The sequence below is a fragment of the Gangjinia marincola genome (assembly GCF_039523415.1).
Taxonomy (GTDB): domain Bacteria; phylum Bacteroidota; class Bacteroidia; order Flavobacteriales; family Flavobacteriaceae; genus Gangjinia; species Gangjinia marincola.
Genome location: NZ_BAAAFG010000002.1, coordinates 321610 through 405086, shown reverse-complemented (window position 1 = coordinate 405086; position 83477 = coordinate 321610). Strand labels below are relative to the sequence as shown.

The following is an 83477-nucleotide window of genomic DNA, read 5'->3' as shown; positions in this document are numbered from 1 at the left end:
CTTTTTTTATACCGTCATGATCTCTTTTTCTTTTACAGTGATCATCTCGTCTACTTTTTTAATATATCGATCGGTAAGTGCTTGAATGTCGATTTCTGCATTATTAGTCAAATCTTCAGAAACCTCTAATTTTTTGACTTCATTCATGGCTGATTTTCGGTCATTACGAATCCCTATCTTGGCTTCTTCACCTTCAGCTCTGGCTTGTTTGGCTAAGGTCAATCTGCGTTCCTCAGTCAATGGCGGTACATTAATGATTACGCTCTCTCCATTATTCATGGGGTTGAACCCAAGATTCGCATTTTGAATGCTTTTTTCAATTTCTGGAATAAGCGCCTTTTCAAACGGTTGAATCGAGATCGTGCGTGCATCTGGTGTGTTTACATTCGCCACTTGATTTAATGGGGTTATGGAGCCGTAGTATTCTACCATAATGCTGGATAACATGGCAGGAGATGCCTTGCCTGCACGAATATTTAATAATTGCTTTTCAAGGTGCGTTAACGCAGCCTTCATGTCTTCTTCTGTGCTGTCCAGAATAAATTTAATGTCTTCGTTCATTGGTACACTAAATAAATGTGATTATAAATTTACTGTTGTTCCTATTTTTTCGCCACTAACGACTTTAAGGAGGTTGCCCGGTTTATTCATATCAAATACGATGATGGGCAGTTTATTTTCTTGACTAAGTGTGAATGCTGTGGTATCCATTACTTTAAGCCCTTTTCGCAATACGTCATCAAACGTGATGTAATCGAATTTAGTTGCTTTGGCGTCTTTTTCAGGATCTGTGTTATAAATTCCATCAACACGTGTGCCTTTTAAAATAACATCAGCCTCAATTTCAATGGCCCTCAATACTGCTGCAGAATCTGTGGTAAAATAAGGGTTTCCTGTTCCTCCTCCAAAAATCACTACGCGGCCCTTCTCTAAGTGACGCATTGCTTTACGCCTAATAAAGGGTTCTGCTACTTCATTAATTTTAATTGCAGACTGCAAGCGTGTTGGGATATCTTGATCCTCTAAAGCTCCCTGAAGGGCCAGTCCATTAATTACAGTGGCTAACATTCCCATGTGATCTCCTTGTACACGATCCATGCCCTTGCTTGCGCCGGCAACACCTCTAAAAATATTCCCTCCCCCAATGACGATAGCAACTTCTATGCCTTGATCTAAAACCGTTTTTATCTCTTTTGCATAGTCTGCTAATCGATCTGGATCAATCCCATATTGACGGTCTCCCATGAGTGCTTCACCAGATAATTTAAGCAATATTCTTTTATACATTGGGTTTAGATTTGCGCAAATATAAGAAATATGCGCTTCAAAAAAGGATGAAAAAAACCCTCCTTCGCTAAAGCTATGGAGGGTTAACTATTCAAGTCGATTGACTTGTATTGATAAAATTATGTATTAAGCTAATGCACTACGCTCAAAAGCAACAATTTCTACATCGTTCCCCAGAGTTTTTACATACTGAGAAACACTTTGTTTACTGTCTTTTATAAAGTCCTGATTTACTAAGGTATTATCTTTATAGAAACGCTTGATCTTACCTTTTACGATATTATCCAACATATTCTCTGGCTTACCTTCTTGACGTAATTGATCTTTTGCAATATCGATTTCCTGATCGATTGTTTTTCGATCAACACCATCTTCGTTCAAGGCCACAGGATTCATAGCAGCAGCTTGCATCGCAACATCTTTTGCTACGGTTTCTGCGCCATCTACTTGCTTAGAAAGACCCGTAAGAACGGCAATCTTGTTACCCGCATGGATATAAGATCCTACAAAAGGAGCCTCTAGAGTACGGTAATCACCTATTTCAATTTTCTCACCAATAACACCGGTTTGTTCAGTAAGTTTTTCTTCAACAGTCATCCCGTTATAGTCAGATGCCATTAATTCTTCTTTAGAAGAAGTAGTTAAGGCTAGTTCTGCTAAATCATGAGCCATTTTTACAAAGTCTTCATTTTTTGCAACAAAATCAGTCTCACAGTTGAGAGAAACGATCACACCTTTAGTGTTTGCGTCGTTTACTTTAGCAATAACAGCCCCTTCAGATGAGTCTCTGTCGGCACGCTTAGCAGCAACTTTTTGTCCTTTTTTTCTAAGAATCTCAATTGCTTTGTCAAAATCACCATCGGCTTCAACTAGGGCTTTTTTACAGTCCATCATTCCGGCACCGGTAGCCTTTCTTAATTTATTTACATCTGCAGCAGTAATCTTTGCCATGATATTATGTGTTTTTTAAGTTTAAAAAAGAGAGTCGTTTAGAAGTAAACCTTACCAAACGACCCTATGTAATGTATTTATTCTATTTGATGTCTACTCTTCTTCGGTGGCAGCAACAGGCTTTTTATCAGCTACTTTTTTAGTTGCTTTTACTTCAGCTTTAGTAGAACCTTTTACTTCTTTAGTAGGAGTTGGTTCTTCTTTGTCAGCTTTAGTGGCCTTGCTTTCTTTTCCTGCTTTACGCTCTTCTAGTCCAGCTAGGACTGCATCTGCTGCGTAAGTCATCACCTTTTCGATTGATTTTGAAGCATCATCATTTGCAGGGATAACATAATCTACCTCTCTTGGATCAGAGTTGGTATCTACCATTGCAAAAATTGGAATGTTTAATTTTTGTGCTTCTTTAATCGCGATGTGTTCACGTGTAATATCCACTACAAATAATGCTCCCGGTAAACGAGTCATATCTGCAATAGATCCTAAGTTCTTCTCTAACTTAGCTCTTAAACGATCAACTTGGAGACGTTCTTTTTTAGAAAGTGTATTAAACGTACCGTCTTTTTTCATACGATCGATTGAACTCATTTTCTTAATTGCCTTACGAATAGTGACGAAGTTAGTCAACATCCCGCCAGGCCAACGCTCTGTAATGTAAGGCATATTAGCTCTTGCAGCTTCTTTAGCTACAATCTCTTTTGCCTGTTTCTTTGTTGCCACAAAAAGAATTTTGCGACCACTGGAAGCAATTTTATGAAGAGCCTCTGCAGCCTCTTCCATTTTTGCAGCACTTTTGTATAAGTTGATGATGTGAATCCCATTGCGCTCCATGTAGATGTAAGGAGCCATGTTTGGATTCCAACGACGGGTAAGGTGACCAAAATGCACCCCTGCGTCTAGTAATTCTTTAACTTCTGGTTTGTTTGCCATTTTTGTAATAGTTTACGTTCTGTCGTAGTAAGCAATAATCAAGTGGTCTGCTTAAGCTTCGCCTTGACTATTTAGATGCTAAACTAACCTCAGTCCCAAACTTGTTTTGGGATCTTTTGAAACCGTTTATACGTTTCAATGAGTATAACAACAATACTTTTAAATAATTTAATAGGTTCTCTCTTAACGTTTAGAGAACTGAAATTTCTTACGTGCTTTCTTTTGACCAAATTTCTTACGTTCAACCATTCTAGGATCTCTGGTAAGTAATCCTTCTGGCTTAAGAACGGTACGATTTTCTTCGTCTAAAGCACACATTGCTCTTGAGATCGCAAGACGAACTGCTTCGGCTTGACCGGTGATACCTCCTCCAAAAACATTTACAGTAACATCAAACTTTCCTTCGTTTTCTGTCAACATTAAAGGTTGATTTACCTTATACTGTAATGTTCCTGTTGTGAAGTAATCCTTAAGGTCTTTCTTGTTCACGGTGATGTTACCTTTTCCTTCGCTAAGGTACACACGTGCAACGGCAGTTTTTCTACGACCAATTTTGTGAATTGTCTCCATTTACACTAATTCGTTAATGTTAATCGTTTTTGGTTTTTGCGCAGCATTGTCATGCTCTGCTCCCGCATATACCTTTAAATTTCTAAATAAAGCCGCCCCTAATTTGTTCTTGGGTAACATCCCTTTAACTGCCTTTTCAACAAGGCGCGTAGGATCTTTATCATACATTTCTTGAGCGCTTAAGCTGCGTTGTCCTCCGGGGTAACCTGTGTGGCGGATATATTTCTTATCTGACCATTTGTTACCGGTTAAAACAATTTTGCTTGCGTTCGTAATGATGACATTATCACCGCAATCAACGTGTGGGGTAAAATTTGGCTTTCGCTTACCTCTAATAAATTGTGCAGCAATAGAAGAAAGGCGACCTAAGGATTGACCCTCTGCGTCGATATGTACCCATTCTTTAGTTACTGTAGCTTTATTAGCTGATACTGTTTTGTAGCTTAATGTGTCCACACTAATTAAATTTGCGTTCGCCGCGATGACGAACTTATTAAACATTCCAATCCCATAACCTACCTCTAGGAAACAGGGCTGCAAATGTACAACATTCTATTCATCTGGCAAATAGACTTGAAAAGATATTTTTAGGGGTTTGATAAGGTGAGTTTAGGGCTGTTTTTTGGATGGGTACTGTACTTCTTTTTTAAATATCCATCCCTGACTCATGCCATCCTCTCATTGGCTAACGTAAATTCGTAGGTGGCAAGTAAAAGAAGGGAGTTATTTCTAAGTTTATTAGAGATTTACATTTATAAATGATATACGTTTGTAACAACAAGTATTCGTATTCCCTTGAGGGGATCATAGGGTGTTTTTTTGTATTTTTCTACACCTCCCTAACCCTCCTCAAGGAGGGAATAATTTTTAGCTTAGATGGAATAAATATCCCCTTGAGGGGATTATAGGGGTGTTCAAAGTTTCAATTCATCTACTTTTTCAGCTATTTCATTAATGACTGTTGATAAATGATATTTTACATAGTCATTTGAAAATCTTAAAAATGTAACTCCTTCAGATTCTAACCTACCCTGACGTCGCGCATCATAAAAGTATTTGTATTCATGAATTCTACCATCGACTTCTATGGCTAAACCAATCTCGTGGCAATAAAAGTCCACAACATAATCTAGCATTGGTACTTGTCTGTGAAATTGAACTCCCAAACTTTTTTTTTTTAATTTTTCCCAAAGTAGGACTTCACTTAACGTGCAATTTTGCCGTAAAGATCTTGCGAACTCTCTTAAAGAGGGTTTATATGGAATTATTTTATTAGGCAATGGATACTTAAATTTAAATGAAACACCTCTCTAACCCTCCTCAAGGAGGGAACATTTTTTAGTTTATAAGGAATTAGTATCCCCTTGAGGGGATTATAGGAGTGTATCAAGAGATTCCCACTTCTGTGGGAATGCTAATGCGCCTCTAGCCAATTTTCACCTACTCCAATATCTACTGTTAACGGAACTTGCATCGTATAAGCCTTCTCCATTTCGGTTTTAATCATTGCTTTAAGCTGATCAAGTTCTGACTTGTGTGCGTCAAAGACCAATTCATCATGAACCTGAAGCAACATCTTTGACGTATAGTTTTCTTCCTCCAGTTTCTTGTAAATGTTCACCATGGCAAGTTTGATAATGTCTGCTGCGCTTCCCTGGATAGGAGCATTCACCGCATTACGTTCTGCCGCACCACGTACCATCTGGTTGTTGGAATTTATATCTTTTAGATAGCGTCTTCTGCCTAAAACGGTTTGTACATATCCATGTTCTCGCGCGAACATCACCTGGTCGTTCATATAACTACGCAATTTAGGATAGGTCTTATAATAGGTCTCAATCAATTCTTTGGACTCACTTCGCGATAGATCGGTTTGATTGCTTAGTCCAAAAGCCGAAACTCCATAAATAATCCCAAAGTTCACTGTTTTTGCATTGCTTCGTTGTTCGCGTGTAACTTCTTCAATCGGGACATTAAATACCCGTGCTGCCGTAGATGCGTGAATATCCTGCCCATTTTTAAAGGCGTCGATCATGGTATCTTCCTCACTCAAAGCAGCGATAATGCGCAATTCGATTTGACTGTAATCTGCTGCAAGCAAAACATGGTCCTTATCACGTGGAATAAACGCTTTTCTAACCTGCCTGCCACGTTCTGTTCTAATGGGGATATTTTGCAGGTTAGGATTATTACTGCTTAATCGACCCGTGGCTGCTACCGTTTGCATATAATCAGTATGCACTCGGCCGGTGGATTCCTCTACTTGTGTAGGTAACGCATCGATATAGGTGCTTTTGAGTTTTGCGAGTCCGCGGTACTCAAGTACATTAGCGATGATGGGATGGTCTTTCGCAAGATAAGAGAGCACATCTTCGGCCGTAGAGTATTGGCCTGTTTTGGTTTTCTTAGGTTTATCGACAAGGGCTAGTTTTTCAAACAGTATTACGCCCAGTTGTTTAGGTGACCCTATATTGAATTCTTCCCCGGCTTGTTCGTAGATTTCCGCTTCAAGCGCAGCGATATCTTTTTCTAGTTGTGCCGAAAGGGAATGTAAAAAATCTTCATCCAAATTGATTCCCTCTAATTCCATGGCAGCGAGAACCTCCACCAATGGGATTTCTAATTCTCTAAACAGTTTTTTGGTGTCTGCTTCTGTCAACTCCTGTTCAAAATGCTGCTTGAGCTGTAACGTAATGTCTGCATCTTCTACCGCGTATTCGGTTTGTTTTTCTAGCGGAACATCCCTAAAAGATCCCTGATTTTTCCCCTTTTTACCAATTAAGCTTTCAATCTTCACCGGGCTGTAATTCAAATAGGTTTCTGAAAGTACATCCATATTATGTCGCATATCCGGATTGATTAGATAGTGTGCAATCATGGTGTCAAACAAAGGTCCTTTTACTTCAACCTTATATTTATCTAATACCTTGATGTCATACTTGAGGTTCTGACCTATTTTTTCAATCTGCTCTGACTCAAAGAAGGGACGTAATTCCTCAATGAGTTCTTTTGCATCCTTCTTATCTTCGGGAAAGGGAAGGTAGAATCCAGTCGTTGCCCTCCATGAAAATGCGATCCCCACAAGTTCTGCGGTGAGTGGATTGAGTCCGGTGGTTTCAGTATCAAAACACACTGATTTTTGCTTCATTAATTTCTCCAGAAAAAGCTCCTTAGCTTTTGGAGTTGATATTTGTTGGTAGAAGTGCGAAGTTTCTTCTAAGGTTTTTCTGCTGGAAGTTTCCTCTACCGCTTCCGCGGAATCGAATAAGGAAAACTGCCCGGCTCCGGCTTGTTGCTGTTGTTTTTTAGCGGTTGGCGTGCTGGTTATTTGGGTTTGAGTTTCGGTTTCACCCGAAAATAACTTGATAAATTGATCGCGTATTCTTCTAAACTCTAATTCTTCAAAAATCTCCTGTACTTTTTCAGTATCAGGCATAGAGAGTTCGTAGTCCTTGGCATCAAAATGAACATCGCAGTCTAATTTGATCGTGGCGAGTTGTTTTGACAATAATCCTAATTCGGCATTTTCAGTGACGCGCTCTTTCATCTTGCCCTTGAGCTGATCCAGATTCTCCAGTAAACCTTCCATAGAGCCAAATTGGGCAATGAATTTTTTGGCCGTTTTATCACCTACACCGGGTAAGCCGGGAATGTTATCACTGGCATCGCCCATCATCCCCAGATAATCGATTACCTGCTCTGGGTGCTCAACCTCAAATTTTTTCTTGACCTCTGGGACACCCCATATTTCGATGCCATTCCCCATACGAGAAGGCTTATACATAAAGATGTTTTCGCTTACCAATTGGGCGTAATCCTTATCTGGGGTAACCATAAAAACCTTAAAATCTTCTTTTTCGGCTTGTTTAGATAAGGTCCCAATGAGATCATCTGCTTCTACCCCCGCACGTTCAATAATGGGGATATGCATGGCTTTAAGAATATCCTGAATGATGGGCACCGCGATTTTGATCGCCTCTGGTGTTTCATCACGATTGGCTTTATAGTCTGCATATAGTTCTACCCGTTCTGTACTTCCCTCTTTGTCAAAAGCAACCGCAAGATGATCTGGTTTTTCCCTACGAATCACATCAAAAAGTGAATTCATAAAACCCATAATAGCAGAAGTATCCTGTCCTTTTGAATTGACAATAGGATTTTTAATGAGTGCGTAATACCCTCTAAAAATAAGGGCGTAAGCATCCAACAAGAAAAGACGTTTTTGATCGGCCATAAATGCAAAAAATAAAGTTGAAGTTTTCAAAAATAACAGGAATTACTCAGAACCCCTACAACTAAAGCTGCAAATATGATTTTAAGGGAATATCGCCTAACTTGCGGCAATAATAATAGCAGAATACAAGGATTACTATGCGTTGGATCATTTTTATAGGAATTTATGTGTTGGTGGATATTTATGCTTTTCAAGCGGTACGAACCATCACCTCTAGTCGATGGATTTACGGACTGTATTGGTTGTTCACCATCCTGGTATTAGGCAATATGATCTATCAGGTAAGTACCTCTACCAGCGGGATGGCATCTGGCGGATTGAGTTATGCCTTTGGTTTTTTACTCTCGCTCTTTGCACCTAAATTGCTGCTGATCATCGCCATGTTTGGAGAAGATATTGTACGATTTTTCGTGGGAATTTTCAATAAGTTTATTTCGGGTGAAGGGAGCTATCATTTTCCTGAACGCCGAAAGTTTGTAAGCGCGGTTGCCTTGGGTCTGGCGGCTGTTCCATTTGCTTCTCTTCTCTACGGAATATATAGGGGGAAGTATCAATTTAGGGTACTTAATTATGTCTTAGAATATGAGGACCTGCCCGAAGCCTTTGATGGATATCGCATTACGCAGATTAGTGATGTGCACAGTGGCTCCTTTAACAACAAGGAGAAAGTGGCCTATGGGGTGGATCTAATCAATCAGCAAAAAAGTGACCTCATCTTATTTACCGGTGATCTGGTGAACAATAAGGCCGAAGAAATGCTGCCTTGGAAAGATCTTTTTGGTTCGCTTGACGCTAAGGACGGAGTCTATTCGGTATTGGGGAATCACGATTATGGTGATTATGTACAGTGGCCCACCAAAGAAGAAAAAGTAGACAACCTCGATCAACTCAAATCATTACAAAAAGAAATGGGGTGGAAGCTCTTGCTAAATGAACATGACACCATTCAAAAAGGAAATGATACCATTAAAATTGTGGGCGTAGAAAATTGGGGTGCCGGCGGATTTAAAAAAATGGGAGATTTGGATAAGGCATCGGCAGGTCTAACCGAACAAGATTTTAAAATTCTGTTGAGTCACGATCCTTCGTATTGGGCAGAAAAGATTAAAGATGATGCTAAAAAGTTTCAGCTTACATTAAGTGGACATACCCACGGGATGCAGTTTGGTATTGAGATTCCTGGACTCATTAAGTGGAGTCCGGTTCAATATCGCTATGAGCAGTGGGCGGGTATTTATGAAGATCTTGGTCGCTACATTAATGTAAATCGCGGCTTTGGTTTTTTAGGATATCCCGGGAGAGTGGGAATTTGGCCAGAAGTGTCAGTCATAGAGCTGAGAAAGAAAGCAAAAACAAGCTAGTTGGTTAAAAATACTATCTTTGAGTAGTTTAGCGTTATATCAAAAAACGAATTTGATGTCAAAATTTGGAGAATTAATCGATCTATCGGTTCCAGTACTGCTCAACTTTTATACCGATTGGAATGAAGCTTCTACCAGCATGCATCCTGTCTTAAAAGATGTTGCTGCCGCCCTTGGAGATAAAGCTAAGGTCATCAAAATTGATGTGGATAAAAATACAGAACTCGCTGATGCTCTTAGAATCAAAGGCTTACCTACGCTTATGATTTACAAAAGTGGTGAGATGAAATGGAGGCAAAGCGGAGAGCAAGATGCCAACACCTTAATTGGGATCGTTCAGCAATATGTTTAAAGAATTTTAACGCTTTTTGGTGAATACGATCACTAAAAAGACCTACTTTTGGTGAATACAATCACTAAAATGTTATTTGAGCGACAATTATTATCACAGCTTTCTTCTAAATTTAATTCTGGTAAGGCGATAATTTTACTTGGTCCACGCCAAGTAGGAAAAACAACCTTAATCAAGAATTTGCTAAAGGATTCACTATACCTTTTTTTGGATGGAGATGATCCTACAGTTAGAGACTTACTTAAAAATGCTAATACAGAGGAAATCAGAAGTCTTATTGGGAAAAATGAAATTATATTTATTGATGAAGCCCAACGTGTAACTAATGTAGGACTAACTGCCAAGATTATTATAGATCAGATTAAGCCGAAGCAATTAATCATGAGCGGCTCATCATCCTTTGAACTCAATAATTCAATCAATGAGCCCTTAACAGGGAGAAAATGGGAATATTTATTATTACCTATCTCTTGGACTGAATTTGAAGACAAGGTAGGATATGTGGTAAGCGAACAACAATTAAATATGCGATTGTTGTACGGGATGTACCCTGATGTTCTTAATAACACGGGTAGCGAAAGGGACATTTTGCAGGAGTTGGTTAGTAGTTATTTATATAAGGATATACTGACTTATTCCGGAATCCGAAAGCCTGAAATTCTTGAAAAATTACTCCGGGCACTAGCGTATCAGTTAGGGAATGAAGTCAGTTATAACGAATTATCTCAGATCGTTGGTGTGGATAAAAATACTGTTTCAGCTTATATAGATCTGTTGACTCAGGCTTTTGTGATCTTCAAACTACCTAGTTTTAGCAGAAATCTTCGGAATGAGATTAAAAAAAATCAAAAAATTTATTTTTATGATCTAGGTGTTCGAAATACGATCATAGGAGATTTTTCTCCTTTAGATTCTCGGCCAGATAAAGGGTCACTTTGGGAAAATTTCTTAATCGTAGAACGCATGAAACAAAACCTATATCATCGTAATTATGCAATGTCATTTTTTTGGAGAACTAAAGATCAACAAGAAATAGATTACGTTGAGGAAATAGATGGCAAGGTTACTGGATTTGAGTTTAAATGGAAAGATGTCACAAAAATAAAAAAGCCTTCACGCTTCATGGAGACTTACAATGCTAAAGTTAATATTGTACATCGTGAAAATTTCAGGTCCTTCTTGAAAAAGATTAAAGAGACTTAAACCTAAATCCAAGATCATTGTAGTATCTTAGAATCTTGGGCAACGTATATCTTAAGTGCTTTTCTGCTTTTAGGCTATCGTGAAAGACAATAATACTTCCGTTTTGGGCTTTTCTAATTACATTGCTATAACATTTGAGTTGAGAAATTGAAGCGTCAAAATCACCACTCACTACATCGTACATTACAATTTTATAGTCCTGGTCTTTGACTTTATTCGCTTGCGCGGAAGTCATTTTACCATAAGGAGGCCTAAATAATTTTTCTTCTCCTAACGGAAGATATGCTTCAGCATCCTTCACATCCTGAAGATAAGTCTTATGCCTGGTTTTCCAACCATTTAGGTGGTGTTGGGTGTGATTGCCAATGCGATGTCCACGGTCGATGACATGTTGTAGAATTTCTGCATACTTTCTCGCATTTTCACCTATACAAAAAAAGGTGGCTTTGGCATTGTATTGCTCTAATTGACCCAATACCCATGGGGTAATTTTAGGGATGGGTCCATCATCAAAAGTGAGATACAGTTCTTTTTTAGCTGTTTCTACACGCCAAAGACGCTCAGGATATAAATACCGTATAAAGGTAGGCGTCTTTGAGGTGTATAGTTTCATAAGCTACTCATTGAACTCAATTTCTTCCGCAGGAAAATCAGGATTTTGAATTATAGTATCTGGAATTCCATCAAAAATCTCGTCATCTTCTGGAGCATCACTTTGATCTAGTCCAAATAAACTCAAATAGTCATTGAATTCGCTTGCTTTTTCCTCAACAATCTTTTCATCTTGATTGATAATTAACAGATCAACAAAGCTTCGGTATTGTTCTAGATTCGATAAGATTTCATTGGTGAATCGCATTTGATCTCCTTCTTCCATATTGCTAAAATAGATCAGCTGCTCTTGATATTTGGTGACAACTTTTTCCCATATTTCACGTGCGCGTTCATCTTCACCAATATCGTAATAGCCATTGATAAAATCATCAAGTAAAGAATAATAGCCAAAGTATTCGACTGGCATTTTCTCCATACTTAAGTCCAAGACTTTTTTAGCACGTACAGTGTCCTTTTCTTTTACTAATTCTTCTACCAGTCGGCCAAGGTTGGAGCGATAGGATATTCCGTTTCTACGAGTTTCGGGATCGTGGTAAATGTCCGGATCGCCACTATTGCCCCAGTCCCAGTCCATCACTATACTGTACATCTTATCGGTATCGATTCTTCCCATTTCATAGGGATTTCTTGGATTTATAGGTGTTTCAATAGGAACAAGCTTATAACATACCCCATCAAGCTGAAGGTAGTCTTTCATCCATAAATAATCATCGTCACCAAAAGCGCCACCTGTAAAATAAATGGGGCGTTTCCAGTTGTTGTTAGCAACTACATCCAACATAGCAAGACGATGCTTGTAAAGAATATTACCATTGAGCTCAAGCGTTATAGCAGAGACAATCTTATCGGCATCTTTTGGAGATACTATTCCATTTTTGAGTACCCTTTCTTTGTCTACAGGAAGCAGTAGCTTTTTTGTGGGGAATGTATTAATCGTCTGGCCACTTTGAAGTTCACCTTTAGTAATATCTGCATCACTATTAATATATTTTAACCAATTCGTGAGTAACATAGTATCCCTTACACGTGGATTGGGTTGAAAGAAAACAGCATCGTTTACTCCGTATTCATAGTTTTTAAGATCAACTGACATTTTTAAGGGGTCACTCTCGTATGCCTTATTACGCATTTGTTCAATAAACCAATCTGTGCCAAAGAGCATGGTATTTACCACGCGCACATCAGTGCGATAGCCCTCAATTTCTTGGGCATACCATAGTGCAAAGGTGTCGTTGTCTCCAATAGTAAAGAGAATCGCATTTTCATCACAGCTATCCAGGTACATTTTTGCCATGGATAAAGCCGTTTTTCTACCCGATCTATCGTGATCATCCCAGTTTTGGGCTGCCAATAAAACAGGAACGGCTAATAAACATATGACGGTAATTGCCGGCGCAAGTATTTTTCGGCTTGCATATTTCTTGAGTGAATCATAGAGCGCATAGACTCCAATACCTATCCATATGGCGAAGACATAAAATGACCCAACGAGTGCATAATCACGTTCTCTAGGCTCAAAGGGGCGTTCGTTAAGGTATATTTTTAATGCAATACCCGTAAACAAGAAGAAAACCAGAAGTACCCAAAAATTCTTTACGTCCTTGTTGAGATGGAAAAAGAAGCCAATTAGCCCTATGAGGAGCGGAAGAAAGTAGTAAGTGTTTCGGGCCTTATTCTCTGCCATGTCAGAGGGCAAGTTATCCTGAGGACCTAAATGCAATTCATCTATAAAGCCAATGCCACTAAGCCAATTTCCGTTGAGATCAGTAAGTTCTCCTTGAATATCATTTTGCCTTCCGACAAAATTCCACATAAAATATCTCCAATACATGTATCCTATTTGATACTCAAACAAGAAACCTATATTATCCCAAAATGAGGGTTTTTCTACATTAAGATACTCACTGTATTGTTTAAGGAAACTATCATAATCGCTATTGTCAATCTGTCCCAGTGCATAGGCTTTCCTAAATTCTGCTAATTGATTGATAAGTTCCTGTTCTCCTGAAAATTCGGGTTTTATACTAATATCTAATGGACCTGTAAAGTTGAGATAATTGGTATTGTGTTCACTACTCCACATTCTTGGAAGAAAAGTTTTGTGTCTCTCTTCCAAATTCTGGCGGGTATTTTTATATTCATTCACGATCACATATTGACCCGATTCTTCATCTTGTTCGTAGATGGGTTTATCGTCTTTATAAGGATTGGATTGGTCTAAACCTCCATACATTTCAGTAAACTGTGGGCCGTAAAATAAATGAGACTCTCCGTATTGTTCTCTATTGTAATACGCAAGGAGTTCGCGCGCATTTTTGGGGTCATTTTCATTGATGGTGACTGCGGCATTTGCTCTAATAGGTAGCATCATCCAACTGGAAAAACCAATAAAAATGAACAGCACACATAATAGCAAGGTGTTGAGTTGAGGTTTGTGGTTTTTTCGGGTATATCGAATCCCAAAGTAGAATAATGCAATAATAAGGAGAGCAATAATAACGGTCCCACTATTAAACGGTAAGCCAAATGAATTGGTAAAAAATACTTCGGCTTTGCCAAATAAAGCTAGCGTATACGGGAGTAAAAATTTAAAAATGAACATTAGTATAGCTACTACCGCGACATTAGCCAGTAAAAAGCTTTTGATCGTAATGTCCTTATAGTGTTTAAAGTAGTACAAAAAACCTATGGCAGGAATAGTAAGAAGTCCCATAAAATGTACTCCAAAAGACAGCCCAATAATTAGCGATAATAGAATCAACCAACGATTACCGCGCGGATTCAGCATATCTCGCTCCCATAGTAAGCCCACATAAAACATTACAGCCATAAGGCAACTTGCCATGGCATAAACTTCGGCTTCAACAGCACTAAACCAAAAGCTATCTGTGAACGCGAATCCTAGTGACCCTACGAGAGAACTGCCTAATACGGCTATTTTTCCTGAAGAGGAGAGTTCTTCAGGTGTGCCGGCGATTTTAAGAATTAAGATCGTGATGGACCAGAACATAAAAAGAATGGTAAATGCACTTGCTACTCCAGACATTAAGTTAATGGTAATGGCAATCCTACTGGGGTCTGAAGAGAAAATAGAGAAAAAAGCACCCAGCATTTGATACAGAGGTGCTCCCGGCGGATGTCCTACCAATAATTTGGATGAAGTGGCGATGTATTCACCGGCATCCCAAAAACTTGCTGTAGGTTCAACGGTAAGTGCATAGGTTGTGAGAGCCACTACAAATGAAAACCAACCTAAAATAGTATTCCAACGCTTAAAATTGAGATCGATCATGTAAATTTTTATAATAGGGCACGAATTTAAGAATAATTAAGGATTGATGTAACAACGCAGCATAAAAGTAATTCGTATGCCTAAATTAATTTTTAAAGAATGTTTTGCGTACTTCAAAAGTTGTAGTAAATTTGCATCCGCGTTTAAGATGCTGGCCTATGGTGTAACTGGCAACACGTCTGGTTTTGGTCCAGAAGAGTCTAGGTTCGAGCCCTAGTAGGCCAACAAGCAAGTCCTGATTTCAATATGAAGTCAGGATTTTTGTTTTATAGAAAGTGTAAATGCGAGAAGCCTGCCCCGCACTTGATGCGGGGAGCTCTAGTAGGCCAACAAGCAAGTCCTGATTTCAATACGAAGTCAGGATTTTTGTTTTATAGAAAGTGTAGATGCGATCCCGAGGCGTCGGAACTGCCCAGCATTTTTATTTACTTAGGGCGGTACGCGTATGGATGAGCTGCAAAAACTAACACGTACTGAACTATTTATTCTTAAAGATACTCTGGAGATTTTAGTTTAAGCAGATTCAGCATTAATTTTAAAGGTAACGACAGGTCGTTTTGCATGATTTACCATACTCTGGCTAAGGCTTGCATTAAAGAAATGGGCAATACCCTTGCGCCCATGGGTACTTATTCCCACCATATCTACGGCATTGTCATTGGCGTAATGAATGATTCCTTTTTCGATAGATTTGTCATTATAGATAGTAACTTTCACATTGGTATCACCAAGTGCTACTAAAAAAGTATTAATGCGTTCCTGAATTTCGCCTGAAGTTTTGAACTTTCCAGAAATATTAATGCTTAAAATCTCAAAGGATGCATTTAAGTTTTCTGCAAATGCTTTTGCTGCTCTGCAGGTCTCAACGGTATCCATATTAAAGCCGGTGGCAAAAACAAATTTTTGGATGTCAAATTTTTCTTTGTGTTCGTTTTTGATAACCATGACCGGGATGGGTGATTGACGCACTACTTTTTCAGTATTAGAACCTATGAATATCTCTCTTAGACCACTAGCCCCTCTAGATCCCATGATAATCACATCACATTCTTTTTCTTGACTTACAGCGATGATTCCATCAAATGCATCGTAAAAGTCCACTGTTTCATGAACGCTTATTCCTTGAAGATAATCTTTAGACAGTATTTCGTCAAAGCGTTTACGGGCAAGTTTCATAAAGAAAATAGCTTCAGGTAAGTCTGAGGCTGATCCATCACTCATTGGATCAATAAGATCCATAGGTAAGTCAAGCATGTGGGTGAGGTAGATTTCGGCGTTATGTTTTTTCGCTAAATGGGCTGCTACTTGTAGTGCATTTTCAGCTTCAGGAGAGAAATCTGTAGGGACTAAAATTTTTTTCATTGGTTAGTTTTTGGTTTAACTTTCGATTAAAGGTTTTCGGCACCAATCCTTCAGCCAATGAATAGAGCAATTCATCGAGTATTCTCATATCCAATTCTTTATAAAAGTACAAAAAAAATCAACGTAACGATAATTTTCAGAATCCTAATTAATTACTATATTTGCACAGAATTTAAGGATTTACATGAGGGGACGATAAGTCCCCTCTTTTTATACCCAATTCATGTTGCGAGAAAAGGTAAATACACTTTTAGAGAGAGCGCTGGAGTCACGTGAGGATTTATTTCTTTTAGAATTTAGTGTGGATGATGCGAACAAGATCAATGTTGTCATTGATGGTGATCGCGGAGTCACGGTAGAAGATTGTATCTATATAAGCAGGCAAATTGAGCATAATTTAGATCGTGAAGAAGAAGATTTTTCGTTAGAGGTAAAATCAGCTGGTGCTACGGCGCCTTTACAGCTTTTACGCCAATACGAAAAGAATGTAGGCAGGCAGCTTGAGGTGAGAACAAAAGACAATCACTACAAAGCAAAGCTCATGAATGTAGAAGGGGAGTCCATACAATTGGCGTGGAAAACCAGAGAACCAAAGCCGGTTGGAAAAGGTAAAGTTACTGTAAATAAAGAGGTTACTTTACCCATAGACGAAATAGAACAAGCAAAAGTGATTATAACATTTTAATTTTTAACTGATATGGAAAATATCGCGTTAATTGAGTCTTTCTCAGAGTTTAAAGATGATAAAATGATCGACAGAGTAACCTTGATGGCTATTCTTGAAGATGTGTTTAGAAGTGCGTTGAGAAAGAAATACGGAACAGATGATAATTTTGATATTATCGTTAATCCTGACAAGGGAGATTTAGAGATCTGGAGAAATCGAGTGGTGGTTGCAGATGGTGAGGTAGAAGATGACAATGAGGAAATTTCGTTGACTGAAGCCCGAAAAATTGAACCGGATTTTGAAGTGGGTGAAGATGTGTCTGAAGAGGTCAAATTAGAACACTTAGGTAGACGCGCGATATTAGCACTACGTCAAAATCTGATTTCTAAGATTCACGAATTTGACAACACGGCTCTTTACAAGCAATTTAAAGACCTTGAAGGGGAAATCTATTCTGCCGAAGTGCATCACATTCGTCATAAAGCTATCATATTATTGGATGATGATGGGAATGAGATTATTTTGCCTAAGGATCGTCAAATACCATCAGACTTTTTTAGAAAAGGAGAGAATGTACGCGGTGTAATAGAGACCGTAGAGTTACGCGGAACAAAGCCGGTTATAATTATGTCCAGAACTTCTCCATTGTTCTTAGAGAAGTTATTTGAGTCTGAAATTCCGGAGGTTTTTGACGGTTTAATTACAGTTAAAAATGTAGTTCGTGTACCTGGTGAAAAAGCTAAGGTTGCCGTAGATTCTTACGATGATCGTATTGATCCTGTGGGAGCTTGTGTGGGGATGAAAGGATCCAGAATTCATGGCATCGTTCGTGAGTTAGGTAATGAGAATATTGACGTGATCAATTATACCAATAATACACAGCTTTATATTACAAGAGCACTAAGTCCTGCGCGTATTACTTCAATTAAGTTAGACGATGAAAATATGACGGCAGAGGTAATGTTACGCCCAGAAGAAGTCTCTAAGGCAATTGGTCGTGGTGGGCATAACATTAGGTTGGCTGGGAAGCTTACAGGATATGAGATCGATGTCTTTAGAGAAGGAGTAGAAGAAGATGTAGAATTGACCGAATTCTCTGATGAAATCGAACCATGGGTAATTGCAGAATTCAAGAAAATTGGATTGGATACTGCAAAAAGTATTTTAGAGCAAGAACTAGATGATCTTGTTCGTCGTACGGATCTTGAAGAAGAGACTGTACGTGAAGTAATTCAAGTTCTAAAAGAAGAATTTGAAGAATAATAGTATAACCTTTTAATAAATAAAATAAAGAGGTTAATTTAGAGGCGATTTATGGCTGAAACAAAAACAATGCGATTAAATAAGGTGTTGCGCGAATTTAACATTTCGTTGGACCGGGCTGTGGAATTTCTTAGCTCTAAGGGACATGATGTGGAAGCAAGACCTACAACCAAGATTTCTGAAGATGTCTACCAGATTCTGTTTGAAGAATTTCAAACAGATAAAAGTAAAAAGGTAGCTTCTAAAGAAGTGGGCGAGGAAAGACGTAGAGAGAAGGAAGAATTGCGCCAGGCGATTGAGAAGGAGCAAGAGGAGAAAGAAGAATCAAAGCCGGCTGAAGTCATAAGAGCAAAAGCTACCTTAGATGGCCCTACCACCGTAGGGAAGATTGACTTAGATAAAAAGCCAGCACCTGCTAAGGAAGAGGTTAAGGAAGAAAAAGCCCCTGCTAAAGAGGAGAAAGAGCCTGCGCCAGTTGCCAAGAAAAAAGCTCCTGCCAAAACTAAGGTAGAAGAAGAAACTAAGAAAAAAGAGGCTACAGAAAAAGCCCCTGTTGCAAAGAAGAAGGAGCCGGCTAAGGCAAAGGTCGAAGAAACCAAAACCGAAGATAAGAAGGCTGATGCTCCTGCTGAAGAAACGGGTGAACCCGAAAATGAGACGCTTAAAACACAGTATAAAAAATTAGACGGTCCTAATTTTACAGGTAAGAAAATTGACTTAAGCAAATTCAAGAAGCCCGAAAAGAAAAAGGACGATAAGAAAGATGATGCCGGGCGTAAAAAGCGCCGCAGAAGAATAAGTAAGGAAGCTCCCAACAAAACTGGACAGCAACGTGGTGGAGGGAATAATAATCGCGGCGCAGGAAGAAAGGGAAGAGCTCCTATTACAAAAGAAGAGCCTACCGAAGCAGAAGTACAAAAACAAATTAGAGAAACTCTTGAGAAACTTCAGGGTAAATCTAAGCGAGGTAAGGGAGCTAAATATCGTAGAGACAAGCGTGAAACCCATCGTCAAAAGACAGAAGAAGAGCTGTCTCAAGCTGAAGCAGAAAGCAAAATACTTAAGGTAACAGAGTTTGTTACCGTAGGTGAAGTTGCTATCATGATGGACGTTTCTGTAACCGAAATTATTTCGGCCTGTATGTCATTAGGAATGATGGTAACAATGAATCAGCGTCTTGATGCTGAAACCTTAAGCATCGTTGCCGATGAGTTTGGATATGATGTAGAATTTGTAACGGCAGATTTAGAAGATGCGATTGAAGAGATAGAAGATGCGCCAGAAGATCTGGAATTTCGTGCTCCTATCGTGACAGTAATGGGTCACGTAGATCACGGTAAAACTTCATTACTTGATTATATTAGAGAAGAAAATGTAATTGCTGGCGAAAGTGGAGGGATTACACAGCATATTGGAGCCTACGGGGTGCAGCTGGATGGAGGGCAAAAAATTGCGTTCTTGGATACACCGGGGCACGAAGCCTTTACGGCGATGCGTGCACGTGGTGCTCAGGTAACCGATATTGCTATTATTGTTGTGGCTGCAGATGATGACGTGATGCCACAAACTAAAGAAGCTATATCTCATGCTCAGGCAGCAGGAGTTCCTATTGTATTTGCAATCAATAAGGTGGACTTACCCACGGCAAATCCAGATAAAGTAAAAGAGAGTTTGGCCAATATGAATTTATTGGTAGAAGATTGGGGAGGTAAAATACAGTCACATGACATCTCCGCCAAAACAGGTTTAGGAGTTAAAGAGCTTCTAGAAAAAGTATTATTAGAGGCAGAACTACTAGATTTAAAAGCAAATCCAGAACGAAATGCCTCTGGCACAGTGGTTGAAGCATTCTTGGATAAAGGAAGGGGTTATGTCTCTACCATTTTAGTTCAAACAGGAACCTTACGAGTTGGAGATTTCGTTTTAGCGGGAACTACAAGTGGTAAGATTAAGGCCATGCAGGATGAACGTGGTCACGATGTTGAGCAAGCTGGTCCTTCAACGCCGGTTTCTGTATTAGGGCTGGACGGGGCACCACAGGCAGGAGATAATTTCCTAGTGATGGAAGATGAGCGTGAAGCGAAAGATATTGCTTCTAAGCGTCGTCAGCTGCAGCGTGAGCAGAGTGTTAGAACTCAGCGCCATATAACCTTAGATGAAATCGGAAGACGTATTGCGTTAGGTGACTTTAAAGAACTCAATATTATTCTTAAGGGTGATGTAGATGGTTCTGTAGAGGCCTTAACTGATAGTTTCCAGAAGCTTTCTACCGAGGAAATCCAGGTGAATATTATTCATAAAGCAGTTGGAGCCATTACAGAAAGTGATGTATTGTTAGCTTCAGCTTCTGATGCAATTATCATCGGGTTTAATGTGCGTCCGCAAGGAAATGCCAAGCAAGTAGCCGAGAAAGAAGAAATTGATATTAGAACGTATTCAATTATCTACGATGCTATCAATGATCTTAAAGATGCAATGGAAGGAATGCTTTCTCCAGAGCTTAAAGAAGAGATCACAGGTAACGCTGAGGTTCGAAATCTATTCAAGATCTCTAAAGTTGGTACCATTGCAGGTTGTATGGTAACTGATGGTAAGATTATTAGAAATAATGGTATTCGTTTGATTAGAGACGGTGTTGTTGTATTTACAGGAGAATTAGCGGCACTTAAGCGTTTTAAAGATGACGTGAAAGAAGTGGCCAAAGGCTACGAATGTGGTATTCAAATTAAGAATTACAACGATCTTAAAGAAGGGGATATTATTGAATCCTTCACAGAGGTCGAAGTAAAGAAAAAGCTTAAGTAATTATAGCTTATAGAAAAAAAGGGTCGCAATTGCGACCCTTTTTTTGTGAATTAATTTTTAGATCAACGACTTCGGTTTTCTTTGACTAAAAAGGCATTAGGAAATTCTTTTCTAATTGCCATAAGTGCGCGTTCTGCTGCTAATCGATCAGAAAATTTTCCTACCCAGACTTTATAATTTGGGGTGTCATATTTTACGGTTCCCGGCCATTCTGAAAACAACGAGGTATAATTTTTTATCACCCCGCTTGCACCTCCATTTGTACCAGAATAAAGTTGAACTCTATAGGTCGTACCTAGTTTATTAGCTTTATTGAGCTCTGTCCTTTTATTGATAAGATTCATGATTTGAGGGTCTTGTTCAATCGTTACCGTCCCCTGCTGAGCGTAGGATTGCATCAAACAAATGTTAAGAATTATAGTTGCTATCGCAAATGTTTTTTTAGTCATGATATGTGGCTTGTGTAAGCAAAAGTAAAACAATCTATTGGGATACACTTTAATACTTATTTAGAATAATTATAAATTAGCATTTCAGGATTGTTAAGATTCCTTAAATGCTCTTTAAGTATTACCTTTGTGAGCCAAAATAAAGTTGTTTTAAAAACGCCTTTTTTTTGATGATTAGCATAAAAATCATACCAAAATTGAGTAGCAAATATCATATTCATATGAACAGACAGAAAAACCATTGGTTTGTCACCACAATTTCCTCTCTTTTTTTAGTTGCTTTAATCGTACTTTCTCCCAATACTTTTGCTCAAGAAATTGAAGCGGGTGAAACTCCGGCAGTAGAAGAAGCTGCGGTAGAAGCAGCGCAAGAAGATGGTAATGCTGAAAATGGCGAAAAACTCTTCAAATCTTTATGTGCGGCTTGTCACAAAAGATATCAACGTGCCACAGGGCCAGCATTATACGGTGTAACTGAGCGAAGAAGTAAAGAATGGTTGTACAAGTGGATTGTGAACAGTGCAGAGATGATTGCTTCTGGTGATGCTCAAGCGGTTGCGCTATATGAAGAGTATGGCCAGTCCAATATGAATGCATTCCCGCAATTAAGCAATGAGGACATTGACGATATTTTGGCCTATGTGATGATTCCACAAGCTCCGCCGGAGGAGAAGGTTATAACTGACAAAGAAGTAGTGCCAGTCGGTGGAGTTTCCACAAACTTGGTGCTGGGAATTTTAGCCTTTGTACTGCTTATGCTTATCGTGATTTTGGTTTTAGTCAACAAAACTTTACAACGTTTTGCAGAGGCTAGCGGAGTAGAGTTAGCGCCAGTACAAACTGAATCTACCGGGAAGCCTATTTGGAAGGCATTTGTTGAAAATCAATTTTTAGTGTTTGCATCAACCGTAGTGCTGTTATTAGCAAGTGCATACTTCGCGTATGGTTACTTAATGCAGGTAGGTGTTGATCAGGGATATGCTCCAATTCAGCCTATTCATTATTCACATAAAATACATGCCGGAATAAACAAAATCGAGTGTAAGTACTGCCATAGTTCTGCGCGGGTTTCTAAGCACTCTGGTATTCCATCGCTAAATGTTTGTATGAACTGTCACAAGCAGATTGCAGAATACAATGGTCCTGTGACCGATGAATATTCTAAAGAGTTTTACGATAACGAAATCCAAAAGTTATACGCAGCGACAGGATGGGATCCATCTACGCAAAAATATACAGGAGAAACTAAGCCCGTTAAATGGGTGAGAATACATAACCTTCCAGACTTTGCGTATTTCAATCACGCCCAGCACGTGATGGTAGGTCAAATCGATTGTCAAAAGTGTCACGGTGAAGTAGAGGAGATGGAGATCATGTATCAGTATTCTCCATTGACGATGGGGTGGTGTATTAACTGTCATAGAGAAACAAATATCAAGGTAGAAGGCAATGAGTATTATGAAAAAATTCATGCTGAGCTATCTAAAAAATATGGTGTAGATAAACTCACAGCTGCTGAAATGGGCGGACTTGAATGTGGTAAGTGTCACTATTAATAATTTGAAGTAATTCTTTTTACTATATGTCATCAACGAAGAAATATTGGAAAAGTGTAGAAGAGCTTAACCCCGACAGCAAAATCGCTGAAGGTCTGGCTCAAAATGAATTTACTACACCCATCCCTACTGATGAGTTTTTAGGCGATAAAGAAACCCTAGAGAATTCTAATACCTCTAGACGTGATTTCTTAAAATACGTAGGATTTAGTACCGCTGCAGCATCACTCGCAGCCTGTGAGGGTCCTGTGATTAAGTCCATCCCTTATGTAGTGCAGCCAGAGCGTATCGTTCCCGGTATCTCAAACATGTATGCGACCACCATGACAGATGGATATGATTTCGCTAGTGTATTGGTGAAGTCGCGCGAAGGAAGGCCTATTCAAATTCAAAAGAATGATCTGGCTTCTCAAACAGCAATGCCAAACGCACGTGTTTTTGCATCTGTATTAGGATTGTATGACAAAAATAGAATTCAGCGCCCAATGATCTCTGGTGAAGAGGTGGCCTGGACCAAGTTTGATGAAGAAGTAAAAAAAGAATTAGATCAGTTAGGCGGAAAAGAACTCGTGATCTTGACGAACTCCATGTCAAGTCCATCTACGACCAAATTGATTAAAGAGTTTAAAGAGAACTATTCAAACTCTCGCCATGTAGTATATGATGCCATAGCTGAAGATGCTGCACTCAATGCTTTTCAGTCAAAATACGGCAAGCGCGCATTAGCAAGTTATGACTTTGAGAAGGCAGAGGTCATTGTATCTGTAGGAGCCGACTTTTTAGGAGATTGGCAAGGTGGTGGATTTGCGCAAGGATATTCTGCAGGGCGTGTGCCTAAGAAAGGTAAAATGTCGCGTCATATTCAGTTTGAGTCTAACATGACCTTATCTGGTGCGAATGCAGATAAGCGTGTGCCACTTACGCCAACAGAGCAAAAAGTAGCTTTAGCTTCTCTTTATGGCTATGTAGTTGGTGGTAGTTATGCAAAGCTTCCGCAGAAATTAGACGAGGCGGTAAAGCAAGCTGCAAGTGAACTAAAAAAAGCCGGCAGCGAAGCAGTTGTGGTTTCAGGGATTGATGATCAGGACGCACAATCTTTAGTGCTTGCGATCAATGAATTCTTAGCCAGCAAGGCAATGGATACGCAAAACCCACGTACTACGCGTCAAGGTAATGCCAAGGCGGTAGCCAAGTTGGTGAATGATATGAATGCCGGTAAAGTTGGTGGATTGATGATGGCAGGAGTGAATCCTGTGTATGCATTTCCAAACACTAAGATGTTTGCTGAAGGGCTTAAAAAAGTAGGATTCGCTGTGGATTTTACAATGAGCGCAGATGAAACGGCTTTACAATGTAAGTATGTTGCGGCTACGCCTCACTATTTAGAAAGCTGGGGTGATGTTCAAATGACTGCAAATAACTATAGTTTGATGCAGCCTACGATCAAGCCTTTATTTGATACTAAGCAGTTTCAGGATTGTTTATTAAAATGGTCTGATAAGGATCAAACCTATTATAACTACATCAAAGAAAACTGGAAGGGTAAATTAGGAACGACTTCGTTCAATAAGGCGCTTCAGGATGGGGTGTTTGAATACAAAGGCGAGGTAGCAGAAACGTCGACATCAGATGCTTCTGAAGAAACTTCAACTGTAGCTTCAACATCTTCTTTAAGTATGGGTAGTGCTGCGAGAAAGCTTTCTTCAGCATCAAAATCAAATGGATTTGAACTTACGCTATATTCCAATGCAGCGTTAGGAAATGGTCAACAAGCCAACAACCCATGGTTGCAAGAAATGCCAGATCCTATTACCAGAGCATCATGGGATAACTACGTGACCATGTCTAGAGCAGATGCCGAAAAGATGGATCTGCTTAATGAGTATGTAGCAGATGGAGCGGTAAATGGAGGTTATGTAACGATTAAAGCTGGAAGTGTTACAGTATCTAATGTGCCTGTAATGGTTCAGCCCGGTCAGGCAAGAGGTACAATAGGGTTAGCCTTAGGATACGGTCGTAAAGAAGGTATCCAGTTAGAGATGCAAACAGGGGTAAACGCTTATCCTTTATATAAAGATTTTGATCGTGTGCAAACGGTAACCCTTCAAAAGGAAGAGGGAACCCATGAGTTTGCTTGCGTACAGTTGCAAAATACTTTGATGGGTCGTGGTGATATTATTAAAGAAACCACACTTAAACAGTATAAAGAACAACCTAAAGAAGAATGGAATAAAGTTCCTGAAGTTTCTTTAAACCACATAGAAACAGCGGTTACTTCTCCAGAAGTTGACCTTTGGGATTCTTTTGATCGTTCTATTGGTCACCATTTCAACATGGGGATCGACTTAAATGCTTGTACCGGTTGTGGTGCATGTGTGATCGCTTGTCATGCTGAAAATAACGTACCTGTTGTTGGTAAGCGCGAAATAAGAAAGTCAAGAGATATGCACTGGTTGCGTATCGATCGATACTACTCTGCTGAGGAGTCATTCGATCTCGACAATAACAAGAAGCATGGATTTGATGGTTTGAGTGACAACCTTTCAGGATTTGGAGAGTTAGAGCGTCCAGATGATAATCCTCAAGTAGCCTTCCAGCCGGTGATGTGTCAGCACTGTAACCACGCACCGTGTGAAACAGTTTGCCCGGTAGCCGCATCAGCTCACGGTCGTCAAGGTCAAAACCATATGACGTACAACCGTTGCGTTGGTACACGATACTGTGCAAATAACTGTCCGTATAAAGTAAGACGTTTTAACTGGTTCTTATACAACCAGAATGATGAGTTTGATTACCACATGAATAACGACTTAGGTCGTATGGTGATTAATCCAGATGTAACGGTTCGTTCACGTGGGGTAATGGAAAAATGCTCTATGTGTATTCAAATGACACAACGTCAAATACTAGACGCTAAACTTGATGGAAGAGTCATTAAAGATGGTGAATTTGCTACGGCTTGTTCTGCAGCTTGTCCATCAAATGCGATCTCTTTTGGAGATATTAATGATAAAGATTCGCGGGTGTATAAAGAAAAAGAAAGTGATCGTATGTATCATTTACTAGAACACGTGGGAACGAAGCCTAATGTATTCTATCACGTAAAAGTGAGAAATACAGCAGAAGTATAAACTAACTAATTTTTGTAGTACAAATAACTTTTTATGTCTCATTACGAAGCACCTATAAGAAGGCCCTTAGTAACCGGTAACAAGTCGTATCACGACATTACTGTGGATGTGGCTGCCCCGGTAGAAGGCAAAGCAAATAAATCATGGTGGATTGTATTTTCAATCGCCCTTATTGCTTTTCTATGGGGACTTGGATGCATTATATATACCATTTCAACGGGTATTGGTGTCTGGGGATTAAATAAAACAGTGGGATGGGCCTGGGATATCACCAACTTTGTATGGTGGGTAGGTATTGGTCACGCCGGTACGCTGATTTCGGCAGTACTGCTGTTATTCCGTCAAAAATGGAGAATGGCGATTAACCGTTCTGCAGAGGCGATGACAATTTTTTCGGTTATCCAGGCGGGTTTATTTCCAATCATTCACATGGGTAGACCTTGGTTGGCTTATTGGGTGCTGCCAATTCCTAATGCATTTGGTTCATTGTGGGTGAACTTTAACTCACCACTATTATGGGATGTATTTGCAATCTCAACCTATTTATCGGTTTCATTAGTATTCTGGTGGACAGGACTACTCCCAGATTTCGCGATGATTCGCGATAGAGCGATTACTCCTTTTAATAAAAAGATCTACGGCATTTTATCTTTTGGATGGAGCGGTAGAGCAAAGGACTGGCAACGATTTGAAGAAGTATCTTTGGTTCTTGCTGGATTGGCAACTCCGTTGGTACTTTCTGTACACACCATTGTATCCTTTGACTTTGCTACATCTGTTATTCCTGGATGGCACACCACGATCTTTCCGCCTTATTTTGTGGCAGGAGCGATCTTCTCAGGATTTGCCATGGTGAACACTTTGTTGATCATCATGAGAAAAGTGTCTAACCTTGAAAATTATATTACCCTTCAGCATATTGAATTAATGAACATCGTGATCATGATCACGGGTTCTATTGTTGGGGTAGCCTATATTACCGAATTATTCGTTGCTTGGTACTCTGGTGTAGAGTATGAGCAGTATGCTTTCTTAAACAGAGCAACAGGACCATACTGGTGGGCCTATTGGGCAATGATGACCTGTAACGTATTCTCGCCACAGTTTATGTGGTTTCCTAAATTGAGAAGAAGTATTATGTTCTCGTTCTTTATTTCGATCGTGGTAAACATTGGGATGTGGTTTGAGCGATTCGTGATTATCGTAACGTCGTTACACCGTGATTACCTTCCATCTTCTTGGACGATGTTCTCACCTACTTTTGTAGATATTGGGATATTCATAGGAACGATAGGATTCTTCTTTGTATTATTTTTACTATACGCACGAACCTTCCCGGTAATTGCACAGGCAGAAGTAAAAACTATCCTTAAAGGATCCGGGGATAATTATAAGCGCTTAAGAGCTGAAAAAGGAGATGATGTAGATCATTTTGATACCATCCAACGAGAGCCGGCAGTACATGGGTTGAATTTTGACTATGTGCAGGGGAATAACGGAAGTAATGGTTCTAACGGATCAAACGGATCGTCTAATGGACGCAGTGATGACTTGCCGGATAGCGTTCACGCAGAGGCACTATTAGATAATGAAGAAGATAAGCGCAAGCTTGAAAACCTGTTAGGAAATATTGGAACTTTTGATCCACAAACCCAGCAAGCAGACGATCTTAAAAAGATTAATGGTATTGGACCGGTGATGGAGCAAAAATTACATCAATTGGGTATCTATACCTACAGCCAGGTAAGCAGAATGTCATCCAATGAATATGCGATGCTTGATACGATTTTATCAGCATTTCCCGGTAGAGCAGAACGTGATGATTGGGCGGGACAAGCAGAGCAATTAAATACAAACAATAACTAATACATAAGCTATGTCTTCAAAAGTAGTACATGCTTTATATAACGATGATGATATCTTAATGAACGCGGTCAAAAAGACTCGTACAGAAGGATACAGAATCGCAGAGGTATATTGTCCTTTTCCGGTTCACGGGTTAGATAAGGCAATGGGGTTAGCAGGAACACGCTTAGCGATTACTGCATTTCTATATGGAATTATAGGATTAGGAGTAGCGATTGCTATGATGAATTTTATCATGATTGAAGACTGGCCTCAAAACATTGGGGGAAAGCCAAGTTTTTCATTTATCGAAAACATGCCGGCCTTTGTACCCATCATGTTTGAGCTTACTGTATTTTTTGCTGCGCATTTAATGGTGATCACGTTTTACATGCGAAGCAAACTATGGCCCTTTAAAAAAGCCGAAAATCCAGATGTACGTACTACAGATGATCACTTCTTGATGGAAGTTGATGTAGCAAACAATGATTTAGAATCTATGGCGTCTTTCTTTTCAAGAACTGGAGCTGTAGAAATAAAAATAGTTGATAAAGACGAAGAACATTAATAGAATGAAGATATTCTCAAACATACTAGTTCTTGCGATGGCATTACTTATTCTTAGCTGTAATAGTGATGAGCGCGATAGAAACTATCAATATATGCCTAATATGTACACCCCGGTAGGTTACGAAGCTTACGGTGAAGGTGACATCTTTGAAAACGGGCAGGAAGCTAAACTTCCTGTAGAAGGAACAGTTATTCGTGGATGGTTACCTTATGAGTACGGTGATTCCTTAGCAGGTTATCAGGCGGCAAAAGCTGAACTAAAGAATCCGCTGGATTATACAAAAGAAAACCTTTCAGAAGGAGCAGAGCTGTATACCATTTACTGTGCAATTTGTCATGGAGATAAAGGTGATGGTCAAGGATGGCTGGTTCAACAAGAGAAAATCTTAGGTGTACCTGCGTATGATGATCAAGGGAGAGCGATTACAGAAGGTAGTGTGTATCACGTGATGTATCACGGCATTAATACCATGGGATCATATGCCTCGCAAACAAGCGAAGAAGAGCTATGGCAAATTAGTCACTACGTAATGAAGCTAAAAGGAGCCCTTGAAGGAAAGGAACCCCGTGTAGAATTAGATAGCGTACCTCCAATTGTACAAGATGTACAGTATGGAACGGTGACCAATATATTAAATGACGAACAACCGGCTGGTGGAGCCTTGGAGCAAGACCAAACTGAACAAACAGCTAATAAAACTGAAGAATAATCTTTATGTATACCCTATCAAATAAACTAAAACTTACAGCCCTCATTTTTATGGTGGTAGGAGCCATAGGAATCTTTTACGGTTTTATTACAGCACCACACTCTATTGAAGAGGTTGAAGAAATTATGGCGTCACATCACGACGAGGGGCATGGCGCAGCAGCGGTACACGATACGCATGATAATGCTACTCACGATACCAATGATCATACGTTAGTAGATTCTGCTGAGGCTGAAGCTGCTTCTCACGAGAAAGAGCACGCAGAGCATTTGTTACATCAAATGGCAAATCGTCCTTGGGCAGCGGTATACGTAGCGGCATTCTTTTTCTTCATGATCTCATTTGGCGCATTGGCATTTTACGCTATTCAATATGCAGCGCAAGCAGGATGGTCTCCTGTATTGTTTAGAGTGATGGAAGCAATTACGGCCTATTTATTACCCGGGAGTTTAATCATGTTTGGATTGTTATTACTTTCAGGATTACATCTTAATCACCTTTTTGTATGGATGGATGCTGAAGTTGTCGCACACGATGAATTACTCCAAGGGAAGCAAGGATATTTAAATGTTCCTTTTTTCTTGATCAGAGCCGGAATTTTCATTGCAGCCTGGAACATCTTTAGAAGCTTACTACGTAAGAATTCATTAAAGCAGGATGACTCTGATAATAACAGCTACTATAAAAAGAACTTTAAGCTTTCCGCGGCATTTTTAGTGGTATTCATTGTTACCGAATCTATCATGTCATGGGATTGGATCATGAGTTTTGATCCACACTGGTTTAGTACTTTATTTGGATGGTATGTATTTGCAAGTTTATTTGTGAGTGCAATTACGACCATTGCATTGATTACCATTTACTTAAAATCAAGAGGATATTTAGACTTCGTAAATGATAGTCATATTCACGATTTGGCAAAGTTTATGTTTGGAATTAGCATATTCTGGACGTACTTATGGTTCTCTCAATTTATGCTGATTTGGTATTCTAACATCCCTGAAGAGGTAACTTATTATATCCAGCGAATTGAACAATATAAACTTCCATTTTTTGGGATGGTCGTCATGAATTTTATATTCCCGTTATTGGTCCTTATGAATAGTGATTACAAGCGTGTAAACTGGTTCGTGGTGATGGCAGGAGTCATTATTCTTGCAGGGCATTATATGGATATATTCAACATGGTGATGCCGGGAACTGTTGGTGAGTCGTGGTTTATTGGTATTCCAGAAATTGGTTCAGTGTTGTTCTTTGGAGGGCTATTTACCTATGTGGTATTTAATGCCTTAACCAAAGCACCACTATTAGCTAAACGAAACCCATTTATAAAGGAAAGTAAGCATTTCCATTATTAAAATTTATTAAGTTAAAAAGGATATTTGATTTATGACCGTATTATTGATTATAGCGATTGTAGCATTATTTGGGATTACGCTTTGGCAGTTATCTAAAATATTCAAGATGTCTCAAACATCTGCCAGTGGTTCTGATAACCAGGTCGCTAACGATAAGGATAATAAGTATAATGGATATTTAATGTTGGCGTTTGTGATATTTATTTACGCCATCACGATTTATTGCTTTATTGCTTACCGCGATTTCTATCTACCAGAGGCGGCTTCAGAACATGGATCTGAGTATGACAGTCTTTTCTTTATCACCTTAGTGGTGATTATGATTACCCAGATCATTACACAGTTTTTGGTGCATTACTTCGCCTATAAATACAAGGGGAAAGAAGGGAATCGTGCACTTTTCTTAGCAGATAATGATAAGCTAGAATTTATTTGGACGATTACTCCGGTAATTGTGCTTTCAGGATTGATCTTCTATGGATTATACACCTGGTCTGATATCATGAATATCAATGATGATGATGACCCACTAGTAGTTGAAGTATATGCATATCAGTTTGGATGGATCGTTCGTTACTCTGGAGAAGATAATACCTTAGGAAAAGCGAACGTTCGTTTTATCGAAGGAATTAACACCGTAGGTATTGATGAAACAGATACGTATGCGATGGATGATGTGGTGGCAAGAGAGTTGCACCTTCCGGTAGATCGTCCTGTGCTGTTTAAGTTTAGATCACAAGATGTATTACATTCCGCTTACATGCCGTTTTTTAGAGCGCAAATGAATGTTGTGCCAGGGATGATTACCCAATTTAAATTTACGCCTACCATTACTTCCGAAGAAATGAGGAACAGCGAATTCATGGTAGATAAGGTGAGAAAGCTGAATAAGATTAGAAGAGAACGAAGCAAAGAATTGATAGCTGACGGACAAGAAGGACTTGACACATATGAGTTTGAGTACTATCTTTTGTGCAACAAAATTTGCGGAATCTCACATTACAACATGCAGATCAAAATTGTGGTAGAGCCGCAAGAAGAGTTTGACGCCTGGATGGCAAAACAGACAGAGTTCGGAAAAGAAATTGCTAGTAAATAAAATTGAAAGAAAAAGAAAATTAAAAACATTAGGTTATGGGAGTAGCAGTTGCAGAAGTACATGCACACGACGATCACCACGATCATCATCACAAAGAGACATTCATTACTAAATACATTTTTAGTCAGGACCATAAGATGATTGCTAAGCAATATCTTATTACTGGTCTAATCATGGGTATAATCGGTATTGGGATGTCTTTGCTTATGCGTATTCAATTAGCATGGCCAGAACAATCTTTTCAAGTATTTTCATGGTTTTTAGGAGATAAGTGGGCGCCAGATGGAATTATGAACCCATCAATGTATTTGGCCTTAGTTACCATTCACGGTACCATCATGGTATTCTTTGTACTAACGGCAGGATTGAGTGGTACCTTTAGTAACTTATTGATTCCATTACAGATTGGAGCCCGTGATATGGCATCTGGATTTTTGAACATGGTGTCGTACTGGTTGTTCTTTCTTTCTTCTGTCATTATGGTGTGTTCATTCTTTGTAGAATCAGGACCGGCATCGGCAGGATGGACAGTTTATCCACCGTTGAGTGCATTACCCCAGGCCATTAGTGGATCTGGTACCGGGATGACTTTATGGTTAGTATCGATGACCATTTTTATCGCGTCATCTTTATTAGGATCATTAAATTACGTAGTAACAGTCATTAACCTTAGAACTAAAGGAATGTCCATGACAAGACTACCTTTAACGATCTGGGCGTTCTTTGTAACGGCAATCATTGGTATTATTTCATTCCCGGTATTGTTATCAGCGGGTCTGTTATTGTTAATGGATCGTTCTTTTGGAACGTCATTCTTCTTAAGTGACATTTATATTTCTGGTGAGGTATTGAGTTACCAAGGAGGTTCGCCTGTATTGTACGAACATTTATTTTGGTTCTTGGGTCACCCCGAAGTATACATCGTACTTTTACCAGCATTAGGAATTACCTCAGAAGTAATTGCAACAAATTCACGTAAGCCCATTTTTGGATATCGTGCGATGGTGGCATCCATTTTAGCAATTGCATTTTTATCAACCATTGTTTGGGGTCACCATATGTTTATCTCTGGGATGAACCCGTTTCTTGGATCGGTGTTTACCTTTACGACTTTATTGATCGCAATTCCATCTGGTGTAAAAGCTTTTAATTATATCACGACGCTTTGGAAGGGTAACCTCCAAATGAACCCCGGGATGTTGTTCTCTATTGGATTAGTTTCTACGTTTATCACTGGAGGTTTAACAGGAATTATCCTTGGAGACAGCACACTAGATATCAATGTTCACGATACGTATTTTGTAGTAGCTCACTTTCACCTGGTGATGGGTATATCGGCATTATATGGATTATTCGCGGGAGTCTATCATTGGTTCCCAAAAATGTTTGGGCGTATGATGAATAAGAACTTAGGATACGTGCACTTCTGGGTAACCGCTGTTGGAGCCTACGGGGTATTCTTCCCCATGCACTTTATTGGGATGGTAGGATTACCAAGACGTTATTATACCAACTCTAACTTTCCGTATTTTGATGATTTATTAGATGTACAGGTAATTATCTCTGTATCTGCAATCGTTACAGCGGCAGTTCAATTGGTGTTTTTGTACAACTTCTTCCACTCTATGTTTTATGGAAAGAAAGCAACCCAAAACCCATGGAATTCAAATACGCTGGAATGGACTACACCTGTTGAGCACATGCATGGAAACTGGCTAGGTGCCATCCCACATGTACACCGTTGGGCGTATGACTACAGTAAATTGAATGAAGATGAAACTGATTATGTGATTCCGGGACAAGATTTTGTTCCGCAAATTGTACCGCTTCAAGACAACGAAGAAGAACTAAATCACTAAAATTCCCGTGACCGCCGCTTGTCACCATAGCTTTAGCGGTGGCACAAAGTGGGAATCTCATCCACTCTACTGAGAATCTCTCTCCTTCGAGTAAGAATTTGAGTAATATAAATTTCAACCCTTCATAGCTTTAGCGACGGAGGGTTTTTTGTTTCCGCTTTCGCGAAAGTAGGCACGAATTGATTTATATTTGTGTAAACTGAGTTGATCGTTGCGTAGCATCACAATCGTATTGCTTTGCGTTATTAATTACAGGCGAAGCAATAAATAATCAACTTTTTCGAAGAATTAAAAAGTTTCCTGCCTTCGCAGGAAGGAACCATGAACGAACATCTAGACGCGACAGGAGAACACTTTTCACGAGAAGAGGTGGATATAGAAAAGGCGTTACGCCCGCTGGAGTTTTCAGACTTTACCGGTCAGGATCAAGTTTTAGAGAATCTTAAGATATTTGTTGAAGCGGCCAATCTACGGACTGAAGCTTTAGATCATGTACTCTTTCACGGTCCACCCGGATTAGGGAAAACCACCTTGGCCCATATTTTAGCTAATGAATTAGGCGTGGGGATCAAAGTAACTTCGGGTCCTGTACTGGATAAACCCGGCGATCTGGCAGGCTTACTCACCAATCTTGAAGAACGCGATGTGCTATTTATTGATGAAATTCATCGGTTGAGTCCAATAGTAGAAGAGTACCTATACTCTGCGATGGAAGATTACAAAATTGACATCATGATTGAGACCGGTCCCAATGCGCGTACCGTTCAAATTAACCTTAATCCATTTACATTAGTTGGGGCAACCACCAGATCGGGATTGCTAACTGCTCCTATGCGGGCAAGATTTGGGATTAGCAGTAGATTACAATATTACACCACAGATTTGCTGACTTCTATCGTTGAGCGAAGCTCAGATATTCTCAATGTACCCATCTCGCATGAAGCAGCGGGTGAAATTGCAGGTAGAAGTCGAGGTACGCCTCGTATCGCAAATGCTTTATTAAGAAGAATACGTGATTTTGCACAAATCAAAGGGAACGGAAAGATCGATTTGTCCATTTCTAAATATGGATTGAAAGCATTAAACGTTGATGCGCATGGTCTGGATGAGATGGATAATAAAATTCTGGAAACCATTATCGATAAATTTAAAGGAGGTCCTGTTGGGATCACCACCATAGCTACTGCTGTTTCAGAAAGCGCCGAAACTATTGAAGAAGTATATGAACCTTTCTTAATCCAGCAAGGGTTTATTATGCGCACTCCCAGGGGTCGCGAAGTCACTGAGCAAGCGTATAAACACTTAGGCCGAATTAAAGGAAACGTACAAGGGGGATTATTCTGATGAGCATAACTAAAAAAATACCCACAGTCTCCTTCCTCAATATTCTCTACCACGCAGGTTCGATTCTTAAAAATCCGTTGCCCTTTCATCAAAAGAATTTTGCCAGGCACGGTGATAGTTTTTTAGCCAAGGTAGCTCCGGGGAACGAAGTAATTTTCACCCGTGATGCAGGCTTTGCAAAACACATGCTGCAAAAAAATCATCGCAATTACATAAAATCCAAGCTTCAAACCCGTGATTTAGCCCGCTACATTGGCAATGGATTACTTACCATCAATGGAGATACTTGGTTAAAACAACGCAGAATGATTCAGCCTGCGTTTCACAAAAAGGAGCTGATCACCTTGTTGGAGGGAATGGAAAACACTATTTCTAAACAGTTAAAAGATTTACCTCAAAACATCACACTGCACGTTTTGCCACGCATGGGGAATCTTGCCTTTAATGTAGTCGCTCAGGCGCTGTTTACTTATGAGGATAAAAAAGGCTATATCCCCAAACTCCAACACATCACAGAGCAGGCACAGAGAAATTTGGTCAAAGAACTCCGCCAGCCCTATAAAATGTGGTGGTTTAGATTAAATGGTAGCATAAGCGAAATGCAAGACAAGCTTGAGGGCGCGCGCAAAATGTTGCTAGAGATCATTAATGAGCGCAGAGAAAGCGATAAAAAGCAACACGATCTGCTAGACATGCTGCTAGAAGCCCGGTACGATGACGGCACTTGTATGAGCGATAAACAATTGATTGATGAGATTCTGGTACTTTTTGTTGCCGGGCATGAAACTACAGCAAATACATTGACCTTCGCCCTTTGGTTACTGGCCATACATACTGATAAGCAGGAAAAAGTATTGACCGAAATTGATGCGTTGGATGCTTCGGCAGATCCGCTGGAGAAAATCAAAAACTTGCCGTACACCATGCAGGTCTTGGAAGAAGCCTTACGCCTGTATCCACCCGGGTATTTTTCCGACAGAGTAAACCTGGATGAAGATGAGTTTGAGGGAATGCACCTTAAACCTAAAACACAGATTTTAATCTCTTTCTACGAGATTCATCGCGACCCTAAATTTTGGGATGCTGCTGAAGCCTTTCAACCCGAACGTTTTGAAACCGATAAGAAAAAGGCCTACTCTGATCATTATTTCCCCTTTGGTGCAGGACCACGCATGTGTATAGGGAATAATTTTGCCATGTATGAAATGGTTCTTGTGCTAGAACAAATTTTTAAAACCTATACCGTTTCTACTGAAAAGAAAGAGATTGCGATCAATCCTCTGATTACGCTCAAACCTCACAAGGCCTTTTTGATCTTTACGCCAAGAGCATGAACACCGCTCATCATACCCAACTAATCAAAGCCGAGGCCAAGCGCTTGGGGTTTATGTCATGCGGAGTATCTAAAGCAGGCTTTTTAGAAGAAGAAGCCCCTCGTCTTGAAGCATGGCTCAATGCTCAAAAACACGGCCAGATGAGTTATATGGAGAATCATTTTGATAAACGATTGGATCCAACCAAATTGGTCGATGGTGCTAAAAGTGTAGTATCGCTGCTACTCAACTATTATCCTGAAGAAAAACAACGCGAGGACAGTTACAAAATTTCAAAATACGCATACGGTACAGACTATCATTTTGTCATCAAAGACAAGCTTAGAAACCTCATGGATTTTATACACGCAGAAATTGGAGAAGTCGATGGGCGAGTATTTGTAGATTCTGCACCGGTGATGGACAAAGCCTGGGCGGCGAAGAGTGGCTTGGGATGGATGGGAAAACACTCTAATATACTTTCAAAGCAAGTGGGATCCTTTTTCTTTATTGCAGAGCTAATTATTGATTTAGAATTGGAATACGATCAACCCGTTACCGATCACTGTGGATCTTGCACCGCTTGCATCGATGCCTGTCCCACACAAGCCATCACTGAGCCTTATGTGGTTGATGGTAATAAGTGTATTTCTTACTTTACGATTGAGTTAAAAGATCAACTACCCGGCTCCTATGCCGGGCAGTTTGATGATTGGATGTTTGGGTGTGATGTGTGTCAAGATGTATGCCCGTGGAATCGATTTTCTAAACCCCATCGGGAACCGCTGTTTGACCCTCACCCGCTTTTGCTTACCTTCTCAAAAAAAGAATGGCAGGAGCTAACAAAAGAGGTGTTTCAAGAGATCTTTAAAAAATCAGCTGTCAAACGCACCAAGTTTGACGGGCTAAAACGGAACATCGCTTTTTTATCTGAAGAATAATTCTTCTACTCTCTATCTTAATCTTAGTTTGTTGAAATATTGATATTGCATTAAGACTCTTAACCAAACCGTATATTTTTTCTATTTACCGGTACTTATCCGTTTTACTCTGCTATTTTTGTAATGGTCATAAATCCAATCTATGAATAACCAAGAACGTAAGCGTAGAGAAGCACTTATTTATCACGCTAAGCCGGTTCCCGGAAAGATCAAAGTAGTCCCTACTAAAAAGTACGCTACCCAGCGCGACTTAACCTTGGCGTACTCTCCCGGTGTGGCCGAACCTTGTTTGGAAATTGCCAATGATAAAAGCAATGTATATAAATACACTACTAAAGGAAATCTGGTGGCTGTAATTACCAATGGAACTGCTGTTCTGGGATTAGGTGATATAGGTCCCGAAGCATCTAAACCCGTTATGGAAGGAAAAGGTTTATTATTTAAAATCTTTGCAGATATTGATGTGTTTGACATTGAAGTGGACACCAAGAACGTAGAAGAGTTTATTGCTACTGTAAAGAACATTGCACCAACATTTGGAGGCATCAATCTTGAAGATATCAAATCACCCGAAGCGTTTGAAATTGAACAACGCCTCAAAGAAGAATTAGATATCCCAGTCATGCATGATGACCAGCACGGCACAGCCATCATTTCTGGAGCTGCCTTGCTAAACGCGTTAGAATTGGCAGGCAAAAAAATTGATCAGGTGAGGTTTGTAGTATCAGGCGCAGGATCTGCTGCTATATCGTGTATGAACTTGTACCATTCCCTTGGGGCCAAGCTTGAAAATATCGTGATGTTTAATAGCGAAGGTGTAGTAGATGATTCTAGTGTAGACTTACCGGCATCAGCAGATAAATTCAGATCAAAAAAACACTACAGTTCAATGTCAGAAGCCATGAAAGGAGCAGACGTATTTTTAGGACTTTCAGTGGGGAATATCGTTTCGCAAGAAATGATCAAATCTATGGCAGATAACCCTATCGTATTTGCGATGGCGAATCCAAATCCTGAAATCCCGTATGATGAAGCCATTAAGGCCAGAGAGGATATTATTATGGCTACGGGCCGAAGTGACCATCCTAATCAGGTGAATAATGTGCTTGGTTTTCCGTTTATTTTCCGCGGAGCGCTGGATGTAAGAGCGACTAAAATAAATGAAGAAATGAAATTAGCGGCAGTCTATGCCCTGGCTAATTTAGCCAAAGAAGCCGTACCAGAGCAGGTTAATGTAGCCTATGGTGAAACAAGATTAAACTTTGGGCGGGATTACATTATCCCTAAGCCTTTTGATCCGAGATTAATCGCTATTGTCCCACCTGCGGTAGCAAAAGCGGCGATGGAAAGTGGTGTGGCTAAAGAACCTATTACAGATTGGAATAAGTACGAACAGGATTTATTGGATCGACTGGGGAACGATAACAAAATCACACGCTTGCTTCAAAATCGTGCGCGACTCAATCCTAAGCGTGTTGTATTTGCAGAGGCAGATCAATTGGATGTGCTAAAAGCGGCACAAATTGTACACGAAGAGAAAATCGCCATCCCCGTATTATTAGGAAGAAAGGACGTGATCAAGGCGTTGATGGAGGAGCTTGAATTTACAGCAGATATTGAAATCATTGACCCCAAAGATGATGAATTTACAGCCACCAGACATGAATACGCCACAAGTTATTGGGAGCATCGTAAGCGTAAGGGGGTTACAGAATACGATGCAAAAAAACTAATGCGAGAGCGTAATTATTTCGCGGCGATGATGCTGCAGTCTGGTGATGTGGATGCCATGATTTCGGGATACTCAAGGGCTTACCCTCTTACGGTGAAACCCATTTTCGAGGTGATTGGAACTGCCCCCGGAGTTTCTCGGGTTGCTACTACAAATTTAATGAATACTGATCGTGGTCCTTTATTTATTAGCGATACAGCCATTAATATTAATCCCGATTCAAAAGATTTAGCGAAAATTGCACAAATGACCGCGACCACTGCGCAAATGTTTGGGATTACGCCTGTTGTAGCTATGGTGAGCTATGCAAACTTTGGTTCTTCGGGTGATGAAATGTCAAAAAAAGTGAATGACGCTGTCGCCTATTTACATCGCTATTATCCTAATTTAGATGTAGACGGTGGTATTCAAACCGATTTTGCGTTGAATAAAGAAATGCTTCAGGATAAATTTCCATTTTCAAAATTAGCTGGGAAAAAGGTTAACACTATGGTTTTCCCAAATTTGGACTCGGCTAATGGAACCTATAAACTTATTAAAGAACTCTATAAAACAGACTCTATCGGACCTATTATGATGGGATTAAACAAACCTGCGCACGTGTTGCAATTAGGGGCGAGTGTAGAAGAAATGGTGAATATGACGGCAGTTGCAGTGGTAGATGCGCAACAAAAGGCAGCAAAAGCTGTAAAAGATCAAGCTTCTGTATCATAAAAACTTTAACATCTTATAGATTTTAGTACATTTACCGCTTAAGATTTAAGGGGAAGCATGATCACACATTTAAAAGGAAAATTAGTAGAGAAATCACCTACAGATATAGTTGTAGAATGCAACGGTGTAGGATATTTCGTGAATATTTCATTACACACCTATTCCTTACTTCCCAGCGAGGAGCTTATTGCAATTTATACGCACTTACAAGTAAAAGAAGATTCTCATACACTTTTCGGATTTGTAGAAAAAGCCGAAAGGGAAGTGTTTAGGCTGTTGCTTTCAGTTTCAGGGATTGGAGCGAGTACAGCCAGAACGATGCTTTCTTCGTTAACACCCCGGCAAATAACCGAAGCAATTTCTCAAGAAGATGTGCCGACCATTCAAAGTGTAAAGGGTATAGGAGCAAAAACAGCCCAGCGCGTAATTCTTGACCTTAAAGACAAAATCTTAAAAGTTTCAGGATTAGAAGAAGTAATGCAAACTACAAGCAATACAAACAAGGATGAAGCGTTATCTGCTCTAGAGGTATTAGGATTTAATAGAAAACAAGCAGATAAAGTGATCGATAAATTACTCAAGAACAATCCTGAAGCTTCTGTAGAACAAATTATTAAGCTAGCTCTTCAAAATTTATAGTCGCTTGAATTTACCTCTTCCAAGGTCATATAAGATGAAAAGATGCGCGATGCTTTTTCTAGTACTAATGTGGGTACAAACAGGAATATCGCAGGTAACTAAACCGCAGGATAGCACGCAAACGAGATTTAAATTAGGTAAAATTGAATTACCAGATCCTACCAGTATTCAATACAAATACACCTACGATCCAATCTTGGACCGTTACATTTACCAACAAACTTTAGGGGAATTTAATATATCCTATCCGTTAATTTTAACCCCAACAGAATATCAGAATCTTTTGCTTAAAGAGCAAATGCGAGATTACTTTAAAACAAAGTTCGATGCGGTAAGTGGTCAAAAAGAAGGTGCTGAGGAAGAACGTAAAAACCTTCTTCCTGTATTTTACGTAAAATCCGGGTTGTTTGAAAGTATTTTTGGCGGAAAAGAAATTGAAGTTATTCCCACCGGGCAGGTAGCGATGGATCTGGGAGTGCTTTTTACAAGACAGGATAATCCCTCATTCTCACCTCGTAACCGAAGCAATTTTACGTTTGACTTTGATCAACGTATTGGCTTAAGTTTACTGGGAACAGTAGGGACACGATTGCAGGTAACTGCGAACTATGATACTGAAGCTACCTTTAGTTTTCAAGATCAGATAAAATTAGAATATACCCCCACCGAAGACGACATTATTCAAAAAATTGAAGCAGGTAATGTTAACATGCCTTTAAACAGTAGTCTTATTCAGGGAGCGCAAGCACTTTTTGGGCTAAAGACACAGCTCCAATTTGGTCGTACTACAATTACAGGTGTTTTTGCTGAACAAAATTCGCAGCGCCAATCAGTCAATGTAGAGGGTGGAGCTACGATACAAAATTTTGAACGCTTCATTTTAGATTACGATGAGGATCGACATTTTTTCTTATCCCATTACTTTAGAGATGTGTATGACAGAGCACTGGAGAACTATCCTTTCATTAATAGTAACGTACAGATCACTCGTCTAGAAGTATGGGTTACCAATAGAACAACAAACCCCCAAACCTTGTTAGATGCTAGAAATATAGTAGCTATTCAGGATTTAGGAGAAGCTGATCCTTCTAACATTGGGGTACTGCTGGATGCAAATGGTAATCTTCAAACAAATAATCCCAATTTACCCTCAGGATTTGTCAACGCTTCCTCATCTGCCTTTCCTTCTAATAGCAATAATGATTTTAATCCATTTGGCATTACAGGACCAGAACAGTCTGTATTAACTCAATCCATACGAGATATTGCGTTTGTGAATAATACTGGCTTTGGTGCAGCTCAAGGAGCAGTAGAAGAGGGTGTTGATTACGGTATATTAGAAAATGCACGTCAACTAGGACCAAATGAATATCGTTTAAATACGCAATTAGGTTATATCAGTTTGAATCAACGTTTAGTCAATGACGAGATTCTAGGGGTGGCATTTCAATACACGGTAAACGGTCGAGTGTATCAGGTTGGTGAATTTGCTAATGATGGGGTCGATGCTCAGGGTATTAATGGAGATTTGGAACCTAATGATGGTGATGATGATCCACAACTGATTAATCAAAGCTTGATTGTAAAAATGCTAAAAAGTCCATTAGTATTGGTCAATGAACCGCGCTGGGATTTAATGATGAAGAATATTTACAACCTTGGAGCTTCAGGATTAGAACAAGATGGTTTTAGACTAAATGTCTTATACACTGATCCACAACCCTTGAATTATCTAGAGAATATTCCAGAGCCAGATCCTACCGCCGGCGATGTAAGAGATCAGGCTTTACTACGCGTATTTAATTTAGATAACTTAAATGCGACAAATGATCCCATTAATGGGGGAGATGGTTTTTTTGATTTTGTTCCTGGATTAACGATAGATCCGCAAAATGGGAATATGATCTTTACCAGTGTAGAGCCTTTTGGCGAATACCTGTTTAATCAGCTTGGTCCAGAAAATGGTTCACCGGGGAATTATAACGACCCAAACACATACAATGAATTTCAACAGGAGTATGTCTATAGAGAGATGTACGAAACCACAAAAATTGATGCTGAAAATCAAGCAGCAGATAAGAACAAGTTCCAGATAAAAGGGCGTTATAAATCTTCGCAAATTAATGGAATACCATTGGGAGCTTTTAATGTACCCCCAGGCTCAGTTACCGTTACTGCAGGAGGTCGTGTACTACAAGAAGGGGTGGATTACACAGTGAATTATCAAGCCGGAGTAGTGCAAATATTGGATCAATCTCTTCTAGCTTCAAACACTCCCGTGCAAGTTTCAACAGAAAATAATGCACTTTTTGGACAGCAAACAAAACGTTTTACAGGGATTGATATTCAGCATCAAATCAATGAAGATTTCATTGTTGGAGGAACGTTCTTAAGTTTGAATGAACGACCTATTACACAAAAATCAAATGTGGGGGTGGAACCGATCAACAACTCCATTTTTGGCGTAAATTTGAACTACGCTACAGAGGTTCCCTTTTTAACCCGTTTGGTAAACAAACTTCCTAATATTGATACCGATGTAGAATCAAACTTTTCTCTTAGAGGAGAATTCGCGTACCTCTTACCAGGATCCCCAGATGCTGATGATTTTAGAGGAGAGACAACATCTTACGTAGACGATTTTGAGGCGTCTCAAACCTCCATTTCAATGTTATCCCCTTTGTCTTGGGAACTATCTTCTCCACCGCTTAATTTTGGAGGTGAGATCACTGGGGATATCAGTAGTAATAACAAACGTGCGCGTTTAGCGTGGTATAATATTGATCCTATCTTTTACAGTAATCAGCGTCCGGATGGTATTAGTGACGAAGATTTATCCAGATACGATGCGCGAAGAGTGTTTATTGATGAAATTTTCCCTGTGACCGATATTGTTGCTGGTCAAACCCAAGCGATTTTTTCGTTAGATCTGGCTTATTTTCCGCAAGAAAAAGGTCAATATAATTATGACACTAATAATACATTCTCTACTGATCCCAGAGAAAATTTTGGAGGAATAACGCGGCAAATTAATACGACAAATTTTGAACAGTCTAATGTAGAGTTTATTGAGTTTTGGGTAATGGATCCATTTCTTTATGACGATAATACTGCCGCAGGGAATGACGGTAAAATCGTGTTTAACTTAGGGAACATAAGTGAAGATGTGCTACCAGATGGGCGTAAACAGTTTGAAAATGGTTTGCCAGACGACGGATCAGACGAAGATACAATCGAAACTATTTTTGGTAAGGTGCCTACCAGTCAATCCTTAGTATATGCTTTTGATACTGAAGGTGCCGCGAGAACCAATCAGGATGTAGGATTTGATGGAATTGATGATGCAACAGAGTTAGATCGTTTTGGTCCTAACGGTAATCCCGAAGATCCTGCCAATGATAACTATGCTTTTTATTTAGCTGAAAGTGGTGGAATCGTAGATCGCTACAAACGCTATAATAATACCCAGGGAAATTCACCCACAGAGGTAACTCAAACCAATCGTGGCAGTACTACAGTACCCACAGTAGAAGATGTCAATCGTGATAATACCATGAATACGATTAACAGCTATTTTGAATACGAAGTACCGATCTATCCAGGGATAACACCTGAAGATAATACCGGCTTCGTTTCAGCAGTCATTGACAAAACAGCACCGGGTGATGGTATAGTATTAGCTAACGGGCAAGAATTACCGGTGCGATGGATACAATACAGGGTTCCATTGCGTTCCCCGCTTCGTAATTCTATTGGAGGTATTAGTGATTTGCGTTCCATTCGATTTATTCGAATGTTTCTTACCGGTTTTCAACAGGATTTAGTCTTGCGATTTGGAACTTTAGATCTAGTACGTGGAGATTACAGACGATATACTGAAGCTATCGTACCTGATGGCTCAGATCCTGATGTTGTTACTCAAACCACATTTGAGGTAGAAGCAGTGAGTGAAGAAGTTACTCCCGGTTATCGCACTCCACCGGGGATTGTTCGGGAAGAAGTGATTAACAATAACACTAGAATAAGGGAGGACGAACAATCTCTCGCGATTAATATCAAAGACTTACAACCCGATGATTCACGGGCCGTGATCAAGAATTTTCAGGTAGATATGCGACAATACGAACGTCTTGAAATGTTTTTGCATGCAGAATCGTTTGAAGGCTTGGATCAAACAGCAGATGCATTGGAGGATAATGAAATGGTAGCTTTCATTCGTATGGGGATTGATTTTACCGAGAACTTTTACCAAATTGAACTGCCCCTGGAGGTAAGTCCACAAACTTCTACAAATCCCAGTGCCAGAGAAATGTGGCCAGAGGCAAATGAGATGAGTGTACCGCTGGAATTATTACAGCAAATTAAATCCATCGCAATAGCAGATGGAACCATACCTACAGATTTAGTGTTCTACAATAGAAACGCTGAAGTAGTTACGAATGACATCCCAGGTGAATTACGCGTAGGGATCAAAGGGAATCCAAGTTTTGGAAACATTAGGGTTATTATGCTGGGTGTCAAGAATGCTAATGATCCCGGGGAGAACGATATTTCAGGAAATGTATGGTTCAATGAATTACGCTTAGTAGGACTTGAGAATGAAGGTGGATGGGCAAGTGTGGTAAGCATGGATACAAATCTGGCAGACTTCGCCACAATTTCTGCAACGGGAAGAATGAGTACGATAGGCTTTGGTTCATTAGAACAAGGTCCTAATCAACGCAGCCTGGAGGATGTACAACAATACGACGTGGTAACCAGTGTAAATGCAGGGCAACTATTACCAAAAAAGTGGGGTATTAACATTCCTTTGAGTTATAATAGAGGAGAAGAATTGATTACACCTAAGTTTGATCCTATTTTTTTAGATCTTGAGCTGGAAAATAGAATTGATGCGGCACCAGATGTTGCACCGGTAAATCCTCCTGACGGAAGTAATATCCAAACAAAAGATGAGATTTTAGAACAAGCTGAAAATTACACCAGGCGGCAAAATGTGAGTTTAATTGGTCTTCGTAAAGATCGCGTTAATCCAGAAGATAAAGCCAGAATTTATGATATTGAGAACTTTGTATTTTCCGCAAGTTATAGTCAACAGGATCACAGGGATTTTGAGATAGAAGAAGCGCTGGATCAAAATGTTAATGTGGGAGCGACGTATGGTCATAACTTTAAGCCGATTACCATTGAACCGTTACAAAAAGTAGCTGATTCTATAAGTCCAAGCAAATACCTGGATATCATAAGGGACTTTAATGTTAATTTGTTGCCAACCAGTATTTCTGCCAGTTCTAATATTTTAAGAGATTATAATGAACGACAGTTTAGATCAATTACTGGCGGAGTTACATTACCGTTACTTCAACAACGCAATTATCTGTTTGATTGGCAGTATGCAATTGATTATAAAGTTTTCCAATCGTTGAATGTTAACTTTACTGCTTCAAATAACAGAATTGTTCGAAATTTCATCAACGAAGAAAATGAGCCAAGACCAGAAATAGGCATTTGGGATGGCTTCTTTGATGTGGGAGAACCCAATCAACACTACCAAAACTTACAGGCAAATTACGAATTGCCACTGTCTAAGATTCCGGCATTAAGTTTTTTAAAGGCGACCTATTCGTATACAGGTTCTTTTCAATGGCAACGGGGTTCAGAAATATTGGATGATCTGGAAGGTATACCTGATCTTGGGAATACGATTCAAAACTCAAATCAACATCAGATTAATGCGTCGTTAGACTTTAATCGTTTATACAAATACGCGGGATTAGAGAAAAAGCGGGCAAATAGAAGGTCATCTAATAGAAACGTTAAAAAGCAAGGTGTCCGCGATGGAGATGGGAATAAACCTGGCACCTTAACGGGAGCAGACGATAAAACCGCCCAGGACAATAAACCTACAGCCAGGGTAGGATTAAGCGGTGGTGACAAAGCAAGAAATACCTTTATTTCGATCTTGACAGCGGTGAAAAAACTTCAGGTGAGTTATGAAGAATCTCAGGGAACCTTTGTCCCGGGATATTTACAGGATATAGGATTTGTAGGAACCCTAAAACCATCCTTAGGATTTACGTTTGGAAGCCAGGCAGATATTAGAAATGAGGCTGCTCGCAGAGGATGGCTGACCTTGTACGATCAATTTAATGAACAGTATACAGAGGTAGAAAACCGTAACTTAAACCTGCAGGCTACAGTTGATCTTCTCCCGGGTTTAAAGATCGATGTGAATGGAAATCGATTGTATAATGAGTCCTATACCGAGAATTATAAGGTGTTAGACTCTGGGGAGTATCAATCACTCACGCCCAATACTTTTGGTACCTTTAGTATTTCTTCAAATTTAATCAGGACAGCTTTTTCACAAAGTAATGCCGAAAATTCTGCTCCATTTGAAGACTTTAGGGAAAACCGAAGGGAGATTGCGTTTAGATTAGCTCAGGAGGCAGGAATTGATACTGGTAACCCCGATAATTTGGATGATGATGGTTTTCCTCTAGGGTTTGGTCAAACCAGCCAGCGCGTGCTTCTGCCTGCGTTTGTGGCGGCATATTCAGGGAGTGATGCATCTAATGTTAGTTTAGGAGCTACCAGGGATGTACCACTACCTAATTGGGACATAAAGTATACGGGCTTTATGCGTAAAAAATGGTTTAAAAAGAGATTTAAGCGTTTTAGTCTTCAGCATGGATACAGGTCTACGTATTCTATAAATCAGTTTCAGACCAACCTCGATTTTAATCGCAGAGCTCCATTTGCAGAGAGCAATAAGGATCAAAACGGGAATTTCAAAAACAGGGTGTTATATTCCGCCATTAATTTAACAGAACAATTCTCACCTCTCCTTAGAATAGATATGGAAATGAAAAATTCTGTTAATATTTTAGCAGAGATGCGTAAGGATAGAGCTCTTTCACTGAGTTTTGACAATAATCTATTAACCGAGATTCAAGGAAATGAATACATTTTAGGATTGGGATATCGAATTAAAGATTTAAAAATCAATACTCGTTTTGGCGGTAAGAAAAGAATTTTAAGCAGTGATCTAAGGATGACAGCAGATGTTTCCCTGCGCCAAAATGAGACTATAGTGCGTTATTTGGATTTAGAAGACAGTCAGACCACGGCAGGTCAGGATTTATGGTCCATTAATCTTGGAGCGCAGTACGCACTTACGACCAATCTGGAGGCATTATTTTACTATGACCATACCTTCTCAAGCTACGCTATTTCTACCGCTTTTCCTCAAACCACGATTAGAGGAGGATTCACGTTGATATATAATTTTGGAAATTAAGAGAGCAGCATTGCAAATCAGGTAGAATCGTTTATTTTTACAAAAACTATTTATCATGAATATACCTGCAGATCTGCACTATACAAAAGACCACGAATGGATTAAAATTGACGGTGATACTGCGACCGTTGGAATTACTGATTTTGCTCAAGGCGAGTTAGGAGATATCGTTTATGTTGAAGTAGAAACTGTGGGAGAGTCCATGGATCAGGAAGAAGTTTTTGGTACCGTTGAGGCGGTGAAAACAGTATCTGATCTTTTTTTGCCGTTATCTGGAGAAATTCTAGAGTTCAATGAAGCGTTAGAAGATGAGCCTGAATTGGTTAATACAGATCCCTATGGAGAAGGTTGGATGATAAAGATGAAAATCGCCGATCAAAATCAGGTTGAAGAATTATTGAAAAGCGATGCCTATCAAGAATTGGTGGGTGGATAAGCTCAGGATTGCAGTCGCAGTAGGATATACCACCTTACTCACCATTGCTTCGCTGATAAGTATATCTGGAATACCGGCTGCCCATACAGCGTATGCAGATAAATTATTTCACATAGGAGCTTATTTCGTACTTTCTTTTTTGTGGATGTTTATCGTTCACTCTACATTAAAAATAACCTTTATTGCATTGTTGATTATAACATATGGCATAATCATTGAGTTTTTACAACAGCAATTTACGGTCGATCGGTCGTTGGATCTATACGATATGCTAGCGAATTTAATTGGAGTGATTATTGCAGTAATACTGGTAATTTCGCTTTCGCGGAAGAAGAATAAACTCGAAAAACGTTAATTCGTGTAATTAATTTAGATTTTTATAAAAAATAAGTACATTAGCAAACCTGTAATTTAAACGAATATGGAACCTAAGAAAAATCCTAAAGCAGACCTAAGCAAAAGAAGCATGCTCTTCTTTCAAATAGGACTGGCTTTAATTTTAGCTCTTACGTACGGAGCAATAGAGTGGAAATCATATGACGACGAAGGAATCGATATAGGTCAGCTTGATTTAGGCGATTTGGATGATGAAGATATTCCAATTACAGAACAATTGAATACCCCACCTCCACCACCGCCTCCACCACCAGCTCCAGAGGTCATTGAAGTAGTAGAGGACGAGGAAGAGGTAGAAGAAACAATTATTGAATCCACAGAATCTTCTCAAGAAGAAATTGTTGAGGTTCAAGAAATTGTAGAAGAGGTAGAAGAAGAAATTGCCGATGTACCTTTTGCAGTAATTGAAAATGTTCCTGTTTTTCCCGGGTGTGAAAAAATGAAAACCAATGCAGAGCGTAAAGCCTGTATGAGTGAAAAAGTAGATAAATTTATCAAGAAAAAATTCAACTCTGATCTTGGAGCAGAATTAGGTCTTAGCGGGATTAACCGTGTTTTTGTTGCCTTTAAAATTGATAAAAAAGGAAATATTGTCAATGTACGGGCAAGAGCACCACATCCCAGATTAGGGAAAGAAGCTGAGCGCGTGGTAAAATTATTACCGAGTATGACACCTGGTAAGCAACGTGGGCAACCTGTTGGGGTATTATATTCTTTACCTATCGTATTTCAGGTGCAAGATTAATCTCACGATAAACTATAGTAAAACCCATTTGAGCAATCAAATGGGTTTTTTGTTTTTAAGGCCTTATCATGTTTATCATAAAATTGAACGATTACCTTGAATATGATATATGAAAGAGATTTATTTTAAAAATACTTAGCTCAATTAACAAAAAAATCTGTGTAATTCTATTTTCGGAATGTTTGTTGATAATCTAGAAGAATTATTCACTTAAAAATTCTTGTTATGAGCAGCAAGCACGACCTCACGGTAAAATCAAACGGAATCATCAATTTTCAAGTGGGACTTATAACCAGTATGTTACTGGTGATATTTTTTCTAAATCTAAAAACCGTTTCTGCCAGTCCAATTACTTCTAAAGTTGAGATTGATCCAGATGATACACCCTACAGCATGACCGAGGTAAGGGTCGAAAAAGAAAAAAAAGAACAGCTCAAACAAAACGAACTTAAAAAGAAAGCTCCTTCTCAAAAACCACCTACCGTGGTGCCTGATCATACGCCGGATGTGGATGTTGATGATTTTCTAAATCAAGATCAGCCAACTACAGATGAGCCTAAATTTAACGAACCAATCCCTGAATCTGTGGTGCCTATAAGTATTGTTGTAGTAGAAGAAGTTCCCATATTCCCGGGGTGTGAAACCATGACCGATAATAAGGGCAGAATCCAATGTCTTTCAGAGAACATTACATCGATCATTCAAAAATATTTCAATGCTGATCTGGGTGCAGATTTGGGGTTAAAAGGAGAACATGTAATTTACACGACTTTTAGCATAGATCAACAAGGTGAGGTAGTAAAAATTAAAGCCAGAGCGCCTCATAAAAAGTTAGAAGAAGAAGCAAAGCGGGTGATTAGTAAAATACCGGTCATGACGCCGGGCAATCACAATGGTAATGCGGTTGAGGTGCTGTACAGTGTACCCATTCGATTGAATCTTAATTAAAATAGGTTTATCTCCTGCTACAATTCACTGGAATAATTAAAATTATCACGTATAAGACCTTTAAAAGAGGTATATCTTATAAGTAGACCTATGGCTGCAAAAGGAAGGATGTCATACATTAAAATTAGAATGAAGCTGCCTGTTTTTTCTATGAAATACGTATAGGCAAGGATTGATACATATTCGGCAACTAAAAACAATATACAGGCGATAAACATAATTAAGCCCTTAGGAGAAGAGGTTGAAACAAAATTCACAAAAGAAGAGAACAAGAGTAGACTAACTGTTATTATATATATAAGTGTGATTAAATTCCTAACATCAAAGATTGGGGAAGGGAGAAAACTAATGACTAAGTAAGAAGTGTATCCAAGTATAATGGCTATTCCCAACGCATAGAGCCAATTATTTTTATAAAAATTAAGTTTTTGATGACGAAAAATTTCAACTAAAATACAAGCATATCCCACAAGTTGAGAAATTCCTCCAACATTATTTAACCAGAATAAGTTATTCGACTCTCTAGTGGGATTAACATAGTAATATAAAAAATAACATGCGTTCGCTAAGGTGAATGTAAGTATGAGGGTTAATAGCCAATAATTTTTTTCTTCTTTAGGTTTTCTAAGAAAATACGCGGCAAACAACAAGCAGATAACCACTTTCACAATGTATTGTACAACCAATACTGAAGAATCTTGAAGAATAGCGTAAGTATAAATGGTGTAACAGAGTGCTAGAATTAAGGCTAGAATTACAATGGAAAAGAAAATTTTTGTTAAATCTCGTTTCTTCATATCTATAATTTTTATACTTTCGCGTGTACGAATGCCCCCAAAATAATCTAAAATTTGCTTACTATGAAACAATATTTACTTCTATTTTTATTTTTTATCAGTACGTTATATACAGCTAACGCCCAATCTATTAGCTTGGTGGGTTCTGCTGTGAATGGTTGGCCAGACGACATATTTATGGATGAAGAATGCATGAATAATGGGAATGGGAACTGCAACGGCCAAGGGAATAGCAATGGTAACGGTGCGAATAACGGAAATGATGGTAATAATCAATATAATACAGATATTGTTGATTTTGATCTCATTTTCTATACTGATGACAATATAGAATATTATACCAATGCATTTTACACTAACGGTGGAGAGGCGCGTTTTAGAGAAGATGGAAGTTGGGATGTACAGTGGAGTGCTGATGATTTTCCATCTGGTACAGCAGATGAATCTGGCAAAAATGTAGCAATACCGCCTGGCTATTGGAAAATACGTTTTAATCGTCAAACCGCAGAATACACGTTTGAAGAAGATGATAATTTAGTAGGATTGGTAGGGCCTGGTGCAAATGGGTGGCCTAATGGGAATAATGCTACTGATATTGGATTGAACTCCCGTGATCTGGAAGAATATACCTTAAAAAACTTTGAAACTGATGGAGGTGACGTAAAATTTAGATATAATCTTGATTGGACAACCAATTGGGGGAGTGATGATTTTCCAAGCGGTATTGGCGTTCAAGATGGTGCCGATATAGCAGTACCTCCCGGAGTTTATGATATCACATTCAATCGTATAACCGGGGCGTTCTCTTTTGCAGATAGTGCACTATCTGTTGATGAGGTAGATAATGCCACAACGGTACGTGTATTTCCTAATCCAACTACTGATCAATGGGTGTTCTCGTCAAGCAAAGAAACTATACAGCGCGTTGAAATATATAATGTCTTAGGAAAGCGTGTTCTTTCTTCCAGAAATGGTAAAATTAACGCAAGTAATTTATCATCAGGCGTATATATGGCAAGAATAGCAACAGAAAATCAACAGATTACCTTGAAAGTGATCAAGCGCTAAGCAAACAAATTATTTCAATTAAACCTCAAGGTAATCCTTGGGGTTTTTTTATTTAGACCATAGACCAAATTTATCAAAAACCGTATCTTTCAGGCGTCTTATGAATGTTACAAAGCCCCCAATGAAGTTATTTCTTTGCCTTCTTTTAGCTGTAGGCCATTCTATATTTGCTCAAACCACTACCTCTTCTTACGAAAGCTATCCTGTTTTTCCGCAGTGTGGTGAGGTAGCGTATGCTGATCAGGAAATATGCTTTAATAATACCCTCAAAGCATATATCAAAGAGAATTTTGAGCTTCCGCAGGTAGTAAAAGAAAAAGACTATCAGGGTGAAGCCACGATTTTATTTGAAGTAGATAAAACCGGAACATTCAACATCTTGTACATAGATGCATTTCATGAAGACGTAAAAGCAGAATTAAAACGAATTTTTCAGGAGCTTCCGCAGATTCAGCCGGCTACCTATAACAGCAATCCAACGTATGCGCAATACCGTATGCCGATTAAGATTCCGTTAGATTTTACGTTTCAGAAAACAACTACAGCCAACTCATCTGGCTCTACTGCTACATCTGCAACCAAAGAATTTGAGGAGGTTAAAAACCTTCCGTATAAAAATCAGCAGGCAACAAGTTCAATTAACATTCCGCTGTCTCATGAGGTATACAGTCGTTTTGATGATGAAATGAATGCGATCGGCACCAACAGCCATACTGCTTCAAAACCTTTTATTTATCAAGATGTAAATCGTTATTACAAGTTTGAAGAAGAGCAAGAAAAAATAGCTCTAAAGATTGATTCATGGCTGGGGCGAAAAGTGTTTAACGAACATTTGATACGCGTTACGGGAAAGGACTATTGGATTACAGGAGATATTGCTGCGGACTTACAGTTGGGGAATGATAGTGAGTCAAATGACTATACCTTTAATAATACGCGTGCTGCTATCGTGCAAGGGGGGATTGGAAAGAAGATTAGTTTTTGGACAACTGTACAAGAGAGTCAAGGAAGATTCGCCCGATATTTTAATGAGATAGCAGAATCCCTTCGGCCAGATGGGGGTAACCCGGCAATTATCCCTGGTCGTGGTATAGCAAAGCGCTTTAAAGAGGATGCCTACGATTACCCTGTGGCAGAAGGTCATATATCGTATTCGCCAAGTAAGTTCTTTAATCTACAGCTGGGTCATGGAAACAACTTTATAGGTGATGGATACAGGTCCTTATTGCTAAGTGATGTCGCCAGCCCGCATCCATTTTTAAAACTGAATACAACCTTTTGGAAAATAAAATATACGAATACCTGGATGTCATTGAGAGATGTACGACCAGAAGTAACCGAGAATGGTTCATTTAGAACAAAATTTATCGCCAATCACTATTTGAGTTATAATGTGTCTAAGCGATTAAACATTGGATTATTTGAATCAGTTATCTGGCAGGATGACAACCAACGTGGCTTCGATTTTAACTATCTCAACCCGGTAATTTTTTATAGAGCTATAGAATTCTCTACCGGTTCACGTGGCGGGAATGCGATTATAGGACTGAGTTCTAAGTTTAAATTTACCGATCAGATCAATGCATACGGGCAATTTATTATTGATGAGTTTTCTAGTGACGCTGTATTTAGCAATGACGGAGCTTGGCAAAATAAATTGGGATATCAACTGGGACTTAAATATTTTAATGCTTTCAAAATCAATAACCTTCATTTACAAGCAGAGTATAACCGCGTTCGGCCGTATACCTATTCGCACAACACGATTGTATTAAACTACGGACACGCCAATCAACCTATGGCGCATTTATGGGGTGCAAACTTTAGCGAATTTGTGGGCATTGCACGTTACAGAAACAAGCGCTGGTTTGGACACGCTAAAGCTATAATTGGCAAACGCGGCTTTGATTTAAGCGATGAAGATGATGCAGTTTATTTTGGTGGAAATATCTATCGTGATGAAGAATTTAGACCAGGCGATACGAGTATTGAAATCGGTCAAGGAAACACTACCGATTCCTTCTTTGGAGAATTAGAAGTGGGCTATTTAGTCAATCCCGCAACTAACCTAAAACTTTATGGAAGTGTGATCTACCGTGACTTTAATCCTGAAGTAAATACTGCGCTTAATCAAGAAAGTTCCACCACATGGATAAATTTTGGGTTAAGAACAGATATCTTTAATTGGTATTATGATTATTAGTGAAACTCTTTTTGATAAGTCGTTTTAAAAGCTATCAAAAAGAGAAATTGAATTAATTTCGCTACTTCGGCGGATCTAGGTGTATAATATTCATATTAACGTTTATTCAATTTATTTAAAGTAGGATCAAACATAAAACATAAAGATTCAGTAAAGTAAATATAGGAGCGAGATGCAAATCTATTTATCCTGTAAATTAACACGCGTTCATTCGTCCTAAATGGCTTTTGTGCAGTATCTTTGCAAAAAATTTGATACGAAGATTTTTTGAGTAATACAGCAGTACATAAAGCGTCCATTTCTTTCATCACAGACTTTAAAGAAATTACCAAGATTCGATTGGCGATGAGTGTCGTGCTATCGGCTATCGCAGGATATTTCTTAGGAGCAGATACCATCAATTTTGTCACGCTACTTTTGCTCACCATTGGCGGCTATTTTATGGTGGGTGCATCAAATGCCTATAATCAAATCATTGAGAAGGATTTGGATATATTGATGAATCGCACAAGAAATAGACCGATTCCTTCAGGTCGTATGTCGGTTCAAACCGCATTCATCATTGCCAGTATCTTCACTGCGCTTGGATTGGGGATTCTATATATTATCAATCCTACCACCGCACTTTTTGGTGCAGTTTCGATCTTTCTGTATGTAAGTGTATACACTCCGTTAAAGACTAAAACTCCGTTGAGTGTTTTTGTAGGTGCTATTCCTGGGGCAATACCATTTATGATGGGTTGGGTAGCTGCGACTGATGATTTTAGCATAGAGCCTGGAACCTTGTTTATGATCCAATTTTTTTGGCAGTTTCCGCATTTTTGGGCATTAGGCTGGTGGTTGTATGATGATTATAAACGCGGGGGATTTTTTATGTTACCCACGGGTAAAAGAGATCAAAAAACGGCGATTCAAATTGTGCTGTATACCATTTGGACCATAATTGCTTCCCTTATTCCAGCACTGGGAGTAACAGGCGATTTATACCTCACGCCAATCTCTGGAATTCTGATCGCTATTATTGGTAGCGGGATGCTCTATTATGCAATCATGCTGTATAGAAAAAGAGATGAAAAAACGGCAAAATCACTCATGTTTGCCAGTGTATCTTACATTACACTATTGCAAATCATTTACGTAGGAGATAAATTAATTAGAACATGGATTTAACCCAAGGGACACAATACGAGAAACACGCCAGATCGCGAAAAATGATGTTATGGTTTGGTATTATCAGCATGGTCATGACCTTTGCAGGATTGACCAGTGCGTATATCGTGAGTAGTAATCGCCCGGACTGGATAAGCGATTTTAATTTACCCATGCCATTCATTTATTCAACAGTAGCAGTAGTATTAAGTAGTATAACCATCATAGCAGCACGATTTTTTCTAAAGAAAAATGACCGTTCAAAAACTACACTATTTTTGGGACTTACCGTGGTGCTTGGACTGGTATTTGTTTTCTTTCAGTTAGAAGGATTTCAAAACTTCATCTCATCGGGGTACTATGTAACCGGGGCAGAAAGTACGATTACGACCTCATTTATTTACGTCATTGTATTATTACATCTTCTTCACTTAAGCGCAGGTATTATCGTGCTTCTTGTCGTGATGACGAATCAATTAAGGGGCAAGTACACCCCTCAACAAATGTTAGGTTTTGAATTAGGAGAGATTTTCTGGCATTTTGTAGACATTTTGTGGGTGCTATTGTTATTCTTTTTCGCTTTCGTGAAATAATTTAATTCGCTATTTTTGTCCAAGTTTATACTGATACGTTAATATATGGAAGCTACTACGGTAAGCACAGGCACAGAAGATAAAGTATGGGGTGGTGGTAATCAGCCACTTGGAGCCAGTTATGGTAAAATGATGATGTGGTTCTTTATCCTCTCAGATGCCTTGACATTTTCAGGCTTTCTAGCGGCCTATGGATTTTCAAGGTTCAAATACATCGATTCTTGGCCTATTGCAGATGAGGTGTTTAATCACTTTCCGTTTCTACATGGAGTAGATGCTCCTATGTATTACGTTGCTTTAATGACGTTCATCCTTATTTTCTCTTCGGTTACCATGGTTCTTGCCGTGGATGCAGGTCATAAAATGCAACAAAAAAAGGTAATCATCTATATGTTTCTCACCGTTATTGGCGGAGCTATTTTTGTTGGTTCTCAAGCCTGGGAGTGGAAAAACTTTATCAAAGGGGAGTATGGAGCAGTAGAAACTCGTTCAGGTAATATTCTTCAGTTTGTAGATGCTGAAGGTGAGCGTGTTGGATTAGAAGAATTTGCTGTGATGAATCCAGATGTTCGTGAAGAGCATTTAGATAAAAATGGGGTGTGGTATGAAGATGGAGGTTCCTTGCCTACCTATTCAATTACCGAAGTAAAAGAAGGCTTCATGCAAAACAAAGATGTGTTGGTGAGAGGTCAGATCTTAGTGCCTAATATTGAGGAATTGAAAGCTTCTAAAAATCCTAAAGATGTCGCTTACGCGGAAAAATTAGAACGTGAGTTGATTAATGCGGATGAGGTTGGAGCCAAAGGAATTTATAATAGAGAAATGTCAGAGATGCGCCTTGAACGCGATGCAGTACTCGTAGTTGAAGGTGCAAACCTCACCCGAAACGAATACGGGACTCCGCTCTTTGCAGATTTCTTTTTCTTCATTACAGGATTTCACGGGTTTCACGTATTCTCTGGAGTAATGTTCAATATCATTATTTTCTTTAATGTGATTATTGGAACGTACGAAAAAAGAAAGAGTTATGAAATGGTAGAAAAAGTCGGACTCTATTGGCACTTTGTTGATTTAGTTTGGGTATTTGTATTCACATTTTTCTACCTCGTTTAAAAAAGTTATAGCAGTTCAATAGTATGGCACACGATACAGCACATAGCGGCGCAGTAAAAAGAATTTGGTTTGTTTTCGCGCTATTATCAGTAGTAACCTTAGTAGAGGTAGTTTTAGGTATCATCAAACCAGCGGTTTTAGTTGAGACCTATTTTGTAAAGATGAAACTTCTTAACTGGATTTTCATCATTCTTACCTTATATAAAGCATACTATATTACCTGGGCGTTCATGCACATGGAGCATGAAACCAAAGGATTACGTCGTGCAGTAGTTTGGACAGCAATTTTCTTGATCTGTTATTTAATCGCTATTCTCTTAACCGAAGGTGATTACGTGTACAGTGTGTACAAAGAAGGATACAAAGCTTGGGACTTTTAGTGAGACTATCTTTTAGCTAGCCTTTGGCGCAGCTAAAAGATAAAGCCGAACTATCCCCAACTCGGTTGGGGATCTTTTGAAGTGTAAGTACTATCTAGCTAGCCTTCGGCGATGTAAAACTGACTAGTCGAATTATCCTAAACTTGATTGGGGATCTCATCAAACGAAACTTTTTCTTAGCTAGCCTTCGGCACAGTTAAAAGATGTAGTCAACTATCCACAACTTGTTTGGGGTTCTTATCTTTCAAGATTCGGTAAATTAAAGTAATAGAAAAGACGGCAATTGAGGCCGTCTTTTTTTATTTTTGCACATAGAAATAAAGAGGAGATTTTTATGAAGAAGACTTTTGTACTTGTAGTATTGTTTGCGCTTCCTATTGTGGCGTATCTTTTCTTCTCTTCAGGGGTAAATAATTTTGCCAAGCTTCCGGTAGTAACCCAAAATATTGCTTCTGTAGATTCTTTTAAAACACTAGATGGAACTCCGGTTTCTTTTAAAGATCACATAACAATTCTAAGTTTTTTCGGTAACGAACCTTCGCAAATGCAGGGAAATATGTTTAACGTGAATGAAAAGATTTATAAGCGATATAGTGAATTTCAAGATTTTCAGTTTGTGGTAGTACTCCCCGAAGGTAATCAAGAAGAGGCTAAAGAAATCTTAGACAAACTGGAGCAGTACGGCGATACTAAAAAATGGCGTTTTGCTTTTGGTACTTCGGCACAAATAAATAATCTCTTTCAAAGTTTGCAAACCAATTTGAAACTCAACAGCGACTTAGCGACTCCGTTTGCATTCATTATTGATAAAGATGTCAATCTGCGTGGCAGAGATGATGAGGAAAAACCCATCCATTATGGGTATGATACCGCATCGGTTGGGGAGATTAGCGATAAGTTTAATGATGATATAAAAGTTATCCTGGCAGAATATAGGCTTGCACTCAAAAAGTATAAGGCAGATCGTAAGAATTAAGCAATGAAGAATTATTCATACATAGGCATATCATTTGTTATCTTAGTGATGGGGATTATTTTTATCCCGAAGATCATTGATCGTGTAAGCGAGGGAGATATCACCAGAAAAGATCGACTCAATATTGAAGGGACAGAACGCGAAGAAGAGCAGCGAGAACTCGGCTTTCTTAAAATTAACGGGAAGCTCAAAAAAGCACCACAATTTGAATTCGTGGATCAACATGGCAATACTATTTCTAATGAAAATTACGCAGGTAAAGTGTATGTAGCAGATTTTTTCTTCACTTCTTGTCCTACGATTTGCCCGGTGATGACCAGTAATCTCATTGAGGTCCAAAATAAGATTAATGATACGGTGGATTTTGGTATAGCTTCGTTTAGCATTACCCCTAAAACAGATACCCCTGCAGTATTAAAAGCCTATGCAGATAGTTATGGGGTTACTAACCCTAACTGGCATTTGATGACCGGCGATCAGGAAGAAATTTACCAATTAGCCAATCAGGGATTTTCTATTTATGCAGCAGAAAATCCAGAAGTCGATGGCGGCTTTGAACACCTGGGACATTTTATTTTAGTGGATCAGGAAGGATACATTCGTTCGCGTATAGATCGCTTTGGTAATCCTATTATCTATTATCGCGGAGCTATTGCGCATGATGCCAATGTACTAGAAGGAGAAGAGACTCCGCAAATTGAAGAGTTAATTGAAGATATAAATCGACTATTAAACGATGAGTAGCATAAGTATAGAACGCGAAAAGACGGTCAAAAAATGGATTATAGCGCTTTCAGTGATTATTCCGATTGCCGTGGCAGCCTTATTCAGATTAAGATTGCCTGGAGTTGAACCCCTAACTTTCCTTCCGCCTATTTACGCAGGGATTAATGGATTGACAGCGATTTTTCTGGTTGTTGCTGTGCTTCAGATTAAAAAAGGAAATAGAAAAAATCATGAACGTTTGATTAAATCTTCTATGGTATTGAGTGTACTTTTTTTATTGATGTATGTGTCCTACCACGCCACAGCAGATCCAACGGTGTTTGGTGATGCCAATCACGATGGGGTATTGTCTGCAACAGAGGCAGAAGCAATCAACGAAATCAAATTTTTGTACTATGCCATTTTAATTTCACATATCGTTTTATCTGTCGTGGTCATTCCATTTGTGCTTTTTACCTATCTAAGAGCTTGGGCAGGCAGGTTTGAGCAGCATAAGAAAATTGCCAGGATTACTTTCCCCCTATGGTTATATGTTGCGGTAACCGGAGTAATTGTTTACTTAATGATCTCTCCATATTATGTCTAATACTCAGCGTATTTTTCTCTTTTTTCTTTTCTCTATTCTCTTCTCCTTAAAGGGAAAAGCCCAATGTGCCATGTGCCGTGCAGTGTTGGAAAGTGAAGAAAATCAAGGTGTAGCTGAAGGAATCAACGATGGTATCATGTACTTAATGGTATGGCCATATATACTTGTGGGTATCGTAGGATACATTGTATATCGCATGTATAGAAGTAGAACCGTTGAAGAAGAATGATTTTTAACGTTTCTATAACATTTTTTCTTGTAACAATCTTAAAATTTGGAGGTCATATAAGGTATGCTTTCTCTTAGCAGGAAGGGCATATCATCAATCAATCTAACCACTATGATCGAAATTAAAGATCTTCACAAATCCTATAAAACAGGAGAGAATTCGCTGCATGTTTTAAAAGGAATCAATTTTTCTGCAAAAGAGGGAGAGTTAGTTTCCATCATGGGATCTTCGGGATCCGGAAAATCTACCTTCTTAAATATCCTTGGAATGTTGGATGAGGCTGATGAAGGCACGTACGAATTGGACGGCTTCCCCATAAAAAACCTCACTGAAAAAGTTGCTGCAAAATACCGCAATAAATTCCTGGGCTTTATTTTTCAATCCTTTAATTTAATCAGTTATAAAACTGCATTAGATAATGTTTCTATGCCGTTATATTATCAAGGGATTAAGCGTAAGGAACGTGTAGATAAAGCCATGAGTTACTTGGAGAAAGTGGGTTTAGCAGATTGGGCAACACATTTACCTAATCAACTTTCTGGTGGTCAAAAACAGCGTGTCGCCATTGCCAGAGCTTTAGCCAGCGAACCCAAGGTGTTGTTGGCAGATGAACCTACGGGAGCATTAGACACTAAAACCTCTTATGAAGTCATGGAGCTTATCCAGGGCATTAATGATGAGGGTAAAACCATCTTAGTGGTGACCCACGAACATGATATTGCACAAATGACAAAGCGTATTGTAGACTTAAAGGATGGAAGAATTATCGATGATCGCTTAGTCGATCAGGTAAAGGCTAAAGCACATGTTTGATATAGAACGCTGGCAAGAGATCTTTCAGACCTTAGGAAAGAACAAACTGCAAACCTTTTTAACGATGGTTTCGGTCTTTTCTGGCGTGCTAATTCTCATCATACTCATCGGTTTTAGTACCGGTATTCAAAATGGCGTACGTAGTCAGTTTGAGCAAGATGCCACTAATCGTATTGCGATAAGGGGCGGAGTGACCACTAAGGAGTACAAAGGTCTAAACCCGGGGAGATACATTCAGCTTAGAAATCAAGACTTTCAGGATATTAATCGCAAATACGAAGATGACCTGGAATATAAAACAGGTGTTTATAATTTGTGGGGCGGACAAGTTACCTATGGCAAAGAAACCGGAAATTACCGCATTGAAGGTGCCAATCCAGATCAACAATTTATAGAAAATGAATCACTTATTGCAGGAAGGTATTTGAATGAAAAAGATATCACCGAATCGCGCAAAGTGGCGGTCATTGGAAATCAGGTCAAATCAGATATTTTTAAACAAGAAGATGCAGTAGGTAAAACCATTAAAATTTTCGACATCAATTTTAGGGTCATTGGGGTATATTCTGATCCCGGGGGAGAACGGGAAGAAACACGCGTGTTTATTCCGCTTCCCACAGCTCAACGCGTATTCAACGGTGCAGATAATCTTAGATCATTGGCATATACCATCCAAATGTCAGATAATTTTGACGATGCGGTGGCACTTTCCGCATCACTGGCGCAAAGCATAGAGAATGACATCAAAAATAAATACAGTATCGCCCCAGATGATACGAACGGGGTGCGTGTGTACGACACCCTAGAGGAGGCCAAAAAAATCTATGGACTTATTGACACCATTAGCGCAGTGTTTTGGTTTATTGGGATAGGTACTATTATTGCCGGCGTTGTGGGCGTTGGCAATATTATGTTAATCGTAGTGAAAGAACGTACAAAAGAAATAGGAGTTAGAAAAGCCCTGGGAGCTCTACCTTCCTCAATCATAGGCATGATTCTTCAAGAAGCAGTTTTTATAACGGCCATTGCGGGATTTACGGGTTTATTCTTAGGCGTGATCGCCTTGAATATTGTAAGTCCCATGCTGGATAATGATTTTATCAAATTTCCCCGAGTAGATTTTGCGACATCCATTACCATCGTAGTGATTATCATTGTAGCGGGCACATTAGCGGGATATTTTCCCGCACGCAGAGCCGCTAATATAAAACCTATAGAAGCCTTACGCGACGAATAAAAGGATATGTTTAACAGAGAACGTTGGAGCGAAATATTAGAAGCCTTAAATGCCAATAGGTTTAGAACCTTACTCACGGCTTTTGGGGTGTTTTGGGGTATTTTTATTTTGGTGCTTTTGTTAGCATTGACCACAGGGTTACGCAATGGAGTTTCTAAAGATTTTGGCAATTTTGCCACCAACTCCATGTTTATGTGGGGTCAAGTTACCTCTAAACCCTATAAAGGAAACCCTAAAGGGAAAGGAGTGCAGTTTAAACTGGCCGATGTTGAAGCACTCAAAAGAAAATTACCCGCGTTAAAATATGTCTCTCCCAGAAATCAATTAGGCGGATTTCAAGGAGCAAATAACGTAATTAGAAATGAAAAATCCGGCGCTTACGGAATCTTTGGCGATTATCCTGAATACATCAATCAGGAACCCATGGACATCACCAAGGGAAGATTTTTAAGCTATTCTGATATTAACGCAAAGCGGAAGGTGGCCGTCATAGGGCGAGATGTCGTGAAAGGATTATATGACATAGGCGAAGAGCCCATTGGGTCATATATCAAGATCAATGGCATTAACTTTATGGTCATAGGCGTATTTAAACCTGCCGGAAGCAGTGGAGGCGATCAGGAAGAAGAAGCAACCACCATCTTTGTTCCATTTACTACATTTTCACAAGCCTTTAATCGGGGCGATAATGTAGGCTGGATGGCAATCACCGCCAATGATGAAGTAAGCATTACGTCGCTTAAACCCACCATCCTGGAGATCATGCGTGAGCAACGCACCATTCATCCTGAAGATATAAGAGCAATCGGTAATTTTGATCGCGCCGAAGCATTTGGGCGTATCAACGGGCTTTTTGATATTCTTACTCTAGTAGGATACATCGTAGGAACCTTAATCTTAATGTCTGGAGTCATAGGTATCAGCAACATCATGCTTATTGTGGTCAAAGAGCGCACCAACGAAATTGGAGTAAGAAGAGCACTTGGTGCAACACCATGGAATGTAAAAGCACAAATATTACAAGAGGCTGTAGTATTAACAATGCTAAGCGGTATGTTTGGTATAGCCGTGGCAGCAGGTGGGATTTGGCTGATGAATTACCTATTGGGTCCCGGCGGAGTAGAAAATTTCGCGAATCCTTCCGTCAACGTAAATGTAACACTCATTGCACTGGTCATACTCATTATTTCAGGATTATTAGCCGGGTTTATTCCGGCAACCAAAGCAACCAAAATGAAACCCATCGATGCCTTGCGCATGGAATAACTTAAATCAATCAAATTAATTACGAATGAAACGAACAGGTACTATCATCATCTTACTGGTTATTGTTGTCGCATTTATTTTCGGCATACGATATTTATGGGTTAAGGATCAGGTTGATCCCGTAGTCTACGAAACCGAAACTCCTTCTACTCAAACCATCGTAAAAGAAACGGTTGCCACCGGAAGCATTGTCCCGTTAGAAGAGGTCTTAATCAAACCAAACATCTCTGGGATTATCGACAAAATTTTTATAGAAGCAGGAGACCAGGTCAAAGCAGGAGATCTTATTGCGACCATTAAAGTGGTCCCGAATGTTTCCAATTTGAATAACGCCAAAAACCAGATTCGATCTGCCCAAATTGCACTGGATAATCAGGAGAAGATTTACAACCGCCAAAAAGCCTTATTTGATAAAGGAGTTATCTCGGCCAATGATTTTGACCAGATCAACGTGGCGTATGAGCAGGCAAAACAAGACCTCATCAGCACCCGTCAAAATTATGAGATCATCAAGACGGGAACAACCAGTGGGATGAGTACAGCAGCACAAACCTCTATTCGCTCCACCGTATCTGGGATGGTATTAGAAGTGCCGGTTAAAGAAGGAAATCAGGTGATTGAAGCCAATAACTTTAATGATGGAACCACCATCGCAACCTTGGCTGATGTTGAGAAAATGATTTTTGAAGGGAAAGTAGATGAAAGTGAAGTAGGCAAAATCAACGAAGGCCTACCGCTGGAAATCACCGTGGGAGCGATTGAAAATGCCAAATTTGATGCGGTGCTGGATTATATCGCCCCAAAGGGATTAGAAGAAAATGGTGCCATTCAATTTGAAATTAAGGGAACACTCAAAAAAGTAGATTCTATTTTTATACGGGCTGGTTTAAGTGCAAATGCAGCCATCATTTTGGCTAAAGCAGATAGTGTATTGGCGATTAGTGAAGCTTTGGTTCAATATGATCCGGAAACCAAAGAGCCTTTTGTAGAAATTGCCACAGGTGACCAACAGTTTGAACGAAAAGCAGTAGAACTGGGCGTAAGCAATGGTATCCTTGTCGAAATAAAAAGCGGGCTAAATCAAGACGACAAAATCAAGGTGTGGAACGCTCTTAAACCTGAAGAGAACTTCCAAGGAAGAGGATAATTCATTTTTTCTGTAACATTACGATTACTTCACCTACTTATCAACCAGATTACATCAATTATTTATGAAACTTCATCAATTTTTAATCATAGCCTTATTGACGGGACTAACCGCTACGGCACAACAAAAGAAATGGACCCTGCAAGAATGTGTGGCATATGCACTAGAAAATAACATTTCTGTCTTACAGAGTGAGCTTAATGTAGAACAGGCAGAAGTAGATCAGTTTGATGCCTTTGGTAATTTTCTGCCTACTTTAAACGCAAACGCTTCTAACGCATGGCAGTCTGGTTTAACGCAAAATATTACTACCGGTGTGTTAGAAACTCAAACCACCAGAAACTTTTCTGCCGGGGCGAACGTAGGAGTAGATATTTTTAGGGGACTACAAAATCAACGTCAGTATCAAAGAGCAAAAATTGCCAAGCTTGCTTCAGATTATAATCTGGAACAAATGAAGAATGACATTGCGCTCAATGTAGCCAATTCGTATTTGCAAGCATTGCTTAACAAACAAAATTTAAAGGTCATTAAAGCTCAAAATGAGGTAACCCAACAACAAATTCAGCAAACCTCAGATTTAGTTGAAGGCGGGGTGCTACCTCAGGGAGATTTGCTGGAAATTCAAGCTACAAATGCCAATGAACTTCAGCAGATTGTCGTAGCAGAAAATCAGCTTAAAGTTTCATTGATTAGTCTTGCACAATTACTTCTTATTAAAGACTACGAGAATTTTGATGTTGTAGATACGGATTATGAGGTATCTGGAGCTGAAATATTAACTAACTCAGCCGGTCAAATTGTTTCATCAGCCAGAGAAAACAGGTTCGAGATTAAAATTGCAGAGCAAAACGCCGAGTTGGCAAAAAAAGATTTGCAAATTTCTCGTGCGGCATATTATCCTACCTTGAGTGGATTTATGAGTTATAATACCAGGGAATCAGATAGAAATAGAGTCGATCAAGTTGTTGACCCCAATGATCCAAGTGAATTAGTTGAAATAGGATTTGTAGATGGTACAAATCAAGCTGTATTTACCAATAGTCCAAATTTTATTTTTAATGAAATTGAACCTTTACCATTTATAGAACAACTATGGCGTAATGACGGTTTAGCCTATGGATTTCAGCTTAATGTTCCTATCTTCAATGGATTTGCTGCCCGTAATAATGTAAAACGAAGAAAGATAGCACTAAAAAACGCTGAATACCAGTTAGAACAAACAGAATTGGATCTGGAGTCCAATGTATATCAGGCCTATGTCGATGCACAAGGAGCCTTAAAATCATATGAGGCCGCTTTGACTGCCTTAGAATCTCAAGAATTGGCCTATCAATACGCAACAGATCGTTATGATGTTGGTCTCACCAATGCATTTGACTTTAGCCAATCCAAACTACGCTACGATAACGCTAAAATCGAGGTAAATCGATCAAAATATGATTATATTTTCAGGCTCAAAGTATTGGAGCTATTCTTTGGGGTTGAACCAACATCATTAAAATTTTAATTTAGCCATACGTACAAAATTACACCACCATGAGTAAAAAAACCTGGATTATCATTATTACCGTAGTTGTATTGCTTGTTGCCCTTATCGTAGGTAAGAAAGCAGGACTCTTCGGGAAATCGGGGAATTTCAAACAAGTTGACGTTGAGCCCGTTGAGCGTATGACGATTGTAGAGACAGTGTCTGCTACCGGGAAGATCCAACCAGAGATTGAAGTAAGTCTTTCTTCAGAGGTTTCCGGAGAAATTATTGAACTTCCTGTGGTTGAAGGTCAGCAGGTCAAAAAAGGAGATTTACTGGTACGCATCAATCCAGATTTGATTCAGTCGGCACTCAGCCAGGTTAGAGCATCCTTACAAAATGCTAAATCTGGTCTTGCACAGGCAGAGGCCAGCCTAAAAGTAGCCAAACTCAATTACGATCGTAACCAACCTTTATTTGATAAAGGCGTGATCTCAAAAGCAGATTGGGATCGATCGGTATCAGATTTTGAAGTGGCACAGGCTAATCGACAGGCGGCATATTACAATGTACAAAGTGTATCAGCTTCAGTAAAACAAGCACAAGACAATTTGGTGAGAACCACCATTTATGCTCCTATGGACGGGACCATCTCAAAGCTAAGCGCAGAGTTAGGAGAGCGCGTAGTGGGAACCGCTCAAATGGCGGGAACAGAAATTCTTCGTGTGGCTGACCTTTCTAATATGGAGGTTGAGGTAGATGTAAATGAAAATGATATCGTAAAAGTGAACGTAGGTGATTCTACCAAAGTTGAGGTAGATGCCTATTTAAAGAAAGAATTCAGCGGAATAGTGACAGAGATCGCCAACTCGGCAGAGAGTTCATTAACGGCAGACCAGGTCACAAACTTTAAAGTAAAAGTGCGCATTCTGGAGAAATCATACAAAGACTTACTGGAAGGAAAAGAAGAGTACTATTCCCCTTTTAGACCGGGTATGACTGCCACAGTAGATATCATTACCAATAAAGCCGAAGAGGTTATCGCCGTTCCCATTAGTGCTATTGTGATCAAAACAGATACAACGGCCAAAAAAATAGGGGATAAAAAACCTGAAGCGACCGTAGAAACGTCTGACGAGAAATTTGAATGTGTGTTTCTAAAAAATGGTGACGAAGCTAAATTGCAAGTGATCAAAACCGGAATACAAGACGACGAGTTCATTCAAATCACGAAAGGATTATCTGGCGATGAAAATGTCATTGTTGGACCGTATAATACCGTTTCCAAAACACTAAAGGCAGGTGACAAAATTGAAGTCAAAGGCGAGGATCAACCTGAAGCCAAACCAGCCGACGAGTAATGAGTCGTGTGCTTTGTATTGAAACCAGTACCACCAATTGTTCTGTAGCGCTTGGTCAGGACGGTGAGCTTATTGCACTCAAAGAGGATAATGGGAAGCAATATTCCCATGCAGAACGGTTGCACGTGTACATCCAGGAATTGTTCAACCAAGTAAATGTTGACTTAAGAGAGATAGACGCTGTAGCGGTGAGTAAAGGACCGGGCTCATATACCGGCTTGCGAATAGGCGTCTCTGCTGCAAAAGGATTGTGCTACTCACTGGATAAGCCGTTGTATGCGGTGAACACCTTAAAGGCCTTAGCTAAACAGGTTCAAGCTAATCCAACTGATGTGGTGATCCCAATGTTGGATGCCCGCAGAATGGAAGTATATAGTGCGGTTTTTTCTTCGGAAAATGAACTACTGCGAGAAATTAAGGCAGAAATTTTAACCCAAGATTCGTTTGCAACAGAACTCACCAAAGGTAAGGTGCACTTTATCGGAAACGGCGTAGCTAAGTTTCAAGAAATCTGCACCCATGAAAATGCTGTGTTTTATCCCGAAGCACTTCCGTCTGCCAAAGAGATGATCGCCTTAGCCGATCAAAAAACAAAAAATTCCCAATCTGAAGATGTCGCTTATTTTGAGCCGTATTATCTTAAGGATTTTGTGGCGGGGTGATTTCTTTCATTACCTCTGCCAACGAATCTTTAGGCAAACCACATACTAAATCCTGACATATATAAAATGTAGTTTCTTCATTAAAACGATGCTGTAATAAGGGCAACTCATTTTCCTGTTCGGTAGCCGCAATAATTATATGAGGGATGTACTGCATATTTAGTCGTTGTGCCTGCAAAAAAGCATCTTTCCCTGTGATGGCGATCTCATAAAAAGGTGTTGTCATTAATAGGGCGAGATCCAACCAATTGGCATAGGAGCTAGGATATTTTTCAATCAGGGGCGTGACGGCTTCAAGCATAGCTCTCGCTATATCACGATATAAAGTATTTCCAAAAAAACCCGATAGCTTCCAGAGATTCTTTGCCATGATAGAATTAGAAGCGGGGATCACATTATCGGCATGTTCAATACTTCTAGAGATGAGGTCTTTTTGATCTGTTGGGGTGAAATAGAAGAGCTTCTTTTCTTCACTATAAAATTGATCCAGGCAGTATTGAGCTAAGCGATCAGCTTCATGCAACCATTTTTCTTGAAAACTTACCTGATACAAATTGATGAGCGCTTCTATGACCGCGGCATAATCCTCTAAAAATCCGTTGATGCTAGCCCTACCTTTTTTCCAGGTATGAAAAAGTCCCCCGTCTTTTTTTGATACGTTTTTTAATAGAAATGAAATGTTTCTTTGTGCAATTTCAAGGTAAGAATCGTTTTGAGTTGCTGTATAGGCTTCCAGACAACCGCTGCTCATGAGCGCATTCCAAGAAGTCAAGCACTTGTTATCAAGTCGGGGTTTGCTTCGAGTATTGCGGTGGTTTAATACTACCTGTTTTGATTGGTTAAGCATTGCTTCAGCTTCGGCTTGACTAAGATTGTGCTTGACTGAAATTTCTTCCAGGGTTTCTTTTCTAATCAGAACATAGTGCTCATCTTCCCATTTTCCGAAGTCATTCACATTATAATAATCCGCAAATAGCGCATAATTCTCTTGAAGCAGTTCCTGTAATATGGCCTTCGTCCAAACGTAATACGCTCCTTCGACTAAATTTCCTTCAGCGTTTAAGCTATCGGCATCTAAAGAGGCGTAAAAAGCTCCGGATTCATGCGTGAGTTCCCGTGCTATAAACTGTAGGGTTTGTACAACAACGTCTTTGTACCATTCATTTTTAGTGAGTTTATAGGCATTGGAGTATAAGGTCACCAATTGTGCATTATCGTACAGCATTTTTTCAAAGTGGGGCACATGCCAGCGTTCGTCAACACTGTAGCGAGAGAATCCGCCACCCAAATGATCATATACGCCACCGTAAGACATCATATCTAAGGTTTTTAGGGTGTACGGCAGAGTCATCTTATCTCCTGATCTGTAACCATAATGCATAAGAAAACCATAATTGACCGGCATCATGAATTTAGGTGAATAGTTGAGTCCGCCCCATTGATGATCAAAATGAGCTGACCATTGTTCTACCGCAGATGAAATGAGATCTGCTTTGAGTACATCAGATGCTTGAATCGCTGGTATAAGTCCGTCGTCACTAATCCCTTTATACAATTTATGGGAGTACTCGCGCATCTTTTCGGGATCGGTCTGATATAAATCAGCCAATTGATGCAGAATACCCATCCACTGTTTTTTATTGAGATAGGTGCCGCCCCAAACAGGTTTTCCATTGGGTAGTGCAATTACATTAAGGGGCCAACCGCCTTGCCCGGTCATAAGTTGAAGTGCTTTCATATAAATCGCGTCTACATCTGGTCGTTCTTCCCTGTCGACTTTTATATTGACGTAGTGTTCATTCATGATCGCGGCTACTTCTTCATCTTCAAAACACTCATGCTCCATAACGTGGCACCAATGGCAGGCGGCATAACCAATACTGATAAGGATTAATGTATCATTGGTTAATGCATGATCAAGTGTTTTAAGAAGATAGGCTTGCCAATGAACGGGATTGTTTTTATGCTGAAGTAAATAAGGACTACGTTCTTGAGTTAAGTTGTTTTGTTTAAAATCCATAAGCAGAAATAAAAAACGCCCCAGAGCAACTGAAGCGTTCTAACTACATAATAAATATTAATGCTTAATCAATTTCAAAGGTGACTTTTAAGTTCACTCTAAATTCTGTGACTTCATTGTCTTTTACAACAGTAGACATTTCATTGACATAGGCAGATTTAATATTTTTAAGGGATTTTGCAGCTTTACGAACGCCTTTTTTTGTGGCGTCTTCCCAGCTTGTTTCAGAATTTGATAAAATTTCTATTACTTTTAATACAGACATAATATGTTATTTTAGTTTTTAACAAAATACAAAATCAATGAGTAGTAATCTGGTAAGAAAACGTTAAGGATATTTATTAATGGTTTAGTAACATTTACTCGCCAATTATTCTTAAAAATTAAATGATTTTTGCAAATTCGAAGAAATTTACCTGAATGGAGAATATTTATTTAATCATGTTAATCGCTTTGTTTGCATTGGCGGTGACAGATTTAGTTGTTGGTGTAAGTAATGATGCGGTTAACTTTTTAAATTCTGCGATAGGATCTAAGGCAGTCTCAATGAGAACCATTATGATCGTAGCGAGTCTGGGAGTCGCTGTAGGAGCCATTTTTTCAAGTGGACTAATGGAGGTTGTCCGTAAAGGAATCTTTGTTCCCGGTCAGTTTTATTTTGATGAGATCATGATCATTTTTATGTCAGTTATGATTACCGATGTTTTGCTGTTAGATTTTTTCAACTCATTGGGGTTACCCACTTCTACTACAGTATCTATTGTATTTGAATTATTGGGAGCAGCGGTAAGCGTTGCGTTGCTTAAGATTTACAGAGGGTCTGGTGATTATTCTATTTTGTTGGAATACATTAACTCTGAAACGGCTTCGGATATTATCATAGGTATTTTTCTCGCAGTGCTCATCGCTTTTACGGTGGGTGTTTTAATACAATATATCACCAGGCTTGTGTTCACGTTTCAGTATGAAAAAAAGATCAAATACATAGGAGCTATATTCGGCGGGATCTCAATGACTTCTATTACGTACTTTATTCTTATCAAGGGTCTCAAGTCGATTGAGTTTATCCCTTTAGAAGTAAAAAACAGCGTTACCGAAAATACCTGGCTTGTCATTCTCATTAGCTTTGGTTTTTGGACCATTCTCTCGCAGGTTTTGATGTCTGTATTTAAGGTTAATATCCTTAAAACGATTATTGTCGTAGGGACTTTTGCGTTGGCATTAGCATTTGCAGGAAATGATTTAGTCAACTTTATTGGGGTGCCGATTGCCGCATGGCAATCCTATGGTTTGTGGGAATCTGCCTACCAAACAACGGGAGTGCTACCTTCTGCTTTTTCTATGGAAGGACTATCAGGTAGTGTGCAAACCCCTGAATTTTTACTCATCCTTGCCGGGGCGATCATGGTGGTAACTTTATGGTTCTCTAGTAAGGCACGCTCTGTGGTTGATACCGGGGTGGATTTATCGCGACAGGGTGAAGGCGAAGAAAAATTCCAACCTAACTTTATCTCCAGGGCTATTGTGCGATATTCAGTATTACTGGGTAATGCTGTTTCAACGGCGATTCCAAACAAAGTGTTGAACAAAGTTGATAAACGCTTTGATAATTCTGCGTTCCTCAATGAATCTAGGAAAATTGATGCTCCGGCTTTTGACATGGTGCGTGCATCAGTCAATTTAGTGGTCGCTAGTATCTTAATTTCAATTGGCACCAATCTCAAGCTTCCGCTTTCAACTACCTATGTCACGTTTATGGTGGCGATGGGAACTTCGTTGGCTGATCGTGCGTGGGATCGGGATAGTGCGGTTTACAGAGTTGCCGGAGTGGTAAATGTAGTAGGAGGTTGGTTTGTAACGGCATTGGTGGCCTTTACTGCAGCCGGTATTTTTGCATTAGTCATCTCATTGGGAGGTATCTGGGCAATAACCGCCTTATTGATTATTGCTGCAGGATTAATTATACGAAGTGCGGTGAGTCATGCTAAGGAAGCCAGAGAATCCAGAAGTAAGAAAAGATACAATCGCCAGGACTTGATTACCATCAATGAAATTACCATTGAGACTTCTAAGAATATTTCTTCTGTTATTGAAGGGATCAATTCAAGGTATACTAAAGCTGTTGATGGTTTGGGGTATCACGACTTGACACGTTTGAAGAAAGTGAACAAAAGTGTAGATGCTCTTGATGAACAAGTGGATGAACTTAAAGATAATGTTTTTTACTATATACGTTCCCTGGAAGAGAATTCTGTCGCGGCAAGTAAATTTTATATTCTTACGTTAGACTATTTGCAGGATATGACCCAGTCAATTGGATACATAGTTCGCAATAGTTATAAGCACGTAAACAATAATCATAAAAACCTAAAATTTAACCAGATTAGGGACTTAAAGTCTATTGATAATCAACTTCAAACATTCTTTAGTGACATTAAAGTTACATTTGATGAACATCGCTTTAGGGATATTGCTAAGATTATTGCTGAAAAACAGGAAATCCTTGATCATGTTTCTGCTTTAATTCAAAAACAAATTGATCGTATTAGAACTTCTGAGACAAGTCCAAAAAACACTAAGTTATATTTTGGAATATTACTGGAAACAAAAGACTTAATTTCATCAGCGATGAATTTACTGGAGTTATTCAAGGAGTTTTATGAGGATGCACAGCGCCAGTTTTAAGTTTATTTCTGTACTTTTTCGCGTTAGGGGTCTATTTTTATAGTATTTGAATGGATTGAGTTAAAATAACTTCTTAAGTATCAGACTTTTTTGTTACTTTTAATATTCTCTTTTCCACTGACCTTCACAAAAAATAGATCATATGAAAAAAATTACGTTTGTAGTATTCATACTTACCTCTGTCATTAACGCTCAATCTATCTTAGTGAATGAGCCTTTTGATCCACGTACAGATTTTACTGTTGAGCAATTGATTGAAGAGGTTCTCTTTCTAACCAGTGCAGGAAATGGAGATGTTATTGTAGAGGGCTTTCAAGGAAACACTAATACATCGCCTAATCAACGTAGCTGGGGAGTATTCTTAAACCCTGGAGGAGATTTTCCATTTGGACAAGGGCTTATTTTATCAAGTGGTTTTGCAAACACAGCTGAAGGACCCAACAATGATTCTGGAGCATCTGGCTCAGGCTGGGCAGGAGACGCTGATATTCAAGCGGTTTTGGATAATCAATACGGTACAACGGTGCCCACGAATGATGCTACCTTTTGGGAATTTACCTTTGTACCCATTGGGTGTGAAGTCTCATTTAACTACGTATTTGCATCAGAGGAGTACGAAGCTGATTTTGAGTGTGCCGATGCCGTTAGGGATGGATTTGCTTTTTTACTCAAAGGACCAGGCTTACCAGATGATTCAGGAACACCTTTTGGCGGAACTAATATTGCTGCGATACCCGGTTCTAATAATGTTCCTGTAAGTACTGCCACAATTCATGCAGATACATTTTTATGTGGCGATGAACAGCTGGGAGTGAATTATTTTCCAGATTTGTATGTGAGTAATTCCGGAGCTAATAATCAAAATGTTGTTCAATATGACGGGTATACTGAAATTTTAACAGCCCGTGCAGATGTTATTCCCGGTCAGCAGTACACTATTAAATTAGTTGTTGCAGATCGTGGGGATACGGTATTGGATTCAGCTGTTTTTTTCCAGGCAGGAAGTTTTCAAACCGGAGTCGCTTTACCAGATGATTTTATTACAGCAGATGGCAACGCGGTTTGTGAAGGAGATGTGATCACCCTTAATCCAAACTTAAATACCACGGGTGACTTTATCTGGTCTGTACTAAATCCAGATACCGGGCTATTTGAAGTCATACCCGGAGCAACAAATCCTACCTTAGATGTCACACAAGCAGGAACCTATCAAGTCGAAGTAGAAATTACATCAGGCTGTGTTTTAGTAGATGATATTACAGTAGAGTTTACAGGATCTCCAGACTTTTTTGCACCCAGCCCGTTATCTGAGTGTGACTCTAATAATACAGGTATAACCCAATTTAATCTAACGGATAAGGACGATGAGATAACAGGAGGTAATCCTGATTTGACGGTGGTCTATTATGAAGATTTAGACGATGCAGAAAATGAAACTAATCCTATCACAGATTTACCTTATCAAAATACGACACCTAATGTCCAAACTATTTTTGCACGCGTAGACGATAATAATAGTAATTGTTTCGAAATATTTGAACTTGATTTGACTGCAGTTGGAGTACCACCAGTATCAAATCCTTCTAATTTAGAATCATGCAGTGACAATATATCAGCCACCTTTGACCTTACATTAGTTGAAGCAGATCTTTTTGAAAATTTAAATCCTGCAGACTATATTGTTTCTTATTATTTTAGTTTTGATGACGCAGATGATGATGTAAATGCTATTGACAGCCCCGAAGATTTAATCGTTTTTCAAAATACAGGAGATCCGATTCCTATCTTTGTTCGAGTCGCAGATGTAAATGATACATTAGGATGCGCAAGAATAGTAACGTTTGATATAACGAGTTTATCTCCTCCTACATTTATTCAGCCTACTCCCTTTGTCGCATGTGATGAAGATGGTGATGACACAGAAACATTTGATTTAACAGAAAAAGATGCAGAAATATTACAAACTAATCCTACAGCATCTCTAATATGGTTTGAGTCTTTTGCAGATGAAATAAATAATGAACCAATAGCTAATCCTACTGATTTTGAGAATACATCAAACCCTCAAACTGTTGTGGCACGTATTACAGGTTTAAATGGGTGCACAGAGGTGACCACACTTGTGCTTGAGGTCGAAGACTTACCTAATGTTGCAGCAACTTTCCCTCCTTATCAGGAGTGTGATGATGATAATGACGGTTTTTCATCATTATTTAATCTTAACTCGCAAATCGCTTTAATCTCGTCTGATCCCTTATTATCCATCACCTTTCATTTAACTGAAACTGATGCAGAAGGTTTAGCGAATGAAATAAACACAGCAGTTAATTTTACAAATACGGTTCCTAATCAACAAACTTTATTCGTACGAGTAACCGATGATATCACAGGCTGTTTTGTAGTTCGTCCTTATGAATTGGAAACGATCTCCAGTCCAGAAGTAGGAGTGCCTGCTTCCGGCACCTATGACTTATTTTCATGTGAAGGAACCGGCGGAATCTCATCTTTTGATTTGACTCAAAATGATATCGAAATTATTAATGGGCAGGCAAACGTAGTTTTAACCTACCACCTATCTTTAGATGACGCGGCTAATGGAAATGATCCAATAATAAACGCATCAGATTTTGAAAATACAGTAAACCCACAAACCATTTTCATAAGGTTAGAAGATACAGATACAGGGTGTGTTAATTTTCTTGCTCCAGATGTAATTAACAGTTTTAATGTTTCAGTTGATATGCAGGCTCCTGTGATCACATCATGCCCACTAGAAACTATTGTGGTGTCAGATGATAACGGGGAGTTCGTGTTGCCGGACTACTTTGCCAATGGGGAAGTACAAGGAGCAGATAACTGTGCCGATCCTGTGAACTTTGTTTCCCAAGATCCTGCACCGGGAACAATCTTATCTCCAGGAGACTATCAAATAGTGATAACAGTAGAGGATGACGCCAGTAATACGCAAGAGTGTGCTTTTGTATTGACAGTTCAAAACGTTTTAGGAATTGACGATGCCGCTAATGAAATAAACGAACTTACGATCTACCCTAATCCTGTGAAAGATGCACTACAAATTAGTAATCTCCAAAATTTGACGTTAGAGCAAATTACGATTTACGACATAACAGGAAAGGAGTTACTAAAACGTACCGGTGTAAATACATCGTTAGATGTCTCTATGCTATCTCCTGCTACGTACTTTATCCTTATAAAAACAACTAACGGAAGAATTGTAAGAAAGCTGATCAAAGAGTAATTACCCGTTAATTGCTTCCACGGTCTCTACATGGCCGTGGAGCATTTCTTTAAGCATTTGCTCAATACCGTTTTTTAATGTTATTGTAGATGAAGGACAACCGCTGCATGCTCCCTGTAGAATTACATTGACTTTTTTTGTTTCAGACTCATACGATTTAAATAGAATATTTCCACCGTCACTAGCCACAGCCGGTTTGATGTACTCATCTAGAATAGCAATGATCTTTTTAGAAACGTCATCGTACTCTTCAATGGATTTACCTTCAAATGGTGAACCTTCCTCAGTGGGTTGAGCCAGAGTTTGCTGAGGATTTACATGATTTTCATCTAAAATCGTTTTTCCTTCTTCAATAAACGATTTGATGAATGTTCTAATCTCAATAGTAATATCATTCCACTCAGCTACATCATATTTGGTGATAGAAATATAATTTTCATCTAAAAACACCGATTTGATAAACGGGAAATGAAATAATTCCTGTGCTAATGGTGCGTGTTTTGCTTCATCAATATTCCTAAATTCAACCGATTGCAACACAATTTTTTTATTGGTTACAAACTTCATGGTTGAAGGGTTGGGCGTACTTTCGGCGTAGACCGTAACCGGGATTTTCTTGGGTGTTTTTTCATCGTTCACAACCTCACCACCTTGATTGAGATAGTCTTGAATTTGATCACGTACTTCTTCCTTGACATCATCCCAAGTTACAATATCGTATTTTTCAATGGCGACAAAATTTTCGGCTATATATACTTTTTTAACAAAAGGGAGGTAAAATAGCTGCTGTGCCAACGGGCTGTTTTTTGCTTCGTCAATGTTAGCAAACTCGTAGTTGACATGCTTGGTCAAAAATTGATTTGCTTCAAATTTATAGATAGAAGAATGATTGGTTTCTTTTGCTTCAACCGTAAAGTCGCTCATGATTATTTTTTTACAAAAATAAGAGAACCTTTGCGCTATAACTACCTAATGCAATAAAATAATTCTATGCCTGTACTAGAAGAAGAAATATAAATTCTGTCATTTTGTCATTGGGTGAATATCAAGTATCTTTGTCGATTAAAATGAGTATAGATTTATGGAGAAAGTAATTGACGAGAGCATCCAGGGAAGTGCACTTGAGTTAGCATCCAACAATCAAAATACGCGCAAGCTGTTTATTGAAAGTTACGGTTGCCAAATGAACTTTAATGACAGTGAAATTGTAGCGTCAATTCTTGAAAAAGATGGCTTTAATACTACCCAAAATTTAGAAGAAGCAGATCTAGTTTTAGTAAATACCTGCTCTATTAGAGAAAAAGCTGAACTAACCGTTAGAAAACGTCTTGAGAAATATAATGCGGTAAAACGCAAAGTCAATCCGGGTATGAGAATAGGCGTACTGGGTTGCATGGCAGAACGTCTTAAGAGCAAATTTTTAGAAGAGGAAAAAATGGTTGATCTTGTCGTGGGGCCAGATGCCTACAAAGATTTACCAAACCTAATTGAAGAGGTTGATGCCGGCCAACAGGCGGTCAACGTAATTTTGTCTAAAGAAGAAACTTACGGGGATGTATCTCCCGTACGATTACAAAGTAATGGAGTTTCAGCCTTTGTCTCCATTACCCGTGGCTGTGATAACATGTGTACTTTTTGTGTAGTTCCCTTCACTCGTGGTAGAGAACGCAGTAGAGATCCCCAAAGCATCTTAGAAGAAGTCAATGATCTGGAACAGCGCGGATTCAAAGAAATCACGTTACTGGGTCAAAATGTAGATAGTTATTTGTGGTATGGCGGCGGACTCAAGAAAGATTTTGAGAAAGCATCTGATCTTCAAAAAGCAACCGCAACGAACTTTGCAGACCTATTAGATAAGGTAGCGAAGGCTCATCCACGTATGCGCATTCGATTTTCCACCTCAAATCCGCAGGATATGACCCTGGATGTGATTGATGTAATGGTTAAACATAAGAATATCTGTAACTATATTCATTTGCCTGTACAAAGTGGTAGCGATCGTATTTTAAACGAAATGAACCGCCAACATACCCGTGAAGAGTATATGACCCTCATTGATGAGATTAGAAAGCGAATTCCTGATTGTGGTATTTCACAAGATATGATCATCGGCTTCCCAACTGAAACAGAAGAGGATCATAAGGACACGCTAAGTCTCATGAAGTATGTGAAATATGACTTTGGGTTTATGTTTGCTTATTCAGAACGTCCAGGTACGATGGCTGCACGTAAGATGGAAGATGATGTGCCCCATGAAGTCAAAAAAAGGCGCTTACAAGAAATTATTGACCTACAGCTAGAGCATAGTAAGTACAATACGCATAAATTTATTGGAAAAACGGTAGAAATTCTCATTGAAAAATCTTCTAAAAAGTCTGATGCGCATTGGAGCGGAAGAACTACGCAAAACACGGTAGCTGTTTTCCCAAAAGAGTACTATCAAATTGGCGAATTTGTGATGGTTAAAATCACAGACGCTACAAAAAGTACATTATTAGGTGAAGCAGTGAGCTATGCTAAAGGTTATGAACCTGCAACTCTCATTACAAGTTAACCATTTATGGAATCAGTACAAGCCACAAAACAACGTTTTGGGATTATTGGTAATGATCCCGCTTTAAATCGTGCGATAGAAAAAGCAATTCAAGTTGCACCCACAGATATTTCGGTATTAGTCACAGGAGAAAGCGGAGTAGGTAAAGAGAGTATTCCGCGTATTATTCATGCTTTATCCCACCGTAAGCATGCCAAATACATTGCAGTGAATTGTGGAGCCATCCCAGAGGGTACGATTGATAGCGAATTATTCGGTCATGAAAAAGGTGCTTTCACCGGGGCTACAGCTACTCGAAGCGGATATTTTGAAGAGGCTGATGGCGGAACCATATTTTTAGATGAAGTAGGGGAGCTACCTCTAACCACGCAGGTGAGACTGCTTCGAGTACTTGAAAATGGAGAGTTTATAAAAGTAGGTTCCAGCAAGGTTCAAAAAACCAATGTTAGGATTGTCGCGGCGACTAATGTAAATATGTTTGATGCGATCAAAAAAGAAAAATTTAGGGAGGATTTGTTTTATCGATTGAGTACGGTAGATATTAATTTACCTCCGCTACGAGATCGCGATGAAGACATCCATTTGTTATTTCGCAAGTTTGCTTCAGATTTTGCACTCAAGTATAAGATGCCTACCATACGGTTAGAAGATGATGCCGTGCGACTGTTGCAAAGTCACCGCTGGCCTGGTAACATTCGGCAGTTGAGAAATATAGCAGAGCAAATTTCGGTCATTGAACAAAAGCGTACGATTGACGCTAACATACTACGTGAATACCTCCCGGACCGGACAAGCCAATTACCTGCTGTTGTCTCTTCAGATAAAAAAGAAGGAGATTTTAGTAATGAGCGCGAAATACTGTACAAAGTGCTTTTCGACATGAAAGGAGATCTCAATGATCTCAAAAAACTTACCTTAGAGTTGCTCCAGCATAACGATTCAGAAAAAGTCAAAGATGAGAATCAGGGCTTGATCAATAAGATTTACGGCGATGATGAGGAGATCGAAATGTTTGAGGAAGAGCTGGAAGAAAAGGCAAGAATTCTTCATATTCCAGAAAATAGCACGGTGACCCCTAAAGAAGATAAGTACGCTTTCGCGGAAGAAATTCAAGAAGAAGAACCTTTATCCTTACAAGATAAAGAGATTGAACTCATCAAAAAATCCCTGGAGCGTCATCGTGGTAAACGCAAGCTTGCAGCAGATGAGCTTGGTATAAGTGAGCGAACGCTATATAGAAAAATAAAACAATACGATTTAAAGTAATCTATAGGTATGAAACGATTCTTATATATTGTCTTGTTTGTCATAGTTGCTTCATTATCAAATTCTTGTGGTATTTATTCATTTACAGGGGCAAATACGGGTAATGCCGAAAATTTTCAGGTTAATTTCTTTCAAAATACAGCGGCGATCATAGAACCGGGAATAGACCAACAATTTACAAACCGGCTACAAGATTTAATTTTGCAACAAACTAATCTTGCTTTGACCAACCAAAATGGGGATTTAATTTATGAAGGAGAAATCACGCGGTATTACATTTCGCCAATTTCTGCAACGGCAGATAACACAGCAGCGCAAAACAGATTGACGGTCGCTGTAAATTGCCGCTTCTTTAATCGGTTAGATGATACGAGTGATTTTGAAAAGAGCTTTTCTTTTTATTTTGATTTTCCTGCCAACCAACAATTAATCGGCGCCACTCTTGATGAGGCATTAGATGAAGTCTTTACAAGAATTACGCAAGATATTTTCAACGAATCCTTAGCAAATTGGTAGGTGAATAAAACAGAATTCATAGCACTTTTAAAGGATAGTACACCTATCTCACCATCACAGACGAATCATCTAGATGCGTTGATTGATGAGTATCCATATTTTCAGGCAGCAAGAGCCTTACACCTCAAAGGACTCAAGCATAAACGTAGTTTTTCCTACAATAAAGCTTTAAAAATTGCGGCTGCTCACACCATTGACCGTAGTATCTTATTTGAGTATATCACTTCGCCTAATTTTACGCAACACGATATATCAGATCATATCTCCTCTCAGGAGAAATTTTTAGAGAACATTCGCGTAAATGAATATGAAGATATTAGTGCGAGTAAAACGATGGATGTAGATGATGCGGTTAAAATGCGATCAATTGAATCTGAACAAGTGCTTAATCCTGCACTCTTTGAACGAAAAGAATTCGTTCATAAAAAGGATAACATTGACATTGGTGCTCCATTGGAATTTAATCCTGATGAAGAATTTTCATTTTCAGAATGGCTTACACTTACTAAAGCAGAACCCATTGATCGTTCTCATGAGGATCAACAGGCTAAAGATGATTTAGATCTACCTGAAGAAAAGCAGACGAAAACAGAGAGTAAATTTGATTTGATCGATGCCTTTATTGAGAAAAAACCTAAGATCAAACCTCAAAAACAAAGTCTGCTGGTTAACATTGCAGAAGATCGTGTATTACCGGCCGAGTCCTTAATGACAGAGACCTTAGCGCGGGTTTACTTAGAGCAAAATAATTACAAAAAAGCCATCCAGGCGTACAAAATTTTAGGTTTGAAAAATCCCGAAAAAAGTGGTTTCTTTGCAGACCGAATTCGGGAAATAGAACAGTTAAAGAAGAATAAAGCATAGCATGGGAACTTTCAGCATTTTTTTAGGATTGATTATTATTGTAGCATTTTTGCTGGTTGTAGTAATTATGGTACAAAACCCTAAAGGCGGTGGTCTTTCATCATCTTTTGGTGGAGGTGGTGGTCAGCAGCTTGGTGGAGTACAAAAAACAACAGACTTTTTAGATAAATCTACCTGGACACTCGCAACATTACTATTGGTACTTATCCTTTTATCTAACGTATCCATTATGGGTGGTGAAGGGGTAACAGAGTCCAGAGTATTGGATGAAGATGCGCCACAACCGATTGAAAATACCATTCCAGAGGCAACTCCTGCTGCAGATCAAAATGATTCTTCAACCGAAGAAACTCCTGCCAACTAAGGGAAATTATACAATTAAGATACAGATCAAATGCCGGCTTATGACAAGCTGGCATTTTTTGTTTCAATATGTCATGTTCAAAGGGATGGCACAGTTTTCGAAATTAGGCTAGCAGCAATTAATTTAACTAAAAAAAAGATATAGAATTATGGCTTTAAACATTAAACCGTTGGCAGATCGCGTGGTGGTAGAACCACAGGCTGCTGAGACTAAAACTGCTTCAGGAATTTACATTCCAGATACTGCAAAAGAAAAACCCCAGCAAGGAACTGTGGTCGCAGTAGGTGCCGGTAAAAAAGACCATGACATGACCGTTAAAGAAGGTGATACTGTATTATATGGTAAATACGCCGGGACAGAATTAAAGTTAGAAGGTAAGGACTACCTTATCATGAAAGAAGATGACATCTTCGCAATCGTATAATGTCATTCCTGCGTAGGCGGGAATCCCATTATATATAATCAATCAACAAAAATAAATACGTATTTCGCTTTCGCGGAAACGTTCACCCATTAAAAATTAAATAGAAATGGCAAAAGATATAAAGTTTGACATAGAAGCACGTGACGGAATTAAACGCGGTGTGGATGCATTGGCAAATGCAGTAAAAGTAACCTTAGGTCCTAAAGGACGTAATGTAATTATTGGGAAATCCTTTGGTGCCCCAACAGTAACCAAAGACGGAGTAAGTGTAGCCAAAGAAATTGAGCTTGAAGATGAATTAGAAAACATGGGAGCTCAAATGGTAAAAGAAGTAGCTTCTAAAACCAATGATCTCGCCGGTGATGGTACGACTACTGCTACCGTATTGGCGCAAGCAATCGTAAAAGAAGGATTAAAAAACGTAGCTGCCGGCGCTAATCCAATGGATTTAAAACGCGGAATCGACAAAGCTGTTGAAGCAATTACTAAAGACCTTGAAAAACAAACAAAAGAAGTAGGTAGCTCTTCTGAAAAAATCAAACAAGTAGCTTCTATTTCTGCCAATAACGATCAGGTGATCGGTGAACTCATTGCCGAAGCTTTTGGCAAAGTAGGAAAAGAAGGAGTAATCACGGTAGAAGAAGCAAAAGGAACTGAAACCTACAATGATGTAGTAGAAGGAATGCAGTTTGACCGCGGATATTTATCTCCTTACTTCGTTACCAACAGTGAGAAGATGACCACAGAGTTAGAGAATCCATATATTTTACTGGTAGACAAAAAAATCTCTACGATGAAGGATTTACTACCTGTTCTTGAGCCGGTCGCGCAAACAGGAAAGCCTTTATTAATTATTGCTGAAGATGTAGACGGTGAAGCACTGGCAACTTTAGTAGTAAACAAATTGAGAGGAGCCTTGAAAATCGCAGCAGTAAAAGCACCAGGCTTTGGAGATCGTCGTAAAGCCATGTTAGAAGACATCGCGATCCTTACTGGTGGAACCGTAATCTCTGAAGAGCGAGGGTACACCATGGAAAATGCGACTATTGAGCAATTAGGTACTGCCGAAAAGGTTACTATTGATAAGGACAATACAACCGTAGTTAACGGTGCTGGTGAGAAGGATATGATCTCTAACCGAGTAAATCAGATCAAGTCTCAAATTGAAAGCACTACGAGTGATTACGACAGAGAAAAACTTCAAGAGCGTTTGGCAAAATTAGCCGGCGGGGTAGCCGTACTTTATGTAGGTGCAGCCAGTGAGGTTGAAATGAAGGAGAAAAAAGACCGTGTAGATGATGCGTTGCATGCAACACGTGCAGCGGTTGAAGAAGGAATTGTAGCCGGTGGTGGAGTAGCCTTTGTACGTGCAAAAGCAGCCTTAAGCAAAGTGAAAGGTGAAAATGCAGATGAAGAAACAGGAATCCAAATCGTAAATCGTGCGATTGAATCTCCATTAAGAACGATTGTTGAAAACGCCGGTGGAGAAGGATCTGTTGTGATCAATAAAGTTCTAGAAGGAAAAGGAGATTATGGATATGATGCGAAGAGCGAAGCCTATGTAGATATGCTTAAAGAAGGTATCATTGATCCTAAAAAGGTAACCAGAATCGCCTTAGAAAATGCCGCATCAGTAGCTGGTATGATATTGACCACAGAGTGTGCGTTAGTAGATATCAAAGAAGATGCACCAGCTATGCCACCTATGGGCGGCGGCGGTATGCCGGGCATGATGTAGAATATTCCTGCGAAATCGGGAATTTTAGCAGCATGA

Annotated in this window: 66 protein-coding genes and 1 tRNA gene; 51 read left to right on the top strand and 16 right to left on the bottom strand. The window is 39.2% G+C overall.

The genetic code is table 11. From position 1 onward, the window contains the following. Positions 1-6: 6 nt before the first annotated feature. From frr to polA, 8 genes are all read right to left on the bottom strand, one after another. On the bottom strand, positions 7-561 hold the full coding sequence (gene frr / locus ABD000_RS03355) for a ribosome recycling factor (RefSeq protein WP_343763815.1): 555 nt from the start codon (positions 559-561) through the stop codon (positions 7-9). Positions 562-582: 21 nt separating this feature from the next. Next, positions 583-1287 (bottom strand): UMP kinase, encoded by a 705-nt coding sequence (gene pyrH, locus ABD000_RS03350; RefSeq protein ID WP_343763813.1) that lies wholly within the window; start codon positions 1285-1287, stop codon positions 583-585. 126 nt (positions 1288-1413) lie between these two features. Then, on the bottom strand, positions 1414-2238 hold the full coding sequence (gene tsf / locus ABD000_RS03345) for a translation elongation factor Ts (RefSeq protein WP_343763811.1): 825 nt from the start codon (positions 2236-2238) through the stop codon (positions 1414-1416). A gap of 93 nt (positions 2239-2331) precedes the next feature. Next, positions 2332-3165 (bottom strand): 30S ribosomal protein S2, encoded by an 834-nt coding sequence (gene rpsB, locus ABD000_RS03340; RefSeq protein WP_343763807.1) that lies wholly within the window; start codon positions 3163-3165, stop codon positions 2332-2334. Between the two features lie 183 nt (positions 3166-3348). Then, positions 3349-3735 carry a 30S ribosomal protein S9 gene (rpsI, locus tag ABD000_RS03335; protein WP_343763804.1) on the bottom strand — a complete coding sequence of 129 codons (387 nt, stop codon included), beginning with the start codon at positions 3733-3735 and terminating at the stop codon, positions 3349-3351. Next, a complete protein-coding gene (gene rplM, locus ABD000_RS03330; protein WP_343764027.1) occupies positions 3736-4191 on the bottom strand; it encodes a 50S ribosomal protein L13 in 456 nt (151 codons plus the stop codon). Positions 4192-4649: 458 nt separating this feature from the next. Then, the gene (locus ABD000_RS03325) at positions 4650-5015 is read right to left on the bottom strand and encodes an endonuclease domain-containing protein (RefSeq protein WP_343763801.1); all 366 of its coding nucleotides are present in this window, start codon (positions 5013-5015) and stop codon (positions 4650-4652) included. 134 nt (positions 5016-5149) lie between these two features. Next, entirely contained in the window at positions 5150-7969 is a 2820-nt protein-coding gene (polA, locus tag ABD000_RS03320; protein ID WP_343764024.1) for a DNA polymerase I, read from the bottom strand. A gap of 137 nt (positions 7970-8106) precedes the next feature. Between polA and ABD000_RS03315 the strand changes: the two genes are divergently transcribed. The 3 genes from ABD000_RS03315 to ABD000_RS03305 are packed head-to-tail and all read left to right on the top strand — an operon-like array spanning position 8107 to position 10885. After that, positions 8107-9330: a metallophosphoesterase gene (locus tag ABD000_RS03315; RefSeq protein WP_343763799.1), complete on the top strand. Its 1224-nt coding sequence runs from the start codon at positions 8107-8109 to the stop codon at positions 9328-9330. A gap of 55 nt (positions 9331-9385) precedes the next feature. Beyond that, complete coding sequence (locus ABD000_RS03310) at positions 9386-9682, top strand: thioredoxin family protein (RefSeq protein ID WP_343763796.1); 297 nt, start codon at positions 9386-9388, stop codon at positions 9680-9682. A gap of 51 nt (positions 9683-9733) precedes the next feature. Continuing rightward, positions 9734-10885 carry an ATP-binding protein gene (locus ABD000_RS03305; protein WP_343763794.1) on the top strand — a complete coding sequence of 384 codons (1152 nt, stop codon included), beginning with the start codon at positions 9734-9736 and terminating at the stop codon, positions 10883-10885. On the opposite strand, the gene ABD000_RS03300 is transcribed toward ABD000_RS03305, so the two are convergent. Together ABD000_RS03300 and ABD000_RS03295 are read right to left on the bottom strand one after the other, a co-directional pair. After that, on the bottom strand, positions 10872-11498 hold the full coding sequence (locus tag ABD000_RS03300) for a polysaccharide deacetylase family protein (protein ID WP_343763792.1): 627 nt from the start codon (positions 11496-11498) through the stop codon (positions 10872-10874). The genes ABD000_RS03305 and ABD000_RS03300 overlap by 14 nt on opposite strands. Positions 11499-11501: 3 nt before the next feature. Continuing rightward, positions 11502-14792 carry a DUF2723 domain-containing protein gene (locus ABD000_RS03295; RefSeq protein ID WP_343763790.1) on the bottom strand — a complete coding sequence of 1097 codons (3291 nt, stop codon included), beginning with the start codon at positions 14790-14792 and terminating at the stop codon, positions 11502-11504. Between the two features lie 152 nt (positions 14793-14944). On the opposite strand from ABD000_RS03295, the gene ABD000_RS03290 reads away from it, so the two are divergent. Next, positions 14945-15017 (top strand) — tRNA-Gln (locus tag ABD000_RS03290). A gap of 288 nt (positions 15018-15305) precedes the next feature. Here the strand turns inward: ABD000_RS03290 and ABD000_RS03285 are convergent. Further along, entirely contained in the window at positions 15306-16154 is an 849-nt protein-coding gene (locus ABD000_RS03285; RefSeq protein ID WP_343763788.1) for a universal stress protein, read from the bottom strand. Between the two features lie 223 nt (positions 16155-16377). Here ABD000_RS03285 and rimP point away from each other — a divergent pair, with 223 nt between their 5' ends. Genes rimP through infB form a run of 3 tightly spaced genes read left to right on the top strand, consistent with a single transcriptional unit; the run spans position 16378 to position 20889 of the window. After that, positions 16378-16839, top strand: coding sequence for a ribosome assembly cofactor RimP (gene rimP / locus ABD000_RS03280; protein WP_343763786.1), 462 nt, complete (start codon positions 16378-16380; stop codon positions 16837-16839). Between the two features lie 12 nt (positions 16840-16851). After that, positions 16852-18084 (top strand): transcription termination factor NusA, encoded by a 1233-nt coding sequence (gene nusA / locus ABD000_RS03275; RefSeq protein ID WP_343763783.1) that lies wholly within the window; start codon positions 16852-16854, stop codon positions 18082-18084. A gap of 51 nt (positions 18085-18135) precedes the next feature. Further along, positions 18136-20889: a translation initiation factor IF-2 gene (gene infB, locus ABD000_RS03270; RefSeq protein WP_343763781.1), complete on the top strand. Its 2754-nt coding sequence runs from the start codon at positions 18136-18138 to the stop codon at positions 20887-20889. Between the two features lie 62 nt (positions 20890-20951). Here infB and ABD000_RS03265 read toward each other — a convergent pair whose 3' ends face one another. After that, positions 20952-21287 (bottom strand): SPOR domain-containing protein, encoded by a 336-nt coding sequence (locus tag ABD000_RS03265; RefSeq protein ID WP_343763778.1) that lies wholly within the window; start codon positions 21285-21287, stop codon positions 20952-20954. 272 nt (positions 21288-21559) lie between these two features. Here ABD000_RS03265 and ABD000_RS03260 point away from each other — a divergent pair, with 272 nt between their 5' ends. The 18 genes from ABD000_RS03260 (at position 21560) to ABD000_RS03175 (ending at position 49974) form a co-directional block, all read left to right on the top strand. Further along, entirely contained in the window at positions 21560-22894 is a 1335-nt protein-coding gene (locus ABD000_RS03260) for a c-type cytochrome (protein ID WP_343763775.1), read from the top strand. 26 nt (positions 22895-22920) lie between these two features. After that, on the top strand, positions 22921-26025 hold the full coding sequence (locus ABD000_RS03255) for a TAT-variant-translocated molybdopterin oxidoreductase (RefSeq protein WP_343763773.1): 3105 nt from the start codon (positions 22921-22923) through the stop codon (positions 26023-26025). A 33-nt stretch (positions 26026-26058) separates the two neighbouring features. After that, a complete protein-coding gene (nrfD, locus tag ABD000_RS03250) occupies positions 26059-27891 on the top strand; it encodes an NrfD/PsrC family molybdoenzyme membrane anchor subunit (RefSeq protein ID WP_343763769.1) in 1833 nt (610 codons plus the stop codon). A gap of 10 nt (positions 27892-27901) precedes the next feature. After that, positions 27902-28438 (top strand): DUF3341 domain-containing protein, encoded by a 537-nt coding sequence (locus tag ABD000_RS03245; protein ID WP_343763767.1) that lies wholly within the window; start codon positions 27902-27904, stop codon positions 28436-28438. Positions 28439-28442: 4 nt separating this feature from the next. Next, complete coding sequence (locus tag ABD000_RS03240) at positions 28443-29150, top strand: c-type cytochrome (protein ID WP_343763765.1); 708 nt, start codon at positions 28443-28445, stop codon at positions 29148-29150. A gap of 5 nt (positions 29151-29155) precedes the next feature. Then, positions 29156-30508 carry a quinol:cytochrome C oxidoreductase gene (locus tag ABD000_RS03235; protein ID WP_343763763.1) on the top strand — a complete coding sequence of 451 codons (1353 nt, stop codon included), beginning with the start codon at positions 29156-29158 and terminating at the stop codon, positions 30506-30508. A gap of 31 nt (positions 30509-30539) precedes the next feature. Beyond that, positions 30540-31607, top strand: a complete 1068-nt coding sequence (locus ABD000_RS03230; RefSeq protein WP_343763760.1) for a cytochrome c oxidase subunit II — start codon at positions 30540-30542, stop codon at positions 31605-31607. 35 nt (positions 31608-31642) lie between these two features. Continuing rightward, a complete protein-coding gene (locus ABD000_RS03225) occupies positions 31643-33466 on the top strand; it encodes a cytochrome c oxidase subunit I (RefSeq protein WP_343763759.1) in 1824 nt (607 codons plus the stop codon). A gap of 321 nt (positions 33467-33787) precedes the next feature. Then, positions 33788-34810 carry a Holliday junction branch migration DNA helicase RuvB gene (ruvB, locus tag ABD000_RS03220; RefSeq protein WP_343763755.1) on the top strand — a complete coding sequence of 341 codons (1023 nt, stop codon included), beginning with the start codon at positions 33788-33790 and terminating at the stop codon, positions 34808-34810. Continuing rightward, on the top strand, positions 34810-36144 hold the full coding sequence (locus ABD000_RS03215) for a cytochrome P450 (protein ID WP_343763752.1): 1335 nt from the start codon (positions 34810-34812) through the stop codon (positions 36142-36144). The genes ruvB and ABD000_RS03215 overlap by 1 nt, the downstream gene beginning before the upstream one ends. After that, entirely contained in the window at positions 36141-37064 is a 924-nt protein-coding gene (queG, locus tag ABD000_RS03210; protein ID WP_343763749.1) for a tRNA epoxyqueuosine(34) reductase QueG, read from the top strand. The genes ABD000_RS03215 and queG overlap by 4 nt, the downstream gene beginning before the upstream one ends. Positions 37065-37206: 142 nt before the next feature. Further along, positions 37207-39510 carry an NADP-dependent malic enzyme gene (locus tag ABD000_RS03205; RefSeq protein ID WP_343763746.1) on the top strand — a complete coding sequence of 768 codons (2304 nt, stop codon included), beginning with the start codon at positions 37207-37209 and terminating at the stop codon, positions 39508-39510. Positions 39511-39567: 57 nt separating this feature from the next. Continuing rightward, complete coding sequence (ruvA, locus tag ABD000_RS03200) at positions 39568-40149, top strand: Holliday junction branch migration protein RuvA (RefSeq protein WP_343763742.1); 582 nt, start codon at positions 39568-39570, stop codon at positions 40147-40149. A gap of 49 nt (positions 40150-40198) precedes the next feature. Then, the gene (gene sov, locus ABD000_RS03195; RefSeq protein WP_343763739.1) at positions 40199-47449 is read left to right on the top strand and encodes a T9SS outer membrane translocon Sov/SprA; all 7251 of its coding nucleotides are present in this window, start codon (positions 40199-40201) and stop codon (positions 47447-47449) included. 55 nt (positions 47450-47504) lie between these two features. Continuing rightward, entirely contained in the window at positions 47505-47885 is a 381-nt protein-coding gene (gene gcvH, locus ABD000_RS03190) for a glycine cleavage system protein GcvH (protein WP_343763736.1), read from the top strand. Further along, entirely contained in the window at positions 47857-48240 is a 384-nt protein-coding gene (locus ABD000_RS03185) for a VanZ family protein (RefSeq protein WP_343763733.1), read from the top strand. Before gcvH ends, ABD000_RS03185 begins: the two co-directional genes overlap by 29 nt. A 66-nt stretch (positions 48241-48306) precedes the next feature. After that, a complete protein-coding gene (locus ABD000_RS03180; protein ID WP_343763730.1) occupies positions 48307-49026 on the top strand; it encodes an energy transducer TonB in 720 nt (239 codons plus the stop codon). 225 nt (positions 49027-49251) lie between these two features. Beyond that, complete coding sequence (locus ABD000_RS03175) at positions 49252-49974, top strand: energy transducer TonB (protein WP_343763726.1); 723 nt, start codon at positions 49252-49254, stop codon at positions 49972-49974. Positions 49975-49991: 17 nt separating this feature from the next. On the opposite strand, the gene ABD000_RS03170 is transcribed toward ABD000_RS03175, so the two are convergent. Further along, entirely contained in the window at positions 49992-50771 is a 780-nt protein-coding gene (locus tag ABD000_RS03170) for a hypothetical protein (protein WP_343763723.1), read from the bottom strand. 63 nt (positions 50772-50834) lie between these two features. On the opposite strand from ABD000_RS03170, the gene ABD000_RS03165 reads away from it, so the two are divergent. The 17 genes from ABD000_RS03165 (at position 50835) to tsaB (ending at position 67751) form a co-directional block, all read left to right on the top strand. Further along, positions 50835-51839: a T9SS type A sorting domain-containing protein gene (locus ABD000_RS03165; RefSeq protein ID WP_343763719.1), complete on the top strand. Its 1005-nt coding sequence runs from the start codon at positions 50835-50837 to the stop codon at positions 51837-51839. Positions 51840-51960: 121 nt separating this feature from the next. Continuing rightward, positions 51961-54042: a gliding motility protein RemB gene (locus ABD000_RS03160; protein WP_343763716.1), complete on the top strand. Its 2082-nt coding sequence runs from the start codon at positions 51961-51963 to the stop codon at positions 54040-54042. Positions 54043-54309: 267 nt separating this feature from the next. Next, positions 54310-55212, top strand: coding sequence for a heme o synthase (gene cyoE / locus ABD000_RS03155; protein ID WP_343763713.1), 903 nt, complete (start codon positions 54310-54312; stop codon positions 55210-55212). Next, complete coding sequence (locus ABD000_RS03150) at positions 55203-55784, top strand: cytochrome c oxidase subunit 3 (RefSeq protein ID WP_343763710.1); 582 nt, start codon at positions 55203-55205, stop codon at positions 55782-55784. Before cyoE ends, ABD000_RS03150 begins: the two co-directional genes overlap by 10 nt. Positions 55785-55829: 45 nt before the next feature. Further along, complete coding sequence (locus tag ABD000_RS03145) at positions 55830-56897, top strand: cytochrome c oxidase subunit 3 (protein WP_343763707.1); 1068 nt, start codon at positions 55830-55832, stop codon at positions 56895-56897. Between the two features lie 23 nt (positions 56898-56920). Further along, on the top strand, positions 56921-57277 hold the full coding sequence (locus tag ABD000_RS03140) for a cytochrome C oxidase subunit IV family protein (protein ID WP_343763704.1): 357 nt from the start codon (positions 56921-56923) through the stop codon (positions 57275-57277). Positions 57278-57611: 334 nt separating this feature from the next. After that, positions 57612-58253, top strand: coding sequence for a hypothetical protein (locus ABD000_RS03135; protein WP_343763697.1), 642 nt, complete (start codon positions 57612-57614; stop codon positions 58251-58253). Between the two features lie 3 nt (positions 58254-58256). Further along, positions 58257-58997 carry an SCO family protein gene (locus ABD000_RS03130; RefSeq protein WP_343763694.1) on the top strand — a complete coding sequence of 247 codons (741 nt, stop codon included), beginning with the start codon at positions 58257-58259 and terminating at the stop codon, positions 58995-58997. Then, a complete protein-coding gene (locus tag ABD000_RS03125; protein ID WP_343763691.1) occupies positions 58990-59565 on the top strand; it encodes a DUF420 domain-containing protein in 576 nt (191 codons plus the stop codon). The genes ABD000_RS03130 and ABD000_RS03125 overlap by 8 nt, the downstream gene beginning before the upstream one ends. After that, on the top strand, positions 59558-59794 hold the full coding sequence (locus ABD000_RS03120) for a hypothetical protein (protein WP_343763688.1): 237 nt from the start codon (positions 59558-59560) through the stop codon (positions 59792-59794). Before ABD000_RS03125 ends, ABD000_RS03120 begins: the two co-directional genes overlap by 8 nt. A 111-nt stretch (positions 59795-59905) precedes the next feature. Beyond that, positions 59906-60607 (top strand): ABC transporter ATP-binding protein, encoded by a 702-nt coding sequence (locus ABD000_RS03115; protein ID WP_343763685.1) that lies wholly within the window; start codon positions 59906-59908, stop codon positions 60605-60607. Beyond that, entirely contained in the window at positions 60600-61844 is a 1245-nt protein-coding gene (locus ABD000_RS03110; RefSeq protein ID WP_343763682.1) for an ABC transporter permease, read from the top strand. The genes ABD000_RS03115 and ABD000_RS03110 overlap by 8 nt, the downstream gene beginning before the upstream one ends. Positions 61845-61850: 6 nt before the next feature. Then, positions 61851-63110 carry an ABC transporter permease gene (locus ABD000_RS03105; RefSeq protein ID WP_343763679.1) on the top strand — a complete coding sequence of 420 codons (1260 nt, stop codon included), beginning with the start codon at positions 61851-61853 and terminating at the stop codon, positions 63108-63110. A 25-nt stretch (positions 63111-63135) separates the two neighbouring features. Further along, entirely contained in the window at positions 63136-64257 is a 1122-nt protein-coding gene (locus ABD000_RS03100; protein ID WP_343763677.1) for an efflux RND transporter periplasmic adaptor subunit, read from the top strand. Between the two features lie 64 nt (positions 64258-64321). Further along, positions 64322-65767, top strand: a complete 1446-nt coding sequence (locus ABD000_RS03095; RefSeq protein WP_343763675.1) for a TolC family protein — start codon at positions 64322-64324, stop codon at positions 65765-65767. A 29-nt stretch (positions 65768-65796) separates the two neighbouring features. Continuing rightward, positions 65797-67089 (top strand): efflux RND transporter periplasmic adaptor subunit, encoded by a 1293-nt coding sequence (locus ABD000_RS03090; protein ID WP_343763673.1) that lies wholly within the window; start codon positions 65797-65799, stop codon positions 67087-67089. Then, positions 67089-67751, top strand: coding sequence for a tRNA (adenosine(37)-N6)-threonylcarbamoyltransferase complex dimerization subunit type 1 TsaB (gene tsaB, locus ABD000_RS03085; RefSeq protein WP_343763670.1), 663 nt, complete (start codon positions 67089-67091; stop codon positions 67749-67751). The genes ABD000_RS03090 and tsaB overlap by 1 nt, the downstream gene beginning before the upstream one ends. Here the strand turns inward: tsaB and ABD000_RS03080 are convergent. Both ABD000_RS03080 and ABD000_RS03075 read right to left on the bottom strand, forming a co-directional pair. Continuing rightward, positions 67729-69771, bottom strand: a complete 2043-nt coding sequence (locus ABD000_RS03080) for a thioredoxin domain-containing protein (RefSeq protein ID WP_343763666.1) — start codon at positions 69769-69771, stop codon at positions 67729-67731. The two genes, tsaB and ABD000_RS03080, sit on opposite strands and share 23 nt — an antisense overlap. A 64-nt stretch (positions 69772-69835) precedes the next feature. Next, positions 69836-70036 (bottom strand): dodecin family protein, encoded by a 201-nt coding sequence (locus ABD000_RS03075; protein ID WP_343763663.1) that lies wholly within the window; start codon positions 70034-70036, stop codon positions 69836-69838. Between the two features lie 155 nt (positions 70037-70191). Here ABD000_RS03075 and ABD000_RS03070 point away from each other — a divergent pair, with 155 nt between their 5' ends. After that, a complete protein-coding gene (locus ABD000_RS03070) occupies positions 70192-72456 on the top strand; it encodes an inorganic phosphate transporter (RefSeq protein ID WP_343763661.1) in 2265 nt (754 codons plus the stop codon). 142 nt (positions 72457-72598) lie between these two features. Continuing rightward, positions 72599-75715: a choice-of-anchor L domain-containing protein gene (locus ABD000_RS03065; RefSeq protein WP_343763659.1), complete on the top strand. Its 3117-nt coding sequence runs from the start codon at positions 72599-72601 to the stop codon at positions 75713-75715. On the opposite strand, the gene ABD000_RS03060 is transcribed toward ABD000_RS03065, so the two are convergent. Then, entirely contained in the window at positions 75716-76639 is a 924-nt protein-coding gene (locus tag ABD000_RS03060; protein WP_343763656.1) for a NifU family protein, read from the bottom strand. A 157-nt stretch (positions 76640-76796) separates the two neighbouring features. Here ABD000_RS03060 and miaB point away from each other — a divergent pair, with 157 nt between their 5' ends. The 7 genes from miaB to groL all read left to right on the top strand — a co-directional run bounded on the left by miaB (position 76797) and on the right by groL (position 83441). Beyond that, positions 76797-78269 carry a tRNA (N6-isopentenyl adenosine(37)-C2)-methylthiotransferase MiaB gene (gene miaB, locus ABD000_RS03055; protein ID WP_343763654.1) on the top strand — a complete coding sequence of 491 codons (1473 nt, stop codon included), beginning with the start codon at positions 76797-76799 and terminating at the stop codon, positions 78267-78269. Positions 78270-78275: 6 nt separating this feature from the next. Next, entirely contained in the window at positions 78276-79535 is a 1260-nt protein-coding gene (locus tag ABD000_RS03050; RefSeq protein ID WP_343763652.1) for a sigma-54 interaction domain-containing protein, read from the top strand. A 9-nt stretch (positions 79536-79544) separates the two neighbouring features. After that, positions 79545-80051, top strand: a complete 507-nt coding sequence (locus ABD000_RS03045) for an LptE family protein (RefSeq protein ID WP_343763649.1) — start codon at positions 79545-79547, stop codon at positions 80049-80051. Then, a complete protein-coding gene (locus ABD000_RS03040) occupies positions 80052-80915 on the top strand; it encodes a hypothetical protein (protein WP_343763647.1) in 864 nt (287 codons plus the stop codon). It abuts the gene before it with no gap. A 1-nt stretch (position 80916) separates the two neighbouring features. After that, positions 80917-81279 (top strand): preprotein translocase subunit SecG, encoded by a 363-nt coding sequence (gene secG / locus ABD000_RS03035; protein WP_343763645.1) that lies wholly within the window; start codon positions 80917-80919, stop codon positions 81277-81279. Between the two features lie 148 nt (positions 81280-81427). Continuing rightward, the gene (locus ABD000_RS03030) at positions 81428-81703 is read left to right on the top strand and encodes a co-chaperone GroES (protein ID WP_343763642.1); all 276 of its coding nucleotides are present in this window, start codon (positions 81428-81430) and stop codon (positions 81701-81703) included. Positions 81704-81809: 106 nt separating this feature from the next. Then, positions 81810-83441: a chaperonin GroEL gene (groL, locus tag ABD000_RS03025; protein ID WP_343763639.1), complete on the top strand. Its 1632-nt coding sequence runs from the start codon at positions 81810-81812 to the stop codon at positions 83439-83441. Positions 83442-83477 lie beyond the last annotated feature (36 nt).

Bases quoted from the DNA above. Each gene is read 5' to 3' on its own strand.
- ABD000_RS03030 (WP_343763642.1), top strand. From the start codon at position 81,428: ATGGCTTTAAACATTAAACCGTTGGCAGATCGCGTGGTGGTAGAACCA.
- ABD000_RS03105 (WP_343763679.1), top strand. From the start codon at position 61,851: ATGTTTAACAGAGAACGTTGGAGCGAAATATTAGAAGCCTTAAATGCC.
- ABD000_RS03140 (WP_343763704.1), top strand. From the start codon at position 56,921: ATGGCACACGATACAGCACATAGCGGCGCAGTAAAAAGAATTTGGTTT.
- polA (WP_343764024.1), bottom strand. From the start codon at position 7,969: ATGGCCGATCAAAAACGTCTTTTCTTGTTGGATGCTTACGCCCTTATT.
- ABD000_RS03260 (WP_343763775.1), top strand. From the start codon at position 21,560: ATGAACAGACAGAAAAACCATTGGTTTGTCACCACAATTTCCTCTCTT.
- frr (WP_343763815.1), bottom strand. From the start codon at position 561: ATGAACGAAGACATTAAATTTATTCTGGACAGCACAGAAGAAGACATG.
- groL (WP_343763639.1), top strand. From the start codon at position 81,810: ATGGCAAAAGATATAAAGTTTGACATAGAAGCACGTGACGGAATTAAA.
- ABD000_RS03185 (WP_343763733.1), top strand. From the start codon at position 47,857: ATGCCTATCAAGAATTGGTGGGTGGATAAGCTCAGGATTGCAGTCGCA.
- nrfD (WP_343763769.1), top strand. From the start codon at position 26,059: ATGTCTCATTACGAAGCACCTATAAGAAGGCCCTTAGTAACCGGTAAC.
- ruvB (WP_343763755.1), top strand. From the start codon at position 33,788: ATGAACGAACATCTAGACGCGACAGGAGAACACTTTTCACGAGAAGAG.
- ABD000_RS03120 (WP_343763688.1), top strand. From the start codon at position 59,558: ATGTCTAATACTCAGCGTATTTTTCTCTTTTTTCTTTTCTCTATTCTC.
- ABD000_RS03215 (WP_343763752.1), top strand. From the start codon at position 34,810: ATGAGCATAACTAAAAAAATACCCACAGTCTCCTTCCTCAATATTCTC.
- ABD000_RS03310 (WP_343763796.1), top strand. From the start codon at position 9,386: ATGTCAAAATTTGGAGAATTAATCGATCTATCGGTTCCAGTACTGCTC.
- ABD000_RS03295 (WP_343763790.1), bottom strand. From the start codon at position 14,792: ATGATCGATCTCAATTTTAAGCGTTGGAATACTATTTTAGGTTGGTTT.
- ABD000_RS03285 (WP_343763788.1), bottom strand. From the start codon at position 16,154: ATGAAAAAAATTTTAGTCCCTACAGATTTCTCTCCTGAAGCTGAAAAT.
- ABD000_RS03125 (WP_343763691.1), top strand. From the start codon at position 58,990: ATGAGTAGCATAAGTATAGAACGCGAAAAGACGGTCAAAAAATGGATT.
- ABD000_RS03110 (WP_343763682.1), top strand. From the start codon at position 60,600: ATGTTTGATATAGAACGCTGGCAAGAGATCTTTCAGACCTTAGGAAAG.
- ruvA (WP_343763742.1), top strand. From the start codon at position 39,568: ATGATCACACATTTAAAAGGAAAATTAGTAGAGAAATCACCTACAGAT.
- tsf (WP_343763811.1), bottom strand. From the start codon at position 2,238: ATGGCAAAGATTACTGCTGCAGATGTAAATAAATTAAGAAAGGCTACC.
- ABD000_RS03315 (WP_343763799.1), top strand. From the start codon at position 8,107: ATGCGTTGGATCATTTTTATAGGAATTTATGTGTTGGTGGATATTTAT.
- ABD000_RS03090 (WP_343763673.1), top strand. From the start codon at position 65,797: ATGAGTAAAAAAACCTGGATTATCATTATTACCGTAGTTGTATTGCTT.
- ABD000_RS03235 (WP_343763763.1), top strand. From the start codon at position 29,156: ATGTATACCCTATCAAATAAACTAAAACTTACAGCCCTCATTTTTATG.
- ABD000_RS03150 (WP_343763710.1), top strand. From the start codon at position 55,203: ATGGATTTAACCCAAGGGACACAATACGAGAAACACGCCAGATCGCGA.
- ABD000_RS03300 (WP_343763792.1), bottom strand. From the start codon at position 11,498: ATGAAACTATACACCTCAAAGACGCCTACCTTTATACGGTATTTATAT.
- ABD000_RS03170 (WP_343763723.1), bottom strand. From the start codon at position 50,771: ATGAAGAAACGAGATTTAACAAAAATTTTCTTTTCCATTGTAATTCTA.
- ABD000_RS03145 (WP_343763707.1), top strand. From the start codon at position 55,830: ATGGAAGCTACTACGGTAAGCACAGGCACAGAAGATAAAGTATGGGGT.
- ABD000_RS03065 (WP_343763659.1), top strand. From the start codon at position 72,599: ATGAAAAAAATTACGTTTGTAGTATTCATACTTACCTCTGTCATTAAC.
- sov (WP_343763739.1), top strand. From the start codon at position 40,199: ATGCTTTTTCTAGTACTAATGTGGGTACAAACAGGAATATCGCAGGTA.
- rpsB (WP_343763807.1), bottom strand. From the start codon at position 3,165: ATGGCAAACAAACCAGAAGTTAAAGAATTACTAGACGCAGGGGTGCAT.
- nusA (WP_343763783.1), top strand. From the start codon at position 16,852: ATGGAAAATATCGCGTTAATTGAGTCTTTCTCAGAGTTTAAAGATGAT.
- ABD000_RS03230 (WP_343763760.1), top strand. From the start codon at position 30,540: ATGACCGTATTATTGATTATAGCGATTGTAGCATTATTTGGGATTACG.
- ABD000_RS03075 (WP_343763663.1), bottom strand. From the start codon at position 70,036: ATGTCTGTATTAAAAGTAATAGAAATTTTATCAAATTCTGAAACAAGC.
- gcvH (WP_343763736.1), top strand. From the start codon at position 47,505: ATGAATATACCTGCAGATCTGCACTATACAAAAGACCACGAATGGATT.
- miaB (WP_343763654.1), top strand. From the start codon at position 76,797: ATGGAGAAAGTAATTGACGAGAGCATCCAGGGAAGTGCACTTGAGTTA.
- ABD000_RS03060 (WP_343763656.1), bottom strand. From the start codon at position 76,639: ATGAGCGACTTTACGGTTGAAGCAAAAGAAACCAATCATTCTTCTATC.
- ABD000_RS03095 (WP_343763675.1), top strand. From the start codon at position 64,322: ATGAAACTTCATCAATTTTTAATCATAGCCTTATTGACGGGACTAACC.
- ABD000_RS03265 (WP_343763778.1), bottom strand. From the start codon at position 21,287: ATGCAATCCTACGCTCAGCAGGGGACGGTAACGATTGAACAAGACCCT.
- ABD000_RS03115 (WP_343763685.1), top strand. From the start codon at position 59,906: ATGATCGAAATTAAAGATCTTCACAAATCCTATAAAACAGGAGAGAAT.
- ABD000_RS03245 (WP_343763767.1), top strand. From the start codon at position 27,902: ATGTCTTCAAAAGTAGTACATGCTTTATATAACGATGATGATATCTTA.
- ABD000_RS03165 (WP_343763719.1), top strand. From the start codon at position 50,835: ATGAAACAATATTTACTTCTATTTTTATTTTTTATCAGTACGTTATAT.
- ABD000_RS03255 (WP_343763773.1), top strand. From the start codon at position 22,921: ATGTCATCAACGAAGAAATATTGGAAAAGTGTAGAAGAGCTTAACCCC.
- pyrH (WP_343763813.1), bottom strand. From the start codon at position 1,287: ATGTATAAAAGAATATTGCTTAAATTATCTGGTGAAGCACTCATGGGA.
- ABD000_RS03045 (WP_343763649.1), top strand. From the start codon at position 79,545: ATGAAACGATTCTTATATATTGTCTTGTTTGTCATAGTTGCTTCATTA.
- tsaB (WP_343763670.1), top strand. From the start codon at position 67,089: ATGAGTCGTGTGCTTTGTATTGAAACCAGTACCACCAATTGTTCTGTA.
- queG (WP_343763749.1), top strand. From the start codon at position 36,141: ATGAACACCGCTCATCATACCCAACTAATCAAAGCCGAGGCCAAGCGC.
- ABD000_RS03080 (WP_343763666.1), bottom strand. From the start codon at position 69,771: ATGGATTTTAAACAAAACAACTTAACTCAAGAACGTAGTCCTTATTTA.
- ABD000_RS03205 (WP_343763746.1), top strand. From the start codon at position 37,207: ATGAATAACCAAGAACGTAAGCGTAGAGAAGCACTTATTTATCACGCT.
- ABD000_RS03240 (WP_343763765.1), top strand. From the start codon at position 28,443: ATGAAGATATTCTCAAACATACTAGTTCTTGCGATGGCATTACTTATT.
- ABD000_RS03225 (WP_343763759.1), top strand. From the start codon at position 31,643: ATGGGAGTAGCAGTTGCAGAAGTACATGCACACGACGATCACCACGAT.
- secG (WP_343763645.1), top strand. From the start codon at position 80,917: ATGGGAACTTTCAGCATTTTTTTAGGATTGATTATTATTGTAGCATTT.
- ABD000_RS03100 (WP_343763677.1), top strand. From the start codon at position 63,136: ATGAAACGAACAGGTACTATCATCATCTTACTGGTTATTGTTGTCGCA.
- rimP (WP_343763786.1), top strand. From the start codon at position 16,378: ATGTTGCGAGAAAAGGTAAATACACTTTTAGAGAGAGCGCTGGAGTCA.
- ABD000_RS03160 (WP_343763716.1), top strand. From the start codon at position 51,961: ATGAAGTTATTTCTTTGCCTTCTTTTAGCTGTAGGCCATTCTATATTT.
- rpsI (WP_343763804.1), bottom strand. From the start codon at position 3,735: ATGGAGACAATTCACAAAATTGGTCGTAGAAAAACTGCCGTTGCACGT.
- ABD000_RS03180 (WP_343763730.1), top strand. From the start codon at position 48,307: ATGGAACCTAAGAAAAATCCTAAAGCAGACCTAAGCAAAAGAAGCATG.
- ABD000_RS03050 (WP_343763652.1), top strand. From the start codon at position 78,276: ATGGAATCAGTACAAGCCACAAAACAACGTTTTGGGATTATTGGTAAT.
- ABD000_RS03135 (WP_343763697.1), top strand. From the start codon at position 57,612: ATGAAGAAGACTTTTGTACTTGTAGTATTGTTTGCGCTTCCTATTGTG.
- ABD000_RS03070 (WP_343763661.1), top strand. From the start codon at position 70,192: ATGGAGAATATTTATTTAATCATGTTAATCGCTTTGTTTGCATTGGCG.
- ABD000_RS03130 (WP_343763694.1), top strand. From the start codon at position 58,257: ATGAAGAATTATTCATACATAGGCATATCATTTGTTATCTTAGTGATG.
- infB (WP_343763781.1), top strand. From the start codon at position 18,136: ATGGCTGAAACAAAAACAATGCGATTAAATAAGGTGTTGCGCGAATTT.
- ABD000_RS03175 (WP_343763726.1), top strand. From the start codon at position 49,252: ATGAGCAGCAAGCACGACCTCACGGTAAAATCAAACGGAATCATCAAT.